General features: G+C 71.2%; 80 protein-coding genes (1 of these 80 only partly in view). 23 read left to right on the top strand and 57 right to left on the bottom strand.

Features of this window, described 5'->3' with window-relative positions:
* Nucleotides 1-66: 66 nt before the first annotated feature.
* The 7 genes from hisH to HKK74_RS08720 all read right to left on the bottom strand — a co-directional run bounded on the left by hisH (nt 67) and on the right by HKK74_RS08720 (nt 5,001).
* Nucleotides 67-693: an imidazole glycerol phosphate synthase subunit HisH gene (gene hisH, locus HKK74_RS08750; protein ID WP_187242564.1), complete on the bottom strand. Its 627-nt coding sequence runs from the start codon at nt 691-693 to the stop codon at nt 67-69.
* On the bottom strand, nt 690-860 hold the full coding sequence (locus HKK74_RS08745) for a CG2302 family histidine operon protein (RefSeq protein WP_187242563.1): 171 nt from the start codon (nt 858-860) through the stop codon (nt 690-692). Before HKK74_RS08745 ends, hisH begins: the two co-directional genes overlap by 4 nt.
* Nucleotides 857-1,450, bottom strand: a complete 594-nt coding sequence (gene hisB, locus HKK74_RS08740) for an imidazoleglycerol-phosphate dehydratase HisB (RefSeq protein WP_187242562.1) — start codon at nt 1,448-1,450, stop codon at nt 857-859. Before hisB ends, HKK74_RS08745 begins: the two co-directional genes overlap by 4 nt.
* On the bottom strand, nt 1,447-2,589 hold the full coding sequence (locus HKK74_RS08735; protein ID WP_187242561.1) for a histidinol-phosphate transaminase: 1,143 nt from the start codon (nt 2,587-2,589) through the stop codon (nt 1,447-1,449). The genes hisB and HKK74_RS08735 overlap by 4 nt, the downstream gene beginning before the upstream one ends.
* Nucleotides 2,586-3,893 (bottom strand): histidinol dehydrogenase, encoded by a 1,308-nt coding sequence (gene hisD / locus HKK74_RS08730; RefSeq protein ID WP_187242560.1) that lies wholly within the window; start codon nt 3,891-3,893, stop codon nt 2,586-2,588. Before hisD ends, HKK74_RS08735 begins: the two co-directional genes overlap by 4 nt.
* 74 nt (nt 3,894-3,967) lie before the next feature.
* Nucleotides 3,968-4,777 carry a PhzF family protein gene (locus tag HKK74_RS08725; protein ID WP_187242559.1) on the bottom strand — a complete coding sequence of 270 codons (810 nt, stop codon included), beginning with the start codon at nt 4,775-4,777 and terminating at the stop codon, nt 3,968-3,970.
* 71 nt (nt 4,778-4,848) lie between these two features.
* Nucleotides 4,849-5,001 carry a hypothetical protein gene (locus tag HKK74_RS08720; protein WP_187242558.1) on the bottom strand — a complete coding sequence of 51 codons (153 nt, stop codon included), beginning with the start codon at nt 4,999-5,001 and terminating at the stop codon, nt 4,849-4,851.
* Nucleotides 5,002-5,347: 346 nt separating this feature from the next.
* Here HKK74_RS08720 and HKK74_RS08715 point away from each other — a divergent pair, with 346 nt between their 5' ends.
* The 3 genes from HKK74_RS08715 to HKK74_RS08705 all read left to right on the top strand — a co-directional run bounded on the left by HKK74_RS08715 (nt 5,348) and on the right by HKK74_RS08705 (nt 7,933).
* The gene (locus HKK74_RS08715) at nt 5,348-6,016 is read left to right on the top strand and encodes an LON peptidase substrate-binding domain-containing protein (protein ID WP_312881352.1); all 669 of its coding nucleotides are present in this window, start codon (nt 5,348-5,350) and stop codon (nt 6,014-6,016) included.
* 23 nt (nt 6,017-6,039) lie between these two features.
* Entirely contained in the window at nt 6,040-6,537 is a 498-nt protein-coding gene (gene ybaK, locus HKK74_RS08710; protein WP_187242557.1) for a Cys-tRNA(Pro) deacylase, read from the top strand.
* 661 nt (nt 6,538-7,198) lie between these two features.
* Complete coding sequence (locus tag HKK74_RS08705) at nt 7,199-7,933, top strand: DUF6882 domain-containing protein (protein ID WP_187242556.1); 735 nt, start codon at nt 7,199-7,201, stop codon at nt 7,931-7,933.
* Here the strand turns inward: HKK74_RS08705 and dnaE are convergent.
* Entirely contained in the window at nt 7,926-11,459 is a 3,534-nt protein-coding gene (dnaE, locus tag HKK74_RS08700; protein WP_187242555.1) for a DNA polymerase III subunit alpha, read from the bottom strand. The genes HKK74_RS08705 and dnaE overlap by 8 nt on opposite strands.
* 247 nt (nt 11,460-11,706) lie before the next feature.
* Complete coding sequence (locus HKK74_RS08695; protein ID WP_187242554.1) at nt 11,707-12,012, bottom strand: chorismate mutase; 306 nt, start codon at nt 12,010-12,012, stop codon at nt 11,707-11,709.
* Nucleotides 12,013-12,365: 353 nt separating this feature from the next.
* Between HKK74_RS08695 and HKK74_RS39705 the strand changes: the two genes are divergently transcribed.
* The 4 genes from HKK74_RS39705 (at nt 12,366) to HKK74_RS08675 (ending at nt 14,900) form a co-directional block, all read left to right on the top strand.
* Complete coding sequence (locus tag HKK74_RS39705) at nt 12,366-12,905, top strand: DUF1269 domain-containing protein (RefSeq protein ID WP_187242553.1); 540 nt, start codon at nt 12,366-12,368, stop codon at nt 12,903-12,905.
* A 55-nt stretch (nt 12,906-12,960) separates the two neighbouring features.
* The gene (locus tag HKK74_RS08685) at nt 12,961-13,797 is read left to right on the top strand and encodes an AraC family transcriptional regulator (protein ID WP_187242552.1); all 837 of its coding nucleotides are present in this window, start codon (nt 12,961-12,963) and stop codon (nt 13,795-13,797) included.
* 72 nt (nt 13,798-13,869) lie between these two features.
* Entirely contained in the window at nt 13,870-14,586 is a 717-nt protein-coding gene (locus tag HKK74_RS08680; RefSeq protein WP_187242551.1) for an AzlC family ABC transporter permease, read from the top strand.
* Nucleotides 14,583-14,900, top strand: a complete 318-nt coding sequence (locus HKK74_RS08675) for a branched-chain amino acid transport AzlD family protein (RefSeq protein ID WP_187242550.1) — start codon at nt 14,583-14,585, stop codon at nt 14,898-14,900. The genes HKK74_RS08680 and HKK74_RS08675 overlap by 4 nt, the downstream gene beginning before the upstream one ends.
* Before the next feature lie 13 nt (nt 14,901-14,913).
* Here the strand turns inward: HKK74_RS08675 and HKK74_RS08670 are convergent, their stop codons facing one another.
* The 4 genes from HKK74_RS08670 to HKK74_RS08655 form a co-directional block, all read right to left on the bottom strand.
* Nucleotides 14,914-15,846: an RluA family pseudouridine synthase gene (locus tag HKK74_RS08670; protein WP_187242549.1), complete on the bottom strand. Its 933-nt coding sequence runs from the start codon at nt 15,844-15,846 to the stop codon at nt 14,914-14,916.
* A 4-nt stretch (nt 15,847-15,850) separates the two neighbouring features.
* Nucleotides 15,851-16,666, bottom strand: a complete 816-nt coding sequence (gene lspA, locus HKK74_RS08665) for a signal peptidase II (RefSeq protein ID WP_187242548.1) — start codon at nt 16,664-16,666, stop codon at nt 15,851-15,853.
* Nucleotides 16,639-17,061 carry a TraR/DksA family transcriptional regulator gene (locus HKK74_RS08660; protein WP_312881354.1) on the bottom strand — a complete coding sequence of 141 codons (423 nt, stop codon included), beginning with the start codon at nt 17,059-17,061 and terminating at the stop codon, nt 16,639-16,641. The genes lspA and HKK74_RS08660 overlap by 28 nt, the downstream gene beginning before the upstream one ends.
* 296 nt (nt 17,062-17,357) lie before the next feature.
* The gene (locus HKK74_RS08655) at nt 17,358-17,648 is read right to left on the bottom strand and encodes a DUF167 domain-containing protein (RefSeq protein WP_246491334.1); all 291 of its coding nucleotides are present in this window, start codon (nt 17,646-17,648) and stop codon (nt 17,358-17,360) included.
* 369 nt (nt 17,649-18,017) lie between these two features.
* Between HKK74_RS08655 and ileS the strand changes: the two genes are divergently transcribed.
* Nucleotides 18,018-21,281 carry an isoleucine--tRNA ligase gene (gene ileS / locus HKK74_RS08650; protein ID WP_312881351.1) on the top strand — a complete coding sequence of 1,088 codons (3,264 nt, stop codon included), beginning with the start codon at nt 18,018-18,020 and terminating at the stop codon, nt 21,279-21,281.
* A gap of 110 nt (nt 21,282-21,391) precedes the next feature.
* A complete protein-coding gene (locus HKK74_RS08645) occupies nt 21,392-22,132 on the top strand; it encodes a DUF1707 SHOCT-like domain-containing protein (RefSeq protein WP_312881350.1) in 741 nt (246 codons plus the stop codon).
* A 71-nt stretch (nt 22,133-22,203) separates the two neighbouring features.
* On the opposite strand, the gene HKK74_RS08640 is transcribed toward HKK74_RS08645, so the two are convergent.
* The 19 genes from HKK74_RS08640 to mraZ all read right to left on the bottom strand — a co-directional run bounded on the left by HKK74_RS08640 (nt 22,204) and on the right by mraZ (nt 44,028).
* The gene (locus HKK74_RS08640; protein ID WP_187242547.1) at nt 22,204-23,721 is read right to left on the bottom strand and encodes a hypothetical protein; all 1,518 of its coding nucleotides are present in this window, start codon (nt 23,719-23,721) and stop codon (nt 22,204-22,206) included.
* A 187-nt stretch (nt 23,722-23,908) separates the two neighbouring features.
* Nucleotides 23,909-24,808: a DivIVA domain-containing protein gene (locus HKK74_RS08635; protein WP_187242546.1), complete on the bottom strand. Its 900-nt coding sequence runs from the start codon at nt 24,806-24,808 to the stop codon at nt 23,909-23,911.
* Nucleotides 24,809-24,858: 50 nt separating this feature from the next.
* Nucleotides 24,859-25,143, bottom strand: a complete 285-nt coding sequence (locus HKK74_RS08630; RefSeq protein WP_187242545.1) for a YggT family protein — start codon at nt 25,141-25,143, stop codon at nt 24,859-24,861.
* A gap of 21 nt (nt 25,144-25,164) precedes the next feature.
* On the bottom strand, nt 25,165-25,683 hold the full coding sequence (locus HKK74_RS08625; RefSeq protein ID WP_187242544.1) for a cell division protein SepF: 519 nt from the start codon (nt 25,681-25,683) through the stop codon (nt 25,165-25,167).
* Nucleotides 25,684-25,796: 113 nt separating this feature from the next.
* Nucleotides 25,797-26,513, bottom strand: a complete 717-nt coding sequence (locus HKK74_RS08620; RefSeq protein WP_312881348.1) for a YggS family pyridoxal phosphate-dependent enzyme — start codon at nt 26,511-26,513, stop codon at nt 25,797-25,799.
* A gap of 93 nt (nt 26,514-26,606) precedes the next feature.
* On the bottom strand, nt 26,607-27,350 hold the full coding sequence (pgeF, locus tag HKK74_RS08615) for a peptidoglycan editing factor PgeF (RefSeq protein ID WP_187242542.1): 744 nt from the start codon (nt 27,348-27,350) through the stop codon (nt 26,607-26,609).
* Nucleotides 27,350-28,687 carry a cell division protein FtsZ gene (ftsZ, locus tag HKK74_RS08610; protein WP_187242541.1) on the bottom strand — a complete coding sequence of 446 codons (1,338 nt, stop codon included), beginning with the start codon at nt 28,685-28,687 and terminating at the stop codon, nt 27,350-27,352. Before ftsZ ends, pgeF begins: the two co-directional genes overlap by 1 nt.
* Before the next feature lie 420 nt (nt 28,688-29,107).
* The gene (locus HKK74_RS08605) at nt 29,108-29,872 is read right to left on the bottom strand and encodes a cell division protein FtsQ/DivIB (RefSeq protein ID WP_222722003.1); all 765 of its coding nucleotides are present in this window, start codon (nt 29,870-29,872) and stop codon (nt 29,108-29,110) included.
* 126 nt (nt 29,873-29,998) lie between these two features.
* Nucleotides 29,999-31,417 carry a UDP-N-acetylmuramate--L-alanine ligase gene (murC, locus tag HKK74_RS08600; protein WP_187242540.1) on the bottom strand — a complete coding sequence of 473 codons (1,419 nt, stop codon included), beginning with the start codon at nt 31,415-31,417 and terminating at the stop codon, nt 29,999-30,001.
* Nucleotides 31,414-32,502: an undecaprenyldiphospho-muramoylpentapeptide beta-N-acetylglucosaminyltransferase gene (gene murG / locus HKK74_RS08595; RefSeq protein ID WP_187242539.1), complete on the bottom strand. Its 1,089-nt coding sequence runs from the start codon at nt 32,500-32,502 to the stop codon at nt 31,414-31,416. The genes murC and murG overlap by 4 nt, the downstream gene beginning before the upstream one ends.
* Before the next feature lie 113 nt (nt 32,503-32,615).
* Nucleotides 32,616-33,911, bottom strand: a complete 1,296-nt coding sequence (ftsW, locus tag HKK74_RS08590) for a putative lipid II flippase FtsW (protein ID WP_187242538.1) — start codon at nt 33,909-33,911, stop codon at nt 32,616-32,618.
* Nucleotides 33,912-33,986: 75 nt separating this feature from the next.
* Nucleotides 33,987-35,501, bottom strand: a complete 1,515-nt coding sequence (gene murD, locus HKK74_RS08585; protein WP_187242537.1) for a UDP-N-acetylmuramoyl-L-alanine--D-glutamate ligase — start codon at nt 35,499-35,501, stop codon at nt 33,987-33,989.
* Entirely contained in the window at nt 35,498-36,556 is a 1,059-nt protein-coding gene (gene mraY / locus HKK74_RS08580) for a phospho-N-acetylmuramoyl-pentapeptide-transferase (RefSeq protein WP_187242536.1), read from the bottom strand. Before mraY ends, murD begins: the two co-directional genes overlap by 4 nt.
* Nucleotides 36,553-37,989 (bottom strand): UDP-N-acetylmuramoyl-tripeptide--D-alanyl-D-alanine ligase, encoded by a 1,437-nt coding sequence (locus HKK74_RS08575; RefSeq protein ID WP_187242535.1) that lies wholly within the window; start codon nt 37,987-37,989, stop codon nt 36,553-36,555. The genes mraY and HKK74_RS08575 overlap by 4 nt, the downstream gene beginning before the upstream one ends.
* Complete coding sequence (locus HKK74_RS08570; RefSeq protein WP_187242534.1) at nt 37,986-39,545, bottom strand: UDP-N-acetylmuramoyl-L-alanyl-D-glutamate--2,6-diaminopimelate ligase; 1,560 nt, start codon at nt 39,543-39,545, stop codon at nt 37,986-37,988. The genes HKK74_RS08575 and HKK74_RS08570 overlap by 4 nt, the downstream gene beginning before the upstream one ends.
* Before the next feature lie 91 nt (nt 39,546-39,636).
* Complete coding sequence (locus tag HKK74_RS08565; RefSeq protein ID WP_222722048.1) at nt 39,637-41,370, bottom strand: peptidoglycan D,D-transpeptidase FtsI family protein; 1,734 nt, start codon at nt 41,368-41,370, stop codon at nt 39,637-39,639.
* Between the two features lie 275 nt (nt 41,371-41,645).
* The gene (gene ftsL, locus HKK74_RS38990; protein ID WP_222722002.1) at nt 41,646-42,308 is read right to left on the bottom strand and encodes a cell division protein FtsL; all 663 of its coding nucleotides are present in this window, start codon (nt 42,306-42,308) and stop codon (nt 41,646-41,648) included.
* Nucleotides 42,305-43,366 carry a 16S rRNA (cytosine(1402)-N(4))-methyltransferase RsmH gene (rsmH, locus tag HKK74_RS08560; RefSeq protein WP_187242533.1) on the bottom strand — a complete coding sequence of 354 codons (1,062 nt, stop codon included), beginning with the start codon at nt 43,364-43,366 and terminating at the stop codon, nt 42,305-42,307. The genes ftsL and rsmH overlap by 4 nt, the downstream gene beginning before the upstream one ends.
* Before the next feature lie 230 nt (nt 43,367-43,596).
* Entirely contained in the window at nt 43,597-44,028 is a 432-nt protein-coding gene (gene mraZ, locus HKK74_RS08555) for a division/cell wall cluster transcriptional repressor MraZ (protein ID WP_187242532.1), read from the bottom strand.
* Nucleotides 44,029-44,499: 471 nt separating this feature from the next.
* Between mraZ and HKK74_RS08550 the strand changes: the two genes are divergently transcribed.
* The 3 genes from HKK74_RS08550 (at nt 44,500) to HKK74_RS08540 (ending at nt 49,404) form a co-directional block, all read left to right on the top strand.
* Nucleotides 44,500-45,483, top strand: a complete 984-nt coding sequence (locus HKK74_RS08550; RefSeq protein WP_312881343.1) for an AAA family ATPase — start codon at nt 44,500-44,502, stop codon at nt 45,481-45,483.
* A gap of 97 nt (nt 45,484-45,580) precedes the next feature.
* On the top strand, nt 45,581-46,948 hold the full coding sequence (locus HKK74_RS08545) for a DUF58 domain-containing protein (protein ID WP_187242531.1): 1,368 nt from the start codon (nt 45,581-45,583) through the stop codon (nt 46,946-46,948).
* Nucleotides 46,945-49,404: a transglutaminase TgpA family protein gene (locus HKK74_RS08540; RefSeq protein ID WP_187242530.1), complete on the top strand. Its 2,460-nt coding sequence runs from the start codon at nt 46,945-46,947 to the stop codon at nt 49,402-49,404. Before HKK74_RS08545 ends, HKK74_RS08540 begins: the two co-directional genes overlap by 4 nt.
* 63 nt (nt 49,405-49,467) lie before the next feature.
* Here the strand turns inward: HKK74_RS08540 and HKK74_RS08535 are convergent, their stop codons facing one another.
* The 6 genes from HKK74_RS08535 to HKK74_RS08510 all read right to left on the bottom strand — a co-directional run bounded on the left by HKK74_RS08535 (nt 49,468) and on the right by HKK74_RS08510 (nt 54,229).
* The gene (locus HKK74_RS08535; RefSeq protein ID WP_187242529.1) at nt 49,468-49,860 is read right to left on the bottom strand and encodes an SCO2097 family morphological protein; all 393 of its coding nucleotides are present in this window, start codon (nt 49,858-49,860) and stop codon (nt 49,468-49,470) included.
* A 156-nt stretch (nt 49,861-50,016) separates the two neighbouring features.
* The gene (locus tag HKK74_RS08530) at nt 50,017-51,267 is read right to left on the bottom strand and encodes a DNA polymerase IV (RefSeq protein ID WP_187242528.1); all 1,251 of its coding nucleotides are present in this window, start codon (nt 51,265-51,267) and stop codon (nt 50,017-50,019) included.
* A gap of 19 nt (nt 51,268-51,286) precedes the next feature.
* A complete protein-coding gene (locus tag HKK74_RS08525; RefSeq protein ID WP_187242527.1) occupies nt 51,287-52,090 on the bottom strand; it encodes a methyltransferase domain-containing protein in 804 nt (267 codons plus the stop codon).
* Nucleotides 52,091-52,147: 57 nt separating this feature from the next.
* Nucleotides 52,148-52,567, bottom strand: a complete 420-nt coding sequence (gene nusB, locus HKK74_RS08520; protein WP_376771517.1) for a transcription antitermination factor NusB — start codon at nt 52,565-52,567, stop codon at nt 52,148-52,150.
* Nucleotides 52,564-53,124: an elongation factor P gene (gene efp, locus HKK74_RS08515; RefSeq protein ID WP_187242525.1), complete on the bottom strand. Its 561-nt coding sequence runs from the start codon at nt 53,122-53,124 to the stop codon at nt 52,564-52,566. The genes nusB and efp overlap by 4 nt, the downstream gene beginning before the upstream one ends.
* Before the next feature lie 31 nt (nt 53,125-53,155).
* Nucleotides 53,156-54,229 (bottom strand): M24 family metallopeptidase, encoded by a 1,074-nt coding sequence (locus HKK74_RS08510; RefSeq protein ID WP_187242524.1) that lies wholly within the window; start codon nt 54,227-54,229, stop codon nt 53,156-53,158.
* Nucleotides 54,230-54,724: 495 nt separating this feature from the next.
* Here HKK74_RS08510 and HKK74_RS41310 point away from each other — a divergent pair, with 495 nt between their 5' ends.
* Together HKK74_RS41310 and HKK74_RS08500 are read left to right on the top strand one after the other, a co-directional pair.
* On the top strand, nt 54,725-56,659 hold the full coding sequence (locus HKK74_RS41310; RefSeq protein ID WP_187242523.1) for a fused MFS/spermidine synthase: 1,935 nt from the start codon (nt 54,725-54,727) through the stop codon (nt 56,657-56,659).
* Between the two features lie 85 nt (nt 56,660-56,744).
* Nucleotides 56,745-58,520, top strand: coding sequence for a hypothetical protein (locus HKK74_RS08500; protein ID WP_187242522.1), 1,776 nt, complete (start codon nt 56,745-56,747; stop codon nt 58,518-58,520).
* 36 nt (nt 58,521-58,556) lie between these two features.
* Here the strand turns inward: HKK74_RS08500 and HKK74_RS08495 are convergent, their stop codons facing one another.
* The 7 genes from HKK74_RS08495 to HKK74_RS08465 all read right to left on the bottom strand — a co-directional run bounded on the left by HKK74_RS08495 (nt 58,557) and on the right by HKK74_RS08465 (nt 64,375).
* The gene (locus HKK74_RS08495) at nt 58,557-59,606 is read right to left on the bottom strand and encodes an LLM class F420-dependent oxidoreductase (protein ID WP_187242521.1); all 1,050 of its coding nucleotides are present in this window, start codon (nt 59,604-59,606) and stop codon (nt 58,557-58,559) included.
* Nucleotides 59,607-59,723: 117 nt separating this feature from the next.
* Nucleotides 59,724-60,104: a DUF2834 domain-containing protein gene (locus HKK74_RS08490; RefSeq protein WP_187242520.1), complete on the bottom strand. Its 381-nt coding sequence runs from the start codon at nt 60,102-60,104 to the stop codon at nt 59,724-59,726.
* Nucleotides 60,101-60,544: a type II 3-dehydroquinate dehydratase gene (aroQ, locus tag HKK74_RS08485; protein ID WP_187242519.1), complete on the bottom strand. Its 444-nt coding sequence runs from the start codon at nt 60,542-60,544 to the stop codon at nt 60,101-60,103. The genes HKK74_RS08490 and aroQ overlap by 4 nt, the downstream gene beginning before the upstream one ends.
* Before the next feature lie 37 nt (nt 60,545-60,581).
* Nucleotides 60,582-61,673, bottom strand: coding sequence for a 3-dehydroquinate synthase (aroB, locus tag HKK74_RS08480; RefSeq protein WP_187242518.1), 1,092 nt, complete (start codon nt 61,671-61,673; stop codon nt 60,582-60,584).
* Nucleotides 61,670-62,173, bottom strand: coding sequence for a shikimate kinase (locus HKK74_RS08475; protein WP_187242517.1), 504 nt, complete (start codon nt 62,171-62,173; stop codon nt 61,670-61,672). Before HKK74_RS08475 ends, aroB begins: the two co-directional genes overlap by 4 nt.
* Before the next feature lie 14 nt (nt 62,174-62,187).
* Nucleotides 62,188-63,366: a chorismate synthase gene (aroC, locus tag HKK74_RS08470; protein WP_187242516.1), complete on the bottom strand. Its 1,179-nt coding sequence runs from the start codon at nt 63,364-63,366 to the stop codon at nt 62,188-62,190.
* 202 nt (nt 63,367-63,568) lie between these two features.
* Complete coding sequence (locus HKK74_RS08465; RefSeq protein ID WP_187242515.1) at nt 63,569-64,375, bottom strand: IclR family transcriptional regulator; 807 nt, start codon at nt 64,373-64,375, stop codon at nt 63,569-63,571.
* 49 nt (nt 64,376-64,424) lie between these two features.
* Here HKK74_RS08465 and HKK74_RS08460 point away from each other — a divergent pair, with 49 nt between their 5' ends.
* Genes HKK74_RS08460 through HKK74_RS08450 form a run of 3 tightly spaced genes read left to right on the top strand, consistent with a single transcriptional unit; the run spans nt 64,425 to nt 67,088 of the window.
* On the top strand, nt 64,425-65,522 hold the full coding sequence (locus HKK74_RS08460) for a cupin domain-containing protein (protein ID WP_246491333.1): 1,098 nt from the start codon (nt 64,425-64,427) through the stop codon (nt 65,520-65,522).
* Nucleotides 65,519-66,361 (top strand): fumarylacetoacetate hydrolase family protein, encoded by an 843-nt coding sequence (locus HKK74_RS08455; protein ID WP_187242513.1) that lies wholly within the window; start codon nt 65,519-65,521, stop codon nt 66,359-66,361. Before HKK74_RS08460 ends, HKK74_RS08455 begins: the two co-directional genes overlap by 4 nt.
* The gene (locus HKK74_RS08450; protein ID WP_222722001.1) at nt 66,351-67,088 is read left to right on the top strand and encodes a maleylpyruvate isomerase family mycothiol-dependent enzyme; all 738 of its coding nucleotides are present in this window, start codon (nt 66,351-66,353) and stop codon (nt 67,086-67,088) included. The genes HKK74_RS08455 and HKK74_RS08450 overlap by 11 nt, the downstream gene beginning before the upstream one ends.
* A 148-nt stretch (nt 67,089-67,236) precedes the next feature.
* Here HKK74_RS08450 and HKK74_RS08445 read toward each other — a convergent pair whose 3' ends face one another.
* The 7 genes from HKK74_RS08445 to HKK74_RS08405 all read right to left on the bottom strand — a co-directional run bounded on the left by HKK74_RS08445 (nt 67,237) and on the right by HKK74_RS08405 (nt 80,599).
* Entirely contained in the window at nt 67,237-70,221 is a 2,985-nt protein-coding gene (locus HKK74_RS08445; protein WP_187242512.1) for a glycine--tRNA ligase, read from the bottom strand.
* Between the two features lie 3,189 nt (nt 70,222-73,410).
* Nucleotides 73,411-75,225, bottom strand: a complete 1,815-nt coding sequence (locus HKK74_RS08430; protein ID WP_187242511.1) for a hypothetical protein — start codon at nt 75,223-75,225, stop codon at nt 73,411-73,413.
* A gap of 670 nt (nt 75,226-75,895) precedes the next feature.
* Nucleotides 75,896-76,594: a prepilin peptidase gene (locus tag HKK74_RS08425; protein WP_187242510.1), complete on the bottom strand. Its 699-nt coding sequence runs from the start codon at nt 76,592-76,594 to the stop codon at nt 75,896-75,898.
* Between the two features lie 99 nt (nt 76,595-76,693).
* The gene (locus HKK74_RS08420) at nt 76,694-77,392 is read right to left on the bottom strand and encodes an SseB family protein (RefSeq protein WP_187242509.1); all 699 of its coding nucleotides are present in this window, start codon (nt 77,390-77,392) and stop codon (nt 76,694-76,696) included.
* A gap of 168 nt (nt 77,393-77,560) precedes the next feature.
* Nucleotides 77,561-78,667 carry a barbiturase gene (bar, locus tag HKK74_RS08415; RefSeq protein WP_187242508.1) on the bottom strand — a complete coding sequence of 369 codons (1,107 nt, stop codon included), beginning with the start codon at nt 78,665-78,667 and terminating at the stop codon, nt 77,561-77,563.
* Between the two features lie 102 nt (nt 78,668-78,769).
* Complete coding sequence (locus tag HKK74_RS08410; protein WP_187242507.1) at nt 78,770-79,933, bottom strand: pyridoxal phosphate-dependent aminotransferase; 1,164 nt, start codon at nt 79,931-79,933, stop codon at nt 78,770-78,772.
* A 117-nt stretch (nt 79,934-80,050) separates the two neighbouring features.
* Nucleotides 80,051-80,599, bottom strand: a complete 549-nt coding sequence (locus tag HKK74_RS08405) for a TetR/AcrR family transcriptional regulator (protein WP_187242506.1) — start codon at nt 80,597-80,599, stop codon at nt 80,051-80,053.
* Between the two features lie 83 nt (nt 80,600-80,682).
* Here HKK74_RS08405 and HKK74_RS08400 point away from each other — a divergent pair, with 83 nt between their 5' ends.
* Nucleotides 80,683-81,480, top strand: a complete 798-nt coding sequence (locus HKK74_RS08400) for a carbon-nitrogen hydrolase family protein (protein WP_187242505.1) — start codon at nt 80,683-80,685, stop codon at nt 81,478-81,480.
* 22 nt (nt 81,481-81,502) lie between these two features.
* On the opposite strand, the gene HKK74_RS08395 is transcribed toward HKK74_RS08400, so the two are convergent.
* Nucleotides 81,503-82,213, bottom strand: coding sequence for a FadR/GntR family transcriptional regulator (locus tag HKK74_RS08395; RefSeq protein WP_312881341.1), 711 nt, complete (start codon nt 82,211-82,213; stop codon nt 81,503-81,505).
* A 149-nt stretch (nt 82,214-82,362) separates the two neighbouring features.
* On the opposite strand from HKK74_RS08395, the gene HKK74_RS08390 reads away from it, so the two are divergent.
* Nucleotides 82,363-82,965, top strand: coding sequence for a gluconokinase (locus HKK74_RS08390; protein ID WP_187242503.1), 603 nt, complete (start codon nt 82,363-82,365; stop codon nt 82,963-82,965).
* Nucleotide 82,966: 1 nt separating this feature from the next.
* The gene (locus HKK74_RS08385) at nt 82,967-84,358 is read left to right on the top strand and encodes a GntP family permease (RefSeq protein ID WP_187242502.1); all 1,392 of its coding nucleotides are present in this window, start codon (nt 82,967-82,969) and stop codon (nt 84,356-84,358) included.
* Between the two features lie 149 nt (nt 84,359-84,507).
* Here the strand turns inward: HKK74_RS08385 and HKK74_RS08380 are convergent, their stop codons facing one another.
* A complete protein-coding gene (locus HKK74_RS08380) occupies nt 84,508-85,047 on the bottom strand; it encodes a hypothetical protein (RefSeq protein ID WP_187242501.1) in 540 nt (179 codons plus the stop codon).
* A gap of 173 nt (nt 85,048-85,220) precedes the next feature.
* Between HKK74_RS08380 and HKK74_RS08375 the strand changes: the two genes are divergently transcribed.
* Entirely contained in the window at nt 85,221-85,820 is a 600-nt protein-coding gene (locus HKK74_RS08375; RefSeq protein WP_187242500.1) for a YdeI/OmpD-associated family protein, read from the top strand.
* Between the two features lie 610 nt (nt 85,821-86,430).
* On the opposite strand, the gene HKK74_RS08370 is transcribed toward HKK74_RS08375, so the two are convergent.
* Nucleotides 86,431-87,555 (bottom strand): winged helix DNA-binding domain-containing protein, encoded by a 1,125-nt coding sequence (locus HKK74_RS08370; RefSeq protein WP_187242499.1) that lies wholly within the window; start codon nt 87,553-87,555, stop codon nt 86,431-86,433.
* Nucleotides 87,556-87,775: 220 nt separating this feature from the next.
* Between HKK74_RS08370 and HKK74_RS08365 the strand changes: the two genes are divergently transcribed.
* Entirely contained in the window at nt 87,776-88,450 is a 675-nt protein-coding gene (locus HKK74_RS08365; RefSeq protein WP_187242498.1) for a uridine kinase family protein, read from the top strand.
* On the opposite strand, the gene HKK74_RS08360 is transcribed toward HKK74_RS08365, so the two are convergent.
* Both HKK74_RS08360 and HKK74_RS08355 read right to left on the bottom strand, forming a co-directional pair.
* Entirely contained in the window at nt 88,425-89,390 is a 966-nt protein-coding gene (locus HKK74_RS08360; RefSeq protein WP_187242497.1) for a pirin family protein, read from the bottom strand. The two genes, HKK74_RS08365 and HKK74_RS08360, sit on opposite strands and share 26 nt — an antisense overlap.
* Nucleotides 89,387-90,397, bottom strand: coding sequence for a pirin family protein (locus HKK74_RS08355; RefSeq protein ID WP_187242496.1), 1,011 nt, complete (start codon nt 90,395-90,397; stop codon nt 89,387-89,389). Before HKK74_RS08355 ends, HKK74_RS08360 begins: the two co-directional genes overlap by 4 nt.
* A gap of 161 nt (nt 90,398-90,558) precedes the next feature.
* Here HKK74_RS08355 and HKK74_RS08350 point away from each other — a divergent pair, with 161 nt between their 5' ends.
* Nucleotides 90,559-91,257: the 5' portion of a hypothetical protein gene (locus tag HKK74_RS08350; RefSeq protein ID WP_187242495.1), read on the top strand. 117 nt of this gene lie beyond the right edge of the window; 699 of the gene's 816 nt are visible here — the first part of the coding sequence; it begins with the start codon at nt 90,559-90,561; its stop codon lies beyond the right edge, outside the window.

The following is a 91,257-nucleotide window of genomic DNA, read 5'->3' as shown; positions in this document are numbered from 1 at the left end:
CCAGCCGTGCGGCCTCGGCCGCGCGCTCGGCCCGCCGCCGGGCCCGTTCCTTACTCATCGGCCCGCCTAGAGCGTCGACAGCCAGTTGCACAGCAGTTCGGCCCCCGCGTCGCCGGACTTCTCCGGATGGAACTGGGTGGCGCACAGGGGCCCGTTCTCGACCGCGGCGACGAACCGGTCGCCGTGATGGGCCCAGGTGACGGCGGGCGGGGTGAACCGGCCGGGTTCGAGCTCCCAGCGACGCACCCCGTAGGAGTGCACGAAGTAGAAGCGGGTCCCCGGGTCGATCCCGCGGAACAGGACCGATTCCGCGGGAGCGTCGACGGTGTTCCAGCCCATGTGCGGCAGCACCGGCGCGTCGAGGCGTTCGACGGTGCCCGGCCACTCGGCGCAGCCCTCGGTGCTGACGCCGTGCTCGACCCCCTTGGCGAACAGGATCTGCATGCCGACGCAGATGCCGAGGACCGGCCTGCCGCCCGCGAGCCTGCGGTCGATGATCTGGTCACCGCCCACGGCGCGCAGGCCGGACATGCAGGCGGCGAACGCGCCGACGCCCGGCACCACGAGCCCGTCGGCGTTCAGCGCCGCGTCGCGATCGGAGGTGACGGTGACGTCGACGCCGAGCCGTGCCACCGCGCGCTCGGCCGAGCGCAGGTTCCCCGATCCATAGTCGAGTACGACGACGTCCGTCACAGCCTCAGCACTCCCGCGGTCAGGGCCAGCGCTGCGGCGATGAACGCCACGACGGCCAGGAACTTGACGCCCTGCCTGACGAAGACCACCACACCGGTGACGAAGAAGACGGCCACCGCGAACAAGAACATCGACAGCGACCCGATGTGCTGACCCGCGATGTTCACAGCGTTCCCTTCGTCGAGGGGACTCCGTTCGCCCTGGGGTCGTGGGCCACGGCGTCGCGCAGCGCCCGGGCGAGGGCCTTGAACTGCGCCTCGACGATGTGATGGGCGTTGCGCCCGTACGGCACGTGCACGTGCAGGCAGATCCGCGCGTTCGACACCAGCGACTCAAGGATGTGCCGGGTCATCGTCGTGTCGTACTCCGGCCCGATCATCGGAGCCATGCCCTCGGGCTCGCTGTGCACGAGGTAGGGGCGGCCGGACAGGTCCACGGTCACCTGGGCGAGCGACTCGTCCAGGGGAACGGACGCGTCGGCGAACCGGCGGATGCCGGCCTTGTCGCCGAGTGCCTCCCGCAGCGCCTGGCCGAGCGCGATCGCGGTGTCCTCGATCGTGTGGTGGCTGTCGATGTGCAGGTCACCGGTGGTCTTCACGGTCAGGTCGAACGACCCGTGCTTGCCGAGCTGGGTCAGCATGTGATCGAAGAACCCGACACCGGTGGCGACGTCGACCTGGCCGGTACCGTCCAGGTCGATCTCGACGAGGACCTGGGTCTCCTTGGTGCCTCGTTCCACCCGGCCGATCCTGCTCATGCCGTCTCGTCCCGCTCGCATGCGGTCTCTCCCATGACTTCGGCCCCCATGACTTCAGCAAGGGCGGTGCGGAACACCGCCATCTCCTCTGGCAGCCCGACGGTGACGCGCAGCCACTCCGGCGGACCCACCTCTCGTACGAGCACGCCCTTGTCGAGCAGTCCACGCCATACCCGTCCTCGGTCGCCGAACCTGCCGAACAGGACGAAGTTGGCGTCGGAGTCGGCCACGGCGAATCCCTCACCGCGCAGCCAGCCGACCAGCGCGTCGCGCTCTTCGCGAATGGCCCCGACGGCGGCGAGCAGCTCCTCGCGGTGCGCGATGGCCGTTCGCGCGACGACCTGGGTGACGGTCGACAGGTGGTAGGGCAGCCGCACCAGCAGCAGCGCTTCGAGCACGGCCGGGTCGGCGGCGAGATAGCCCAGCCGGGTGCCGGCCATGGCGAACGCCTTGGACATGGTCCGGGTCACGATCAGCCGGGGATTGCCGGGCAGCAGCGACAGGGCAGAGGGAGTGCCCTGACGACGGAACTCGGCGTAGGCCTCGTCGACGACGACCATCCCCGGCGCCACCGCCAGGATCTCCTGGACCACCGCCAGCGGCAGCGCCGTACCGGTCGGGTTGTTCGGCGAGGTAAGGAAGATCACGTCCGGCCGGTGCCGGTGGATCGCGCCGATCGCGCCCTGCGGGTCGATGCCGAAGTCCGCGTCGCGGTCGGCGTTGATCCATTCGGTGCCCGACACCCTGGCGATGGTCGGGTGCATCGAGTACGACGGCTCGAAGCCGAGTGCGGTGCGGCCCGGCCCGCCGAACACCTGCAGGATCTGCTGGATGATCTCGTTGGAGCCGTTGGCCGCCCACACCTGGTCGGCCGTCACGCCGTGCCCGAGATAGTCGGCGAGATCCTTGCGCAGCTCGACCGCGTCGCGGTCGGGGTACCGGTTGAGGCTCCCCGCCGCCCGCTCGACGGCGTCGGCCAGCGCCCGCACCAGGCGGGGCGACGGCGGGTGCGGGTTCTCGTTGGTGTTGAGCCGCACCGGAACGTCGATCTGCGGCGCCCCGTAGGGGTCGCGCCCCCTCAGGTCGTCGCGGATCGGCAGGTCCGCGGCACCGGGCGTGCGCGCCCGCGGTGAGGTCATCGCGGAACCCCCCAGTCGAACCGGGCCTTCAGGGCGGCACCGTGCGCGGGCAGGTCCTCGGCCTCGGCCAGGATGACCACCCGGGGGGTGGCCTCGGCCAGCGCGGCCTCGTCGTACTCGACGACGTGGACACCACGCAGGAAGGTCTGCACCGACAGCCCCGACGAGTGGCAGGCGCAGCCGCCGGTGGGCAGCACATGGTTGGAGCCGGCCAGGTAGTCGCCGAGCGACACCGGCGCGTGCGGGCCGATGAAGATCGCCCCGGCGTTGCGGACGCGGGCCGCGACCTCGCGGGCGCCGGCGGTCTGGATCTCGAGGTGCTCGGCGGCATAGGCGTCGACCACGCGAAGGCCCGCCTCGAGGTCGTCGACGAGGACGACGCCCGACTGCCGCCCGCCGAGCGCGGCGGTGATCCGCTCGACATGCCTGGTCGCCGCCACCTGGGTCTCGAGCTCCTTGGTCACCGAGGAGGCCAGCTCTTCGGAGTCGGTGACGAGCACCGCGGCGGCGAGGGTGTCGTGCTCGGCCTGGCTGATCAGGTCGGCGGCGACGTGCACGGGGTCGGCCGTGGCGTCGGCCAGGATGGCGATCTCTGTCGGGCCGGCCTCGGAGTCGATGCCGATCACGCCGCGCAGCTGCCGCTTGGCGGCGGCGACCCAGACGTTCCCCGGCCCGGTGACGAGGTCGGCCGGGCGGCACTCGTCGGTGCCGTACGCGAACATGGCGATCGCCTGGGCGCCGCCGACCGCGTGCACCTCGTCCACGCCCAGCAGGGCGCAGGCCGCCAGGATGACGGGATGCGGCCACCCGCCGAACTCCTTCTGGGGGGGAGAGGTGACGGCGAGCGAGCCGACCCCCGCCTCCTGGGCCGGCACGACGTTCATGACGACGCTGGACGGGTAGACCGCCTGCCCGCCCGGAACGTACAGTCCCACCCGGCCCACCGGCACCCAGCGTTCGGTCACGGTGCCGCCGGGCACCACCTGGGTGGTGACGTCGGTGCGCCGCTGGTCGCGATGGACGAGACGGGCCCGCCGGACGCACTCCTCCAGCGCGTCGCGCACGGCCGGGTCGAGGGCGGCCAGGGACTGGTGGATCACCGGCACCGGCACGCGGAGCGACTCCGGCTCGACCCCGTCGAAGGCCTTGGTGTACTCCCGGACGGCCGCCGAGCCGCGATGGCGTACGTCCGCGCAGATCGGCCGCACCTTCTCCAGGGCGGCTTCGACGTCGAGCTCGGCTCGGGGCAGCACGGAGCGCAGGTCCCCTGGCAGGGATCCGCGCAGGTCGATACGGGAGATCACCCACCCAGTCTACGAAGAACCCCCGCCCGCCCGTGCGACGTCTCACCTGCCGAGACCACGCCGGCGGGAGGACCTCACATCCGCAGGGCTCCGTCGAGGACGGTCAGCGCCGGCCCCGCGAGGGTGACCCGGTCACCGCGGACGGTGACGTGCACATGCCCGCCTCGCGCGGAGGCCTGGTAGCCCAGCAGCGAGTCGCGGCCGAGCCGCTCCGCCCAGTACGGCCCGAGGGCACAGTGCGCCGAACCGGTCACCGGATCCTCCCGGACCCCGACGGCCGGGCCGAAGAACCGCGAGACGAAGTCGTACCCGCGCCCGGGCGTGGCGGCGGCCGAGGTCACGATGATCCCCCGTCCGCCGAGCCCGGCCAGCGCGTCGAGGTCGGGCTCGAGCCCACGCACCGTCTCTTCGTCGGAGACGTGCACGAGCAGGTCGTGCTGCGCGTTCCGGCCGGTCCACCGGGCCGGGGCGCCGAGCATCCGGTCGAGCCCCTCGGGCGGCTCCGCGGGCTCGGCGGGGCAGGCGGGGAAGTCCATCTCGATCCAGCCGCGGTCGTCCCGCCGCGCGGTGAGCACACCGCTGCGCAGCGTCTGGAACCGGATGGTCCGGCCGTGGGGCACGGCTCCGGTCTCGTACAACGCGTGGGCGGCGGCGAGGGTGGCGTGGCCGCACAGGGCCACCTCGACCGCGGGCGTGAACCAGCGCAGCTCGTAGTCGGCGTCGGGGCTGTCGATCGGGCGTGGGAACGCCGTCTCGGAGTGCTTCATCTCCGCGGCGACGCCCTGCATCCAGGCGGGATCCGCGGCGGAGCCGAGCAGGCAGACGCCCGCCGGGTTGCCGGCGAAGGGGCGGTCGGTGAAGGCGTCGACGACAAGGGTCCTCATGCCGGAACTGTAGACGGCCGCGTGCGGCGCGCTCCCCGGTGCCGGCGGGCGCTCGGCCGCGCGGACCCGCCTCAGGTCCCGGTCCGTACCCTGCGCAGCGGCGGAAGGTCGTCCCCCGGGGCGGCCGCGTCGGTCCAGGTGCCGCTGTACCAGCGTCTGGGCCGGCCGACTACCCAGCCGAGGACGAACCCGGTGGACAGGCTGGCCAGGCTCAGAATGGTCACGTTCAGCCACATGTGGCTGCCTCCGGCTGTCATTGCCCAGGGTCCCCGTGCACCCGAGACAAGAACCGGTGAGGGACCTCACCGGGCCGCACTCCTGCCAGGCTCGTGATCGCGCTCCGGCGGCTGCGGGTCCGACCGAACCTAGCGAAGTGCGTGGCCCGGCGTAGGACGACAACCGGAAATTGACCCGGGTTCGTCAGCTCGTATGCTCCGTTCGAGGCAGATGACCATCACCCGCGATGCGACGAAACCCGGATGATCAGGGCCGGGTCCTTTACGTTGTAGATCACGTACAGTGGTGAGATCGGCCCACACCGCCGGCGATCCGTCCACGTACCCTGGCGAGGTGAGCGTGACCGAACAGTTGCCCCTCTTCCCCCTGGGCACCGTGCTGTTCCCCGGTCTCATGCTGCCGTTGCACCTGTTCGAGGAGCGCTACCGCCTGCTCCTGCGCGATCTGCTCGATCGGCCCGAGCCGCGCCGGTTCGGGATCGTCGCGATCGAGTTCGGCCACGAGGTCGGGGCCGGCGCCGCCCGGCGGCTGGCCGGGGTCGGCTGCGTCGCGGAGCTGCACGGCGTCACCGCCCTCGAGGACGGGCGCTTCGACATCGTCACCGTGGGCGGCCGCAGGTTCCGGAGGGGCGCCGTCGACGACACGCTGCCCTATCTGCGCGCCGAGGCCGAGCTGCTGCCCGACGAGGCCGGCCCGAACCCCGAGCCCCATGCCGGGCTCGTGAAGCGGCTGTTCACGCTGTACCGGCGCCGGCTCGCGGCGACCGGGGCCGAGATCCCCGAGCCCATCGATCTGCCCGCCGATCCGGTGAAGCTGTCCTATCTCGTCGCCGCCGCGGTCGTGCTCGACCTCGGCGACAAGCAGCGACTGCTCGAGGCCGAGAACGCCACCACCCGGCTCCGGCTGGAGGCGAAGCTGCTGCTGCGGGAGAACCGGCTGATCGGCGCGGTACCCGCGGTACCCGCCTCCCAGTTCATCGACGGCGGCGTGCACCTCAACTGACCGCGGGCGGGAAGATGGCCCACATGGGCAGAACCAGGACACCCCGGGGCAGCGGGACCCCCGCCACCGTCGCCGCCGCCGAGGCCGGAATCGAGTTCACGCTGCACCCCTACGAAGCCGACGCCGGCGCGCGGTCCTACGGCGAGGCGGCGGCGAACGCGCTCGGCGTGCCGCACGACCGGCTCTTCAAGACACTGCTGGCCGACGTCGACGGCCGGCTGGTCGTGGGCGTGGTGCCGGTCGCGGCGACCCTCGACCTCAAGGCCCTGGCCGCCGCGGTCGGCGGGAAGAAGGCCCAGATGGCCGAGCCGGCGGCGGCCGAACGCGCCACCGGTTACGTCGTTGGCGGCATCAGCCCGCTGGGACAGCGCAAACCCCTGCCGTCGATCGTCGACGCGTCAGCGTCCGGTTTCGCCACCGTCTACGTCTCGGCGGGAAGGCGCGGGCTGCAGATCGAGCTCGCCCCCGCCGACCTCATCCGGCTGACCGGCGCGGGCACCGCCGACATCGCCCGGCGCTAGCCGCGGCACCCGGCGTGCGGCGTCGAGCGCCTCCAGCATGCCGTACGCGCCGACCGCCAGCACCGGCCAGAACACCAGGACGCCGCGGGCGCGCAGGTCCGCCACTCCGGTCACCGCGGTACCCGTGGGCGCGGTGCGGGTCAGGCGCTGGAAAGTCTCGAGACCGACCAGATGCCCCACCCGCCAGGCCAGCACCGTGGCCGCCAGGCCGCCCACCGCGAGGCCGAGAAGGAGCGCGATGTCCCTGCCGCGGCCGCCCATCGCGTAGGCGACGAATCCGCACAGCAACCCGGCCAGTGCGGTGATCATCGCGAAGCGCCCGTCGGTGCCGATCAGAGCCTGCGTCTCCGGGTCGGCCAGGACGGCGGTGCCGTCGACCACGAGGTAGCGCACACCGGGCGAGATACCCGCCCACAGCAGCCCGGCGGGCGGGCCGAGGAGGACGAGCACCGCCGTCGTGACCGCCCAGATCCGTAGTGATCTCGCCCGGCCACCGCCGAGTGCCGAACTCCGCCACCACCGGACCACTCGCACTCTCCCACCAGACTTCCCAAGCCATGGTCTCCTATGTGTACGGCAGCGTAACGCCCCCGACCTGATGATCGATCCAGCAGATCGACCACGCCGCACCCTCGCATCTACTTGGGATAATGTGCCCGACATGTCAGGTTCCACCCCCGTGATCGCGTCCGAGCCCGCACCGTTCAGCCAGGCCTTCGCCCGGCTCGGCGCGGCCCTGACCGCGATCGTGCTCCAGCAGCAGGAGACCCTGTCCGAACTGCTTCCCCGTGAGGACTGGAATGCCGACCTCACCGCTCGCACGTACTCCAGCGGTGGAATGACCGTTCGCGTGTCACTGCTCGGCAGCTATGCCGAGCAGGAGCAGACCTGGCTCTGGGGCTGGGCGAACACCCAGTTCGGCCCCGAACATCCGGCCGTCGAGCCCACGCTGCCGGTGCGCGCCGCCGGTGAGCGGCTCGGCATTCCGGAGCTGACCACCCCCGAGGTCGACCTGTCCGGGTACGACGGCCCGGCCGGGCACGGCGGCGAGCTCATCGCGGTGGCCGCCGCCGGGCTGCTCGGCGGGGGCGGTTACATCGGCGCCGGCTACCCCGGCGGCTCGGCCTACCTGCACGTCGACGACCCGAGGGTGCCGCGTGCGGAATGGGACCCGATCCCTGTGCCGCGGCTCGTCATCAACGCGACCTCGCTGTTCCCGACAGACCACCGGCTGACCCTCGCCCGGTTCCTCAGCCACCACAAGGTCGCCTACCACCAGACGCCGGCGACCATCAAGGCCCTGCTGCCCGGAGGCGGCACCGGCCTGGCCACCTTCGACGGCGGCGGCCGGTTCACCGGCTGGGAGGCCGGGCTGACGCCGGCGAACGTCAGCTGAGACAGGCGGGGCCGAGCAGCTGCTTCAGGTCCCCCATCAGCGAGGGCGACGGGCTGACCCGGAGCCGGTCGTCCAGCCGGACCACGGTCGTCCTGGGCCCGTTCTGCAGGTGCAGGTGCACCTCGCTCTTGCCGGGGTGGGTGACGAGCACCTCCTTGAGCCGCTCGACCACCGGAGGGGTGCAGCGCCCGATCGGCATCGTGACCGAGAAGGGACCGCCCGCGTCACTGACCGTGAGATCGGGCTGGATCACCTCCATCGCGATGATCTTGGGCACGTCCTCGCGCTTGTCGAGCCGGCCTTTGATCACCAGGACGGCGTCCTCGGCGAGCAGCGTGGAGCACAGCTGGTAGGACGACGGGAAGATCATCACCTCGATGGCGCCGCCGAGGTCCTCCAGCGTCGCCATCGCCCAGGAGTTCCCCTGCTTGGTGACCTTGCGCTGCAGCCCCGACAGCAGCCCACCGATGGTGACGATCTGGCCGTCGGTACGGCCCCCGTCGGCGGTCAGCGAGGCGATCGTGCAGTCCGTGCCGGCGGCCAGGATGTGCTCGACGCCCAGCAGTGGGTGGTCGGACACGTACAGCCCGAGCATCTCCCGCTCGAAGGCCAGCAGGGTGGTCTTGTCCCACTCGCCCGGGGGGATGTCCACGTCGAAGGTCGAGTCCGGGCCGCCCTCGTCGCCCATGGAGCCGAACAGCGAGTCCTGGCCGATGGCCTCGTTGCGCTTGATGTCGATGACAGTGTCGATCGCCTGCTCGTGCACCATGACCAGGCCCTTGCGCTCGTGCTTGAGATCGTCGAACGCACCGGCCTTGATCAGAGACTCGACGACCCGCTTGTTGCACACCACCGGTGGCACCTTGCGCAGGAAGTCGTTGAAGTCGATGTACCGGCCCTTGTCCCCGCGCGCCTTGACGATGCCGTCGACGACGTTGCCGCCCACGTTGCGGATCGCCGAGAGCCCGAACCGGATCTCGGTGTCGCCGCGGGGCGTGAAGTCGGCGTCGGACTCGTTGACGTCCGGCGGCAGAACGGTGATCCCCATGCGGCGGCATTCGTTGAGGTAGAGCGCGCTCTTGTCCTTGTCGTCCTTGACCGAGGTGAGCAACGCGGCCATGTACTCGGCGGGATAGTTCGCCTTGAGGTAGCCGGTCCAGTAGGACACGAGCCCATAGCCGGCCGTGTGGGCCTTGTTGAAGGCGTAGTCGGAGAACGGGAGCAGGATGTCCCAGAGCGCCTTGACCGCGGCGTCGGAGAAGCCGCGCTCCTTCATCCCGGCCTCGAAGCTGACGTACTGCTTGTCCAGCTCGGACTTCTTCTTCTTGCCCATCGCGCGGCGGAGCAGGTCGGCGGAGCCGAGCGAGTAGCCCGCGACCTTCTGCGCGATGGCCATGACCTGCTCCTGGTACACGATCAGGCCGTGGGTCGTGTCGAGGATGTCCCTGAGTGGCTCCTCGAGCTCGGGGTGGATCGGGGTGATCTCCTGCTGGCCGTTCTTGCGCAGCGCGTAGTTGGTGTGCGAGTTGGCGCCCATCGGACCCGGCCGGTAGAGCGCGAGCACCGCGGAGATGTCCTCGAAGTTGTCCGGCCGCATCAGCCGCAGCAGGCCGCGCATGGGCCCGCCGTCCAGCTGGAACACGCCGAGAGTGTCGCCCCGGGCCAGCAGCTCGTACGTGTGCTTGTCGTCGAGCGGGAGCGCGAGCAGGTCGAGGTCGAGGTCCTTGTTGAGCTTGATCGCCTTCAGGCAGTCGTCGAGAATCGTGAGGTTGCGCAGGCCCAGGAAGTCCATCTTCAGCAGGCCGAGCGTCTCGCAGGTCGGGTAGTCGAACTGCGTGATGATCACGCCGTCGCTGTCGCGGCGCATGATCGGGATGTGGTCGGTGAGCGTCTCGGCGCTCATGATGACGCCGGCGGCGTGCACGCCGGTCTGCCGGATCAGCCCCTCCAGGCCCTGGGCGAGATCCAGGACCTGCTTGACGTCGGTCTCCTCGTCGTAGAGCTTGCGCAGCTCGCCGGCCTCGCTGTGCCGCGGGTGCTTGTCGTCGAAGATGCCCGAGAGCGGGATCTCCTTGCCCATCACGGCGGGCGGGAACGCCTTGGAGATCCGGTCGCCGAGCGCGTAGGGGAAGCCGAGGACCCGGCCGGCGTCCTTCACGGCGGCCTTGGCCTTGATGGTGCCGAACGTGGCGATCATGGCGACCTTGTCGGCGCCGTACTTCTCCGTCACGTACCGGATGACGTCACCGCGCCGGCGCTCGTCGAAGTCGATGTCGACGTCGGGCATGGAGACGCGCTCGGGGTTGAGGAACCGCTCGAAGATCAGTCCGTGTGGCAGCGGGTCGAGGTCGGTGATGCCCAGCGCGTAGGCGGCGAGGGACCCCGCCGCGGACCCTCGGCCGGGCCCCACCCTGATGCCGTTGTTCTTGGCCCACATGATGAAGTCGGCGACCACGAGGAAGTACGACGGGAAGCCCATCTGCAGGACGACGCCGATCTCGAAGTCGACCTGGCGCTGGTGCTCCTCGTCGATCCCGCCGGGGAAGCGCCGCTCCATGCCGCGCTGGACCTCCTTGCGGAACCAGCTCTCCTCGGTCTCACCCTCGGGGATGTCGAACTTCGGCATGAGGTTGTGGGACCCGAACATGCCGGTCGCGTCGACCCGCTCGGCGACCATGAGGGTGTTGCGGCAGCCCTCGGCCCAGATGTCGGAGGTGTCGATGGCGCGCATCTCGTCGGCGGTCTTGAGGTAGTAGCCGCTGCCGTCGAACCGGAACCGATCCGGGTCGGCCAGTTGCTTGCCGACCTGCACGCAGAGCAGCGCGTCGTGCGCCGCGGCCTCGCTCTCGTGAGTGTAGTGCGAGTCGTTGGTGACGACCGGAGGGATGTTCAGCCGCCTGCTGATCTCGACGAGACCGTCGCGGACGCGGCGCTCGATGTCGAGCCCGTGATCCATGATCTCGAGGAAGTAGTTCTCCTTGCCGAAGATCTCCTGGTAGCGCGCCGCCGCCTCGAGCGCCTTGTCGAAGTGGCCCAGCCGCAGGCGCGTCTGCACCTCACCCGACGGGCAGCCGGTCGTGGCCATCAGACCGTCGGCATGGTCGGCGATCAGCTCGGTGTCCATCCGGGCGTACTTGAAGACGAAACCCTCGGTGTAAGCGCGCGAGGTCAGCCGGAAGAGGTTGTGCAGCCCGGTCTTGTTGCGCGCCCAGATCGTCTTGTGCGTGTAGAGACCGCCGCCGGACAGGTCGTCGCGCTTCTGGCTGGGCTCGCCCCACTGGACGCGCTTCTTGTGGAACCGCGACTCCGGCGCGACGTAGGCCTCGATACCGATGATGGGCGTGACACCGACGTCGGTGGCCTTGCGGTGGAAGTCGTAGGCGCCGTGCATGTTGCCGTGGTCGGTCATGGCGATCGCCGGCATCTTCTGCCGGTCCACCTCGGCGAACATCTGCTTGAGGCGCGCGGCCCCGTCGAGCATGGAGTACTCGGTGTGTACGTGGAGATGTACGAACGAGTCGGCCATGCGCGCAGCGCCTCCTGTTGTCACATGCGACCGCCCACGTGCGCGGGCACGCGTCAGTGATCGGACCGGGGGAAGATCGCCGTCTGGGAGGTCTGCGCCCCCGCGGACGACGCGGTCCTGAGAGCCTAACGCGACCACCGGGTCGCCTGGGATCCGACACTCCGGATGCCCCGTTTGTCCGGTACCGCGTATTCGGCCGGTGCGGAAATCCGAAGATTGCCGGACAAGACCCGGACCGGGCCGGCCGTCACCGGGCGCGCGCTCCGCGCTCCTCCTCGGCCACCTCGAGCCCCGCCTCGATCACCACGTTCATGATGCGGGCCAGCCGGTCGGGGCCGAGCCTGGGCGCCCGATGGGCCATCGCCTCGACGACCTGCCGCTCACGCTCGGGATCGCGCCCGGCGAATCCGCCCACCGGCTTCAGCCGCTGTACCGCCCCGGACAGCGCGGCGCGGCGCTCGAGCAGCACCGCGAGCTCAGCGTCGACGTGGTCGATCGCGGCTCGCACCTCCGAAAGGCGCACGTCCCTCGGGGCGATGTAATGATCGGACACCCGGTCTTCCCTCCCTCTGGCGGCCCTCTCACGGACACGGCCCCGGGGGGCGGGCCGGCCGCGTCCTGAAGAGCACTGAACAACGGTGCTGGACACAGGAAGGGCAGAGCACCCGGCGGGCCTCTGCCCTGCCGGCTTCGGGGTCGTCGCTCAGGCCGAGCGGGCCGGCTCACCCGAAGCCGGCGGGCTGAAGGCGCAGTGGCGACGATCCATACTGGATCGTAACCTGGCAGGTCACAGCGCCGCCACACCTCGGACCGCCCGTCTCACCAGCCGAGACGCGACCGCTAAAGTGACGCGGAGGCCCCAACGCGAGCTCATCCTCGAGGCCCCCGAGAGCAATGGGAGACACCGTGACGGAACCTGCGCACAAGCTCATCGTGATCGGGTTCGACGACCCGCTGAAGGCCAACGAGTTCCTGCTGGCGGCCGTGCGCCTGCAACGGCATGAGCAGATCCGGCTGCACGACGCGGTGTTCATCGAGCGCGACGCCTCCGGGCGGGCGAGTGTGCGTGAGACCCAGGACATGACCCCGGGCCGTGGCGCGCTCGGCGGCGCCATCTGGGGGCTGCTCATCGGGACGCTCATGGGCGGTCCGATCGGCGGACTGATCGGCGGTGCGGCCTCGGCCGGCGGGGGCGCGCTGCTCGGGAAGCTGATCGACACCGGGATCAAGGACGAGAAGGTACGGGCCCTGCGCGACGCCGTCCCGCCCGGCACCACGGCGCTGGCGCTGCTCGTCAGCCACCTGTCCCTGGGCGACCTGCAGCGCGAACTGGCCCGTTTCCCCGGTGCCACGCTGGTCGAGTCGGACCTGTCCCAGGCCGCCGTGACCGCCGTGCGCATCGCCCTCGGCGAGCAGGAGGACCCGGGCGCCGGCCGCGCTCCCTGACGTCCGGGCCGCGGCGGCCGGTGACCTGACGTTTCCTACCCGGACGCTTCCTACAATGTCACCCGTGAGTGCTGAAGTGGCACATTACTGGAACCATCCCGGCCTGCCGGGCATCGGCCTGCTGCGCGCCCGGTTCGTCACGCACAGATTCGGGCGGCACGCCCACGAGGGCTACACGGTGGGCCTGATCGAGTCCGGCGTGGAGGAGTTCCACCGCGAGGGCACGCTGATGCGCGCGGGCGCGGGCGCCGTGGTGATCGTCAATCCCGAGACCGTGCACACCGGTCACGCGGGCGTGCCGGAAGGCTGGTCCTACCGGGCCTCGTACCCCACCGTGACCGCGCTGACCGAGATCGCCGCCGAGCTGGGAGCACGGCCGGGGACCCCGTACTTCCGGGACGCGGTGATCGACGACCCGCAGAGCGCCCGGCTGCTGCGAGCGGCCTACCGCGCCGCCGAGCACGGCGACGCGCTCGCGGCCGCGTCGCGGTTCCGCTCCGCGCTCGCCGGACTGCTGCACAGGCACGCCGGCGTGTCCCCCGCACGGCGGCCGGCCGACTCCGCCCCGGCCGCCGTACGGGCCGCACGCGACATCCTGCACGAGCGGCTCGTCGACCCGCCCTCGCTGGAGGAACTCGCGCTGGCGGTCGGCGCCCGCCCGTTCTCCCTGCTGAGGGCCTTCCAGACCACGACCGGCCTCCCTCCGCACGCGTACCTCAACCACCTCCGCGTGCGGCGCGCGCGAACCCTCCTCGACGAGGGCCTGCGCCCGGCCGAGGTCGCCGCCCGTGTCGGCTTCGCCGACCAGGCACATCTGACGCGGCACTTCAAGCGCGCCGTGGGCGTCCCGCCCGGCGCCTACCGGCGCGGCCGGACCCGAGCGAGCCGGTAGACACGGTCGCCGGCGATCTCGCCCGCAATAACGTTCAAGACCGGAGCCGCCGCCCGGCCCTAACGTCGCGGCATGGCAACGATCCAGGCGTGGGACACTCCCCCCGATCAGGCGCGCGCCGCGGCGATCAGAGCCGGCCTCGGCGTGGGCATCGCCGTGGGCGTGTCAGGGCTGGTCTTCGGCGCCGCGGCCGCGGCCGCCGGGCTCACCGTCGCCCAGGCCTGCGCTCTGAGCCTGCTCGCGTTCACCGGTGCCTCCCAGTTCGCCCTCGTCGGGGTGGTCTCGGGGGGCGGCGGCCTGATCGCCGGCACAGTGGGGGCGGTGCTCCTGGGCAGCCGTAACGCGCTTTACGGCCTGCGGCTGGCGAGCGTGCTGCGGGTCCGCGGGGCAAAGCGGCTGGTCACGGCGCACGTCGTCATCGACGAGACGGCGGCCGTGGCCACCTCGCAGCCCGACCGGGCGTCCGCCCGGACGGGGTTCGCGGTCACCGCCGTCGCGTTGTACGTCACGTGGAACCTTACGACCCTGCTCGGCGCCGCCGGCGCGTCCAGGCTGGGCGATCCGGAGCGCTACGGCCTCGACGCGGTCGGCCCGGCGGTCTTCGTGGCCCTGCTGTGGCCGCTGCTCCGCCGGGGCCGGGCCGAGCGGCTCGTGGCCATGGCCGCGGTGGCCGTCGCCCTCACGACCACGCCCCTGCTGCCGCCCGGCGTACCGGTGATGCTCGCCGCCGTCGTCGCCGTGACCGCCGTGCTCCCCCGCCCCCGGCCGGCCGGCGGACCCACGTCATGACGGCGATCTGGCCGGCCGTGATCGCCACTGGACTCGGGTGCTACGCGCTCAAGCTCGCCGGGCTCGTGATCCCGGAACGGGTGATCGACCGCCCGAGGGTGCGGCGCTTCACCGAACTGGTCCCGGTGGCGCTGCTGACCGCACTGGTCGCCGTGCAGACCGCCGCCCACGGCGATGCCCTCGTGGCCGACGGGCCCCGGCTGGCCGGCGTGGCCGCCGCGGTGATCGCGCTGCTGCTGCGAGCGCCGTTCCTCGTCGTGCTGGTCGCCGCGGCCGGAGTGGCCGCGGGCCTGCGGCTGGCCGGTCTGGGCTGACCCGCCGGTGGTCTCAGGGTTGGTCCGCGCTCACGAGTTCGAGGGCGCGAGCGAGCTGGTCCGGGTACGGGCTCTCGAACTCCACCCGCACCCCCTGGGTCGGGTGCTCGAACCCGAGCCGTACGGCGTGCAGCCACTGCCGGGTGACGCCGAGCCTGGCCGCGAGGGTCGGGTCGGCGCCGTACGCGAGATCGCCGACGCACGGATGCCGGACGGCGGACATGTGCACCCGGATCTGGTGCGTACGACCCGTCTCGAGGTTGATGTCGAGCAGGCTCGCCGCCCGGAACGCCTCGATGGTGTCGTAGTGCGTCACGGACGGCTTCCCGCCGGCGACCACCGCGAACCGGCCGTCGCCCGACGGATGCCGGTCGATGGGGGCGTCGACCGTGCCGCGGAGCGGATCGGGATGGCCCTGCACGAGCGCGTGGTAGCCCTTGTCGACGGTGCGCTCCTTGAAGGCGCGCTTGAGCCGCGAGTAGGCCACCTCGCTCTTCGCGACCACCATCACCCCGGTGGTGTTGGCGTCGAGGCGGTGCACGATGCCCTGACGCTCGGCCGCCCCGCTGGTCGCGACGGTGTGCCCGGCGCCGAGCAGCCCGCCGATCACCGTGGGCCCGGTCCAGCCCGTCGTCGGGTGCGCCGCCACGCCGATCGGCTTGTCGATCACGACGATGTCCGAGTCCTCGTACAGGATCCCCATGCCGGGCACGGGCTCGGCCACGGGCCTCGGCGGCGCCGGTGGCGGCGGCAGGGTCACCTCCAGCCAGGCCCCGGCGTGCACGCGATCTGACTTGGCCACCGTCTTGCCGTCGACGAGGACGTCACCGGTGGCGACGACGTCCGCGGCCCGGCTGCGCGACAGCCCGAAGAGGCGGGCGAGCGCCGCGTCGACCCGTTCTCCTTCGAGCCCGTCCGGAATGGGAAGGCTTCGCACGTCTGCCATCGGGTCAGGACGTCCCCTCGCGCGGACCCTTCTCGGGGTCACCGCCCCCTGGGCCGGGAGCCGGCTCGGCCTCGCCGTTGCCGGTCTCGGCCTCCGCCCGCGAGACGGTGCCGGCAGGGGGCGCCTGAACCGTCTCATCGCCGGACCGCTCGCCGGACCCCGCGTCCGCCCCGCCCTCGTCCCCAGAGCCGGAGGCAGGCTCCGAGCCGGAGGAAGAGTCCGAGCCGGGGGAAGAGTCCGAGTCGGTCACCCGGGTGCCGTCCAGCTGAAGCCCCCGGGCGGCCAGCAGCACCGCCAGCACGCCACCGCAGACGATCGCCGAGTCGGCCAGATTGAACACCGGCCAGTTCGGCAGCTCGATCCAGTCGACGACGTGCCCCTTCAGCGGTGCCGGGGAGCGGAACAGCCGGTCAACGAGGTTGCCCGTGGCACCGCCGAGCAACAACCCCAGCGAGATCGCCCACGGCAGGCTGCGCAGCCGGCGCGCGGTCCGCAGGATCGCGATCACCACGCCGATGGCGATCAGGGTGAGCACCACGGTGAGCCCGGTGGCGATGGAGAACGCCGCCCCGCTGTTCCGCGTCACCCGGAGCGTCAGCAGGCCGCCGAGCAGCTCGATCGGATCACGGTCCGCCAGCCGCGCGACCGCGACGATCTTCGTACCGAGATCCAGAACGAGCGCCAGCACTGCGACGCCCAGCAGCACGCCGACGCGGCGCGGCGGCACGTGCTCGTCGTGGGTGAGCCCGCCCGAAGGCGTGGCGCCGGTCTCCTCGTGCTTCTTTGCGTCGGTCAGCGACGCTCCTCGCGTTGTTTGCATGTCACACATAGGGTCGCACGAGGGAAGGCCTGCAGGCGCGCCTTACCGATCGGCTTTCCACATGACTCGCAAATCCCATAGGTGCCGGCGTCGATCCGCACGATCGCCCGCTCGTTCTGCGCCAGCAGATCGCGTGCGTTGTAGGTGAGCGCCATCTCGTGCTCGCGCTCATAGGTCTTGGCCCCCGCGTCGGCCTGGTCGTCGCCGGCGCCCTCGCTACTGTCGCCCATCCGCTCGGCGATCTCGGACTCGGCCCGCGCGATCTCCAACTCGAACTTGACGATCTCTTCGTTCAGCCGACCGCGCACCGCCGCGAGCTCGTCGGCGGTCCACCGGTCCTCACCGGCCCGGACCGGCAGCTGTCCCGCCGTCTCCTCGGTGGCGGGCGTTCCCACCGAGTGCTTCCCCGTGCCACGCCGCTTCGACTCCCCTACGGGCACCCTCGCACGCCGGGTCGTCTTCTCGGACGGCGTTTTGTCCCTCCCCGCGCTGGCCATGTCGGGCCCCCTCGCGCTGATCTTGTCGACAGGCAGTGCGGGAAGCATAGGTCTCCTTTCGCGGGACGGCAAACAGCCGGTCGCTCGGTCAAGGGCCCGTCCGCGGAGCCCCGACCTGCGAAGACCGCAGATCGGAGGTTCCATGAACAAGCTCCAAGGTCTGTCACAAGCCGCATATGCCCAGTTACCCGATGTCAGGAACCCAAGAGCCGGTCGATCTCACGAGTGAGCTGTGCCACATCCCCGTCCACCTCGACGACCTTGTCGCGGCTGGTCGCGCCGCTGACGAGGCTGACGTCACGGCGCCGGACGCCCAGCGCCTCGGCGACGGCGCGCAGGGCGGCCTCGGTCGCCTTGCCCTCGACGGCGCGCGCCGCGACCCTGACCACGAGCGCGTCGCCGTACGCGCCGCCGACCCCGGTCCGCGCCGCGCCCGGGCGTACCCGGATCGCCACCCGCATCCCCATCCAGACCTCCAGTCCCATCGGCACCCCGGGGGGGCACAGGCCCCCGGCACCGCCCGCACCGGGCCGGGCGAAAACCTGTCCGGTCCGAGCGCCAAGTACACGTACAATCGGAGCGGTCGGCAAGGCGTTGATGAGGACACCTGCCGCCGTGCGCAGCGATGAGCGACCCGGGGACGGTGCGAGCCCGGGTGCCTGCCCGGCGGTCTGATCACCCCGGAGCCGCCGGAAGAACCGCCCGCTGGCCTGCCCACGCGGACTCAGTAGACCCGGCCGCCGAGCCTCCAACGAAGCGGGCCATGCGCGCATGGCCAAGGAGGGTGGTACCGCGGGGCCGCCGGCCTCGTCCCTCCGGGTCCATGATCGCACTCTCGTGGAGGTCCGCCCATCGTGAACGACGCCGTGCCGGGCAGGCGGGGCCCGGAAGCAGACCGCCGAACACTGCGCCCCCTGCCGGCCCAGATCGACCTGCCGGCGCTCGAGCGCGAGACGCTCCGCCGATGGCAGGAGGACAAGGTCTTCGAACGCTCACTGCGGCGCACCGAGTCGGGGCCGCGCTGGGTGTTCTACGAGGGTCCCCCGACCGCCAACGGGATGCCCGGCGTCCACCACGTCGAGGCCCGCGTCTTCAAGGACCTCTTCCCGCGCTTCCGCACCATGAAGGGGTACAACGTCACCCGCAAGGCCGGCTGGGACTGCCACGGCCTGCCCGTCGAGGTGGCGGTGGAGAAGGAGCTGGGCCTGTCCGGCAAGAAGGACATCGAGGCCTACGGCGTCGCCGAGTTCAACGCCCGGTGCCGCGAGTCGGTCCTGCGGCACGTCGGCGCCTTCGAGGAGATGACCGAGCGGATGGGCTACTGGGTCGACATGACCCAGGCCTACCGCACCATGGACCCCGAGTACGTCGAGTCCGTCTGGTGGTCGCTCAAGGTCATCTTCGACAAGGGGCTGCTCGTCCGCGACCACCGCATCAGCCCGTACTGCCCGCGGTGCGGCACGCCGCTGTCCGACCACGAGCTCGGCCAGCCCGGTGGTTACGAGACCCTGGCCGACCCGTCGGTGACCGTGCGGTTCCCGATCACCTCCGGCCCGCTGGCCGGGCGGGCCGCGCTGCTGGTCTGGACGACCACCCCGTGGACGCTGGTCTCCAACACCGCCGTCGCCGTGCACCCCGGCGTGACCTACGTCGTGGCACGGGACGGCGACTCCGGCGAGCAGGTCGTCGTCGCCGAGCCGCTGGCCGAGAGCGTCCTCGGCGAGGGCTGGGAGGTCGTCGAGCGGCTCCCGGGCACCGCCCTCGAGGGCGTGACCTACCAGCGCCCCTTCGACCTGGTGGGCTTCCCCGAGCCCGACGACCCCGAGCGCCCGGCCCACCGGGTCCTGCTCGCCGACTTCGTGACCACCGAGGACGGCACCGGCCTGGTGCACATGGCCGCGGCGTTCGGCGCCGACGACTTCGCCGCCTGCCGGGCGGCCGGCCTGCCCGTGGTCAACCCGATCCGGGCGGACGGCCGGTTCGAGGACTCGGTGCCGCTCGTCGGCGGGGCGTTCTTCAAGGACGCCGACCAGACGCTGGTCAAGGACCTCGAGGAGCGCGGGATGCTGTTCCGCTCGGAGACCTACGAGCACAGCTATCCGCACTGCTGGCGGTGCCACACCCCGTTGCTCTACTACGCCCTGCCCGCCTGGTACATCCGCACCACACAGGTCAAGTCGCGGCTGCTCGAGGAGAACGAGCGCACCGGCTGGTACCCCGACTCCATCAAGTGGGGCCGGTACGGCGAGTGGCTGCGGAACAACATCGACTGGTCACTGTCGCGCAGCCGCTACTGGGGCACGCCGCTGCCGCTGTGGGTGTGCGACGAGGACCACGTGACCTGCGTCGGCTCGCTCGGCGAGCTGTCCTCGCACGCCGGCCGGGATCTCACCGCGCTCGACCCGCACCGCCCGTACGTCGACGACATCACCTTCGACTGCCCGGAGTGCGGCGGGACCGCGCGGCGGGTGCCCGACGTCATCGACGCCTGGTACGACTCCGGTTCGATGCCGTTCGCGCAGTGGGGCGCCCCGTACCGCAATGCGGAGGTCTTCGAAAAGTCCTATCCCGCGCAGTTCATCTCCGAGGCCATCGACCAGACCCGGGGATGGTTCTACTCGCTGATGGCCGTCGGCACCCTGGTGTTCGACCGGTCGTCGTACGAGAACGTCGTCTGCCTCGGCCACATCCTCGCCGAGGACGGCCGCAAGATGAGCAAGCACCTCGGCAACGTCCTCGAGCCGATCCCGCTGATGGACAAGCACGGCGCGGACGCGCTGCGGTGGTACATGGCGGCGAGCGGGTCGCCGTGGTCGGCCCGCCGCGTCGGCGACGGCCCGCTGTCGGAGATCGTCCGGAAGGTGCTCCTGACGTACTGGAACACCGCGTCCTTCTTCGTGCTGTACGCCAACGCGTGCGGCGAGGAGACCTCCGCCGGCGGGGCCCGGCCCTGGACACCGGACCGCGTGCCCGAGGCGCCCGCGCCCGCCGACCGGCCGCTGCTGGACCGGTGGGTGCTCGCCGAGCTGCACCGGACCGTACGTGAGGTGGACACCGCCCTGGAGGGCTTCGACACCGCCCGCGCCGGCCGCAGGCTCGCCGAGTTCATCGACGACCTGTCCAACTGGTACGTCCGGAGGTCGCGGCGGCGGTTCTGGGAGGGTCCCGAGACCCCTGAGGGCGCGTCGGCGTTCACCACGCTGTACGAGTGCCTGGAGACGCTCACCCGGCTCCTGGCCCCGATCGTGCCCTTCCTCACCGACCATGTCTGGGACGCCATCCGGCCCGCAGGTGCGGCCGAGTCGGTGCACCTCAGTTCATGGCCGACGGTGTCCGAGGAACTGCTCGACGAGACGCTGAGCGAGCGGATGTCGCTCGTCCGGCGACTCGTGGAGCTGGGCCGCGCGGCCCGGGCTGCATCCGCCGTACGGACCCGCCAGCCCCTCGGCCGGGCCCTCGTGGGCGCGTCGGGCTGGGCGTCGCTCCCGGCAGAGCTGCGCGCCCAGATCTCCGAGGAGCTGAACGTCACCGGCCTCGAGGACCTGTCCACGGCACTCGCGGGCGGCGACGACCTCGTCGACTACGAGGTGAAGCCGAACTTCCGCGAGCTCGGCAAGCGCTACGGCAAGGACACGCCGAAGGTCGCCAAGGCGGTGACCGGCGCGGACCCGGCCGGGCTGGTCCATGCCCTGCGCGGCGACGGCACGGTCACGATCGGCGTGGCCGACGTCGGCGACGTCGAGCTCGGATCGGCCGATGTGATCGTCACCGAGCGGCCGCGGACCGGCTGGGCGGTGGAGAGCGCGGCCGGTGAGACGATCGCGCTGGACCTGACGGTCACGCCGGACCTGCGCCGGGCCGGCCTCGCACGCGAGGTGATCAGGTTGGTGCAGGAGACCCGCAAGGCCACCGGGCTGGAGGTGACCGACCGCATCGAGCTGTGGTGGGAGACCCACGACACCGAACTCGAGTCGGCGCTGCGCGAGCACGGCGGCGAGGTCGCGGCGGAGGTGCTGGCCGTGGCGACGCACCAGCGGAGGCCCGGCGAGGATCTCGCGGCGCACCGGGACGACGACCTCGATCTCACCCTCTGGCTTCGCAGATCCGAGGCCGGCTGACGGCACCGCACCGCCGGGTCGCGCGGCCGTGCACGCCCTCTGGGCGGCCGGCCGCGAGACCCGGCGGAGAGGGCTTGGTCGAGACACATCTTGTGCGGAATGATGCGGACGTGGACCTTCCAGACCAGTCACCGCACACCGGGCCGCCCGAGCCGTCGCTCATGCGGGCCTCGGACGCGGATCGGGACCGGGTCGCAGATCAGCTGCGTGAGGCCCTGGCCGAGGGCCGGCTCACGCCCGAAGAGCACGCGGAGCGCGTCGAGCGCGTCTACGCCGCGAAGACCTACGCCGAACTCGCTCCGATCGTTCAGGACCTCCCGGTAGAGGAGGGCTCCTCCACCGCTCCACCGGGGCCTGGCGTGCGGCTCCACAAGGACACGAGCCTTCCCGCCCCCAGCCGTCAATCCGCGAACATCGTCGCGATCTTCGGTGGGGCGGAGCGGAAGGGCCGCTGGCTGGTGGAGCCCCAGACCGGCGTGCTGGTCGCGTTCGGCGGCGCGGAACTCGACTTCCGGCGGGCCGTGCTTTCTCAGCGCGAGGTCACGGTCAACATCGTCTGCCTCTTCGGCGGGGTGGAGGTCAAGGTCCCCGAGGGCGTGCGGATCGTCGGCTCCGGGGTGGCCATCTTCGGCGGGAACACCGTGCCGTCCGACGACCCGCTCGACCCGGACGCCCCCGTCATCCGGTTCACCGGGCTCACCCTGTTCGGCGGGGTCGACGTCAAGCGGGTGAAGGACACCTCGGATCTGGACCGGCAGGAGTTGCGCCGTCGCGAACGTGAACTTCGCCAGGCGCGACGGGAGATCCGGCGGCAGAGCCGCGGACGCCGCCGCGATCACGACACGAGCTGATCCCGGGCCGGGGCACGCGCCGGAGAGCGGGTCCGCTCACTGCCGCGTGCCGCCCTGGCCGGCGACCTCGATCAGTCGCGCGCGTGTTCCTTGTCGGGCTCGCACACCAGGCAGGGTGTGCATCCCCGGGCCGTGGCCTCGGAGCGCGACAGCGCCTCGATGTCGTCGGCGTCGTCTCCGATGTCGACGATCAGCGCGCAGTCGGCACGGTGGTAGCGCTTGGTGCCGCTCAGGATCCGCACCTGCGGCCCCTCGGCCGCGGTGCCGGACTCGCTCGCCCGGCCGGAACCGGCCGTTTCATACTCGGCGGACTCCGTCGTGCCGGCGGGCCCCTGAGCGGTCTCGCGGTCGTCGTCCGCCCGCCCACCGTGCTCGGACGCCCCGTGGTCCAGGGTCCCCCGGCTCTTGGTCCCATGGGAACCCGTGCCCTCGTCCCGTGTGTCGCTGGCCCGTGTGTCGCTGGCCCGTGTGTCTCCGGACCGCGTGTCACTGGCGCGGGTGTCGTCGTCCCCGGTGTCGTCCGGTCGCGTGTCGTCGGTCCGGCCATCGCCGGACCGGGTGCCGCGACCGCGCTTCTCATCGGCCGGCTCGACGGTCTCGAACTCCGCGGTGCCGGCCTGCGTCGCCCGCTCCTCGGCAGGGAGACCGGCACGCAGTGGCGACGGGGCGCTCCCCGCGGGCGGCAGCCAGATCGAATCCGGTTCGCTCGGAGTCGTGCGCGAGCCCATGCCGCTGGTGGACCGCTCACCGGCCCTCTCGGCCGCGTCGTCGCGCTTGCGGCCGGGTAGCCCGTCCGCGGTGGTCTCGTTGTCGCCGGGGCCCGATTCCCCATGGCGCGGTCCGGACGAGAGCGGGCCGCGTCGCCGCCCGCCACCGGCCGCCGGGGGGGTCGTGCGCTGCTCGGCTCCGGGCTTGCCGGGCGACGGTGCGCCGGCACCCACGGATGCGTTCGACGCGGTCGGCCCGGCCTTGTCGGCTCGCTTCTTCGCCGAGCCGGGAGCCTCGCTCCGGCCGGCCGCGGAGCCGGCCCTTTCCCGCTTCCCGGTGGCGCCCGGCCCCTTGTCCCCGGACACCGCGGCGCGCGCCGCCAATGCGGTGTCGGGCATGCAGGCCGTACAGGGGCTGAACCCCTCCTCCTGCGCCTCGGCGTAGGTCAGCTCTTCCTTCTGCCGCCCCATGAGCTGGCGGCAGTTGTCGAGGTGGTACCGCTTCCGGCCCCGTACGACGTAGACCAGCGCATCGCCGGGCACGTCGACCGGCTGCGCCGGAATCTTGAGCGTGTCTTCCGTGGCGGCGTCGCCGCCCGCCGGTTCAAGGCCTCCCGTGACCTTGCCGGCCTGCTTACGCCCCTTCTTGTCGCCCTTCGGCCTCTTCCCCGAGGTCGGCCCGACCGCGGCGAACAGCTCCTTGCGACGCAGGAAGACCCCGATGGCGAGACAGAGGGCCGAGACAATGCTGATCGCGATCGAAACGTAGATCAGCGCCAGCCCGTCCTGGCCCACGACCTCCGTACCCGAGTTGCCGAACACAACGCCCGCGATGAGCAGGGCGATCGCCAGCACAACGAGTAGGCCACTCAGGATGATCACAGGGTCTCTCTCCCTCTACAGGACAAGCGCCAGCCCGATGGAGTCGCGTCGGCCATGAGCGCCGGCGTGATGTCGGCGACATCCGCGGCACGGCCGATGGCGGACCTTACCGGCTGTCGCGCCTCTCACGAGCACGGCATGACTGTCGGCTCAACGAGAGTTCCATACTCCGCGCGACGTCACAATCTCAGCGCCTCTCGTGCGGAGGATTGTCGCCGACCGAGTGGAATGCACCAGTGCTGCTGTGCTGCGCGTGCTGGATGTGCTGAGGCGGCTCGGCCGGCGGCGGCGGGAACGGCGTCGGACCGGTCGCGGAGGGACCACCCGGCTGCCCGTTACGGCTCTCGACGTGCTGAATCGCGTTCTGCGGAGCGGTCTGCGGCCCACTGGGATTCGGCCCGGTCGGGAACGCACCACTGTCGTTGGTGTTGGCGTCGAGTTCGCGGAGTTGCCCCTCGAGATACGCCTTGAGGCGGCTTCGGTACTCGCGCTCGAAGGCACGCAGGTTGTCCACCTCGCGCTCGAGCTCCTCGCGCTGCTGCACGAGCGAACCCATGACCTGGCGGTGCCGCTCCTGGGCGTCGCGGTCGAGCCCCTCGGCGCGGGAGCGCGCCTCGCTCACGACCTGGTCGGCCTGGCGACGGGCCTTGCCGAGGATCTCCTCGGCCTCCCGGCGCGCGCGGCCGAGCGTCTCGTCGGCCTCCCTGCGGGCGTCGGCGATCGCCTGGTCGGCGGTCTGCTGCGCGAGGGCGAGCACCCGCGCGGCCGTGTCCATGTTGTCTTCGCTGGTCGGCGCCATGCTGAGGCCGATAGAGGGTTCGGGCTCGGGTTTGGGCTCGGGCCGCGGGGGCTCGGGGATCGGCGAGATGTCGGGCTTCGGCTCGACGATCGGCGCCGCCATCGCTGGCACCTTGCCGCGCAGGCACTCGGCCAGCTTCGCCCGCAGCTCCTCGTTCTCCTGGATGAGCCGGTCGAGTTCCGCCTCTACCTCGTCGAGGAAGGCGTCGACCTCCTCTTCGTCGTAGCCCGGCCGCAGCCGGGTGGTACTGAACTGCTTGTTCCGCACGTCGGCGGGTGTCAACGGCATGTTCGTCTCCTTGGCGCGCTTGGAGTCTTGTCCCAAAGGACGGTATCCGATCAGAGCCCCTCCACGAAGATGATCATGATGTAGACCACGAAGAAGAGCACCATGAAGCTGAGGTCCAACGCCACGTTCCCCAGACGCAGGGGTGGGATGAACCGTCTCAGCAACTTCAGCGGTGGGTCGGTGACCGTGTACGTGACCTCGGCCAGCACCAGCACCACCCCCTTTGGACGCCACTGCCGCGCGAAGGACTGCAGCGTCTCGAGGACCAACCTCCCGATGAGCAGTAGGAGGAAGAGGTACAGCAGCGCGCTCAGCACGGTTCCAACAGTTGTCACGGGCACTCTCGCATGTGGCGGTCAGCTCTGGTTGAAGAATCCACGTTCTGCCATCCGGGCTTTGTCCTCCGCGGTCACCTCGACATTGGCCGGCGACAACAGGAACACCTTGTTCGTAACACGCTCGATGCTCCCATGTAGGCCGAACACGAGACCTGCCGCGAAGTCGACCAGACGCTTGGCGTCACTGTCGACCATCTCGGTCAGGTTCATGATCACTGGTGTGCCCTCACGGAAGTGCTCCCCGATGGTTCTCGCTTCGTTGTACGTTCTGGGGTGCAGCGTAGTGATGCGCGCAAGGTCAGTGGTAGCCGAGTCGTAGATTGCCACGGTGCGCCGCTCGACCGGCGACGGAGCGTGACCGTGCTCGCGGTCGCCGGGCTCCGCCGCGCGGGCCGGTTGACCGGTGGGTTCTTCCCCGGCGCGACGCCGCTCGGCGGCCTCGTCGTCGTAGACGTCATAGTCGTCGTAGTCATCGTCGTAGCGGTCGTCCTCGACGAGGCCGAGGTAGACCGCCATCTTGCGCATCGCGCTGGCCATATGTCCCTCCGTCGACCTCTCTGATGCAGACCTGTCTCCGGCGATCGCCCGCCGACTGATACTCGGATCCGCGGGCCTCCGCTCCTGTCCGGCGGAGCCCACTTGGGGGGACATTACCTGACGATTGCCTGTCGGCCACCGAGCAACGCCGTACCAACCCGCACGTGTGTCGCGCCACACGCGATCGCCTGCTCCAGGTCTCCGCTCATACCGGCCGAAACGATCGTCGCGGCCGGGTGGGCGGCCCGGAGCGCGTGCGCGGTGTCGGCGAGCCGGGCGAAGGCCGGTGCCGGATCGGCGCCGAGCGGCGCGACGGCCATCACGCCCCCGAGTTCCAGCCCGTCCGCCGCCGCCACCGCGTCGGCGAGGGCGGGCACGTCGGCGGGCGCGGCACCGCCCCGGCTCTCGGCCCCCGACTCGAGCGAGACCTGCACCAGGCAGCGGAGCGCGCGTCCGGCGCGTACGGCCGCCGTGGAGAGCGCGCTGACCAGCCTCGGCCGGTCCACGGAGTGCACGACGTCGGCGTACGCGGCGACCGACCGTACCTTGTTGGTCTGCAGCCGGCCCACGAAATGCCAGGTCAGCGGCAGGCCGGCGCACTCCGCCGCCTTGGCGGCCGCCTCCTGGTCGCGGTTCTCGCCGACGTCCGTCACCCCCAGGTCCGCGAGCAGGCGGACGTCCGAGGCCGGGAACGTCTTCGTCACGGCGATCAGAGTGATCTCACGCGGGTCGCGGCCCACGGTCTCGCACGCGGCGGAGATCCGTTCGCGAACGGCCCGGAGATTCGCTCTGATCGTCTCGCGGCGGTCGCCGGATGGTTCTGCGGTCACTTGCCCTGCCTCCGGCTCGGGGGGCGCGACGGCCGGCCCGTCATTTCTCGCAGGCGTCAGGCCGTCTCCGGCCATCTCCTACACCTCACGCCATCATGGCCTGAGCCAGACGAAACCGGCGAATCGCCCGGTTCGTCCGTCACGGCGGTAGGAGAACAGCTCCGGGGACTCCATCGTGCACCGCCGGTCACGCGAGATCTCGACGACCCCCGCCGCGCGCAGCTGGGCGGTGACACCCGCGCGGATGTCCAGGCCCGGCGTGCCGGCGCGGGTCGTGGCGTAGGCCTCCGGCACGACGGCGGCGACCTCGTCGCGCAGGCCGGCGGGCACCTCGTAGCAGTCTCCGCACACGGCGGGGCCGATCGCGGCGCGCACCCGGCCGGGCTCGGCGCCGTGCTCGCGCATCGCCGCCAGAAGGGCGGGCACCACCCCGGCTGCGGTGCCGGGACGTCCGGCGTGCGCGGCACCCACCACGCGGGCCACCGGGTCGGCGAGCAGGATCGGCGCGCAGTCGGCCACGAGCACCCCGAGCGCCAGGCCCGGTTCGGTGGTCAGCACACCGTCGACGCCGGGCGGATCGGCCTGTCCGGGCTCGGGAAGCAGCGGCCCGGTGGCCACCGCGATGTCCGCGCCGTGCACCTGGCGCATCCAGACCGTACGGCCGGGCGATGTCCCGAGGGCCTCTTCGGCGAGAGTGCGGTTCTTGCGGACCACCTCGGCGTCGTCGCCGACCGCACCGCCCAGATTGAGCGAGTCGTACGGCGCGGAGCTCGTGCCACCCTCTCGGTCGGTGAAGGCCGCTCCGATGCCCTCACCGAGGCCGACGCGTGCGACCACTACTTCAGGAAGTCGGGCACGTCGAGGTCGTCGTCCTCGTCGAAGACGACCGGGCGCCGCCGGACCGGCTCACTAGCGGTGACGCTCGCCGCGGACGGCTCCGACGCCGGCCGCGGCACCTTAGGGCGCGCTGCGCTCTGCGCCTCACGCTCGTCGATGTCGTCGGACTGGGCGGCCGACTGCTCGCCGCCCTGCGACCGCTCGCCGTGCTCGGGCACCTCGTCGTCCTGCGGCACCGGCCGCGGCGCGGCGGAGTCGGAGACGACGGAGGAGACGGGCACCGCCGGAGCGGCCGGCGGCGGCGCGGGACGTGGCGGCGGAGGGGCGGGCCGGGCGGGCTGCGCCGCCCGCTGGCTCTGCGCGACCGGCATCGGCGCCGGCTTGGACGGCGCGCCCTCGTCGAACCCCGCCGCGATGACGGTCACCCGGACCTCGTCGCCGAGGGCGTCGTCGATGACGGCGCCGAAGATGATGTTCGCGTCGGGAGCGGCCGCGTTGGAGACCAGCTGAGCGGCCTCGTTGATCTCGAAGAGGCCGAGGTCCGACCCACCGGAGATGGACAGCAGCACGCCGTGCGCACCGTCGATGCTCGCCTCGAGCAGCGGGCTGGAGATGGCCATCTCGGCGGCCGCCACCGACCGGTCGTCGCCGCGGGCCGAGCCGATGCCCATGAGCGCCGAGCCGGCACCGGACATGACCGACTTCACATCGGCGAAGTCGAGGTTGATCAGACCGGGTGTCGTGATCAGGTCGGTGATGCCCTGCACACCGGACAGGAGGACCTGATCGGCGGCCTTGAAGGCGTCGAGCACGCTGACCTGGCGATCGGAGATCGACAGCAACCGGTCGTTGGGGATGACGATGAGGGTGTCGACCTCGTCGCGCAGCGTCTCGATGCCGGCCTCGGCCTGCATCGCCCGGCGCTTGCCCTCGAAGCTGAAGGGCCTCGTGACGACACCGATCGTGAGGGCCCCGAGCGAGCGCGCGATGTTGGCCACCACGGGCGCCCCGCCGGTGCCGGTGCCGCCGCCCTCGCCGGCCGTGACGAAGACCATGTCGGCGCCCTTGAGGACCTCCTCGATCTCCTCCCGGTGGTCCTCGGCGGCCTTGCGGCCCACATCGGGGTTGGCTCCGGCGCCGAGACCGCGGGTGAGCTCTCGGCCGACATCCAGCTTGACGTCGGCGTCACTCATCAGCAGCGCCTGGGCGTCCGTGTTGATCGCGATGAACTCGACGCCCTTGAGACCCTCCTCGATCATCCGGTTGACGGCATTGACGCCGCCGCCGCCGATGCCGACGACCTTGATGACCGCGAGGTAGTTCTGCGGTGCTGCCACGACGAGGGGCCTTTCCGCTCGTTCTATCGAACCGGCCGGCCCAGTCCGTGAACCGGTACCGCCGCGGTGTTGCTGACCTGGTCATTTCTCGTGGGCCGGGCCGGCCGCCGCCGTTCCCAACCCTCACCCTCAAGTTGAGGCTTACAGTTATGTCAACCTGAAGGCTGATACGGACAGTAGGTGCGGTCAACCTCCAGGGTCAACTAACCCGGCACGAACTGAACCGGCGTGTCGCGGTGGGTCCGGGTTGCCCCGGTTGATGAGCCGCCGCACCCCCGTACCTCCCCAGATCACGAACCGATCTTCCCAGCCTGCCCCATGGAACACCTCCAAGGCGGAGGGCGACACACGGTGTCGCCCGTCACAGCGTCTCGCATCAACGGTCCGGCGTCCCGCATCCCCGCGTCGAGCGCGTGTCACTCATCGTGTCGTGACGACCTCGGGCGAGCTGACGTCGACGATACGAGCCGCTCGCCCCTCGGGCGTGGCCAGCAGGGCGTCGATCAGCCGCACCTTCTCTTCGGACCGCTCCGCGGCCCCCCACACGACCGTCGTCCCCGACTTGAAGCGCAGGGTGACCGACTCGGGGCTGGACGCCTCGATCTGGGCCAGCCGCCGGGCGAACCGGGCGGGCAGGTCGCCCCGCACTCTCAACGCCGCCGCGGTCGCCGGGTCGGCCGCGCTCGGATTCGCCACCATGAGCGTCGGCAGACCGGCCGGCCGACGCGAGGTGGTGACCACGATCACGCCGTACCGGTCCATCTCGTAGAACTTGTGCGCGCGCTCCACCACGACGACCGGCACCCGTTCCCTGACGACGATCCGTACCGTCGCCGGCCACCGCCGCACCACGCTCGCCGACTCGACCTCGGGAAGCCGCTCGACACGGTCGCGTATCACGTCGGTGTCCATCCGGACCATCGGAGTGCCGAGCGGCACCCTGGCCGTCGTCACCACGCGGTCGCGGGGCAGGATCTTCACTCCGGTGACGTGCACGTCGCGGACGACCAGCAGCCGGGAGCCGAGCAGCACCCACGCGGCGGTCGTGAGCACGCAGACGACCAGCAGGGCCACGCAGATGACCTTCCAGCGGTTGGGCCGCCGAGGGCCCACCGCGCCGCCGGGCGGCCGGTCCCCGGCAGGCTCCGCCCTGGCCGGTCCCGTCGTCGTACCGGTGTCCGTCATCGCCGCCGCCGTTCCACCCGCTCCCGTGAGTCCCCTAGATGATGGCCCGAACCCCGCCGGGAGCCCGGGATCCCACGCCGACCGCGCCGTACCCCGGTGCCGGCCGCCCGGCGGACGGCTCGCGCGTCAGCACAACCGGTCGAGGATGAGGGGGCCCAGCCGGGTGACGTCGCCGGCGCCCAGCGTGATGATGACGTCCCCGGCCCTGACCAGCTCGGCGACCGTGGCGGGCACATCGTCCCAGGCCGGGGCGTAAACGACCTCGGGAGCGTCGCGCCCGTCCGATCCGGGCCGCACGCGGTCGGCGACGAGCCGGCCGGTCACGCCCGGCTCGGGGTCCTCGCGCGCGCCGTAGACGTCCATGACCACCACGACGTCGGCGAGGCCGAGCGCCGCGCCGAACTCGTCGGCGAAGAAGCGGGTGCGGCTGTAGAGGTGCGGCTGGAAGACCGCGACGATCCGGCCGGCGCCCTTCTCGCGCACGTAGTCGCGGGTGGCGCTGAGGTCCGCGGTGAGCTCGGTCGGGTGGTGGGCGTAGCTGTCGAACAGTTGCGCTCCGCCGGCCTCGCCCTTGAGCTCGAGCCGGCGCCGCGCGCCGCCGAACGCCGCCAGCCCCGCCCGCACGGTCGCGAAGTCGTGTCCGAGCGCCAGTGCCACGCCGACGACCGCGGTGGCGTTGTGCGCGTTGTGCCGGCCGGGCACGGCCAGCTCGACGGTTCCGAGGCCGCTGATCTCGAAGCAGGAGCCCAGCCCGCGGGGGCTGAAGCCGGTGATGCGCAGGTCGGCGTCGGGCGACTCGCCGTAGGTCTGGACCGTGAGCCCGCGCGCCCTGCCCTGTGCGGCAACCTCCAGCGCGACCGGATCGTCGGCTCCGGCGACCAGCACCCCGCCCGGCTCGATCCGGTCGACGAACCGCGCGAAGCTCTCCTTGACCTTCTCGAAGCCCCCGTAGTTGTCGAGGTGGTCGGCCTCGACGTTGGTCACGATCGCCACGTGCGGCGTGAGCATGAGGAACGAGCCGTCGCTCTCGTCGGCCTCGGCGACGAATACGTCTCCGCCGCCCTCGTCGGCGCCGAGCCCGGTGGTGACGAGCTGCCCGCCGATGCAGTAGGCGGGGTCGGCACCGGCGTGCTGCAGCGCCACCGTGAGCATCGAGGTGGTGGTCGTCTTGCCGTGGGTCCCGGCCACGGCGACGCCGCGGCGGCCCGCCATGAGCGAGGCCAGCGCCGCGGCGCGGTGCAGCACCCGCAGCCCGCGTTCCCGCGCGACGACGAGCTCGGGGTTGCCCTCGCGGATCGCCGTGGACACCACGACCGTGTCGGCGTCGCCGACGTGCTCGGCGGCGTGCCCGACGAAGACCTTCGCGCCGAGCTCGCCCAACTGGCCGAGCAGTTCGGAGTCGCGGGCGTCACTGCCGGACACGGCGATGCCGCGCTTCAGCATGATGCGGGCGATGCCCGACATGCCCGCGCCGCCGATGGCGATGAAATGCACCTTGCCCAGTTGATCGGCCGGTATGGCGCCGGCCGGGTGGCCGGCGCTCACTGGGCGCCCCTGCTCCGCACCACGTCGTAGACCATCCGGGCGAGGGCGACGTCGGCGTCCCTGCGGCCGAGCCGGGCCGCGGCCTCGGACATCCGCGCGACCTGGTCGGCGTTGGACAGGATCGGCAGCAGGTTGCCGAAGATCCACTCCGGGGACAGGTCGGCGTCGTCCACCAGCAGGCCACCGCCGCCGGCGACGATCGGCTCGGCGTTGAGGCGCTGCTCGCCGTTGCCGTGCGGCAGCGGGACGTACACCGCCGGCAGCCCGACGGCCGCGAGCTCCGCGCAGGTCATCGCGCCCGCGCGGCACATGGCCACGTCGGCGGCGGCGTAGGCGAGGTCCATCCGGTCGCAGTACGGCAGCGTGACGTACTGCGGCCCGTCGGCGGGCGCGGGCTCCTCGGTGTTCTTGGGCCCCACGATGTGCAGGACCTGGATGCCGGCCGCGCGGAACGCCGGTGCCGCGGCCACCGCCGCGCGGTTGAGCGAGCGCGCCCCCTGGGAGCCGCCGAAGATCAGCAACGTGGGCAGGTCGGGCATGAGCCCGAAGTAGGAACGCGCCTTGTCGCCCATGGCCAGCCGGTCGAGGCTGGTGATCTCACGCCGCAGCGGGATGCCGACGAACCTGGCGTGCGGCAGGGCGGAGTCCCGATGGGAGACCGCGACGTTCTCGGTGAAGCGCGCGCCGAGCCGGTTGGCCAGGCCCGCGCGCGGGTTGGCCTCGTGCACGATGATCGGCACTTTCCGCTTGCGCGCCGCGAGGTAGCCGGGCGTCGCAACGTAGCCGCCGAACCCCACGAGCACCTCGGCCCGGGCCCGGTCGAGCACGCTCGCCGCCGCGTTGATGGCACCGCGCAGGCGGCCCGGAACGGTGAGCAGCCTGGGCGTCAGCGTACGGGGCAGCGGAACGGGCGGGATCAGCGCCAGCTCGTAACCGCGCTGCGGGACCAGACGGCTCTCCAGGCCACGCTCCGTGCCGAGGCAGGTGATCTCGACTCGCGGATCCTCCCTGCGCAGCGCGTCAGCAAGGGCAAGAGCGGGTTCGATGTGTCCAGCGGTTCCGCCGCCGGCCAGGACAACCCTCATGCTCGGGTACGCCTCCTTGTTGTCTTCCGCTCCCCTGAGCGGATTCCGTCCTGAACTCAGCGGCGCTTTTCAGGGCGTTGTCCGCACAGGGCCGTTCTCACCAGATCACACGCCTATCGCCGTGCCAGGCCCAGCCAGCTTAGGGCCCGTCGCACCGGTCCGGGGCCCCGCGCGGCAAGCGCCTGGCGCGCTCCGGGTTCCCGTTTCGCGAACGACAGCAGCATCCCGAGCGCGATCAGGGTCGGGATCAGGGCGGATCCCCCGTAGGAGACCAGCGGCAACGGGATGCCCGTGATGGGGAGCACACCGATGACCGCCCCGATGTTCACGATCGCCTGGACCACCACCCACGCGGTGACGCCGGCGGCGGCCAGGCGCATGAACGGATCCTTGACCCGCCGCGCGATCCGCAAGCCCGCGTAGGCAAGCAGCCCGAACAGCCCCAGCACGACAAGCGTACCGACCAGTCCGAGCTCTTCCCCAATGATCGCGAAGATGAAGTCGGTCTCGGAATGTGGGAGATACTGCCATTTCGCCCGGCCCTCGCCCAGTCCGGTGCCGAACCACCCGCCCGACGCCACGGCGAAGAGCCCCTGGAGGCCCTGGTAGTTGTCCTTGAGCGGATCGCCGGTCGGGTCGAGGAAGCCGGTGAGACGCCGCATGCGGTACGGCTCGACCACGATGAGGATGGCGACGAGCACGCCGATCAGGCCGGTGATGCCGACGAACAGCCGCGCGGGCGCGCCGACCACCCACAGCACGGCGAGGAAGATCGTGAGCAGCACCAGCGTGGTGCCGAGGTCGTTGCCGAGCATCACCAGCAGCACGACCAGGCCGGTGCCCGGCAGCAGCGGCATGAGCAGCTGCCGCCATTCGTTCAGCTGTCTCAGCTTCTCCTTGCGGGCGAGCAGGTCGGCGGCCCAGAGTACGAGACCGAGTTTCGCCGGTTCCGACGGCTGGAGCTGGAAGCCCCCGCCGAACCGGAGCCAGCGCGTGGCACCTCCCGCGGTCTGCCCGAGCCCGGGCACGAGGACGAGCACGAGCGCCAGCACCGACAGGAGCAGCAGCGGGTAGGCCAGCGCACGGAACGCCTTGGGGGCGAGCCGGGCCGCCAGCCACATCAGCGGCAGCCCGATGCCGACCCACATCGCCTGCTTCTGCAGGAGCGTGAAGGCCGAGCCGGTGGCCTGGAGCTGCTTCACGCTGGAGGCCGACAGCACCATGGTGAGACCGAGGGTGAGCAGCAGCACCGAGCAGCCGAGCACCAGGTAGTACGACGTGAGCGGCCGGTCGAGCAGCCCGATCACGGCCACCACCTGCCCTCGCACTCCCGGGCGCTCATCGTCGTCATGAGGGCGGTCGGCCGCCGCGGCCGCCTTGTCGGGTGCCTTGCTCGGTGCGGTGGTCATGGCCGCGCCTCCGGCGCGGCGGCTCGGGGCGCTTCGAGGCGGCGGTTTCCCTCGTCGCTCCGGTCGCTCATGGCGTCAGCGGGTCTCGGCGAGCCGGCGGACGGCCGCGGCGAACGCGTCGCCCCGGGCCCCATAGCTGGTGAACATGTCGAACGACGCCCCGGCCGGGGCCAGCAGCACCGTGTCGCCCGGCGCGGCCAGGCGCGTCGCCTCGGCCACGACCCTGTCCATGATGTCGTCCATGGACTCAGTCTCGGTGCCGGAGACGTCCACCACCGGGACATTTGGCGCGTGTCGCGCAAGAGCCCTCGCGATCTGTGCCCGGTCGGCTCCGAGCAGTACGGCGCCGCGCAGCCGGTCCGCGCGCGATCGGACGAGGTCGTCGACGTCGGCGCCCTTGAGCAGGCCGCCCGCGATCCACACGATCGAGTCGTACGCGGCCAGTGACGCCGCGGCGGCGTGCGGGTTGGTCGCCTTGGAGTCGTCGACGTAGTCGACCTTGGCGACGGTCGCGACCGGGGCGTTGCGGTGCGGATCGGGCCGGAAGGCGCGCAGCCCCTCGCGCACCGCCTCGGTGGGAACGCCGTAGGCGCGGGCCAGGGCGGCGGCGGCCAGGGCGTTCGCGACGTTGTGGGGGGCGAAGGGGCGGATGTCGCGCAGTTCGGCGAGCTCGACCGCCTCGGTCGCCGGGTCGGGCACGAAGGCCCGGTCGACGAGCAGGCCGTCGACGACGCCGAGCTGTCCGGGCGCGGGAGTGCCGAGGGTGAAGCCGACCGTGCGGCCCGCGCCCTCGGCCAGCCGTACCGACCACGGGTCGTCGGCGTTGACGACGGCCAGCGCAGCTGAGACGAAGATCTTGCCCTTGTCGGCGGCGTAGGCCTCCATCGAACCGTGCCAGTCGAGGTGGTCGGGCGCCACGTTGAGCACGGCCGCGGCGTAGGGGGCGACCGTGTCGGACCAGTGCAGCTGGTAGCTCGACAACTCCACGGCGAGCACGTCATGCCCGCCCGCGGGCTCTTCGCCGCCGGTCGCGGGCGCGCATGCGACCGCCTCGACGATGGGGGTGCCGACGTTGCCGACGGCCATCGCCCGATGCCCGGCGGCGGTGAGGATGCAGGCGAGCATGCGGACCGCCGTGGTCTTGCCGTTGGTCCCGGTCAGCGCCAGCCACGGCGCGGCGCCGGGCCCGCGCAGCCGCCAGGCGAGCTCGACCTCGCCGAGGACTTCGACGCCGACCTCGGCCGCCGCGGTGAGCAGCGGGGCGTCCGGCCGCCAGCCGGGCGAGGTGACGACGATCTCGGTGCCGGCCGGCAGGGTCGCACCGTCGCCCAGGCGCACCGTGATGCCCTGGCGCTCCAGCTCGGCGGCCTGCTCTCTGCGCGGCCCGTCGTCACGGGCGTCCACGATCGTGACGCGCGCGCCGCGCTCGGCCAGCACACGGGCGGCGGCGAGTCCGGACACGCCGAGCCCCGCCACGCAGACCGCTGTGCCCGGCCGGACGGCGTCACCGCCGTCGGCCGTCCCGCTCCGCCCGCCCGCCCGGGGCCGATCGCCTCGGCCGGGGCGGGAAGGCCCGCGGGCATCGGTCATTTGGGCACCCATTCGAGATAGAACACGCCGAGGCCGATGGCGACGAACAGGGCCGACATCAGCCAGAACCGCACGACGATCGTCGTCTCGGCCCAGCCGGACAGCTCGAAGTGGTGCTGCAGCGGGGCCATCTTGAACACCCGTTTCCCGGTGGCCTTGAAGCCGCCCACCTGAATGATCACCGACAGCGTGATGATCACGATGAGCCCGCCGAGAATGGCGAGCAGGAACTGGGTGCGGGTGGTGATCGCCAGGCCGACGAGGACGCCGCCGAGCGCGAGCGAACCCGTATCGCCCATGAAGATCTTCGCGGGGGGCGCGTTCCACCACAGGAAGCCGAAGACTCCGCCGAGCACCGCGGCCGCGACGACGGCGAGGTCGAGCGGGTCGCGGACGCTGTAGCAGTTCGGCGCGAGGGCGTTGTCGAAGCAGCTGTTGCGCAGCTGCCAGTTACCGATGATCACGTAGGCGGCGAGCACCATGCCCGCCGGCCCGGCGGCGAGACCGTCGAGGCCGTCGGTCAGGTTGACCCCGTTCGAGACGCCCTGGATCAGGATCAGCGCCCAGACCACGAACAGATACGGGCCGATCGAGGGGCCGAAGTCCCGCAGGAACGACAGGTGCGTCGTCGCGGGCGTGACGTCGTAGCCGTTCGGGAAGTTCAGCACCCCGACCGAGAAGACGACGCCGATCAGCACGATGCCGATCGCCTTGGCACTACTCCGCAGGCCGAGGCTGCGCTGCTTGAAGACCTTGATGTAGTCGTCGACGAACCCGACGACGCCGAGGCCGACCATGAGCATCAGCACCAGCCCCCCCGACCAGGTGGGCGGAGACCCGGTGAGCAGGTGCGCGGCGGCGTAGCCGATCACCGACCCGACGACGAACACGGCACCGCCCATGGTGGGTGTGCCGCGCTTGTCGAGGTGGGCTTTGGGGCCCTCTTCGCGGATCATCTGGCCGTATCCGAGGCGGGAGACGAGCCGGATCCACACCGGGGTACCGACGATGCCGATGAACAAGGAGACCGCCGAGGCGATGAGGATGTTGGTCACGCGCCGGTCCTCCCCCCCGGCCGTTCGTCCGGCCCGTCGTCGAGCAGTGCCTGGGCGACCCGCTCCAGCCCCGCGACGCGGGAACCCTTCACCAGTACGACGTCCCGCGGCCGGAGCCGCTCGTTCAGCGCCGCCACCGCGGCGCCGACGTCATCCACCTGTACACACTCTCCCGTCCATGACCCGACTTGCTTGGCTCCTTCGAGCATCGGCGCCGCGTCCGGCCCGACGACGATCAGTCCCGCGAGACCGCATCGCGCCGCGTGCTGCCCGATCTTCTCGTGCTCGGTCACCGAGGCGGCGCCCAGCTCGGCCATCCCGGCCAGTACGGCATAGGCGCGGCGGGTACCGGTGCCCTCGCCGCGGGACATGTGCCGGAGCGCGTCGAGCGCCGCGCGCACCGACTCGGGGTTGGCGTTGTAGGCGTCGTTGACGACCGTGACCCCATCGCTCCGCTCGCTGACCTCCATCCGCCACCGGCTCACCGCGGTGGCCTCCGACAGCGCCTCGGTGATCTCGTGCAGTGGCATGCCGACCTCGCGGGCGGCCGCCGCGGCGGCGAGCGCGTTGCCGACGGTGTGCGAGCCGTGCAGCCGCATGGAGACCGGCAGCGTGCCCTCGGGGGTGACCAGCGAGAAACGCGGCCGTCCCGCCTCGTCCAGCCACTCCTCGGTCGCGCGTACGGTGGCGTCCGGTGCCCGGCCGAAGGTGACGATGCGCGCGGGCGTACGGGCCGCCATCGTGCGCACGAGCGGGTCGTCGGCGTTGAGGATCGCCGTACCGCCCGGGGGCAGTGCCTCGACCAGCTCGCCCTTGGCGCGGGCGACCATCTCGCGGCTGCCGAACTCGCCGATGTGGGCGGTGCCGACGTTGAGGACCACGCCGACGCGCGGCGGGGCCACCTCGGTGAGGTAGGCGATGTGGCCGATTCCCCGGGCGCTGTACTCCAGCACGAGGTAGCGGGTGTCCTCGTCGGCGCGCAGCGCCGTGAGGGGGTGCCCGATCTCGTTGTTGAACGACCCGACCGGCGCCACCGTCGGTCCGCGGCGGACCGTGAGCTGCGCGATGAGGTCCTTGGTCGAGGTCTTGCCGGAGGACCCGGTGACCCCGATCACGGTGGCGTCGGGCAACCCGGCCACGACGGCGCGCGCGAGCACCCCGAGTGCCTTGACCACGTCGTCGACGACGACGGCCGGCACGCCGTCGCCGTCCGGGGGGCTGTCGGTCAGCACTCCGGCCGCGCCGGCGGCGACGGCGGCGGCGGCGAAGTCGTTGCCGTCGGCGCGTTCACCGCGGACCGCGACGAACAGGGCGCCGGGCTGGACGGTGCGGGAGTCGATGACGACGGGACCCGTGACCGTGGCGGCGCCGTCCGCTCCGTGCGCGGTGCCCCCCGTGATCTCAGCGATCTTCGCGAGCGAAAGTGAGATCACGCCCGGCTCCCCCGTCCCTCGCTGTGCGACCGGTCGTCCCGCCGCCCCCGCAGGGCCGTGCGCACGACCTCGCGGTCGTCGAAGGCGAGAACCTCACCACCGACGTACTGGCCCTGTTCATGGCCCTTGCCGGCCACGATCACGACGTCGCCCCGGTGTGCCCGGCCGATCGCCAGCTCGATCGCGGCCGCCCGGTCGGGCTCCACGATGACGTGCGCGCGCTCGCTCTGCGGCACCTTGAGGCCGCCTTCGACCATAGCGGCGAGGATGCCGAGAGGGTCCTCGGAACGCGGGTTGTCGTTGGTGAAGATCGCCACGTCGGCCAGCCTGGCGGTGGCCTCGCCCATGAGCGGGCGCTTGCCCTTGTCGCGGTCTCCGCCGCAGCCGAGCACCGCGATGAGCCGTCCTTCGGTGACCGGCCGCAGCGCGGTCAGCACGGCCTCGACGGCCCCGGGCTTGTGCGAGTAGTCGACGAGGGCCACGAAGTCCTGACCCTCGTCGACCCGTTCCAGCCGGCCGGGGACGCCGGTCAGCGAACCGACGCCCTGGACGGCCGTCGGCAGCGCGATCCCCGCCTCGACCAGCGCCACGATGGCCCCGAGGGCGTTCGCCACGTTGAACGGCCCGGGCAGCTGCACCGCGGCGTCGACCTCGACACCGCCGGGCCCGACGATCCGGAAGACGCTGCCGTCGGCGCCGAGACGGACGTCGTCGGCCCGCCAGTGGGCCGAGGGGTCCCCCACCGCCGAGAAGGTCGTCATCGGCACCTCGGCGATGTCGAGCAGCGTCTGCCCGTACACGTCGTCGAGGTTCACCACGCCGACCCGGCAGTACTCCGGCGTGAACAGCCGGGCCTTGGCCTCGAAGTAGGCCTGCATGGTCGGGTGGTAGTCGAGATGGTCCTGGGACAGGTTCGTGAAGAGCGCGACGTCGTAGAACGCGCCGCCGACCCGCCCCTGCTCGAGAGCGTGGCTGGAGACCTCCATGGCGGCCGCGCCGACCTGGCGCTCGCGCATCATCGCGAAGATCGCGTGCAGGTCGGTGGACTCGGGGGTGGTCAGCGAGCTCGGCAGCCGGGTGCCGCCGATCCGGGTCTCGACGGTCCCGATCACTCCGGTCTCGGCCCCGGCGGCCCGCAGCCCCGCCTCGAGGAGGTAGACGGTGGTCGTCTTACCGCTGGTGCCCGTCACCCCGATGAGCGTCAGGTCCCGCGCGGGCTCGCCGTACACCCACGCGGCGGCGGCGCCGAGCACCGCGCGCGGGTCGGGCGTCACGAGCACCGGCAGCCCGGTGCGGGCCGCGCGCTCGCGGCCGGCCGCGTCCGTGAGGACGGCCACGGCGCCCGCCGCGGCGGCCTGGGAGACGAAGTCGGCGCCGTGGACGCTGCTGCCGGGCAGTGCCGCGTAGAGGTCGCCGGGACGGACGTGGCGAGAGTCATGGGTGATGCCGGTGACCATCACCTGGGCGTACGTGCCCGCATCGCCCCCCTCGTACGCGGGATCGAGCATCCGCGCCAGCCCGGCGAGCGGCCGGGGTGTGTTGGTCGTCGGGCGCATGACGGCTCTTTCGGTACGGGACGGCTTGCTGTCGCTGGAACGCTCTTGTCGGGTTGCTGCTGGGGCCACGGCGAGAGAGTACCCGCCTTGGTCAGCCGCGGGCGTAGATCTGGATCTTCGGTGACCCACTACCGGTCGGCGGGACCTTGCGGGTCTGCAGCGCGAAGGACATGACATCCTTGAACACCGGCGCCGCCACCTCGCCACCGTAGTACCTGCCCTTGGGGGCCTGCAGCACGACCTGGACGACGAGCTGGGGATCGTCGGCGGGCGCGAACCCGGCGAAGGACGCGGTGTAGCCCCCGCCCCGGTAGCAGTGGCAGCGCGGATTGGGCCGCTCGGCCGTGCCGGTCTTGCCCGCGACCCGGTAGCCCGGGATCTGCGCGGCCGGCGCGGTGCCCTCCGTCGTGGTGACCCCCTCGAGCATGCGAGTGATCTCCTTCGCCGTCTGAGTGCTGATCACCCGCCGCTTGGCCGGCTCGGGCGCCGGGGTGAGGCGGCCCTTCTCGTCCGTGGTGCCCGTGACCAGGGTCGGAGCGACGCGAACGCCGCCGTTGGCGATGGTGGCGTAGACGCTGGCCATCTGCAGGGCGTTGACCGACACCGTCTGGCCGAAGGCGATCGGATAGCGGTCGGTCGCGCTCCACTTGGCGGGCGGGTGCAGGATCCCCATGGTCTCGCCGGGGAGCTTCACCCCGGTCGGCTCGCCGAAGCCGAAGGCGCGCATGAACTGGTAGAGCGTCTCGGGGTTGATCTTCTCACTCGCCAGGATCGTCCCGACGTTGCTGGACTGGGCCAGGATCCCGCCGAAGGTGAGGCGTTCGGTGCGGTGCGTGTGCGAGTCCTGGAACTTGCGGCCCTGCCGGTAGATGTGGTCCGGGACGGTGAAGGGGGTCTCGGCGGTGACGCCGGCCTTCTCCATCACCGCAGCGGCGGTGATCACCTTGTTGGTGCTGCCCGGCTCGAACGCCTCTTCGACCGCCGGGTTGGATCGGGCGGCCGGGCTCGAGCGGCCGTAGTCGTTCGGGTCGAATCCGGGTGCCATCGCCATCGCCAGGATGTGCCCGGTCCGCGGGTCCATCACGATGACACTGCCGCTCAGGGCCTTGGTGGCCCGGACCTGGTTCGTGATCGCCTGCTGCGCCTTGTACTGCAGGTCGCTGAGGAGAGCGAGCCGCAGGCCCTGGCCGGGCACCGGCTTGCTCGACTGGTCCTCTCCCATCGGGATGTGCTGGCCGTCCCTGCTGATCTCCACGCGCTGCCAGCCGTCGCGGCCGGCGAGAACGCGGTCCATGCCGTGCTCGAGCCCGCCGCCGCCCTCCCCGTCCCGGTTGACGAAGCCGATGACGTTGGCGGCGAGCGACTCCGCGGGGTAGACCCGGCGGTACTCCGGCAACGTGCCGATGCCCTCGAACCCGAGCGCCCGCACCATCCGCGCCTGGTCGGGCTTGACGCCGTGGACGATGTACTCGAAGCGGCTGTCCGGCGTGCTGATGGCCTTGAGCACCTTGGCCGGGTCGAGGCCGAGCATGGGCGCCAGGGCCTCGACGATCCGCTGCCGCTCGCCGGGCCGGACCATGACGGGATCGGCGAAGATCGCCTGTGCCTCGACCGTCATGGCGAGCTTCGTACCCTGTGCGTCCGTGATCTCGCCGCGGGTGGCGGGCAGATCGATCTTGACGAGGCGCTGCCGGATCGCCTGCTGCGCGTACTGCTGCGACTCGATGCCCTGGAGCTGCACCAGTCGGCCGGCGAACAGGGAGAGCACGAAGGCGATGAGCAGGAGGCCGACGTTGAGCCGCTTGATCGGGTCGCGGCGGCGCATGGGGACGCGTGACCTGGGCCTCGGGGGCGCGGACGCCTTCGCCGGGCGGCGGGCGCCGGTGCCCTTGCCACCGCGGCGCGGGGTCGCCGCGGGCCGCTGGGGCTTCGTGCCGTCGGCCCGGGGCGTGCGACGCGGGGTCCCTCCGCGTACCCCGCCGCCCGAACGCCCCGCCCCGCCGGTGGCGCGGGCCGGGCCCTGGCCGCCCGGTGGCCGGCCCCTGCTGTTCCCCTTGCGCCCCGGAGGCGGCGGGGCGGGGCCGCGGCCGCGCCGCGTCGTCACCTGCGGCCGCCCTCCGGCGCACCCGGCCGGACCGGCTCGGCCGGCTCGCCCCGGGCGGTGACCCCGTCGCCGGGCACGACCGCTCCCGGTACGGCCACCACGCCGGCGGCACCGGCGGCGGCCGCGGCGGGGTGCGGCACCGGCCGCACCCTGGCGCCGATCACCCGGCGGGCCTGCTCGTCGACGAACGCCGGTCGCGTGGGCTGCACCATGCCCAGGGCCTTGGCCTTCTGGGCCAGCCTCTCCGGGGCCTCCTCGCGCGCGATCTCCTCCTGCAGTGCCTGGCGCTGCTGGTTCAGTTGCTTGTTGCTGCGCTGGAGCTTGGTGAGCGTGAACGCGTCCTCGGCCAGCACGGTGTTGAGCAGCAGCAGGCTGACCAGCGCTCCCCCGAGCAGCCCGACCACGAGCAGGACGAAAGGTGCCCGGGGCGGCGCCGTCTGGATGCTCCGGACCCGCGCCGTCCGCGGGCTCTGGGCGCGCGCCGGCTGGGCACCGCCCGTCCGCGTGGCCTCGCGCGACGGTGGGGACGCCTTCGGACGCGTGGAGGGACGTGAGGGGCTCGCCGGAGCCGGCCGCGTCCCGGCCGATGGCTTCGCGGCCTTGGTGTCCTCGGCGCCCCCGCGCCCGGACCGCGGCGAACGCGTGGTCGTCGTGGTCATGCCGTGCCTCCTCGTTCCCTCGCCCGCGGGCTCCGCGTGGCGGCGCGTTCACGCGCCTCTACGCCGGGCCCGCTCCCCGTCTCCCGGATCCGCTCGGCGGCTCGCAGACGCGCCGACGCGGCTCGCGGATTGGTCGTGGTCTCGTCGTCGGAGGGCTGCTCGGCCCCGCGGGTGAGCAGCCGGAACCGGGGCTCGCGATCCGGCAGTGGAACGGGCAGCCCCGGCGGTGTCGTGTCGGCCGCGGCGGCGGCGAGCACCTGCTTGGTGATGCGGTCCTCGAGCGAGTGGTAGGAGAGCACGACCACTCGCCCGCCCACGGACAGCGCGTCCAGGGCGGCGGGCAGCGCTCGCTCCCATGTGCTCAGCTCGGCGTTCACTTCGATGCGCAGTGCCTGGAAGGTTCGCTTGGCCGGATGGCCGCCGGTACGCCGGGTCGCCGCCGGGATCGCGGCGCGCACCACGTCGGCGAGCCGCCGCGTGGACGTGAACGGCTCAGTGCGGCGTTCGCGGGCGATGGCGGCGGCGACGCGGCGCGCGTAACGCTCCTCGCCGTACACCCGCAGGATCCGCGCGAGCTCCTCGGTCGGATAGGTGTTCACGACCTCGGCTGCGGTCATCCCCCGCGTCTGGTCCATCCGCATGTCGAGCGGGGCGTCATGGGAGTAGGCGAAGCCGCGCTCGGTCTCGTCGAGCTGCGGCGAGGACACCCCCAGGTCGAACAGCACGCCCTGGACCGTCGCGACGCCGAGGTCGGAGAGCACGCCGGGCAGTTCGTCGTAGACGGCGTGAGCGAGGCTGACGCGATCCGCGAAGGGGGCGAGCCGCTCGCGGGACCGCTCGAGTGCGGTGGTGTCGCGGTCGAGTCCCACGAGCCGGAGCCGTGGATGCGCCTGGAGAATCGCCTCGGCGTGACCGCCCAGGCCGAGGGTCGCGTCGACGTACACGGGGTCGCGTCCACCGGGACCGGGGTGCGCCAGCGCGGGGGCCAGCAGCGACATGACGCGACCGAGCATGACCGGTACGTGACCGGACCCGGCCGTGTTGTCGTCATTGTGCATCTCGTCACCCCCTGGTGGCGCCACCGCTCGCGGACTGTGGCCATCTCCCCCGAAGTCGCCGGCCGCCGGCGGCCTCGCCCGGCCAGGTCCCCATCCGCTGCCCTGGGAAGACCCGCCGGGAGGCGGGGTGCCATCTGGCGCCGGGGAAGCTGCGCCAGCTGACGTGGAGAGCGGGTGGAGACCTGGCCGAACGTGGGCCGACATCGGTCTCAGGACCGACGACTCAACCGTCATAGGATCCCGGGCAACACCTCCTCGGACAGGTCGGAGAACTCCTGCTCCTGCTGTTCGAGATAGGTCTCCCATGCCTGGGAGTCCCAGATCTCCAAACGCGTGTTGGCCCCTATGACGGTGCAGTCCCTCGTCAGCGCCGCATAGTTGCGCAGTGCCGCCGGAATCGTGATCCGCCCCTGCTTGTCCGGAACCTCGTCGGACGCGCTGGCGAAGAAGACCCGGCTGTAGTCCCGCACGGCCTTCGCGGTGACCGGCGCCGTGCGGAGCGCCTCGGTGATGCGCTGGAACTCTGCCATGGGGAAGACGTACAGGCAGCGTTCCTGACCCTTTGTGATCACCAATCCCCCCGACAGCTCCTCGCGGTACTTGGCCGGTAGGAAAAGTCGTCCCTTTTCGTCAAGGCGCGGTGAATGGGTGCCGAGAAACATCGGCCCCACCTCCCGCGCCCCGTGGAGCACTGCCGCCCTCCACGGCGCACCACTGTACTCCACTCTTCCCCACCGTCAACTGTCAAAACTCCCGTCCCAGGCTGTGTCGAGCGACGAATACCCAGGTCATCGGGGTGGAGCGGAAAGGGGCGGCGCGGTGCGGCCGGGGGGTGGCGCGCCGCGTCATGCGGCCGAGTTGAGGGGAAATCGTCCTCGTTCCCCGTCCGGGGAGTGGCGGAGACGCCGGTGCGGCAGAGTGGTGGGGCCAAATGAACCGGGAGAAGTGACGTACTCATGAACACCCGCATCACCGCCGGCCGGACGGGCGCGTGAACATCGCTTACGAACGTCCGACGACGTACTGTCGGTAAGGCACACAAAATGGGTGACATCGCTCGGCTCGCCGGAAGGACGTACGGCGACATGAGGTACATAGCGACCGCCGGCCGCGCGAGCGGCTGAGGAGGGTTAGTGGCAGTAAGCACGCAAGGCGACATCGGCCGCGGGCTGGACGGGCTGGCGGAGGTCTCGGGCAGGATCCGGGGTGCCATCGAATCGGTCATCGAGGGCAAGCCGGATGTCGTACGGCTGGCGCTCACGGTCCTGCTGGCCGAAGGGCACCTGCTCATCGAGGACGTGCCCGGGGTCGGCAAGACCATGCTGGCCAAGGCACTCGCCCGCTCGGTCGACTGCTCGGTCCGGCGGGTGCAGTTCACCCCGGACCTCCTGCCCAGCGACATCACGGGGGTCAGCGCCTACAACCAGGAACTACGCGAGTTCGAGTTCAAGCCGGGCCCGGTGTTCGCCAACATCGTCGTCGGCGACGAGATCAACCGCGCTTCGCCCAAGACGCAGTCCGCCCTGCTGGAGTGCATGGAGGAGCGGCAGGTCACCGTCGACGGCACCACGTACGTACTCGAACGGCCCTTCATGGTGGTCGCCACCCAGAACCCCGTCGAGATGGAGGGCACCTATCCACTGCCCGAGGCTCAGCGCGATCGGTTCACCGCGCGGATCTCGATGGGCTACCCGGATCCCGGCGCCGAGCTGGAGATGCTCGACGTGCACGGGCAGTCCTCACCGCTCGACCGGCTCGTGCCCGTGGCCTACGCCGATGACGTCCGCGAGCTGATCGAGGTCGTACGGCTGGTGCACGTCTCCTCCGCCGTTCGGCAGTACGCGATCGACCTGGTAACGGCCACCCGCAACCACCCGGAGCTGCGCCTCGGCGCCTCTCCCCGGGCCACGCTGCACCTCGTCAGGGCCGCGAGGGCGCACGCCGCCCTGAACGACCGCGACTACGCGCTGCCCGACGACCTGCAGGAACTGGCCGTGCCGGTGCTGGCGCACCGGCTGCTGCCGAGCTCGGAGGCCCAGCTGGAGCGGAGGCTGCCGGAGCAGGTCGTCGCCGACATCGTCGAGCGGGTACCGGTTCCGAACCCCCGGCACGGCTGAAACCACCCAGCGCGGGTGAGCGCGCCTGCGCGCTCACCCGCGGGACAAGACAGCGCCGCCTGCGAGTCAGCGGGTCCGCTCGATCGTGGACTGGAAGATGAAGAGGACTATCGCCGCCCTCACCACCCGGGGTCGATCCTTCGCCGCCGCCGGGGTGACCGCGATCCTGTGCGCTTTCGTGCTGGGCGAGCGAGACCTGCTCAGGGCGGGGCTGCTCGTCCTCGCACTGCCGCTGCTCTCGGCAATCACCGTCTCGCGGACCCGCTACCGCCTCGCGTGCGCCCGGCGGCTGGAGCCGAGCCGCCTGCCGGTCGGCCATGAGGCACGGGTCGACCTGCGCCTCGAGAACGTCTCGCGGCTCCCGACCGGGCTGCTGCTGGTCGAGGACAGGGTCCCCTATGCCCTGGGCGCGCAGGCCAGGTTCGTGCTCGACCGCATCGAACCGCACGGCGCGCGCGAGCTCAGCTACCGGGTCCGCTCCGACGTGCGCGGCCGGTACCGGGTGGGCCCGTTGTCGGTCCGGCTCGCCGATCCGTTCGGGCTGGTCGAGCTCGACCGGTCGTTCAGCCTCTCGGACACGCTGACGGTGACGCCCGCGCTGGTGCCGCTGCCGCGCGGCCGGGTGAGCGGAGCCTGGACGGGCAGCGGAGAGAGCCGGGCCCGGACGATGTCGAGCACCGGCGACGACGACATCGCCCCGCGCGAGTACCGGCAGGGCGACGATCTGCGCCGGGTGCACTGGCGCTCGACGGCACGCTACGGCGAGCTGATGGTCCGGCGCGAGGAGCAGCACTGGCAGAGCAGCGGAAGCGTGTTCCTGGACACGCGGCGCCGCGTGCACCGCGGTGAGGGGCCGGCCTCGTCCTTCGAGCAGGCGGTGTCGGTGACCGCCTCGATCGGGATATGGCTGAGCCAGGAGGGCCTCGGCCTCCGCCTGGTGACGGACACCGGCGAGACCCTGTCGCCGTCGAGTGTCTTCGACAGCGCGCTGCTCGACGTCCTCGCCACGGTGCGAACCTCCGACGCCCGGTCGCTGACGGCGGGTCTCACCGCCCTGCGCGCCGCCTCGGGTTCGGGACGGGAGGGCGACGGCCTGGTGGTGGGCGTGTTCGCCGCGCTCGACGCCGCCGAGGCACGATCGGTCGCGATGGTCCGCCGCGGCAACTCCACCTGCGTCGCGGTCCTCGTCGACGTGACCGCGCAGCAGGGCGCGCCGCCGGACCCGTCGACCCGCACGGCGGCCGACATCCTGCGTGCGGCCGGCTGGCGCGTCGTCATCATCCCCTCGGCCGGCGCGCTGGCGAGCGTCTGGGCCACCGCCGACCAGGCCGCGGAGAACGCCGGGCTCAACGCCGTCCGCCACCGCGTGACCGGCCGGGGAAGGCATGGCCGCGAAGACGGCGCGACGCGGAACGGGTCGCGCGCCCGCCATCACACCCGCCACCACCCGGGGGACGAGGCATGAAGATGAGGCTTACCGCCGTCGCCGCGGCGGCGACCCTGCTGAGCTCCATCGGGCTGTATCCGCTGTACGACAGTGCCAAGTGGGTGGTGCCCGGCTTCGGCGCCGTGCTCGCCGCGGCGGCGGCGGGCCTGCTGGCGCGCCGGTTCCGGCTCCCCGTGCCGGTCGACATCGTCGCCGGGCTGGTCACGATGCTGCTGTACGTCACCGTGGTGTACACCCCCGCCGAGGCCCTCCTCGGGATCATCCCGACCCCGGCGTCCCTGAACGGCCTGAACGAGCTCCTCGACGAGGGCTGGCAGGTCGCGAACAAGTACGCGGCGCCGGTCCCGCTGGGACCCGGCGTCGAGCTGATGGGCACGCTGGGGATCGGGCTGGTCGCCGTCCTGGTGGACTTCCTGGTCGTGCGGCTGCGGCGGGCCGCGGCGGCGGGGCTGCCCCTGCTGGCGATGTACAGCGTGCCGGCCGCGGTCCGTGAGGAGAGCGTGAGCTGGGTCGCGTTCCTCCTCGGCGCGGTGGGATTCATGGGGCTGCTGCTGGCCGACTCGAGCGAGCAGGTGAACGGCTGGGGCCGGCCCGTCTTCACTCGCCGCTGGTCCGCGGCGGCCCCTCGTGAGCAGCCGGGCGCCGCCGCACTGGCCGCCACCGGATATCGCGTCGGGCTCACCGCCGTGGCGATCGCGGTGTTGCTGCCGACCGTCATCCCTGGCATCCATCCGCGCGGCATGTTCGGCATGGGCGGAGCCGGAAGGGGCGGGGGGTCCGGTTCGGCGACGGTCACGACCCTCGATCCGCTCGTCAGCCTCAAGCGCGAACTGGCCCGCCAGGACGACGCGGTCGTGCTGACCTATCGCACCAACGCCACCGAACGGCCCGACTACCTCCGGATGTACGCCCTGGACCGGTTCGACGGCGACCGGTGGACCTACACCCCCCTGCGGAACGGTGTCACGAACCCCATCGACGGCGGCGCGCTTCCGGCCGCGGCCGGACTGAGCTTCGCGCCGACCCAGCCGGTCAATACGCGGATCCGGATCGAGCGCCGGGTGAGGGACATGACGTTCCTGCCGATGCCGTACCCACCGGTCCAGATCGCCGTCGAGGGCGACTGGCGGGTCGACCCGCGGTCGCTCATGGTCTACTCCCTTCGCGACGCCGCGGGCGGGCGGACCTACTCCGTGGACAGCCTGCGCGTGCAGCCGACGCAGGCGCAGCTGGCCACCGCTTCCGACCGGGCTCCGGCCGACATCACCGTCCGCTACCTCGACATCCCCCGTCAGGTCCCCGAGAGCGTCCGGCGGCTGGCGATGGACCAGACCGCGGACGCCCCATCGCTGTACGAGAAGGCCGTGGCGCTACAGGCCTGGTTCACCCGGTCGGGAGAGTTCACCTACGACCTGTCCAAGCAGTCGCCCAAGCACGTGTCCGACCTCGTCGACTTCCTGACCCGGAGCAAGCGGGGCTACTGCGAGCAGTTCGCCGCGTCGATGGCCCTTCTCGCCCGTACCCTCGGCATTCCGGCGCGGGTGGCGATGGGCTACACGGCGGGCACCCAGGCGACCGACGGTTCCTGGATCGTGCGGTCCAGGGACGCCCACGCCTGGCCGGAACTGTACTTCGAGGGCGCCGGGTGGGTGCGCTTCGAACCGACGCCTTCGGGCGTCGTCGGCCAGGGCACAGCGAGCGTCCCCCCGTACAGCGAGCCGGCCTCAGCGAGCGAAGCGCCGGCGCCGGGCGCCGAGGCCACGCCCACGCCGAGCGAGTCGGCCGGTGCCGCGGGCGCCTCGCCCGGCGCGACTCCCGGTGCCCGGCCGGACGATCCCGACCTGGCGGGCGGAGCGGAGCTGCCCCAGGAGTCGGGAGGATGGTGGCTCTCACCGGCGTGGATCGCCGTGGTCGCGCTGATCGTGTTGATCATGATGGCGCCCATGACCCTCGCGACGCTGAATCGCAGGCGCCGGTGGCGGCGTGCCGGCTACACGCTCGTCCTCGGCCATGCGCGGCCCGGCGAGGCGTCCGAACGGCCGCCCCCGGGGCGTGACGAACCGGTGCCGCAGCAGGCCCGCGACCGGGCCAACGCCGCCTGGACTCAGCTGAGGACCGACGCGATCGATCACCGGCTGCCCTGGCGGACCAACGAGAGCCCGCGCGCGACCTCCCGCCGGCTCGCCGAACACCTGCGGCTCGACGCCGAGGCCGAGGGCGCGCTGGGCCGGATCGCCCTCGCCGAGGAACGGGCGCGCTACGCGCCCGTGCCCGCCGATGTGGAGTCGTTGCGCGCGGATTCACGGCTGGTCCGCGAGGCCTTCGCCCGCTCGGTGTCGTGGCTCACCCGGTGGCGGGCCAGGCTGGTGCCGCCCTCCGCCTTGATCGGCTTCCGGCAGGCGGCGGGACGCGCGCTCGACGCCATCGAGCTGCTGGTCACCCGGCTGAGCAGGCCACCCCGCCGGCGCGGCTGACGGGCGGACGTGCCGGCCGGGCGGTGACGCGCCCGGCCGTGGTGCGACGGACCGGGACGGCCGTCACTCGCCCTGGGACCGGCGCCGCCAGCGTTCCTCGAGCCGCTCCATGAAGCCGCTGCGCTCCGAGCGAGCGGGCCTCTTCTGCGGCGTCTCCGGTTCAGTGCCCACCCCGGTCATGCGCTTCCAGCTGACCAGTCCCCAGACACAGCAGACGAACATCAGCGCGAACCCGGTCAAACTGATCACAATGCTGATCGGCATGACGTTGACGACAAGGCCGGCCATCAAAGCGCACACGCCCAGCACGAAGCCGAGTGCGGCTTTGACGATCCGACGCCGGTAGTGCGCCTGGGGGTTCGTCGAGCGGACCGCGTGGGCGAACTTCGGATCTTCGGCGTACAACGCCCGCTCGATCTGGTCGAGCTGACGTTGCTCGTGCTCAGAGAGCGGCACGGTGCCTCCCAACGACTGCCCCACGGCTGAGAACGCATCGCCGGACGGGGCCCTGGCTATTGGTGATATGCCCAGAATACGAGGCGGAGCGAGCGTTCGAAAGAAAACGTCCCGGAGAGGACCGCGCGCAGCGGTGATCACGCGCTCCGATCATCGTCATCTCTCCCTCGTGTCACTACCGTCACCACGTCTCATGAGCGCCGCCGGCCGGACGGCCCCCGCGCCGAACTTGCTCGCCGCCTGGTCCATGACCCGCTCGGCCTCCCGCCAGCCGGTATCCGGTTCGCCGAGCGCCAGTTGGCGGGGGGTCTCCTCGGCGGAGCCGAGATTCTCCACGCGTACGCCGACGAGTCTCAGCGGTGTCCGATCGAGCCCTGCCACATCGTACAATTCGCATACTGTGGCATAGATCACACGAGACAGATCCGTAGGCTCCCGCAGCGTGCGGGAGCGGGTCATCGTCTTGAAGTCCGCCATACGTAGTTTGACGCTTATCGTGCGCCCAACGTGCCCGGCCGACCGCAATCGCACGCCGACCTTCTCGGAAAGCCGCAGCAGTTCCCGCCGGATGATCGTCGGGTCGTCGATGTCGTGGTCGAAGGTCTCCTCCGCACCGATGCTCTTGTCCTGACCGGTCGCGACGACCGGCCGCGGGTCCCGGCCCCAGGCGAGCTCGTGCAGATGCGCGCCGAGGGCGTCGCCGAGCTCGCGCTGCAGCGCGCCGAGCGGCACCTGCGCGAGATCGCGGACGGTCCGCAGGCCGAGGCGCGTGAGGGTCTGCTCGGTACGCTCGCCCACGCCCCACAGGGCCGCCACGGGCAGCGGGTGCAGGAAGTCGATGACGCCGCCCGCCGGCACCACGAACATGCCGTCGGGCTTGCACCGGGTGGAGGCCAGCTTGGCCACGAACTTGGTGCTCGCCACCCCCACCGAGCAGGTGATGCCCTGCTGTTCGCTCACCTGTGCCCGGATGAGCCGCGCGATCTCGGCCGGCCGGCCGAGCCTGCGCAGGGCCCCCTTGACGTCGAGGAAAGCCTCGTCCATGGCGAGCGGTTCGACGAGGGGGGTGATCGAGCGGAACACCTCCATGACGGCGGCGGAGACCTCGGCGTAGACGTCGTGCCGAGGCGGCAGCACCACCGCCATCGGGCACAGGCGCCGGGCCCGCGTCATCGGCATGGCCGAGTGCACGCCGTAGCCGCGTGCCTCGTACGAGGCCGCCGCGACGACCCCGCGCGGACCGGCTCCCCCGACCACGACCGGTGCGCCGCGCAGTTCGGGACGGCTGAGCAGTTCCACGCTGACGAAGAAGGCGTCCATGTCGACGTGCAGGATCGCGCAGCCCGTGTCGTCGCCCGGCGGCCCCGGCTGCGGCCCGGGCCGGTGCAACTGCTGCTTCCTGCTCATCGGCCCGCCCCGCTCGCGGTCATCCGCGGTGGGCCAGCAGGTGGAGCTGGGTGGCGAGGTCGCGCAGGACGGGGTGGGTGGAGGCGGCGGCCTCCAGGGTGATCAACGCCTCGGCCGCCTCGGGGTCGCCGTCGACGAGGCCGCCCGGCACCAGGTCGGCGAAGATCCGTACGCCGTGCACCTCACCGGCCCGCAGGCCCGCCACACCGGCTAGTTCGGCGAGGGACTCGCGCGTGAAGCGCCGGGGCATCGGATCGCGGTCGCCCCATCGGCCGTCGGGATCGGCGAGCACGCGGCGGGCGTCGTCGAAGTGGCCGTTCACCGCCCGGTGCAGCGCGGTCGCCACCTGACCCGCCACGAGCACGCTGACCGCCCCGCCGGGCCGGACGGTACGGGCCATGGCGGCGAAGACCAGCGCGGGATCGTCGACGTACTCGAGGACGCTGTGGCACAGGATGAGGTCGGCGCTCGCCGCGCCGACCATGCCCAGAAGATCGTCGGCGTCCCCCTGCACGGCGTTGACGGTGACGCCGGACTCGGCCGCACGGCGCTCGAGCGCGGCGAGGGCGTCGGGGCTGGCGTCGACGACGGTGACCCGGTGCCCGAGTTCGGCGAGCGGCACGGCGAAACCGCCCGTGCCGCCGCCCGCGTCGACCACGTCGAGGGCGGCGCGCCCGGACGCCTTGGCGCTTTGGTCGAGCACCTCACGCAGGATCTCCCATACGACGGCGGTCCGGACCCTGCTCGCCCCGCGGGCGCCGGGCCTGCTCCCCGGACGGTCGCCCAGCCGATCGGCCACGGCGTCGCTCCTCACGTCGGTCATCGACCCCACCATAGTCACGGCGCCGGACGTTGCCGACACGATCTCCGTTTCCGGCGGTCAGAGCGCCAGCGACGGCTTGAGCTGCTGCAACCGCGAGAGCAGGCCGTTGACGAACCGGGGGGACTCCTCCGTGGAGAAGTCGGTGGCCAGGGCCACCGCCTCACTGATCGCCACGGCGTCCGGTACGTCGTCGACCCACAACAGCTCGTAGAGGCCCAGGCGCAGGATCGTGCGGTCGACGGCGGGCATCCGGTCGAGCGTCCAGCCGACCGCGTAGGTGGCGATCAGCTCGTCGATCCGCTCGCGGTGTGCCTCGACGCCCTCGATCAACCGCATGGCGTGACCGTACTCGGCCAGTTCCTCGGCCTCGGGCCGGTTGCGCCGGCCGAGCACGTCCCCGGTCGAAACCCCTCTCTGCTCCGCCTCGAAGAGCACCTCGAACGCCCGTTTGCGCGCCTTGCTGCGTGCGGCCATCAGCCGCGGCCGAGATACTCGCCGGAACGGGTGTCGACCTTCACCTTCTCACCGGTGGTGATGAACAGCGGCACCTTGATCTCGGCGCCGGTCTCGAGCGTCGCCGGCTTGGTGCCGCCGGTGGACCGGTCGCCCTGCAGCCCCGGCTCGGTGTGCGTCACCTCGAGCACCGCCGCGGCGGGCAGGTCGACGTACAGCGGGGAGCCCTCGTGGATGGCGACCGTCGCCAGCGTGTTCTCGAGCATGTAGTTGGCGGCGTCGCCGACCGTCGTGCCGGAGACGTGCAGCATGTCGTAGGTCTCGGTGTCCATGAAGACGAACTCGTCGGCGTCCTTGTACGAGTACTGCATCTCCCGCTTGTCGACGTTCGCCACATCGACCTTGACGCCGGCGTTGAACGTCTTGTCGACCACCTTGCCGGAGAGCACGTTCTTCAGCTTGGTGCGGACAAACGCGCCGCCCTTACCGGGCTTGACATGCTGGAACTCCACGACGGCCCACAGGTCACCACCATCGAGCTTCAGCACCAGGCCGTTCTTGAGGTCGTTCGTCGTCGCCACTAGGTCGTCTCTCCCGTACGCGGAACGCCCGTCACAGTACGAGCAGTTCCTTGGTCGTCTTGGTGAGGAGTTCCGGGCCGTCCGCCCGGACCACCAGTGTGTCCTCGATGCGGACCCCGCCTCGGCCGGCCAGATACACGCCGGGTTCGGCGGTGATCGGAACCCGATCAACCAGTTTACCGGTCTTGTCGTACCCGAGCAGCGGTGCCTCGTGGATCTCCAGGCCCACGCCGTGCCCGAGCCCGTGGGAGAAGTCGTCCCCGTGACCGGCCGCCTTGATGATGTCACGGGCGGCGGCGTCCACGTCGCCGACATCGGCACCGGGCACGGCCGCCGCGCTCCCCGCACGCTGCGCCGCGGCGACCAGGTCGTAGACGGCTCGCTGCCAGCCGGCGACGTGCCCGACGGCGACGGTACGGGTCATGTCCGCGTGGTAGCCGCCGTACAACGCGCCGAAGTCCATGGTGACCAGGTCACCCACCTCGATGGCGCGCGCTCCCGGGCGGTGGTGCGGGATCGCGCCGTTGGGGCCGCTCGCCACGATCGACTCGAAGGCGGGCCGTTCGGCGCCGAGGTCGACCATCCGGCGCTCCAGGGCGACGGCGATCTCCCGCTCGGTCACGCCGGGCGCGATCTTCGTGTGCACGTCTGTGAACGCCTGGTCGGTGATGGCGCAGGCCTCGCGCAGAAGGTCGATCTCGCCTTCGTCCTTGACCGTGCGGAGCTCTTCCACCGCCCGGCCCAGGGGCACCAGCTCCGGCCCGGCTCCGGTGAGCTCGCCGTATGCCTCCACGGTGACGGCGTGCGCCTCGAACGCGAGCCTGCGCACGCCCGCGGAGGCCGCGCGCTCGGTCAGCGCCCTCGCCGACAGGCGCTCGACGACCAGTTCGAGTTCGGGGCAGATCGACGCGGCGATGCCCGCGTAGCGGCCGTCGGTGCACAGGACGCTCGTGCCGTCGGCGTGGACGAGCAGGGCGGCGTTGGAGCTCGCCAGTCCCGTGAGGTAGCGGACGTTGACCAGGGCGGTGATGAGCGCCGCCTCGGCGTCACGGCGCGCGACGGCCTCGGCCAGCAGGCTCCGGCGCAGGGCGTGGATATCGGGCATGCCGTGACTGTATCCACCCCGGCGTCCGGTGCGGTCGGCCCCACGTGGGACAGCTCCCCGGAGTTACACCGCTGTTCTTACAACCCGACGCAATACTCACGCCGCGTGGCGCCTAATGACCGGCAAAAAGAATACGCACCCGGTTCCGTCCTCGGTGTGGGCGCCCGAGGTGGCCTGCATCATTGGCGTCCTGAAGTCCCGCCGTGGTGCTTGTACGGGGAGTGTGCCTTGACCACGCTTGTGAAGTCGGTGCCGAAGGGCGTCTTTGAGGCCAGAGAAACGACGCTGAAGCCAGACCCTGCTCTGTCGACGCTATTGGCCTGCACCGCCGCCGTGGGCGCCGGGCTCTTGCTGGTGGCGGTGCCGATGGTCGCCGAGACTCTGGCGTCCTCTTGGGGAGAGTCGGCGGCGGCGTGGAACGCGTGCGTGTTGTTCTTTCAGCTATCGACCATGGCGGGTTTTGCGTGGTCACATTGGTCGTGGCCGGGAATATCAGTGGGACTCGTCATCATGGGCGCCGTGCCGGTGGCCCTGGTGGTGAAGGGGGCGGCACCAGGCTGGTGGCTGCTGCCGATATCGGTGGCCGGTGGCGGCTGGATGCTGCCGGCGGCGGGACGGCGGCTCTGGTCGCGGTGTTGCGGATTTCTCGGCGTCGAGAGCCCTGGGCTGCTTTGGGCGGCCGCCGGTGCGGGCGGTGTGGTCGCGCTGATCTCCTATCCAGTCCTGATCGAGCCCATGGCCCCCTTGACGGTTCAGTTGGGGTGGTGGGCGGCCGGGCTGGTGTTCTTTCTCGTGCTGCTGGTGGGCTGCGGCCTGACCGTACGAGCTCGGCGGGGTGGGCTGCACACGGACCCGCTGATCGGAAGCCGCCGAACAAGCGCCCAGGAAGCGACGGAGTCGCCGGTCGTGGCGGTTTCCTGGCCGCGCCGGTTGCGTTGGGTGGGATTGGCCGCCGTCGCGTCGGGGTTGATGGCGGCGGTCACCACTCACCTGTCGATGACGGTGGCTGCGATCCCGGCGATATGGGTAGTGCCATTGGCGGCTTATCTGATGAGTCTGGTGGTGGCATTCGCCCTGGCGGGGCGTGTCCGGATGATGCGGGCCTGGACGACGCCGGTGGCCAGGTTCGCGGCCGTGGTGGCGGTATTCGCTCCGTGGGTGCTGCATACGGATACCTACTGGCTGCGGCCGGCCGCGGGGATACCGGCCGGGGTGGGTCTGGTGCTGCTGGGAGGGCTCGCCTGTCACGGTCTCCTGGCGCTGGACCGCCTTGATGCGCACGCGCGGGGGGAGTTCCCGGTGGCGGTGTCCGCCGGGGGTGCGCTGGGCGTGGCGGTCGGTGGGCTGCTGGCTCCGCTGCTCTTCGGCTGGGACGCCGAGCTGACGTTCGCGGTCACCGTTCTAGCGATCGTTCCGCTGGTGGCAGGGGCTACCCGGGGCGCTCTGCGTTGGCGGGAACGGCCTTGGGCGTGGTGGGTGCTGTCGGTGCCGTTGGCGGCGTGGCCGCTGCTGGTGGTGTGGGCCTACAAGCATGTGGGACCGCCGTGGTGGGTGCCGCTTGCTCTGATCTGGGGGGTGGTGGTGGCATCGCGTCCCTGGATCACGGCGGTGGCGGCGGTGGCTCCGGCGATTGCGCTGGTGTTGGGGCAGTCCACGATGGCGCAGACACGCGAGCGTGGGCCGCTAGGCGCGTATGAGACCCGCTTCAATAACGGCTGGGAGGTCCTGTACGGCGGGCGGGCGCTGCTGGGCTACCAGTATCCGTCCGGAGACACCCGCCACGAACCGACCGCCCATTACGGGCGCGGCGGGCCGCTGGCGGAGGTGTTCGCCCGCCCGGCCGCGGGCGGCCCGGTGGCCGTGGTCGGCCTGGGTGTGGGCACCGTCGCGGCCTACGGGCGGCCCGGACAGCAGATGGACTTCTATGAGGCGGATCCGGCCGTCCGCCGGATCACCGAACGGCGGTTCACCTACCTGCGTGACAGCCCCGCCTGGAGCAGGGTGATCGGCGGCGACGGCCGCCGGGCTCTGGCCGGAGCGGCCGACGGCACCTATGGACTGATCGTGCTGGACGCGTTCGGCACCGGTACCGTTCCCCGGCACCTGCTCACCAGCCAGGCACTGCGTACCTACGCCCGCAAACTAGGGCCAGGGGGTGTGCTGGCGATCCACGCCGACAACGAGCATCTGGACCTGGTGCCGATGCTGGGGGCCACCGCCCGTGCCGCCGGGCTGGCCGCCGCCGTCGCGCATGGCCAGGCCGACTCCCGCCGGATCGAGACGGCCTCGACGTGGGTGGTCGCCGCACCCACCGACGCCGACCTCAAGGCCCTGACAGCTGGCACATCACGATGGCACCCGATCGGGCCGGGCGGCCCCGTCTGGCGCGACACTCACACCCCCACAGCAGAGATGCTGCGGGTCAGGTGACACCCCGCCACGCCTGCGGCCCGAACGTGACAGTCAGGCCCTTCACCCGGCACCGTCACGGTGCCCGCGAGAAAGTGGTGCCCGAATGACCTTGGGGGAGAAGTTGCTGGGCCGGGAGACCGCGGCCTCCTTGCACGAAGGGTTGGCGCGGTTGCGCCTGACCGTGATGTGGACGTATCGATGGCCGCTGGCGTTGCTGGCCGGGTGGCTGGTCCACGTCGTTCTGCGGTTGTCATTGGTGAATTGGGGGGTTCCGCTGCCCTGGTGGCTGGATGACGTCACCTTCCTGCTCGCCGGCCGGACGCTGGCCGGAGGACAGGGTGCCAACGTTTTCGGCGCGACCTTCCACGAGGTCGGGTACGGACTGCTGGTCATTCCCGCCTACCTGATCAGCGACGAGCTGACGTTCGTGCACCGGTACGCGATGACGGTGAACGCGCTGATCGGCGCGTCGGTGCTGATCCTGGCCTTCCTGGCGTTGCGGCGGCTGGGTCTGTCGCGCCGCGCGGCCTATGTTTCGGCCCACGCCGCCGCGTTGCTGCCCGCGGGACTTTTCTACGGGCAGATCGCGATCGCCGACGCGGTCTTCCCCGCGGTCGTGCTGGGTTGGTTGCTGCTGCTGCACGCCTGGCTGAGCGGCCGCGGTCCCGCCCATCTGGCCGGAGCCAGTCTGGTCGTGGGCTACGCCTACGCGCTGCACACCCGAGGGCAGTTCATTCTGATCATCCACTTGGCCGTCGTGGCGGTCGTCTTGTGGCGCGGCTGGGCACCAAGGCAAGGCGTGTGGCGAGCCGGGCAGATTCTGACCGTCATGGTGGCTTCGGCCTGGGCGTTGAACCGCTGGCTCCGGGCGACCCTGTACTCCGACGTGGTCAACCCCCTGGGCGAAACCCTGCGTTCGCGGGTCACCAGTCCGGATGGCTGGGGCTGGACGTTGGCGCTCGGCGCCGGCCAAGCCTGGTATCAGATCGTGGGCGCCTGGGGTGTCGGCGGTCTCGGGTTGGCCGCGTTGGTGTGGGCCCTGCTCCACCGCGGCACCCCGGTCCCCACGAAGGCGATCGCCGCCGCGCTTCTGGCCACCATGACTGCGGTCGCGCTGCTCAGCGCTGCCGCACTCATCGATGAAGACCGGGTCAGTAACTTCGCCTACGGTCGCTACCTCCATCCCTTCCAGGCGGCCCTGTTCATTCTCGGCGTGGCGGTCCTGGCCCGCGCCCCTCGTGCCCGGCTCCTGCAGGCGGCCCAAGCGGTGGCGGCCCTGGCCGCCGCGGCCTGCGCGATCTTGGTGCTCCACGCCGGAGACCGGCTCAAGCACGATCTGTACTTGCCCGGGGACTTCCTGGAGATGCAATTCCTGACCTGGAGCTGGAGCGCGCTGCGCCCCGTGCACGGCACCGTCGCCGCCCTGTTGATCCTCATCCTGCTCGTCCTGGCGATCACCAGCGGCAAGGGCGGCGGACGGCCGATGATCGCGATCGGCGCCGGCTTGGCGGTGTTGCACCTCGTCGTCGGCGTCGTGGTCAGGCACAAGGACGTCGACACGATAGTGGGACAGATTCGCAACGTGAACCTGAAGGCCGCAGGCCTCACCAGCGCCGACCGGGTCGCCGTTGACGGCCAGGATCCCAATCGCTGGCGCCATGGCATGGTGGCCATCCAGACGCCGCATTCGCCGCTCTACTTCGACCCACGCGACCCGCAGTCTCTGCCCTCCGAGGCCACCCTGGTCGTGGTGCCCCCGGCCCAGTTCGGGGCGGGGCCTGCGTCCGCCAGTTGGCCCGCTGCCCCACCGGGTTGGAACCCGGTCCTGGCGAACTGGGAACTGGTCGCCTGGCGACGAACGGCACCGCCACGCCAGTGAAACGCCGCCGCCGCGCCGCTCCTACCTCTTACCTCGTCATACCTCGGCGGCGAGTTCCTTCACCCTCTCGATCAGCGCCAGCCGGGCCTTGTGATCACGGGCGATCGGGGTGACGTTGAGCGTGGTGACGCCCGACTCCTTCATGGCGGCGAGGCGTTCCTTCACATGCGACTCCGGGCCGATCAGCGACATCTTCTCCAGCAGTTCGGCGGGGACCCTCGCGCCCGCCTCCTTTTGCTTGCCGCTGAGGTACAGGTCCTGGATCTCGTCGGCCTCCTTCTCCCACCCGTAGCGCCGGAAGAGGTCGTTGTAGAAGTTCTTGCCCTTGGCGCCCATGCCGCCGATGTAGAGCGCGGCCATCGGGCGGCCGAACTCGCGCAGCCCCTCCACGTCGTCGCCGATGGCCAGGTGCGCCTGGCCGACGATGTCGAGGTCGCCGAGCTCCGGGTCGCGCTTGTCCCGTCCGGCGGCGAGCGACGACCCCCACACCTCGGCGGCCTTCTCGGGCAGGTAGAAGATCGGCTCCCAGCCCTCGGCGATCTCTGCCGCGAGCTCCACGTTCTTGGGTCCGATGGCCGCGATGACCACCGGGATCCGCGGGCGCACCGGGTGGTTGATGATCTTCAGCGGCTTGCCGAGCCCGGTGCCCCGGTCCGCGGGCAGCGGCAAGGTGTAGTGCTTGCCGTCGTGGGTGAGGCGCTCCTCGCGCTTCCATACCTTGCGGCAGATCTCGACGATCTCACGTGTACGGCCGAGCGGCGCGTGATACGGCACGCCGTGGAAGCCCTCGATGACCTGCGGGCCCGAGGCACCGAGGCCGAGCGTGAAACGGCCCTCAGAGACATAGTCCAGACCCGCCGCGGTCATCGCCAGCAGAGTCGGCGTGCGCGAGTAGATCGGCAGGATGCCCGACGCGATCTCGAGCCGCTCGGTCTTGGCGGCGATGTAGCCGAGCTGACTCACCGCGTCGAACGTGTACGCCTCGGCAACGAACACGATGTCCAGACCGGCCTTCTCGTAGTCGGCCAGTTCCTCGACGGTCTGCTTGAAGCCGCCCGAGTAGTTCAGAGCCATTCCGATGCGCATCCGGCGCCTCCCTCTCAACCGAACCTTATTCAGTTTCCCGTTCGCTGTAGGCTAGCGCCCCGTCCTCGGCGGTCTCCGCGCAGTCCTCGGTCCGGCTCCCCGCGAACGGCGGTGGGGTCAGGACGGCGCCCGCGGCTCGGCGTCGCGGCGTATGAGCGCGTACTGACGCGCGATGAGGAAGAGCGGAAGGGCGACGCTGAGGGCGACGGCGAGCGACAGCAGCGGGTAGGTCCAGACATGGCGGATGCCCAGCCGGCGCGCCTCGACCACCATGAGGACGACCACCGCGAGCAGCACGAAGATGATGTCGTTGCTGATCGACGCGGCGGCCGGGTTGGCGTAACCGTCGCGGACGAAGCCGAGGACGCCGCCGTTGTCCTCGCTGCGCAGGAACCGGATGTTCTGCCACCAGGTGGCGGTCAGCGCGCCCAGCGCGATGGCGGCGTAGACCCCGATCAGGAGCCGGTCGCGTCGCGCCGGTCGGGGGCCGGTCCTCACGCGGTCTCGGCCGACAGCTCGGCGATCGCCCGCAGGGCCAAGACGTACGACGTGAAGCCGAAGCCGGCGATGGTCCCGGTCGCCACGGCCGCGACGACCGAGGTGTGCCGGAACTCCTCCCGCGCGGCCGGGTTGGACAGATGCACCTCGATCAGCGGGGCGGTGAGCTGAGCGAGCGCGTCCCGTAGCGCGTACGAGTAGTGGGTGAACGCGGCCGGGTTCAGCACGACGGGCGTCTTCTCGTCGGCCGCCTCGTGCACCCACCCGATCATCTCCGCCTCGTCGTCGGTCTGGCGCACCTCGACGTGCAGGCCGAGCCGGCGCCCGGTGTCGCGGCACAGCGCGACCAGATCCTCGAAGGTCTCGGCACCGTAGACATCGGGTTCCCGGGTGCCGAGCCGGCCGAGGTTCGGTCCGTTCAGCACAAGGACGGTCTTCATGGCTCACTCCTCGGCCGCCGCGCTGTGTCGATCCGGCTCACCGGGAGATCCTCCGGTACGCGGTCTCGAGCAGGGACTCGTCGGGATCCTCGAGCAGTCCGGGCTTGGCCGGCCCGTCGAGCACGACGAAGCGGAGCCGCGGCGTGCCCCCTTGCCCGCCCCGCGCCTTCTTGTCGACCCGCATGCCGTCGCGCAGCGCGGGCCAGGCGTCCGCGCCGTACGAGGTGGGCAGCCCGACGGACGCGAGCACGGAGCGGTGCCGGTCGGCCACGGCGTCATCGAGGCGGCCGGTGAGCCGGCCGAGTTCGGCCGCGTAGACCATGCCGATGGCGACCGCGTGGCCGTGCCGGAACCGGTAGTCCTCCGCCTTCTCGATCGCGTGGGCGAGGGTGTGCCCGTAGTTGAGGATCTCCCTGAGCCCGCTCTCCCGCAGGTCGGACGACACCACGTCGGCCTTGACCCGGATGGCCCGCTCGACGAGTTCCCGGGTGTGGGTGCCGTCGGGCGCGGCGGCCCCCTCGGGATCGTCCTCGACCAGGTCGAGGATGACCGGATCGGCGATGAAGCCGGCCTTGACGATCTCGGCGAGACCGCTGATGTAGTCCTCACCCGGCATGGTCATCAGGGTGGTCAGGTCGCACAGCACCCCGGCGGGCGGGTGGAAGGCGCCGACCAGGTTCTTGCCCTCGGGAATGTTGATCCCGGTCTTGCCCCCGATGGCCGCGTCGACCATGCCGAGCAGCGTGGTGGGTACGAGCACCGAGGTGACGCCCCGCAGCCAGGAGGCCGCGGCGAATCCGGCCAGATCGGTGGCGGCGCCGCCGCCCACTCCGACGATCGCGTCCGAGCGCGTGACGCCCAGTTCGGCGAAGCGCGACCAGAGCCCGGCGAGCACGCCGATCTCCTTGGCCGCCTCACCGTCGGGTACCGGCAGGGTATGGACGGTGCGCCCCGCCTGCTCCAGCGCGCCGCGCACCGGCCGGGCGATCTCGGGCAGCCCCTCAGCGTGCACGACCGCGACCGTACGGACGCTGTCGCCGAGCATGCCGGGGAGCTCGCCGAGGACACCGGTGCCCACGACGACGTCGTAGGGGACGTCGCCTCGCACTCTGATTCTCGTGGCGGTCAAGAGATCTCCTTGACGATCTGGTCGACGATCTCGTCGGGCTCACGTCCGCCGGTGGACACGGTGATGGTGCCGAGGCGCTCATAGACGGGCAGCCGCTCCTCGAGGAGCCGCTTCAACTGGCTGCGCGGGTTCAGCACGAGCAGCGGGCGCGCCGAGGCCAGGCCGACGCGCTTCACCGCGTCGGCCAGGCCCACCTCGAGGTAGACGACCGTGTGCTCGGCGAGGAGCAGCTGGGTGCCCTCGTCGAGGACCGCGCCGCCGCCCAGCGCCAGCACGCCGTCGTGCTCGGCCAGCGCGGTGCGTACGGCCGCGTGTTCGAGCTCGCGGAAGCGCGGCTCTCCCTCGTCTATGAAGATCTCGCCGACCGGCTTGCCCGCGACCGCCTCGACGTCGGCGTCGGTATCGCGGAAGCCGACCGACAGGCGTTCGGCCAGCCGGCTGCCGACGGTCGTCTTGCCGGACCCGGGCGGTCCGATGATCACTGCCTTGGGGCGTGTCATAGGGGCTTGCTCCGCTACTTGATGGTGAGGGACGAAAGGTAGCCCTGCAGGTTGCGCGCGGTCTCCTCCACGGAGTCGCCGCCGAACTTCTCCAGGATCGCCTGGGCGAGGACGAGCGCCACCATCGCCTCGGCGACGACGCCGGCCGCCGGCACGGCGGTCACATCGCTGCGCTGGTTGATCGCCTTGGCCGGTTCGCCGGTGCGCACGTCGACGGTGTCGAGCGCCCGCGGCACGGTCGAGATCGGCTTCATCGCCGCGCGCACCCGCACCGGGTCGCCCGTGGTCATGCCGCCCTCGATGCCACCGGCCCGGCCGGTGCGGCGCCTGATGCCCTCGGGCGTGTTCTCGATCTCGTCATGCGCCTCGGAACCCGGCCTGCGGGCGGTGGTGAAGCCGTCGCCGACCTCGACGCCCTTGATCGCCTGGATGCCCATGAGGGCACCCGCCAGCCGGGCGTCGAGCCGCCGGTCCCAGTGGACATGGCTGCCGAGACCGGGCGGCAGGCCGTAGGCGAGCACCTCGACGACGCCTCCGAGCGTGTCACCGGCCTTCTTGATCTCGTCGATCCGGGCCACCATCGCGGCGCTCGCCTCGGGGTCGAAGCAGCGCACCGGGTCGGCGTCGACCCGAGCGAGGTCGTCGGGCCCGGGCAGCGCGTCGGGGGATGTGCCGATCTCGCCGAGCTCGACGACGTGGCTGAGGACCTCGGCGCCGCACACCTGGCGGAGGAAGGCCTTGGCGACCTCGCCGATCGCGACCCGGGCGGCGGTCTCGCGGGCGCTCGCCCGCTCCAGCACCGGCCGGGCGTCGTCGAACCCGTACTTCTGCATTCCGGCCAGGTCGGCGTGGCCGGGCCGGGGACGCGACAGTGGTGCGCTGCGGGCCTGCTCGGCGAGCACGTCCGGGTCGACCGGGTCGGCCGACATGACGGTCTCCCACTTGGGCCACTCGGTGTTGCCGACCTCGATGGCGACCGGGCCGCCCTGGGTGCGGCCATGCCTGATGCCGCCGACGATGGTGACCTGATCCTGCTCGAACTTCATCCGGGCGCCCCGCCCGTGCCCGAGCCGGCGGCGGCGCAGCGCCTCGTCGATGTCGGCCGAGGTCACCCGTACTCCGGCAGGCAGCCCTTCCAAGATCGTGACGAGGGCCGGGCCATGAGACTCCCCCGCGGTCAGCCAGCGCAGCATGAGGCAAATCCTTTCATCCCCCGGAAGGCTACGCCCACGGGTCCACGCTGTGAGACGGCGTGTCCGGACTGGGGGCCGCCCGGTCTCGGCCGGCGCCGCGCACCCGGATCCGGTGCCGCCGAGGACGTGACCCGGCTCACAGCGGCTTGAGTGTCAACTGGATGAGACCTCGTCACGTCCGCGCCGGCGGTGCACTGGTCGCTCACAGCTCGGCGAAGTCCGCGAGGTCGCGCTCGAGTTCACCGACGGAACGCCTCAGCTCCCGCGCCAGCAGGTCCATCCGCCCGGAATCGAACCGGGCGGACGGCACGGCCACCGACAGGGCCGCGACGGCCTTCCCCCGCCCGTTGCGGACGGCGACGCCGATGGCCGAGACCCCTTCTTCGGTCTCCTCATGGTTCACGGCGTAGCCCCTGACGCGCAGGCCGTCGAGGTCGCGCAGGAGCTTCGCCCATTCGGCGGCGTCGAGGACGTGCCGCTGGGCTCCGTCCTCGCCGGCGCCGCCCTCCTCCGCGCCGTCGCCCTCCACCGAGTAGAGCTCCCGCAGACGCTCCCGCGGGAGCTCGGCGAGCAGCGCCTTGCCACCGGACGCCTGGTGGGCCGGAAGGATGGTCCCGCGGCGGTCGCCCACGTGGAGGATCTGTGCCGACTCCACGCTGGCCAGGAAGCGGACCTCGGTTCCGACCCGCACCGTCAGGTTGACGGTCTCGCGGACCCGCTGGCACAGCGCGTCCATGTGCGGTTGCGCGACCCCGCGCAGCTCGCGCACGGGCGGGCCGGCGCCGAACGTCGACGACAGGAACGGGCCCGGCAGGTAACCGTGGTCGCTGTCCTGCACGGCGAAGTCCCGGTAGACCAGCATCGCGAGCAGCCGGTGCGCCGTGGACCTGGCGATGCCGAGTTCGCGAGCCGCCTCGCTCACCGTGGTCTTCCCGTGGTCGCGCAGGAGGTGCAGGAGCAACAGCGCGTTGTCGACAGAGCCCAGTGCGTAGGCCGGCTTGTTCTTCACAACAGAATGCTATTGCACCATACAGAATCGTATTCCTATGTTGGCGAACATGAACGCCTCTGAGCCGTCCGCTCCAGAACCGACACCGGAGGAGGACGCCGCCCTCCGCCGGCTGTACGCCGACTTCGACACCGAGAACCTGTTGCCGCTGTGGACGCAGCTGGGCGACCTCATGCCGATGCACCCCAAGCCCAGCGCGCGGGCGCACGTCTGGTCGTGGAAGACGCTCTACCCGCTGGCCCAGCGGGCCGGTGACCTGGTCCCCGTCGGCCGCGGCGGCGAGCGCAGGGCGATCGCGCTCGCCAATCCCGGTCTGGGCGGCCGCCCGTTCGCCACCCCCACCCTGTGGGCCGCCATCCAGTACCTCGGTCCGCAGGAGACGGCGCCCGAGCACCGGCACACCCAGAACGCCTTCCGCTTCGTGGTGGAGGGCGAGGGGGTGTGGACGGTCGTGGACGGTGACCCGGTGGCGATGCGGCGCGGCGACTTCCTGCTGACGCCGGGCTGGCACTTCCACTCCCACCACAACACCACCGACCGGCCGATGGCCTGGATCGACGGGCTGGACATCCCGTTCGCGCACTACACCGACTCGACGTTCTTCGAGTTCGGGGCCGACGAGGTCACCGACCGGAGCACCCCTTCGGCGTCGCGCTCCGAGCGGCTGTGGGCGTACCCGGGACTGCGGCCGCTGTCGGCGCTCGGTTCCCTGCCCAACTCCCCGATCGCCGCCTATCGCTGGGAGCACACCGACCGGGCGCTCGACGAGCAGCTGGCGCTCGAGGACGAGGGGCACGCAGTCACGGTCGAGCCCGGCCACGCCGCCGTTCGGTACACCAACCCGACCACGGGCGGCGACGTCATGCCGACCATCCGGGCGGAGTTCCACCGGCTCCGGGCGGGCGCCGAGACGACGACCCGCCGTGAGGTCGGATCGTCGGTCTTCCAGGTCTTCTCGGGCGAGGGCGCGCTCGTGCTCGACGGCGTCGAACACCGCATGGCCCAGGGCGACCTCGCCGTCGTGCCCTCGTGGACGGCGCTGAAGATCCAGGCCGAGTCGAGGTTCGACCTGTTCCGGTTCAGCGACACACCGATCTTCGATGGACTGCACCAAGCCCGCGTGACCGTTGGAGAGGACACCGAATGAAGCTCGCGACGCTGCGGTTGGACGGCCGCACCGCCGCCGTCCGCGTCGAGGACGACCACGCCGTCGAACTCGACGCCACCGATGTGGGGGCGCTGCTCGCCGAACCCGGCTGGCGGGAACTCGCGGCGGGGCCGGGCGTCGCGCGGCACGCCCTCGAAGCGGCCCGCTACGCCCCAGTGGTCCCCCGGCCCGGCAAGATCCTCTGCGTCGGGCTCAACTACCGCACGCACATCCTCGAAATGGGGCGGGAGCTGCCGAAGTACCCGACGCTCTTCGCCAAGTTCCCCGAGGCGCTCGTCGGCCCGTACGACGACGTGGTGCTGCCCGGCGTGACCGAGGCACTCGACTGGGAGGCCGAGCTGGCGGTCGTGATCGGTGCGACCGTGCGCCACGCCGACGCCGAGCGGGCCGGATCCGCGATCGCCGGCTACTCGGTGATCAACGACGTGACGGCCCGCGACTATCAGAACCGCACGCTGCAGTGGCTGCAGGGCAAGACCTTCGAGGCCACCACGCCGTTCGGGCCCGTCCTGGCCACCCCGGACGAGCTGCCGGGGAACCTCTCCCTTGAGCTCTCCTGCGTGGTCGACGGCGAGACCGTACAACGCGCCGACACCTCCGACCTGGTCTTCGGGCCCGCGGAGCTGGTCTCGTACATCTCCGCCATCCTCACGCTGCGCCCCGGTGACGTGATCGCGACCGGCACGCCGGGCGGCGTCGGGCACGCGCGCAAGCCGCCGCGCTACCTGTCGGACGGCGCCAAGCTCGGCACGCGCGTCGACGGCATCGGCGAGCTCGCCAACACCGTCCGAGCCGAAGGCGCCGGCAGTGCCTGGTGATCCGGAGGCCGGCGCACCGGCCGGGGAACTCGGCCGGCTGCGGGAGGGGACCGGCCACTTCCTCGCGCACCTGGACGCCCTCGCCGACGCCGACCTCGCCGCGCCCACCGCCCTGCCCGGCTGGAGCCGGGGTCATCTGGTGGCGCACGTGGGCTACAACGCCCGCGCGCTGGGCCGGCTCGTCCACTGGGCCCGTACGGGTGAACGGACGCCCATGTACGCCAGTACCTTCGCGCGGGACGCCGAGATAGCCGAGGGCGCCGGGCGGCCCGCCCCGGAACTTCGCGCTTTCGTGCGGCAGACCGCCGAGGAACTGTGGTCGGCGCTCGCCGGGCTGTCCGGCGACCAGTGGCGGGCCGAGGTCGTCACCGCCCAGGGACGCACCGTGCCCGCCACCCAGATCGTGTGGATGCGCTGCCGCGAGGTGTGGGTGCACGCGGTCGACCTCGGCGACGGTGCGACGTTCGGCGTCTTCCCGCCGGAGCTCGTGGACCGGCTGCTGACCGATGTCACGGCGGCGTGGACACAGCGCGGGCAGGAACCGGCGCTGATCCTGGCCCCGGAGGACCGCCGGCGGACGTGGAGCGTCGAACTCACGGACCGGCCGGGCTCGGAGGTCACCGGCACCGCGGCCGCGCTCTGCGCCTGGATCACCGGGCGCGGTGCCCACGGCGTGCGGACAGCCGATCCGGGAGCGCCCCTGCCGGTGCCCGGTCGCTGGCTCTAGCCGGCGCCGGCCGGATGAGCCGGCACGTGGTCATCGAGCCCCGCCGACAGGGGTGTCGGCGGGGTCTCGGGGCCGTCGGCCGGGTCGTCGCCCCGACCGCGGATCCGGCCCTCCGGGGCGGACCCCGTACCGGCTCGGCCAGGGCCGGTCAGGACACCTCGCGCCAGTCCAGGACACCCGCCACGAGATCGCGGATCGCGGCGAGCAGGCCGAGCCGATTGGCCCGGACGGCCGGATCGTCGGCCATGACCAGGACCTCGTCGAAGTAGTCGTCGATCGGTCCGGCGAGTGCCAGCGCCGCGCCGGTGAAGGCGGGCAGCCCCACCGCCGCGTCCCCGAGTTCGCCGCGCACTCTGGTCAGCGCGTCATGCAGACGCCGCTCCGCGTCGTCGTCGAACAGGGCGGGGTCGTACGCCGCCGCCGTCTCGGCCGGGACGATGCGCAGTACCCGCTGCAGCGCCGTGGTCAGCCGGTCGAAGCGCTCGTCGCCGAGGAGCTTCTCCAGGTCGGCCGCGGCCTGCTCGGCGTAGGCCGGTGACCCCGCGTGCGGCAGGACCGCCCGTACAACGCCGACCGGATGCCCGGCGTCGAGCAAGGCCTGCTCGAACCGGCGGGTGACGAACCTCGCGGATTCCTCCAGTGCCGCCGGGCCGACCTCGACCGGCTGTTGACGCGCGGCCACGGCGAGCCCCTCCGCCACCGTGATGGCCGACAGCCTCGGCCGCGCGCGCAGTATCGCGGTCAGGCCGAGGGCGGCGCGGCGCAGCCCGAACGGATCCGAACTGCCCGAGGGGACCGAGCCGATGCCGAACAACCCGGCGAGCAGGTCCAGCCGATCGGCCACGGCCAGCAGCGCACCCGGGGCCGAGTCGGGCAGCCGGTCGCCGAACGAGCGCGGAAGCTCCATCTCGTGCAGGGCGTTCGCCACCGCTTCCGGCTCGCCGGCCTTCAGTGCGTACTCTCGCGCCATGACGCCGGCCAGGCTGGAGAGCTCGATGACCATCTGCGACCCGAGATCGAACTTCGCGAGGGCCGCGGCGCGCGCCAGGACCTCGGTCTCGTCCGCCGACAACTCGACCCACTCGGCGAGTTCCAGTGCGATCGCGCTGATCCGCTCCGCGCGGTCGGTCATGGAGCCGAGCCGCTCTTCGAAGGTCAGTTTGTCCAGTCCCCGCTTCAGCTCGTCCGGGGCCACCCGCAGATCGGCCCGGTAGAAGAAGGATGCGTCCTCGTAGCGGGCGCGGAGCACGGCCTCGTTCCCCGCGCGTACGGCGGCGACGTCGCACGCGCCGTTCGCCATCGTCACGAAGTGCGGCAGCAGCCGGCCGTCACGGTCGCGTACGGGGAGATAGCGCTGGTGCTTCTTCATGACCGTGGTGAGGATGTCGCCGGGCAGCTCCAGATAACCGGAGTCGAACGAACCGAGGATGGCGACCGGCTCCTCGACGAGATCGGTGACCTCGTCGATGACGCCGCCTTCGGCCTCGGCGTCGATGCCCCCGCCGACGCCCCGTGCGAGTTCGGCGGCCGTGGCGACGATCCGCTCCCGGCGGCGGGCAGCGTCGGGTTCGATCCCGTGCGCCCGGAGCGTGTCCAGGTGACGGCCCGCCGACGCCACCTCGACGCGCGGCTCCGCAGCGGTGCGGTGCACGGTGGTGAACCGGCCCGCCGTCATCCCGCCGACCGAGAACGGGACCACCTCGTCGCCGAGCAGGGCGAGGATCCAGCGGATCGGCCGGCTGTAGGACAGGCCCGGCGCGTTCCAGCGCATGTTCTTCTCGGCGCGCAGCCCCGTCACGACCCCGGGCAGCAGCGCGGCGAGCACCTCGGAGGCGGGCCGCCCGGGGACCTGCTCGACGTATCCGGCGTACTCCCCGCCACGCCAGGTGATCGGCCGCAGGTCGGCGACGTCGACGCCACGGCTCCGGGCGAACCCCTGCGCGGCCTTGGTCGGCCGGCCCTCGGCGTCGTAGGCCGCCGACAGCCGCGGCCCGCGGACGACCTCTTCGGAATCGTCCTCGCGGGGCGCGATGTCCTCGACCAGCGCCACCATTCGGCGGGGAGAGGCGACGACGTCGATCTCGCCGTGCCGCAACCGGGTCGCGGCGAGGCCCTCGGCCAGCGCGTCGCGGACATATCCGGCCGCCCGCGCGACCTCGGCGGGCGGCAGCTCCTCGACTCCGATCTCGAAGGCGAGGGGCGCCGGGGCGTCGATCGTCGGGTACGACGCCGCCGGCGGCGCCTCGGCGGCGGCGCCGGTCACCGCGACGCCCAGGGGATGGCCGAGCTCATCGCGCCGCTCGGCCCACAGCTGCGCAACGTCGCGGGCAAGCCCGCGCATCCGCGCGAACGCGCGAGCCCGTTCGGTGGTGCCGACGGCGCCCCTGGCGTCGAGCACGTTGAAGGCGTGCGAGCACTTAAGGACGTAGGAGTGGGCGGGCACCGGCAGCCGCGCCGCGATCAGGCGCCGCGCCTCGGCCTCGTAGGCCTCGAACAGCTCGCGCCCCGTCTCGATGTCGGCGTCGTCGAGGTAGTAGCGGCTCATCTCGTACTCGGCCTGGCCGAACGCCTCGCCGTAGGAGATGCCCGGCGCATAGGCGATCTCCTTGAAGTGGGAGACGCCCTGGAGCGCCATGATGATGCGCTCCATACCGTACGTGATCTCGACCGAGACGGGATCGAGCGCGAGGCCGCCCGACTGCTGGAAGTAGGTGAACTGGGTGATCTCGAGCCCGTCGAGCCAGACCTCCCACCCGAGCCCCCACGCGCCGAGAGCCGGCGAGGCCCAGTTGTCCTCGACGAACCGGACGTCGTGCGCCTCCAGGTCGACGCCGAGCGCCGCGAGGCTCCCGAGGTAGCGCTCCTGCGCGTCACCGGGCTCCGGCTTCAAGATCACCTGGAACTGCGTGTGGGTCTGCAGGCGGTTGGGGTTGTCGCCGTACCGGGAGTCGTCCGGCCGGACGCTCGGCTCGACATAGGCGACCCGCCACGGCTCCGGCCCGAGCACCCGCAGGGCGGTCGCCGGGTTGAGCGTCCCCGCACCGACTTCGGTGTTCGTCGGCTGCACGATGACGCACCCCTGACCGGCCCAGTACTCGGTCAGCCGGATCAGCGCCTCTTGCATCGTCAGCATGTTCGCGAGCCTATCGGCCCGAAGCGGCAAGGGCCCTGCCAGAAGGACACGCCAGCGTAGTACTCAACCGCAGGCGATGCAGCGGAACGGGTGCCGCGCCCGGGGGAAGCCCCGAACGCGGCACCCGCCGCCACTATGCAGGATTAGCGCTGGATCCCCCTCGTCATCCCTGGTGCCGGATCAAAATCGTCATCTCTGGCGCGGGAACGCTCGTCACCTCTGGCGCGGGACCAGCACTCGTCGCCTCTGGCGCGGCAGCATTCGTCGCCTCTGGCGCGGGAACACTCGTCACCTCTGGCGCGGGACTAGCACTCGTCGCCTCTGGCGCGCGATCAGCACTCGTCGCCTCTGGCGCGCGATCAGCACTCGTCGCCTCTGGCGCGGGAACACTCGTCACCTCTGGCGCGGGACTAGCACTCGTCGCCTCTGGCGCGCGATCGGCACTCGTCACCTCTGGCGCGGGATCAACACTCGTCACCTCTGGCGCGGAGACGGAGAACGGAGTGCAGTTGCCTGGCCACGCAGGAGCAGCAGCTCCTGAGGCCGGCTTGACCATGCACGTCGCCTCGTGCAACCTGCCGAGGTTGTCCACCAGCATGACACGGATCTGGTCGGAGCCCTCCGGGGACAGCGAGGCGGCAGTGACTGTACCGTTGAAAGGCATCCGATGCCATGACCCGGCGGATCGGGACCCTGGCCGCGAATCGCGGACCAGCAACGCACCATTGCGGACAAGTCCCGAGAACCTGGTGCTGCCCTGAAGCGCCGTGGTGATGGAGTCCCCCCGCGGACCGGTCGGACCTGTCGCACCCCTCGGCCCGGTCGGGCCCGTGTCGCCCTTCGGCCCGGTCGGGCCCGTGTCACCCTTCGGCCCAGTCGGCCCCGTGGGACCCGTCCTACCTTGGGGTCCAGTCGGCCCCGTGGGACCCGTCCTACCTTGGGGTCCAGTTGGCCCAGTTGGCCCGGTGGGACCGGTGGGACCTGTCCTACCCTGGGGCCCAGTCGGCCCCGTCGGCCCGGTGGGACCCGTCCTACCCTGAGGCCCAGTCGGCCCCGTGGGACCCGTCGGCCCCGTGGGACCCGTTCTGCCCTGAGGTCCAGTCGGCCCGGTGGGACCCGTGGGACCTGTCCTACCCTGGGGCCCAGTCGGTCCCGTGGGACCTGTGGGACCCGTTCTACCCTGGGGTCCAGTCGGCCCTGTGGGTCCCGTGGGACCTGTCCTACCCTGGGGCCCAGTCGGCCCCGTGGGGCCCGTCTTACCCTGAGGCCCAGTCGGCCCCGTGGGGCCCGTCTTACCCTGGGGCCCTGTCGGCCCTGTCGGCCCTGTCGGCCCCGTCCGCGCCTTCTTGGCTTTTACAACCTGGGACTGTTCTTGAGACTGGCCCTGGGACTCACCGTCGCCCCAATCATCGTCCCAATCGTCCCCGGCCTTTTTAATGGAAGAGGCATTCGTCGTTTCAGTAACGGAGTTAGCCAGCGCCGGATATGACGCCATTGCGAGGCCGACCGTCGTCGTCGCAACCGCAAAGCTCCATAGGTATTTACCGGCGAGCGGGCGCGATGCCCGCCCTTTCTTCTTGGGAGTCATCTATTGATTCACCATACCCGCTCGAGTCCGATAGACCGGACCTTTCTTCCGCGATACCCGCATCGGTGCGGCACGAGTTGGATACCCGAACAATGAGACGGAAACACGCGAGCGAAGTCGTGATCAAGTAAACAGATGCCACGGGAAAGCGCTATGGGTCCATACTTGCCATCTTGCCATTCTGCAGCAGTTGAGGAACAACGTCGGATTTACCCCATCCCGACGCCAAAATGCATTTCGGCGCGACCTACTACTCTTCGCCCATCAAAGTCATCAGGACAACACCGACATCTTGTTCCCGGCCGCCCGGGTTCATCCCTGACGGCGCCAGGCGAGCACGGAGGAATCAACAGCCCAAAGTGATGCAGGGATAGGGTGCAGTGTCCCCACACAGCACCCTATCCCCTTCTCAATCAGGCCGGATTGCTCACCTGTGACTTTCGTTGCGAAGGCGCTGCTGAGGCTCGAAACCTCTCATCTCGGGCAGTTCCGGTACTGCAGAAGCGCGCTGAGCCCTCGAGAACAACGAGGTCGGCAGCGGTCGTTGCACGAACGGACCACAGTTAACGTTCGGGTCGAAAGTGTTCGCCGGATTGGCCGTGCAGATCGACTGCCACACCTGCTGAGGGTTCTGGGTCAATAGTGTGACATGCAGGTCGTTACCCCGGATGGCCACGGTGATACAAACCGCTCTCGGAATCGGATTAGGATTACTGGCTGGAGTGGTGTTCGTGAATTCGAACCACTGATTCTGCCTCTCATCGAAGATGAGTACTCGCCCAGGTGACGGCACGAGGCCGATGAATTTCCTGTTCGCCGCCTGGATGGCCGAATCGATGCATTGGCTAGGACCCTGGGGTCCGCTGGGACCGGTCGGGCCCGTGGGACCAGTTCTCCCCTGGGGTCCGGTCGGGCCCGTGGGACCAGTCCTCCCCTGGGGTCCGGTCGGGCCCGTCGGCCCCGTCCTCCCCTGGGGTCCGGTCGGGCCCGTCGGCCCCGTCCTCCCCTGGGGTCCAGTCGGCCCCGTCGGGCCCGTCCGCCCCCTCTTTGCTACTTGAGACTGGGCCTGGTCTTGAGACTGGCCCCCGTCGCCCCAGCCATCACCCCCATCGGCCTCGATCCTATTCTGGACCGGAGAGGCTTTCGACGTTGCGGTGGCCGAGTGAGCCAGCGCCGGATATGACGCCATTGCGAGGCCGACCGTCGTCGCAGCCAGCGCAAATCCACCTAGGTATTTACCGGGGAGCGGGCGCGATGCCCGCCCTTTCTTCTTGGGAGTCATCTATTGATTCACCATACCCGCTCGAGTCCGATAGACCGGACCTTTCTTCCGCGATACCCGCATCGGTGCGGCACGAGTTGAATACCCACACATGAAACGGAAACACGCAAGCGAAGTCGTGATCAAGTAAATAGATGGCACAGGAAAGCGCTATGGGCCCATACCTGCCATCTTGTCATTCTGCAGCGATTGAGGAACAACGTCGGATTTACTCCATCCGACACCAGAATGCTTTTCGGCGCGACCTACTACTCTTCGCCCATCAAAGTCATCAGGACAACACCGACATCAGCGCCATCTTGTCCCCGGCCGCCCGGGCTCATTCCTGACGGCGCCAGGCGACCCAGTTCCCGGTAGGGGTGCGATTGATGGATACAGGCTGCCAGTCGGCGGGAGCGCCGGGCCAGCTGTCCCACGATGCCCCGGAATCCCAGGGCACGATGACCAGTGTCACATCTGGTGGCAGCGAGTCCCGGCGATACCGATCAATAGCACGAAGTCCGTTTCGCGCCTGAAAGGCGTGCGAAACCCAGATACGCCACGGCATACCCTCATAGCTCACCCCCACTCGATCCTGGGCACGCAGCCCGGCCGACGCCAGACTGGTGTCCAGCTCCAATTCCCGTGACCAATGGCGCGAGATCCGATTGGTGACGACGATCACGGTGGCGAGGTCGAGCACGATGACAGCGACGGCGATCGCACACAACCCACGCCGACGGTCGTAGCGGATCAGCACCAGCCCCGCCAGTGCGAGCAGCAGCAGCGCGGCTACCGTGGCCGGCCACAACTGGAAGGAATCCCAGTTCCACGTGAGGAAGCAGATCTCGGGGAAGTCGAAGGAACTGAAGAAATTACCCGACAGCCGATCACCTGCGTGCATCCGTACGATGGCGGACGCCGCCAACGCCGTTCCGGCGGTGACGAGCAGGACCCGGGCCATCGTCACCTGCGGGGCTCGCCAGGCGAACGCCGCCCCGGCGAGGAACAGCACGGGTACCAGGCAGGCGAGATACCGACCGTAGGCGAAGTTGGCGACCGTCCCCTCGTCGGCGATCGCACCCGATGTGGACAGTCCAATGCCCAGCAGAGTGAGGAGCGTGAGCCCTGCCGTCGCCCGTATCGGACGTGCGGTGCCGCGGCGGAACGCCAGTACGAGGACCACGAGGCCGATGCCCGCCACACCCCAGGTGGAAACGATCAGATACCAGAGCTTGCCGACGGTGAGCGACAGGATCCAGCCGACACCGTCTGGGCTGGTGAGCCGGTCGGTGAGCCAATCGCCGTGCGGCTGGACACCGCCGGGATAGATCTGTGACCTCACCCAGCCGTTCAGTGCCCGGCCGGCGGCCGCCCCGGCGGCCAGCACCGTGGCCAACACCGCGATGTCACGTTTGCGCACCCACCGTCGTGACAGAGCGACGACGAGAAGACCCACGTGCACCAGCAGGATGATCGTGCCCCGGGCGTGCGTCGTGTAGGCGAAGGCGACGACCGTGCTAGCCGCCGCAGCGTAGACCGGCTGCCCACTGGCCAGCCAGGAGTGGACCAGCAGCAGCCAGCCGAGGACGACCACTGGCAGCACGGCGTCGGTCATGGCGAATTGGGCGTAGTAGATCACCGACGGCAGAAGCGCGGTGACGTTCGCCAGGAGGAACGCATACCAGCGCGGCACCTCCAACCGGCGCAGAGCGATGTACGCCAGCACCACGAGCGCTGCGCTGACCAGCGAATTGATCGCGATGACACGGCGATACACGGCGGCCGGATCGCCATCCAGCAAGAACGCGGGAGAGATCAGGAGCGAGTAGCCCGCCTGATAGAAGGTCCGTCCGGAAAGGTCGGCCGCCGCACCTCCGGAGATCAGCCGCGCGGCCAGCAGATAGCCCGACTCGTCGGGAATCATCACAGGTGTCGTCTGATGTATGGCGAGCGCCAGCCGGACGAACGCCTGGAGCAGCCAACTACCGGCGAGCAGTAACGGCCAGGGCCGATTTCGGAGTACGGTTACGGACCTTCCGGATCTCGCCTCTGCGCGCTCCTTCTGGGCGATGGTCGCAATAAATCCCATGAAGTCTCCACGGTGGGCATTTAGTCCGCAGTTATTGTGAATATTTGCAGCCCGCAGCTTCACACCTCAGCACGGCGTACAGCAGAAGGAAACCGATCCGCCAACGCGGGAGACCACCGTGACGCGGCTCGCTTTGCGGCCACATGAACGACTGTTCCCCCAACTGGGGACTGCGGTCACAGCGCAGGGCCCGATCATCAACAGATCATGCCGCTCCCTGGCACGAGTCGATCCTGCTCAGTGCGTGGTCTGGCGCTGTGCCGATCTCCAACTGGAGAGCACATCGCCTGGCCGCCGCTACCGAAGTGGTTCGTGGTGCCATGTCGCTGTTCTTCGCTACCGATAGCACTTGCCGGCGTCGTGGTGGGCGCCGGCCGAGGCAGCAGCGCCCGCAGTGAGCACCAGGACGGCCGCTCCCGTGATGACCACACCAAATGTGACCAATGCCGCGCACTTTGACATCCTCATGAAGGACCCCTTTGCAGGAAATGGAGCTCGTTCAGGTCATGAACGGATTTCCGCAGTACACGTCAGGTTACGTACCGCGATATCCGGCCAGCACGACTGACCAATGCATGCACTAACGACACCATCACGTGTCTCAGTGCCGCAGTCCCGTGACGTCTTCCCGTGGACTAATTCAAGCAAACCGAGAAATGTGAGAGTTGGCTTTGCTTCGGCACTCTCGACGAACGCGCTTTAAACGACCGGTCACAGGCCGCGGACGACTCGCTCAGATTCCAGGCCCATGCCGCACCACGGCCACGAGCACGCCGACGAGCATGAACGGCCCGAACGGGATGGCGCTCTTGCGATCGGCCCGGCGAGTGATCAGCAAGCCCACCGCCCACACCCCGCCCAGGACGAACGCGGCGAACAGCCCCAGGATCCACGCCGGCCACCCGAGCCACCCGAGATAGAGGCCGAGCACCCCCGACAACTTCACGTCACCGAAACCGATGGCGTTCGGGACGATGAACCACTGCACGAAGTACAGCAGCAGCATCGCGCAGAGCCCGGCCAGGGCATGGAGGTACCGGGTTCCTCCGTCGTCGGTGAACGGCACGGCGACGCCGAGCAGCGCCGCGCCGATCGGATAGGACGGCAGCGTGAGCGGGTCGGGCAGACGGTGGAGCGCGATGTCGATGAACGAGAGCACCACTCCCACGACACCGAGATAGCAGAAGGCGGCCAGTTCGGCCCGGGGCCCGATCCCCCAGACCATGACCGGCACGATGGCGACGGCCACCAACGCGACGGTCGCCGGGCGGCAGGCGACCGGCTCGGTCCAATCCCGCTGGGCGCCGGGGGCGGCACGCGATCCGGTGTCCCCGCCCGGCGGCTCCGGTGGCTCCGGCGTCGTCTCGGATGCGCTCTCGAGCGGCGGCTCGGACGCGGCCGGCAACTCGTCCCCACGAACCGGTTCGCTCACGCGGCGCACTTTACCGCCGGGGTACGGAACCCGCGGGAGATCGACGTCTCCGACGGCAGCGCGGCCGTGACGCCGGCCGTGTGCGGCGGGCCGTGCCCGTCACAGGCCGCGGACGACGCCGAGCTCGACCCCGCCCACGATGCGGCCGCGCAGCAGTTCGGTGAGTCGGTCGGCGACCCGTTGGACGGTGGCCCGCTCGTCGACGTCACCGGTGAGGGTGAAGCGCACGGAGAGTTCGGCGGTGCTGCCGGCGGCGACCCTGATACCGGTGACACCGGGCTCTGTGCCGAAGGCGGCCTCGACCGCGGCGAGCACCTCGGGGTCCTCATGAGGCGGCGGAATGGGCTTGCCCTCGGCGAGGAGGTACAGCCGGTAGCCGTCGATCGCAAAGGGCACCGGACCGGCGACGTCGATGACGAGGGCGTCGGCCTTCTCGTCGAGTGCCGCCTGGCACGCCTCCCGCGAGTACACCGCGACGGGCCGGGCGTCGGGCCGCCACATCGCCATGGTCTCGACCGAGGTGAAGCCGAGCAGGCCCTTCCTGCCGTCGGCGCCGACCAACGTGGGCACCGCCATCTCGCTGTCCTTCTCGCGGCGCGGCTCACCCGGCGCCACCGGCTCCTCCTCGGTGAGCACCGCCACCACGGGCACCAGCAGGCGCGCACCGGCGAGTTCGGCGATCACCGTGTGCTCGCCGACCCGCCCCGCGGCGTACGCGGTCAGCGCCGCACCCAGGCGGGGATCGGTGCCACCGTCGTCGGTGGGGAACTGAGGTTGAGGAATGGTCCGTCCGGCCACGCACAGAGGGTATAACCATCCGTGCATACGGAGGGTGCTAATTCAGATACTCTCCGCGCCCATAACCGCCTTGGGCCTCTCCGTCCGTGATCTTGCAGTTGTTCGCGCGTCGTCCAGCGCGCACCGTGAAGATCATCACGGCGGAGTTCCGGTCGCCCTCCCCGTTCGTCACCCGAGGTCGACGATGGCGGCCACGGTGCCGCCTCCCGAGGGGCCCTGATGCACGGCGGCGACGGAGACGAACACGGCCGGATCGCCGGTTACGGCGGCCGTCACCCCGCCGACACATGCCTTGATCTGGCGGTGCCAGTGGACGTCGGAGTCGTCGAGCATGATGTTGCGCCGCCCGCGCACCGACCCGCTCGGGTCCGCCTCGCACTTGAGGAAGACGTTGACCAAGCGGTCTCCGAGGTCGCTGTGGTGCGGTCGCTCGGGCAGTTCCAGACCCGCACTGCGGATCGCAGCCCAGACCCCGTCGGCGTCGAGGGCGTCCCGCATCACATCGTGTCCGGCGCGGTAACGGCCCCCGATGCCGCGTACGTTGCCGACCACCACGATCTGCGCCCGGTCGAGTTCCACGCCCGAGGAGCACGACGCCACCGAGGAGTAGAGCGACAGGTCCTTGTGGATCTGCTCGGCGGCCGGCATCTCGATCTCACCGAGGGCCACTGCGATGCCGAGCGCGGTCGTCGAGTTGGAGATGTCCATCGACTTCAGCGTGTCCTCGGTGACCACCGTCCGGTCACGCCGCTTCGCGTCGTTGATCGTGTCGAGGGTGAGCAGCGGGGTCTTGGTCTGCACGTAGTGGACGTCGGCCGGCTCTTCGATCCCGGCGATCTTCATCGCCTCCCGGACCCCCTCGGCGACCTTCTCCACCATCGCAGGCCGGCCGATGTCCTCGGGCAGGATCACCTCGCTCATCGCGACGCCCACCGACACCCTCGGCTCGGCCGAGGCCGGCGCGGTCGCCGGGTCCACGGACGCGAAGATCGTGGCGTGCGGGCTGAGCACACCATCCGTACCGCCCGACCAGACGAGCGGCACCTGCTTGACCTCATCGGCGCTGCGCGTGCCCTTGGCCAGCAGCACCTCGCGGAAGGCCCGGTCGGCGAGGATGCGGGTGTAGTCGTTGACCCCGCCGTTCCCCTCGGTCTTCCCGACGACGGCGAGCACCCGGTCGGCTTCGATCACTCCGTCATCGATCAGCCGGGCGAGCCCGGCGGCGTCGGTGACGCTCTCGATGGGTACCTTGCGCACTTCGATGGGATCGGGCACATCGACTCCTCAGTGGTCGGACCTGGCCTGATCATTCTTCCGGTCGGGGTCACGGTCCGTCGAGACCCGGGACGGGCGGCGCTTGGCCGCGCGTGGCCGCGATCAGCGCAGCCGGGCCAGCCGCTCCACCGCCTGGTCGATGACGTCCTCGCGCTTGCAGAAAGCGAAGCGGACGAAGGGCCGGCCGGCCTCGGCGTCGTCGTAGAACACCTGGCTCGGGATCGCCACGACTCCGGCCTTCTCCGGCAGCGCCCTGGCGAGCTCGAAGCCGTCGGTGAAGCCGAGCGGCCGGATGTCGGCCTGCACGAAATAGGTGCCCTGCGGGCGGAAGGTCGTGAACCCGGCGGTCTCGAGCCCGGAGATCAGCCGGTCGCGCTTGGCCTCCAGCGACTTGCGCAGTTCCTCGACCCAGGGCAGCTCGTTGCCCAGCGCGTACGCAACGGCGCGCTGGTACGGCGCGCTCGACGTGTAGGTCATGAACTGCTTCACCGTCTGGACGGCACGCACGTACGGCGCGGGCGCGGTCACCCATCCGGTCTTCCAGCCGGTGACCGAGAAGGTCTTGCCGGCCGAGGAGATCGCGACGGTCCGCTCGCGCATGCCCTCGAGGGAGGCGAGCGGGATGTGCTCGGTGGCGTCGAAGGTCAGGTACTCGTACACCTCGTCGGTGACCGCGACGAGGTCGTGTTCGCGGCAGACGGCGGCGATCGTCTCGAGCTCCTCGCGGGTGAAGACCGTACCGGCCGGGTTGTGCGGGGAGTTGACCAGGATGAGGCGGGTGCGCGGCCCCACGGCGGCGCGCAGCTCATCGGGGTCGAAGGTGAACCTTCCGCCGTCCGGTCGCAGGGTGACGGGGCGCCGCACCGCTCCAGCCAATGCGATCGTCGCCGCGTACGAGTCGTAGAACGGTTCGAACACGATCACCTCGTCGCCGGCCTCGGCGAGGGCGAGGATGGTCGTGGCGATGGCCTCGGTGGCTCCGACCGTGACGTACACCTCGGTCGCGGGATCGTAGGCCAGCCCGTAGCGCTCCGCGCGCTCGGCGGCCACCGCCTCTCGCAGTTCGGGCAGCCCCGGCCCCGGCGGGTACTGGTTGCCGCCGGAGCGGATCGACTCGACCGCTGCCTCGAGCATGGCCGGGGGTCCGTCGGCGTCGGGGAAACCCTGCCCGAGATTGATGGCTCCGGTACGGGTGGCGAGGGCGGACATCTCCGCGAAGATGGTCGTCCCGAAATTCCGCATGCGTGCGACAAGAGGTTCACTCACGCGCCAAGGCTAACCAGGTCATCGGCCCGGCTGAAGGGCCGCACCTGCGGCGCCCGTGTTGATCAAGCATCCGGGCACCCAGAGCGACCACAATCCTTGATCAACATCGCTGAGACGCTAGCGCAGCACGTTGACCAGATCGGCGGCCAGCCGGGCGGGCAGGTCCGGGTCGGCGGCCCCGTCGAACAGCATCAGCCACGCGTACGCGGGCCCGAGGAGCTGCGCATGCGCCCACGCCGGGTCCGGCGGCTCGGCGAGCTCTCCGCGGGCCACCGCGCGGTCGAGGACGACGGTCAGGCAGCGGCGGTGCCGGGCGATGAGGCGGTCCGCGAGAGCCGGGTCGCCGCGCAGATCCGCGGTGAGCCCGAGGATTGCGCGCGACACGGCCGGCCCGGTGAGGAAGGCGACCAGGTCGCCCGCGAGCACCGTGAGATCCGCGCGCAGCGACCCCTGGTCCGGTGGCGGCTGAAGGTCGTCGAAGACGAACGCGGAGACGAGATCGGCCTTGGACCGCCAGCGCCGGTAGATGGCCGCCTTGCCCACGCCCGCGCGCCGGGCCACCCGCTCGACGCTCACGTCCCGGTAGCCGACCTCTTCGAGCAACTCGAAGACCGCTCGGCGCACGGCATGGTCCACCGCCGCCGAGGGCGGGCGTCCACGCGGCATCGCGTCTCCCGAGAAACAGAACGTGGCGTCCCGGATAACGTACCCCTGGTGCGAAACTGGGGTCGGCGAGAGGAGTGCGCACCATGCGGGTGGCGATGTGTCAGATCCCGGTGAACGACGATCCCAAGGAGAACCTCGAGCGGATCCGCGAGGCGCTGGTCCAGGCCGCGGACGCTGACGCGGATCTCGCCGTGTTCCCCGAGGCGGCACAGGTGCGGTTCGGCAACGACCTCGCCGCCGTGGCCGAGCCTCTCGACGGCCTGTTCGTCACCGAGCTGCGCAGGGCGGCGCGCGAGCACCGTACGGCCATGATCGTCGGCGTGTTCGAGCCGAGCGCCGACGGACGGGTGCACAACACCGCCGTCGCGATCGACGCCGACGGCTCACTCGCCGGGACCTACCGGAAACTCCACCTCTTCGACGCGTTCAGGTTCCGCGAGTCCGAGACGGTCGCGCCGGGCGACGAGCCGGTGGTGGTCGAGCTGGCCGGCGCCAGGATCGGGCTCGTCACGTGCTACGACATCCGGTTCCCCGAGCTGGCCAGGGCCCTGGTCGATCGCGGGGCCGAACTACTGGTCGTCATCGCCGCGTGGGCGCAGGGCGTCTACAAGGAGGAGCACTGGACCACGCTGGTCCGGGCACGCGCGATCGAGAACACCACGTGGGTCGTGGCCGTCGACAAGGCCCCCGACCTCACCGACCCGCCGCGCGGCGGGCGCACCGGCGTGGGCCGCAGCCTGCTGGTCGATCCCATGGGCGTGGCGCTCGCCGACCTCGGTCCGGCTCCGGCGGTCCGGGTTCTCGACCTCGACCCCGAGCTGACCGCATCGGTACGCGCGACGATCCCCTCGCTGTCCCACCGGCGCAAGGACGTCCTCTGAACCCGGGCCGGGGTCTCGCCGGTCACTGGTCGTCGCCCAGCATCGCGCGCGTCGCCTCCTCGACGATGTCGCGCATGGCCCGCTCGGCCGCCTCGGCGTCGCCCGACTGAACCGCCTGCGCCACCTCCGCGTGCCACCGGATCGCCTCGGGCTTGGGGCGGGCCGGCATGAGGTGGTGATGTGTACGGCCGGTCAGTACCTCGGCGACGACTTCGGTGAGCGCGCCCAGCATCTCGTTGCCGGAGGCCTCGAGCAGGGTGCGGTGGAATTGGATGTCGGCGACGAGGTAGGCCTCGAGGTCCCCTGATCGCCCATGCACGGCCATCTGCATGACCGCGCCGGTCAGGGCGCCGCACTGCTCCGGCGTCGCATGCCGCGCGGCGAGGGCCGCCGCCACCGGCTCGACGCCGCGCCGCAGCTCACTGAGCGATCTCAGCTGCTCGTCGCGATCGTCGCCGTCGAGCCGCCACCGGATGATCCGCGGGTCGAACAGATTCCATGCCGTACGGGGGGCGACCGTCACCCCGACACGGCGGCGGCTGGTCACCAGGCCCATCGATTCGAGGACCCGGATCGCCTCGCGGATCACCGACCTGGACACGCCGAAGCGGGTCTCGAGCTGCTCGATCCTCAGCACCTGACCGGCCGCGAAGCCGCCCGAGGTGATCAGCGCGCCGAGCTCGTCGAGCACGCTGCCATGCAACCCGGGACTGGTCAGGTCATTGTCCGCCACAGCACCTGATCCTCCCACGTGAGCCATGGACAACCGACCGGCATGCGGCCAAAGATCTGATTTTTCAGCCTTCATCCTTGTTTAAAGCCGACAATTGGTGAACACTGACGAAACCCGCTCCAGAAGGCCCAGGCACGAGGTCGCAGGCAATGAACACCCCCACCCCATCCCCCGACGCCGCCGCCCCTCCGCTGGTGGTCATCATGGGCGTGTCCGGCTCGGGCAAGACCGTCGTGGGCGGCGCCCTGGCCGAACGCCTCGGCGTGCCGTTCGCCGACGCCGACGATTTCCACAGCCCCGCCAACATCGCCAAGATGTCGGCCGGAACGCCGCTGGACGACACCGACCGGCTGCCATGGCTGCGCGCGATAGGTGCGTGGCTCGCCGGGCACGCGGCGACCGGCGGCGTGGCCGGCTGCTCCGCCCTCAAGCGCGCCTACCGCGACGTGCTGCGCGAGTCGGCGCCGCAGGTGACGTTCCTGCACCTGCACGGCGACCCCGAGGTCGTACGGCGCCGGGTGGCCGGCCGGGCGACCCACTTCATGCCGGCCTCGCTCGTCGCCTCGCAGTTCCAGACGCTGGAGCCGCTCCAGCCCGACGAGAACGGCATCGTGCTCGATCTCGGCAGACCCGTCGGCGACCTCGTCGACGCCTTCCTGGCGGCGCGATCGACCCAGGCGCCGCCGCCCCCGGCATCAGCCGACCCCCCGCCCGGAACCGATTCCGGAACCCCCGCACCCCCAGGAGAGTGACATGAGCCCCGCTCTGTTCGCGCTCGCCGAGACGGGCCAGGCCTCCAGCGGCCGGCTCGTCGCGGCGGCGCTCATCGGCATCGCGTTGATCGTGGTGCTGATCACGCAGTTGAAGCTGCACCCCTTCCTGGGACTGACCATCGGCTCCCTCGCGGTCGGCGCCATCGCGGGCCTGCCGATGGCCGACGCGGTCGAGAGCTTCAGCAAGGGATTCGGGAGCACGGCCGCGAGCGTCGGCACGCTCATCGCGCTCGGCGCGATGTTCGGCAAGCTACTCGCCGACTCCGGCGGTGCCGACGAGATCGTCGACACGATCGTCGGCCGGTCGAGCCCTCGCACGCTGCCCTGGGCCATGGCCCTCGTCGGCGCGCTCATCGGGCTCCCGATGTTCTTCGAGATCGGCCTCGTACTGCTGATGCCGGTCATCTTCCTGGTCGCCCGCCGCTCAGGGCTGCCGCTCATCCGGGTCGGGATCCCGGCGCTCGCCGGCCTCTCGGTCATGCACGGGCTGGTGCCCCCGCACCCCGGCCCCCTGGTGGCGGTCGACGCGCTCAAGGCCGACCTCGGTCTCACGCTCGGCCTCGGCGTGCTCATCGGAATCCCGACCGTCGTCATCGCCGGCCCGCTGTTCTCGAAGTACGCGGCCCGCTGGGTGAACGTGCCCGCGCCGGAGCTGTTCGCGGCCTCGCACGACGACGCGGATCGCAAGGACGGCGAGACCGTACGCCGGCCGGCCTTCGGTGTCACCCTCGCGACGGTCCTGCTGCCGGTCGTACTGATGATGGCCAAGGCCCTCGCCGACATCTTCGCCGACGAGGGCGACCCCGTCCGCAGAGCGCTGGACGTGCTGGGCACCCCGCTGGTCGCGCTGCTCATCGCGGTGCTCGTGGCGATGGTCACCCTCGGCCGCGGCGCCGGGATGGACCGGCAGACCCTCGCCAGGTCGCTCGAGCGGTCACTGCCGCCCATCGCGGGCATCCTGCTCATCGTCGCGGCCGGCGGCGGTTTCAAGCAGACCCTGATCGACACCGGCATCGGCAAGGTGGTCGCCGACTGGGTCGAGGGCAGCGGCCTGTCGGTGCTCATCCTGGCCTGGCTCGTCGCCGTGCTGATCCGGCTGGCCACGGGCTCGGCCACGGTCGCGACGGTCACCGCGTCCGGCATCCTCGCGCCGCTCGTCGCAGGGCTCAGCACCGGTGAGACCTCACTGCTCGTACTCGCCATCGGCGCCGGTTCGCTGTTCTTCTCCCACGTCAACGACGCCGGCTTCTGGCTCGTCAAGGAGTACTTCGGCCTGAGCGTCGGGCAGACCATCAAGTCCTGGTCGGTGATGGAGACCGTCATCTCCGTGGTCGGCCTGGCCTTCGTGTTGTTCGCCAGTATCTTCGTCTGACGCGGCCTCGCCGACGCCGGCGTACGGGTCCGGCCGCCGAGCGCGGCCGGACCCGGGGCGGTGCGGTTGGAGGCGCTGACGTAGTGCTCCGCCGGCGGCATCCGGTCGTTCCTTCTCGCGGATCGCGGACCTCGCCGACAGGCTCGTGCCTATCGGGTGGACAGGTCGAGTACGGCGGTGCCGCCGCTGATGGACAGCACCCGCACGATGAGCCCACGGCCCTCGACCTCGGGCTCCTGCCCGCAGTACGAACCACTGCCGTTGGGCTGGAAGACCAGGCTGCAGCCCGGCCCGGTCTGCGCGGTGCCCGTCCCGTCACGGAAGGTCGCCTTGATGCTCACCTGGTCATGGTCGACCCCGACGACCGCGAGCTCGGTGGGCCCGGACCGGCCGTCGAGCCGGATCCTCGCCCCACGTGACACCTCGACGTGGCACCTCCCGTGCAAGCACGCGGCGGTGCCCGTGCCCTCGGCCGGGCTCGGTGACGCCGCCGCCGAGCGCTCCGGAGCCGGGGTGGTCCCGGCCGATGGGGACTCGGGCGGCCCGGTCTTGGACGGTACGGTCGGGGACGGCGTGGTTTTGCGGGAGCCGTCCCCGCTGGTGCCGCATCCCCCCGCGACCAGGATCGCGGGCAGCACCATGGCCGCGATGGCGGTCCGCCTCGGCCCTCCGATCCACATGTCCCTCACGATCCCACCTGGGGATCCGCTCCGCCGAGGGCACGTCCAGCACCGACCGATCCGAGACCGCACCTAGGGCCGGGCATGACCGACCGGCGGGTCATGCCCGGCCACGACCCACCGGGGCCGTGACCCGGAAGACCCGTGTACGGACACGCCGGTGTTACGGGAGACTGTGACCGATGAGCACCGAACCGTTGGAGCTGACCGTCGCCGACGCCTCCGCGTGGCGCGAGTGGCTGAGCGAGAACCACGACACCCCGGCCGGCGTATGGCTGGTGCTCGCCAAGAAGGGGACGACCCGGCCGACGAGTCTCACCTACGCGCAGGCGCTCGACGAAGCGCTGTGCCACGGCTGGATCGACGGCCAGGCGAGGAGCCGGGACGAGACCACCCACTGTCGGCGCTTCACCCCACGCCGGATGCGGAGTCCGTGGTCCAAACGCAATGTCGGCCTCATCCAGCGCCTCGAAGCCGAAGGCCGGATGCACCCCGCCGGCGTGGCCGAGGTCGAGCGCGCCAAGGCGGACGGTCGCTGGGAGGCGGCGTACGACGGTGCGGCCGCGATGCGGGTGCCGGCGGACCTGACCGCCGCGTTGGCCGCGGAGCCCAAGGCGCGCGCCATGTTCGAGATCCTCACGAGCCAGAACCGGTACGCCGTGCTGTATCGGATCGAGAGCGCCAAACGCCCAGAGACCCGGACCCGTCGTATCGAGGAGTTCGTCGCCATGCTCGCCCGCGGCGAGACGCTGTACCCGCAGAGGCGCGGACTGACCGAGTGACCGCTCGCCGGCCGCGCCGCAGCGCCACGGTCCCGATCCTGTCGGACCTCACTGTGAGACCCCGCACATCGGCGAGACCAAGGACCGGCCTTCCTCCGTTCGGGGCCTCGATGAACCCCACGTCTCCCTGGCAGGCGGGACGCCGGGCCGGGGCCGATCGTCGTGGCGGGTACGTTCGATCGCCTTCCGAACGGGCACATCGGTTGTCACGGAGCGGGGATGCCCCGATTCCGCCGGAGCATCGCGGGGGCGTCCCCGCTGCGCTGCGCTCTCGCGCCCCGCTGTGCGCCCACGCTGCGCTGTGCACTAACGCCGCGCTCTGAACCGAGGCGTGGCGGTAGGTTCACGCGGCGCTCTGCGCCCGGACGTAGCGGTGAGGCAAGTGCGTGGACCTCGGGACACGTGCCCATCAGCCCATTCCATCAAATCGCCGGCGCGCGAACGCGCGCGACGGGGACGGCGCCGCAGGCCACCTTCCGCCGTGATTCGCACGGCGGACCTCCCACACGCCGCGAACAACTGCATGATCACGATCGGAGGGATATCTCCTTGGTCGTGATCATGCAGAAGTTCACCAAGGGCTCGCCCGGGACCGCGAACAACTGCATGATCACGGCGGGGTGCTGCGGCGTAGGGAGATGGGGGCCAGGAAGGTGTTGCGGGGGCCGTCGCTGAGGGGGCCCGGCTCGGGGGCGCGCACCGGCCGCAGCTCCGTGCCGATCGCCCGGGCCAGCCGCTCCACCTGGGCCTCGAGGTCGGACCAGCGGTCGGTCAGGGCCGCGCCGAAGGGCGCGACCGTGAGGGTACCCGCGTCGTGGTCGATCTCCCACACGCCCGCTGCCATGCCGTCCACGATGACCGTGGAGGTGCCGTTGCCGGCCTTGTCGTACACCCGGGGATAGTCGGCCTCGGCGATCTGGCGGAGGCGGCCGGCGGGCGAGGTCGCGTAGCCCATGAAGTAGGCGTCCCAGACCGGCAGCAACCGAACGCACCGGCCGTCGTCCGGATCGGTCGCCGTGAGCCGCTCCAGCTCGTCGGCGACGACCCACGCCTCGGTGCCGTCGAGCGAGACGGTCACGATTTCATCGGCGAGTGACGCCAGTGCGGCAACGGTGTCGCGCTTGGTCCAGCCGGTCCACCACTTGAGGTCGTTCGCGGTCGCAGGCCCGAAGGCCCGCAGGTAGCGGCGGGCGAGTTCGGCACGCGCGACGGCGGGCTCGATGGGTTCGAGCGGAGCGCCGACCCAGTCGGCCCACAGGGCATAGGCGTAGTTGTCGCTGCGCCAGGAGCCGCGCACCTCGGAGCGGACGATCCGGCCGGTCCGGCCGAGGAGCGCCACCGTCATCTGCAGCGCGGACCCCTCGCCCGGAAGGTCCGCGCCGAGCAGTTCGCGGATCTGCCGTACGGTCAGCGGCGGCTGTCCCGCCATCGCGGCCTCGACACGGTCGGCGAAGACCAGGAGCTCCGCCTCGGTCAACCCCGTCCATTTGGCGGTGCGCTTGACGGTCTTGTCCGGCGGCTCCCCCGTACAGGCGAAGAGCACGGGTAGCAGGTCCAGCGGCTCGATGTAGCTCATGCCGCCGCGCATGCAGCGGAGCCGGACCAGGCTGCGCTTCGCGTACAGCTCCTCGTCGAGGTGGGCGAGCCGGAAGTCCGGCAGCCTGGCCGCGCAGGACAGGTAGCAGGTGGGCGCGGTGCCATAGACGCCGGCGGTGGCGGTGACGACGTCGGTCACGCCGCTCCGCCCGGGCCCGGCAAGGCCCTGCTTGCCCAGTACGTGAGCCCGTGCCTGGTCAAAACGGACGGTGGAAGCGGGGGCTGGCAAGGGCTGCTCCATCGTGTCCGGGCGCGCCGTGTTCGAGGCGCCGTGGCCGGGGTCGTCACAGGCATGACGACCTCGGCGGGTCGTCTCGGGCGGCGACCGCTCACCGGGTCGCCTTTGGGAGTATGCCGGTATGACAGGCGAGGTCACGACATATTCGGCACTCGCGGAGCGGCTGCGGGCATTGCCTCCGTCGTGCGGGCCCGTGCGGATCGTGGCGATCGACGGCCCCAGCGGAGGCGGCAAGTCGACCTTCGCCGACGTGCTGGCGCGGTCGCTGGGCGAGGCGCCGGTCGTGCGCTCGGACGATTTCCCCGTGCCCTGGGACGGGGATCCCCTGGCGTGGTGGCCGCCACTGGCCGCCGAGGTGCTCCGGCCACTGGAGGACGGGCGGCCCGCGGCCTACCGGCGCTACGACTGGCGGCTCGGCACCGCCGGCGACCGCGTGGAGGTGCCGGTCACAGCCGTACTCCTGCTCGAAGGGGTCGGAGCGGCCTGGCGAGGGTCGCCGGCCGCGTTCCGGATCTGGATCGACGCCCCGAGAGAACTGCGCCGCCGGCGGGCTGTGGAGCGGGACGGGCCGCACCTCGCGGAGAGCTGGGACCGGTGGAGCGCCCGTGAGGAGGCGCACTTCGCCGCCGACCGCACCCGGGCCCGGGCCGACCTGTTCGTCGACGGCGCGGCGCGGCGGGCGGCCGATCAGGTGATCTCGACCGCGCCGGTCAACGAGCCGCTCAGCGGGCCGACCGGCGGGCCGGTCAACGAGCCGGTCGGCGGGCCGGTCAGCGGGCCCGGCCCCGGGCCTTGAGCGGCGTCGCCGGCAGCGCGGGCGCCGCCAGCCGCTCGCCCTCGTAGCCGTCCACCGTGCCGAACCGCTCACCGGAGGCCCACGCCGCGCGGGCCTCCGCGATCTCCTCGCCGGTACGTCCGATGAGGTTCCACCACATGACGATCCGCTCCTCGAAGGGCTCGCCGCCGAGCAGCATCAGGCCGGTGTCGGAGTCCGCCCGAAGCCGCAGGCTCGACCGGCCGCAGCCCAGGTAGAGCAGCGACCCGGGCGTGAGCGCGACCCCGTCGACCTCCGCCTCTCCCGACATGGTGAGCACCGCGTACTCGAAGTCCGGTTCGAGCGGCAGTGCGGTGCCGGTGCCGGCGGTCAGGGCCAGGTCGGCGCCGACCAGTGGCGAGTAGGCCGTGCCCGGTGAGACCGCGCCGTCCAGCTCGCCCATGATGACGGTCGCGCGCAGCCCGTGGGCGGTGACCACCGGCAGCTGCGCGTGGAACTCGAAGTGCGGGCCGGTGCCGCGGTGGGCGTCCGGTAGCGCCACCCACAGCTGCGCGCCATGGAGTACGCGCGGATGATCACGCGGCGACTCCTCGGAGTGCGCGATGGCCCGCCCGGCGGTCATCAGGCTCAGCTCGCGCGGCCGTACGGTCTGCAGGCTGCCGAGACTGTCGCGGTGCAGCACCTCGCCGTCGTGCAGCCAGCTGACCGTCTGAAGGCCCATGTGCGGATGCGGCGGCACCAGCATGCCGGTCTCGTCGGCGATGTCGTCGGGGCCGTAGTGGTCCACGAAGCACCAGGCGCCCACCATCCGCCGGCCGATGTTCGGCAGCAGCCGGCGGACCCGGGTGCCCTCGCCGAGCAGAACCTGCCGGGAGGTCAGGAGCTCCCGTACCGGCTCGGCCGAGACGTCCCCCCGGCCGCCGCGCACGGTCAGGGTGGACGTCGTGTCGAGGTCGCTCATCGCCCGGCCTGTCCCGTGCCGTCGACGGTGTCGCCCGGCGCGGTGTGCGGCACCTTCTCGGCCGGGATGACGCCGAGCCGGCCGGCCTGGAAGTCCTCGACCGCCTGAATGAGCTCGGCCCTGGTGTTCATCACGAAGGGCCCGTAGTGCGCAACCGGCTCGCGGATCGGCCGGCCCCCGAGGATGAGCACCTCCAGCTCGGGCGTACGGCCGTCCTGCTGCGGTGCGGCCGCGACGGTGAGGACGTCGCCGGCACCGTAGACGGCGAGCTGACCGGTGTGGACGGGGCGCGCCTCGGCGCCCACGTTGCCCTCGCCGGCGAGGACGTACGCCAGCGCGTTGAAGTCCGGCCGCCACGGCAGGGTCAGCCGCGCCCCCGGGCTCACGGTGGCGTGGATCAGCGAGATCGGGGTGAACGTGGATCCGGGGCCGGCGTGCCCGGCGACCTCCCCCGCGATGACGCGGAGCAGCGCGCCGCCGTCGTCCGACGTGAGCAGCGCCGCCTCACGCGCACGGATGTCCTGGTAGCGCGGCGGGTTGAACTTGTTCGCGCGCGGCAGGTTCACCCAGAGCTGGATGCCGTGGAAGAGCCCGCCGGACACCACGAGGTGCTCGGGCGGGGCCTCGATGTGCAAGAGGCCGCTGCCGGCCGTCATCCACTGGGTGTCGCCGTCGGTGATGACACCGCCGCCGCCGTTGGAGTCGGAGTGCTCGAAGATCCCGTCGATGATGTAGGTGACGGTCTCGAAGCCCCGGTGCGGATGCCACGGGGTCCCCTTGGGCTCGCCGGGCGCGTACTCGACCTCACCCATCTGGTCCATGTGGATGAACGGGTCGAGGTCGCGCATCTCGACGCCCGCGAAGGCGCGCCTCACCGGGAAGCCCTCGCCCTCGAAACCGCTCGGGGCCGTGGTCACGGAGCGGACCGGCCGTTCGGCGAGCACGGCGGTGTCCGGACGGGGGACGCGTGGCAGGACGAGCCTGTCATCGACGGTCACTGCAGGCATGGCGATCTCCTTCGCGCTCCTGGGCGTTCCCGGGTCCGATCCGCCCGGCAACGTCATGCTGTCAGACACAACTCTAGTTGAAGATTCAACATTCCCCCTTTGCGCCCGCTCCTCGCCTCGGCGGCTGGAGCGATCTTCGGCATTGGGGCACCCTTGTCGCCATGTCGCTGTCACATCTGCCGGACTCCGCCGAGCCGCATGTGGCCATGGACCCCCAGATCCCGGCCGAGGACCGGCGACGGCTGCAGGAGGCACAAGCCCACCTGACCCCGTCGACGGCCGCTCCGAGATCGGGAGCGCGGGCCCTGCTGGCCTCCGGCGTCGCACCGCTGCTCGGAGGGAACGGCCGGGCCGCCCGGCTGAGCCGCAAATACCACGGGCGGTACGTCGTGGCCACCGACCTCGACCCCGACGCCAAGATCCTCCTGCAGCGCGCCCAGTCGGCGATCAGCACCGTGCTCGACTCCCGGGTCAACCGGGACGGCCTGCTCGATGACATGGACAACGCACTGATGCTGCCCGCGGAGGAGTGGGAGATCGCACAGGCGCTCGTGGCGCAGTCACGGATGTGGGCGGAGCAGCGAGACCTGCGCGCATCGGCTCTGACACCGCTGCAGAAGGCCCGGTTCAAACCACAGCGCGAGGCCCTCAGGTCCGCACAGGAATCGGTGGTGAAGCGCGTTCAGGCACTCGAGGAGTACGCCGAGCGGGCCCTCGCCGCCGACGCCGCCTACGGGCCGGCCGTGGAACCGGCCGTGAGAGAGGACACCGTGCAGGCGCCGCCACCGGACGACGGCGAGGTCATCAGGGAATTCGAGTCCCGCGACGAGGACTACCGGGAACTCCTCGTGGACAACGTC

Source organism: Actinomadura alba, assembly GCF_014323705.1.
Taxonomy (GTDB): Bacteria; Actinomycetota; Actinomycetes; order Streptosporangiales; family Streptosporangiaceae; genus Actinomadura_C; species Actinomadura_C alba.
Note: the sequence above shows the minus strand (reverse complement) of the source record. Positions and strands in the feature narration are given on the sequence as shown.

Bases quoted from the DNA above. Each gene is read 5' to 3' on its own strand.
- hisB (WP_187242562.1), bottom strand. From the start codon at position 1,450: ATGAGCAGGATCGGCCGGGTGGAACGAGGCACCAAGGAGACCCAGGTC.
- HKK74_RS08735 (WP_187242561.1), bottom strand. From the start codon at position 2,589: ATGACCTCACCGCGGGCGCGCACGCCCGGTGCCGCGGACCTGCCGATC.
- HKK74_RS08725 (WP_187242559.1), bottom strand. From the start codon at position 4,777: ATGAGGACCCTTGTCGTCGACGCCTTCACCGACCGCCCCTTCGCCGGC.
- ybaK (WP_187242557.1), top strand. From the start codon at position 6,040: ATGGGCAGAACCAGGACACCCCGGGGCAGCGGGACCCCCGCCACCGTC.
- HKK74_RS08705 (WP_187242556.1), top strand. From the start codon at position 7,199: ATGTCAGGTTCCACCCCCGTGATCGCGTCCGAGCCCGCACCGTTCAGC.
- dnaE (WP_187242555.1), bottom strand. From the start codon at position 11,459: ATGGCCGACTCGTTCGTACATCTCCACGTACACACCGAGTACTCCATG.
- HKK74_RS08685 (WP_187242552.1), top strand. From the start codon at position 12,961: ATGTCACCCGTGAGTGCTGAAGTGGCACATTACTGGAACCATCCCGGC.
- HKK74_RS08680 (WP_187242551.1), top strand. From the start codon at position 13,870: ATGGCAACGATCCAGGCGTGGGACACTCCCCCCGATCAGGCGCGCGCC.
- HKK74_RS08675 (WP_187242550.1), top strand. From the start codon at position 14,583: ATGACGGCGATCTGGCCGGCCGTGATCGCCACTGGACTCGGGTGCTAC.
- HKK74_RS08670 (WP_187242549.1), bottom strand. From the start codon at position 15,846: ATGGCAGACGTGCGAAGCCTTCCCATTCCGGACGGGCTCGAAGGAGAA.
- lspA (WP_187242548.1), bottom strand. From the start codon at position 16,666: ATGCAAACAACGCGAGGAGCGTCGCTGACCGACGCAAAGAAGCACGAG.
- HKK74_RS08655 (WP_246491334.1), bottom strand. From the start codon at position 17,648: ATGGGACTGGAGGTCTGGATGGGGATGCGGGTGGCGATCCGGGTACGC.
- HKK74_RS08635 (WP_187242546.1), bottom strand. From the start codon at position 24,808: ATGCCGTTGACACCCGCCGACGTGCGGAACAAGCAGTTCAGTACCACC.
- HKK74_RS08625 (WP_187242544.1), bottom strand. From the start codon at position 25,683: ATGGCCAGCGCGATGCGCAAGATGGCGGTCTACCTCGGCCTCGTCGAG.
- HKK74_RS08605 (WP_222722003.1), bottom strand. From the start codon at position 29,872: ATGACGGACACCGGTACGACGACGGGACCGGCCAGGGCGGAGCCTGCC.
- murG (WP_187242539.1), bottom strand. From the start codon at position 32,502: ATGAGGGTTGTCCTGGCCGGCGGCGGAACCGCTGGACACATCGAACCC.
- ftsW (WP_187242538.1), bottom strand. From the start codon at position 33,911: ATGACCACCGCACCGAGCAAGGCACCCGACAAGGCGGCCGCGGCGGCC.
- murD (WP_187242537.1), bottom strand. From the start codon at position 35,501: ATGACCGATGCCCGCGGGCCTTCCCGCCCCGGCCGAGGCGATCGGCCC.
- HKK74_RS08570 (WP_187242534.1), bottom strand. From the start codon at position 39,545: ATGCGCCCGACGACCAACACACCCCGGCCGCTCGCCGGGCTGGCGCGG.
- HKK74_RS08565 (WP_222722048.1), bottom strand. From the start codon at position 41,370: ATGCGCCGCCGCGACCCGATCAAGCGGCTCAACGTCGGCCTCCTGCTC.
- ftsL (WP_222722002.1), bottom strand. From the start codon at position 42,308: ATGACCACGACGACCACGCGTTCGCCGCGGTCCGGGCGCGGGGGCGCC.
- rsmH (WP_187242533.1), bottom strand. From the start codon at position 43,366: ATGCACAATGACGACAACACGGCCGGGTCCGGTCACGTACCGGTCATG.
- mraZ (WP_187242532.1), bottom strand. From the start codon at position 44,028: ATGTTTCTCGGCACCCATTCACCGCGCCTTGACGAAAAGGGACGACTT.
- HKK74_RS08545 (WP_187242531.1), top strand. From the start codon at position 45,581: ATGAAGAGGACTATCGCCGCCCTCACCACCCGGGGTCGATCCTTCGCC.
- HKK74_RS08540 (WP_187242530.1), top strand. From the start codon at position 46,945: ATGAAGATGAGGCTTACCGCCGTCGCCGCGGCGGCGACCCTGCTGAGC.
- HKK74_RS08530 (WP_187242528.1), bottom strand. From the start codon at position 51,267: ATGAGCAGGAAGCAGCAGTTGCACCGGCCCGGGCCGCAGCCGGGGCCG.
- HKK74_RS08525 (WP_187242527.1), bottom strand. From the start codon at position 52,090: ATGACCGACGTGAGGAGCGACGCCGTGGCCGATCGGCTGGGCGACCGT.
- HKK74_RS08510 (WP_187242524.1), bottom strand. From the start codon at position 54,229: ATGCCCGATATCCACGCCCTGCGCCGGAGCCTGCTGGCCGAGGCCGTC.
- HKK74_RS08500 (WP_187242522.1), top strand. From the start codon at position 56,745: ATGACCTTGGGGGAGAAGTTGCTGGGCCGGGAGACCGCGGCCTCCTTG.
- HKK74_RS08495 (WP_187242521.1), bottom strand. From the start codon at position 59,606: ATGCGCATCGGAATGGCTCTGAACTACTCGGGCGGCTTCAAGCAGACC.
- aroQ (WP_187242519.1), bottom strand. From the start codon at position 60,544: ATGAAGACCGTCCTTGTGCTGAACGGACCGAACCTCGGCCGGCTCGGC.
- HKK74_RS08475 (WP_187242517.1), bottom strand. From the start codon at position 62,173: ATGACACGCCCCAAGGCAGTGATCATCGGACCGCCCGGGTCCGGCAAG.
- aroC (WP_187242516.1), bottom strand. From the start codon at position 63,366: ATGCTGCGCTGGCTGACCGCGGGGGAGTCTCATGGCCCGGCCCTCGTC.
- HKK74_RS08460 (WP_246491333.1), top strand. From the start codon at position 64,425: ATGAACGCCTCTGAGCCGTCCGCTCCAGAACCGACACCGGAGGAGGAC.
- HKK74_RS08455 (WP_187242513.1), top strand. From the start codon at position 65,519: ATGAAGCTCGCGACGCTGCGGTTGGACGGCCGCACCGCCGCCGTCCGC.
- HKK74_RS08445 (WP_187242512.1), bottom strand. From the start codon at position 70,221: ATGCTGACGATGCAAGAGGCGCTGATCCGGCTGACCGAGTACTGGGCC.
- HKK74_RS08405 (WP_187242506.1), bottom strand. From the start codon at position 80,599: ATGCCGCGTGGACGCCCGCCCTCGGCGGCGGTGGACCATGCCGTGCGC.
- HKK74_RS08400 (WP_187242505.1), top strand. From the start codon at position 80,683: ATGCGGGTGGCGATGTGTCAGATCCCGGTGAACGACGATCCCAAGGAG.
- HKK74_RS08390 (WP_187242503.1), top strand. From the start codon at position 82,363: ATGAACACCCCCACCCCATCCCCCGACGCCGCCGCCCCTCCGCTGGTG.
- HKK74_RS08385 (WP_187242502.1), top strand. From the start codon at position 82,967: ATGAGCCCCGCTCTGTTCGCGCTCGCCGAGACGGGCCAGGCCTCCAGC.
- HKK74_RS08375 (WP_187242500.1), top strand. From the start codon at position 85,221: ATGAGCACCGAACCGTTGGAGCTGACCGTCGCCGACGCCTCCGCGTGG.
- HKK74_RS08365 (WP_187242498.1), top strand. From the start codon at position 87,776: ATGACAGGCGAGGTCACGACATATTCGGCACTCGCGGAGCGGCTGCGG.
- HKK74_RS08360 (WP_187242497.1), bottom strand. From the start codon at position 89,390: ATGAGCGACCTCGACACGACGTCCACCCTGACCGTGCGCGGCGGCCGG.
- HKK74_RS08355 (WP_187242496.1), bottom strand. From the start codon at position 90,397: ATGCCTGCAGTGACCGTCGATGACAGGCTCGTCCTGCCACGCGTCCCC.